Below are 111,667 nucleotides of genomic sequence, written 5' to 3' on the forward strand. Positions count from 1 at the left end.
TCAACCATCGCCTGGACGTTGTTCAGGCCGTAGCCCACGATGTACCAGGCAGCGGGGTCCAGGCTGATGACCTTGTTGTTTTTGGCGGCGTTGGTGGACTGGACCAGCTCGTTGTCCAGGACCGGGTTGGCGGCTGCGGCCTCGGCACCGATGGCCGTGTCGCGGTTGATGACGTAGAGGAGGTCGGGGTTGACCTGCTTGATGTATTCGAAGGACACGGACTCGCCGTGGCTTCCTTCAGACTTGACGTCGGCCGCGGTGGGAACGCCCAGGACGTCGTGGATGATGCCGAATCGCGAGCCCGCGCCGTAGGCGGTGACTTCGCCGCCGGAGGTCAGCACGATCAGGCCCTTGCCGGCGTCCTTGGCCTTGGACTGCGTCTCGGCGATGGTGGCATCCACGTCAGCCAGCTTGGCTTCAACGTCCGCCGACTTGTTGAAGATGGTGCCTAGCTTCTTGGTCTGGTCCTTGAAGCTCTCCATCGGGTTCTTGGCATCGATGGAAAGGTCAATGGTGGGGGCGATCTTGCTCAGTTCCTCGTAGGCACCGGCGGTGCGGCCGGAAATGATGATGAGGTCCGGGGCGCCGGCGCTGACGGCTTCAAAGTCGGGTTCCTTCAGCGAACCGATCTTCTCGTACTTCGCGTCCGCGTACTTCGAGAGCGACTCCGGGTAGCTGGCCTCGGGGACGCCGGCGGGCTCGACGCCCAGTGCGTCGAGTGTGTCCAGAACGCCGAGATCGAACGTGAAGACCTTCTCCGGGTTGACCGGCACGTCGGCGGTGCTGCCCTGGGCATGCTCCACCGTGATGCTGGAGGCCGCCTCGGAGGCGGGGGTTGCGGTGGCAGCGCCGCCGCAGGCGGTCATGGTCAGAAGCGCAGCTCCCGCCGCCAGTGCCCCCAGGTAGCTCGAAAGCTTCTTCTTCACGTCAATTCTCCAGTCCGCTAATAGGTCACACGTTTGTTGCCTAATGTCCCTGCACTCTATAAGTAAGGTGAGGCTAACTTCAAAACGTAACGGCCCATAGCGGGCTGATTGTGGTTGGGATCACAACGCACGACGCCAGCACTCGGGTGAGTGCCGGCGTCGCGGTTTGGTGCGGGAGGGTTGCCCGAAACCCTCTACGTCAGGCTGGTTGTGAGTCAGCCAATGATTGATGAGGAGCAGGAGCAGACATGACTGTTGGTGCGCGAGGTATTAGCCGCGATGAGATTCGGGAGTTGGTGCATCAGTATTACGTGCAGCCGTACGGGACGAGGAAGGAATGGCTTGCCTCCCAGCCAGTGACTGAGTGGACGTTCCGGCGCTGGCGGAGGATGGTGCAAGAGGGTGACCTCGACCGGAATCTGATTCCACGAGAGCATGGGAACATGGCCCGCACGAATGGCGAGTGGTCCGCGTTTGAGAAAGCGCGCGCCAAAGAGATCGCTGAACACCAGTCCGAAGTCGAACAGCTCAAGGGCCGTATTCGTGATCTTGAAGGCACGAATACAGCCTTGGGAAAAGCTATCGGGCTCTTGCACGAGTTGAGCGTGCCAGAGCCCGATACGGCCCGGACGAAAGATCCGAAAGGTTCATCGAAGCCGAGAACATCCTCGTCCGGCAACTGACAACGCTCACCGGCTCGCAACGGCAAGCCCTCGAGTTCGCCGGCGTATCCCGCTCGACCTGGCACTACCGGCAGAATCCCCGCGCAGGGGTCCAGGACCCGCTCGGACAGTCTGAACGCGCTTACCAGTCACGTGTCAGCGCCAATGACCGCGACCGGATCTGCGAATACATCCTGGTGGGCTGGGCCAACCAGGTCTCCGTTGATCATTCCTACGCGGCTGCCTGGGACGCGGGGGTGATGCTCGCTTCCCGCCGCACATGGTGGCGGGTCGCGGCGCAGATCGAGGACCAGATGCTGCGCCCCGCGATCCCGACCAGGACAGGGAAGAACCGGCCCCCGCGGGAGAAGCCCGTGGTGATGGCCACGGGCCCGGGGCAGGTCTGGTCCTGGGACATCACCGATCTGTATTCACCCTGGCGGGGACGGTCGTTCAAGGCCTACTCGGTCCTTGATATCTACTCCCGCCGCATGGTGGCCTGGCGGGTCGAGGAACGGGAGGCGGACCATCTCGCTGTGGAGATGTTCGAAACCGCGATCGCCCGGTATGGCGCACCGCGCATAGTTCACGCCGACTCGGGGCCGGCGATGCGATCAAACCTGCTCCGCGAAGCTCTCACCGGCCACGGCGTGGAGCTCTCCCACAACCGGCCCTACGTCTCGAACGACAACCCCTTCTCCGAGTCCGGGTTCCGGACCATGAAGTACAGGCCCGGCTACCCCCGTGTGTTCAAAGAAGTCGAGGCCGCCCGGGCCTACCTTGCCGACTACGTGCCCTGGTATAACACCCAACACAAACACTCGGGCATCGCACTGTTCTCGCCCGCCGAAGTCCATGACGGCTCATGGAAGGAAGTTTGGAAAACCCGGGACCAGGCACTACAGCGCTACTACAACAAACACCCCGAACGATTCCACCAGCGCCCAACGACACCAGCCCCAGCCAGCCATGCCGGAATCAACCTCCCGACAACAAAAACACCCACACAACAAACCCAATGACTCCACACAGCTTGACAACCTGCGCTCCGCGAAGCTCTCACCGGCCACGGCGTGGAGCTCTCCCACAACCGGCCCTACGTCTCGAACGACAACCCCTTCTCCGAGTCCGGGTTCCGGACCATGAAGTACAGGCCCGGCTACCCCCGTGTGTTCAAAGAAGTCGAGGCCGCCCGGGCCTACCTTGCCGACTACGTGCCCTGGTATAACACCCAACACAAACACTCGGGCATCGCACTGTTCTCGCCCGCCGAAGTCCATGACGGCTCATGGAAGGAAGTTTGGAAAACCCGGGACCAGGCACTACAGCGCTACTACAACAAACACCCCGAACGATTCCACCAGCGCCCAACGACACCAGCCCCAGCCAGCCATGCCGGAATCAACCTCCCGACAACAAAAACACCCACACAACAAACCCAATGACTCCACACAGCTTGACAACCTGCGAAAACCCGCGTTAAGTGCGAGAGGGTTCCCGAAAAACCCGCATTAAGTGAGAGAGCGTCCGGGGGTGGGCGGGGGTATGGGTGGACGGGAGGAGGGGCACGGCCGCGCTAGGCCGGGGCTATTGCCCCTTCCTGCTGGCGCTCCTCCACAAGGGTGGACACGGCGGCGAACAGCGGGTGTTCGGGAGCCAGGCCCGTGATCCGTTCGGTGGCATCCGCGGGCGTAGACGATGCCAGGATCTGCGCGAGTTCCGTGGCCTCGGCGTCGGCCGGATCGTTGAAGCGCAGAGCTGCGGCGATGGCACCCAGCAGGGCTTCCGGCACGATTCCGCGTTCGGCCAGCTCGGCCGCCGGACCGATGAACCGCTCGTGCCGGCTGAGCTTCCGCAGCGGGGCGCGGCCCACCCGGTTCACCGTGTCCGGCAGGTGCGGGTTGGAGAACCGGACCAGGATCTTCTGGACGTAAGCTTCCTGTTCATCGTTACTGAACCCGTGTTTGGCCACCAGCAGCTGCTTGGTCTCTTCCAGGACGGCGCGGACGTCCTCCGCTACGTCCTGATCGGCCATGGCGTCGGAAATCTTCTCCAGCCCGGCCTCAAAACCGAAGTACGCGGCGGACGCGTGCCCGGTGTTCACGGTGAAGAGCTTCCGCTCGATGTAGGGCGAGAGCTCGTCCACGAAGGTGGCACCCGGAATCACCGGCGCCGCATCGCCAAACGCGGTCCGGTCGATGACCCACTCGTAGAACGTCTCCACCGTGACGTCCAGGCCCTGCCCGGGCTCCTGGTTGGGCACGATCCTGTCCACGGCGGTGTTCGCAAACACCGCCAGGGAGTCCAGCGAGCCGGCTGCGTCGTCCCAGAGGGCCGCCACTTCGGTCCGCAGGATGTCCGTGGCATTGATGGCGTTCTCACAGGCCATGACCTGCAGCGGCGCCAGCCCGGCCTCGCGCGCGGCGATGCCCTTGGCAATGGCGGGCGCCACGAACTTCAGGATGTGCGGCCCCACGGCGGTGGTGACCATGTCCGCCGTGGCGATTTCCCGCACCAGGTCCGCTTCCTGGGTGCCGGAATTCAGCGCCCGGAAGTTATCCACCGTCCGGACGGTGGGGTTCTCCCCCACCTCGTTGACGTTGTAGCTGTCTGCTGCCGCCAGCTGGCTGATGAGGGCGTCCGCGACGTCGGCGAACACCACCTCATACCCGGCCTGGTGCAGCAGCAGCCCGACAAACCCGCGGCCGATGTTCCCGGCGCCAAAATGTACTGCCTTCACTATGCGTTGACCTTTCCGAACAGTTCCAGGACTTCGTCCACGGAGGTCGCGGCCTCCAGCTGGGCCACCTGGGCCTTGTTGGTGAAGACCTTGGCGATGGAGGACAGGATGTGGAGGTGCTCGTTGTTGATGCCTGCCACGCCCACCACGAACTTGACCTGCTTGCCGTTCCAGTCAATGCCGTCCGGGTAACGGATCACGGACACCGCGGACTTCATGATGTGGTCCTTGGCCGCGTTGGTGCCGTGCGGGATGGCCAGGAAGCTGCCCATGTACGTGGACACGGACTCTTCGCGCTCGTGCATCGCCGCGATGTAGCCCTCGTCCACGGCGCCGCGGTCCAGCAGGAGCCGGCCCGCTTCGTCGATCGCTGCATCCCGCGTGGTGGCGGCGCCGTCGAGGATGACGCTGTCAGCCACCAGGATGTCCGACGGCGGCGCCTCGGTCCCGGCGGCAGCTGCGGTCCCGCTGCCGGCAGCACCTGCGCCGTCAACGGGGGCATCGGCGACGTGGGCGCCGTGGCCGGCCGCTCCGGCTCCGGCAGTGGCAACACCTGCGGCGGCAGCACCGGCGTCGGGCGTCGCACCCCCGGCGTTGTGTTCCCTGACCAGTTCCACAATTTCGTCGTACCGGGGGCTGTTCATGAAGTTGTCCACCGAGAAGTGCGCCGCGCTGGACGTGGCCGGCTTGGCCCGCTCGGTCAGGTCCTGGTGGGTGATCACAACGTCGTACGTGTCGTTGAGGTTGGCGATGGCCGCGTTGGTGACCTTGACGTCGGGAAAACCGGCGGCCTTGATCTTGTTCCGCAGTACCGAGGCGCCCATGGCGCTGGAGCCCATGCCGGCGTCGCAGGCAAACACAATGTTCTTGATGGGGCCTGCGAGGACGGCCGTGCCAACACCCGCGCCGGCGCCTGCACCCGCGCCGGTCAGGGCCGAGGACACAGAGCTCTTTTTGCCCTTCATGGACTCCATCTTGGACGTGGCGTCGGTCAGGTCCGTCTCATCGCTGTGCTTGGTGGTCTTGAGGATCACGGAGGCCACCAGGAAGGAAACCGTGGTGGCAAGAATTACCGCCAGGATCACCCCGACGTAGCTGTCACGCGAGGTCTGGGCGAGTACTGCAAGGATCGATCCGGGCGCCGCGGGGGCAACCAGCCCGGAACCGGTGATGGCCATGGTGGCGATGCCGGTCATGCCGCCGGCGATCGCAGCCAGGATCAGGAGCGGGCGCATCAGGACGTAGGGGAAGTAGATCTCGTGGATGCCGCCGAGGAAGTGGATGATGGCAGCACCGGAGGCTGACGCCTTGGCCACACCCCTGCCGAAGAACATGTACGCCAGCAGGATGCCCAGGCCGGGGCCGGGGTTGGCTTCGAGCAGGAACAGGATGGACTTGCCCTGGTCCAGTGACTGCTGGATGCCCAGCGGAGTCAGCACACCGTGGTTGATGGCGTTGTTCAGGAACAGCACCTTGGCCGGCTCGATGAAGATGCTGGTGAGCGGCAGCAGGCCGTTGTTGACCAGGAACTGCACCACGTTTCCGGCGCCTGTGCTGAACGCTGTGACCAGCGGAGAGATGCCGTAGAAGCCAAGCATGGCCAGCAGGGCGCCCCAGATGCCTGCGGCGAAGTTGTTGACCAGCATTTCGAAGCCGGGCCGGATCTTGCCGTCCCAGAGGGAGTCGATCTTCTTCATGGTCCAGCCGCCAAGCGGACCCATGATCATGGCGCCGATGAACATCGGAATACCGGCGCCCACAATGACGCCCATGGTGCCGATGGCACCCACGACGCCGCCGCGGACGTCATAGACCATCCGGCCGCCCGTGTACGCGATCAGGAGGGGCAGCAGGTAGGTGATCATGGGGCCAACCAGGCCAACGTTGGGATCGCCGTCAGCGTTTGTGCCGAAGCCTCCCAGCCCTGGGACCGGGATCCAGCCCTTCTCGATAAAGAGCGCGGTGATGAGGCCCCAGGCGATGAACGCCCCCATGTTGGGCATGATCATTCCGGACAGGAACGTCCCGAACTTCTGGACGCCGACCCGCACGCTGGTGCGGGGTTTTGCAACTGTCTCTGTTGCCATGTGATTTCCTAACCGTCATTCCTGCTGCTGCGCAGGATGGGTCCGATATTTACGACGAAGTGCTGGTGGAGATCCGGTGGAGCCATTCGAGGAACAGTTTGAGTTCCGAGCTGGAGAGCTGGTCCGAGTGCGATGCCTGGAGTGCGGCGTTCAGGGCGATCGCAGCCACCACCACCGAGGACTTTCCCGAGTCTTCCGGGGAAGCTCCTGCGGCCTGCTCCGTGGACACCGCAAAGATCATGGCGTCCCGGGTCATGGTGGACAGTTCAAGGTTTCGTTCAGCAACGGGCTCAGCGATCAGCATGAGCGTCACACCCACGTTGGCGGCCAGGATGGACCTGGCGGCCTCCCGGGGCTGGACATTCAGCTGGCCTGCCGCTGCTGCTTTGGTCAACATTTCTTCAAGCAAAGCCTCGGCATCGGCAACGATGGCGGGGCGGCTTTCCGGACGGATATTGCCGAACATCACCAAATACAGTTCCGGCTGGTTGAGCCCGAACTGGACGTGGTTGTCCCACATCCGCCGGATGTCTTCCAGCGGCTGTCCGGACGGGGCGAAATCCCTCTCACCCGCAACGTATTCCTCAAATCCCGCGGCGACAACGGCGTCGAAAAGACCTTCCTTGTCACCGAAGTGGTGGTACAGCGTGGGCGCCGTGACTCCTGCCAGCTGCGTGATCTGGCGGGTGGAAACGGATGCCCCCGCGGATTTTGCCAGCAATTCTGCCGCTGCTTTGAGCAGTCGCATTTTGGGGGGAAGCTGGCCATCCAAACTCATAGCCGCTACCCTATCACCTATAGCATTGCTATATGAACTGAATCACATACAATTTTTTCAGGCACGTTTCCGCCGTCGCACATGGTTGTCGCGGCGGCCCCGGCATGGCGCCGGGACCACCTTGGGCGGGCCTGGCAAACGGCAGAGAATGAGGACCTTCAGTGCAGACCTTCCCAGGAGTAGGCGTCAGCCCCGGCCGCATCATCGGAACCATCCGCCAGATGCCCAAACCGATCAGCGAACCCCCGGCAGGTGAGCAGCTGCCCGCCGGAGTCACCGCCGAGGACGCGACAGCCGCCCTCAAGGCCGCCTCCCAGGCCGTGCACGACGAATTGAAGAACCGTGCCGCCCACGCCACCGGTGACGGCAAGGCAGTCCTGGAAGCCACGGCACTGATGGCCAAGGACACCATGCTGATCAAGGGTGCGGCGAAGCTCGTGGCCCGCGGCACCTCCGCCGAACGCGCCATCTGGGAGTCGGGTTCCTCCGTTTCCGAAATGCTTCACAACCTCGGCGGCTACATGGCCGAACGCGCCACCGACGTCCTGGACGTGCGTGCACGGATCGTTGCCGAGCTGCGCGGCGTCCCCGCGCCCGGCATTCCGGCCTCCAGTACCCCGTTCGTCCTGGTGGCCGAGGACCTGGCTCCGGCGGACACCGCCACGCTGGATCCGAACAAGGTATTGGCACTTGTGACAGCCGGCGGCGGCCCGCAGTCCCACACCGCCATCATTGCCCGCTCCCTCGGCCTGCCGGCAGTAGTGGCTGCCGTCGGCGTGGACGAACTCGAGGAGGGCACGGAAGTCTACGTGGACGGCGCGGGTGGGACCATCACGGCCGAGCCCGATGAATCCCTGCGTGCCGCAGCGGAGGCGTGGGCGGCCACCGCCTCCCTGCTGGCTGAATTCAGCGGCACGGGTGCGACGGCGGACGGCCACCTGGTGCCCCTGCTCGCCAACGTTGGCGGCGGCAAGGATGCCGAGGCAGCCGCAAAACTTGGCGCCCAGGGCGTGGGCCTGTTCCGCACCGAGTTCTGCTTCCTGGAGCGGGACACCGAGCCCACCGTTGAAGAGCAGGCCGCCGCGTACAAGAGCGTCTTTGATGCGTTCCCGGGCAAAAAGGTGGTCCTGCGCACGCTCGACGCCGGCGCCGACAAGCCGCTTCCGTTCCTGACCGACTCCACGGAACCCAACCCGGCCCTGGGCGTCCGCGGCTACCGGACGGACTTCACCACCCCCGGCGTCCTGGACCGCCAGCTGGAAGCCATCGCCTTGGCCGAGGCGCAGTCCGAAGCGGACGTCTGGGTAATGGCTCCGATGATTTCGACTGCGGAAGAGGCTGCCCGCTTTGCTTCCATGTGCGCCGACGCCGGGATCAGGACCCCCGGCGTGATGGTGGAGGTCCCGTCCGCTGCACTGACCGCCGAAGCCATCCTGCGTGAAGTGGGCTTCGCCAGCCTGGGTACCAACGACCTTACCCAGTACGCCATGGCCGCCGACCGCCAGCTGGGCCCGCTCGCCAACCTGAACACGCCGTGGCAGCCGGCTGTCCTCCGCCTCGTGGGGCTTACGGTGGAAGGCTCCCGCGCCGAGGGGAACAACAAGCCTGTGGGCGTCTGCGGTGAGGCTGCCGCGGACCCGGCCCTCGCCGTCGTACTCACCGGCCTGGGCGTCACCACGCTGTCCATGACGGCGCGCTCCCTTGCCGCCGTGGCCGCGGTCCTGAAGACGGTCACCCTTGCCGAGGCGCAGCAGCTGGCCAAGCTGGCACTGTCCGCGCCCAGCGCCACCGAGGCGCGTGCCTGGGTCCGCGAAAAGCTTCCCGTGCTTGAAGAACTCGGGCTCTGAGCAGCCGGCTCCGGCGCCCCGCCAACCACTACAAACACCTACCAGGAGGAACAATGCCCGAACGCATCGCCACCATCGCCAGCCGCTCCGGCCTGCACGCCCGCCCCGCCGCGCTCTTCGCCGAGGCTGCCGGCGATGTGGGAGTGGACGTCACCATCGCCATGCAGGGCGACCCGGAGGATGACGCGCTGGACGCTTCGAGCATCCTCTCGCTGATGACCCTCGGTGCCGCAAAGGGTGATGTGGTGGTGCTGCGCGCCGAAGGTGACGGCGCCGACGCGGCACTGGACTCCCTGGTCAAGCTCCTGGAAACGGACCTGGACGCCGAATAGGCGGCGCCACGAAGAGTACGACGCCGGCGCTCACCTCACGCGGTGCGCGCCGGTTGCCGGTTCATTGCGGCGGTGGCGCACTCAGAAGATGACGCCGTTCAGGCTGTCACGCCGAAGCCGTCCACTGCCCGGGCCCAACTGCTGATCGCCGCGGCCGCGGGCCCCGTGGCGGTGTGCTGGAAAACGTGGCCGTGGCCGGGGATTTCGGCTGCGCTGCCCTGGGGCGTCCGGGCTGCCAGCAGGCGGCACCAGTCGCGGCCGGCAATCGGGTCCTTGCTGCCGCGGAGCACCAGCAGCGGCTGGCTGACGCCGCTGATCCGGGCCTCCAGCGGATACTGCATCATGACGGGCAACTCGGTGAGGTACCAGCGGAGGCCGGCCCGGAAATAGTCCGAGAAAACAATGGCGTTTGCGGACAGGCTTTCGCTGAACATGGCGTCGCGGGTCAGGGCGAACGCCTGCCTCGCAATCGATTTGCGGCGGGGGTCCACCACCGGTCCCATCAGCACCAGCCCGGCCACGAGATCCGGCTCCTGCAGCGCCAGTTCCACAGCATGCTGGGTGCCCATGGAGTGGCCGACCACCACACAGGACGTCACGCCGGCAGCCGCGAGCGCGGTGCGTACAAAAGCGGCGAACTCACCCACCGGTACCTGGCGCGGAGGCTTGGGCGCATCGCCGAAACCCGGCAGGTCAAAGGAATAGACGTCGGCCGTCAGCGAAAGCTCCTGGTGCAGCCGTGCAAGGTAGCGGTGGGAGACACCAATTCCGTGCAGCAGGACATAGGTCCGGCGCGGACCGTCGTCCCCGGGCGCGACTGAAGCGTACAAACGGCCCGTCAGGCCGCCTGTTTCAATGTCCCTGCCACCGGTGAGCTTCACCCAGCGAGCATACCGCCCTCCCCTGCAGGTGCCGGGTTAGGCTGTTGGCATGGCACTGATAGCTCCCCGAATGACTGCCGGCCTGCCGGCCGAAGACGCAGGAAAACTGCGGCAGGCATTGGAAGGCGGCCACGACATCACGGTCTTTGTGGACGGCACCGTCCACCGGCTGACGCCCGAGGCGAGGGACGCCGTCGTCGACCTTCTCAGCCGGTTCAGCCGCGGCGAAGCGGTGACTGTCAGCAGCGTGGAGGAAATGCTCACCACCTCCCAGGCGGCCGAACTCGCCGGCATTTCCCACACGTATCTGCGCAACATGACAGACCGCGGCGAAATCCCGGTGGAATACCGCGGCACGCACCGCAGGATCAGGCTGGCGGCCATCATGGCGTGGCTGGACCAGCAGAAGAAAAACGAGCAGGCGGCCGGGACCAGCTAGATCCGGGGACGCATCGCCCAGCGCCGCATCTTCAGCGCGGCGTGGAGTTCCAGGCGGGGCATGCCTTTCAGGGGGTCGACGCCGAGGAGCTGGCGGATACGGCCCAGCCGGTTGTAGACGCTGCTGCGGTGCAGGTGGAGTTTGGTGGCAACGTCCTGGACGGAGCCGTCGTTGTCGTAAATGAGCTCCAGCACCGGGAGTAGCTCATGGTTCCGGTCGTGGTCCTCCAGCATCCGGACGTAGACGGACCCGGAGTCGGCCCAGGCGCCCGCTCCGCCGCCGGCCGATGCCAGCAGTTGGTAGACCCCCGTGGACCGGCAGTCCACCAGTTCGCCCAGCTGGGGATCCACCGCGGCCGCCTGGGCCGCCTGCCGCGATTGCCGGTATGCCTCTGCCAGCTCGCGCGGCTTCGCGAAACCCTCGCTGATGCCCAGGATGATGCGGTGCACCGGGCGGCCGGAACGTTTGGCGAGCTCCAACTGGTAGTGGACCAGGACCTGGGCGTGGTTGGCGCGGCCCACCGACTCACTGAACAGCACCACCGAGTGGGTTTCGGTACCCGCGCTGAACAACGCCTTGTCCACACCGATAGTGGCCTGGAGCGCGGCCGAGCGGTGGATCAGCGTGGAGGCGATGGGGTCAGGACCGCCTGCCCAGCCGTCGGCGTCGAGCACTGTGACCACCTGCCACGGACCCTTGCCTTGGATTTCCTTCCAGCCGGCAATGGCCGCCACCGCGTTCGCCTCGCCGGAGCAGGCCGCCAGGAACTCGCGTTCGCGGCTGCGCCGGAATTCGGACTCTGCGGTGTTGGAGTCCAGGAGCATGCCGGAAAGCAGCTCAATCTCATGGGTCACCGCCGGCAACTGGGAGACAATCGCCGTCGGGCTTTCCTCTGCGGAGTCCTGCTGCACCCACAGGTACCCCACGCGGAACCCGCGGACCATCAGCGGAACACAGACCCGGCCGAGCATGTCCAGGTCCGGGTTGGCGGGAATTATCACCGGGCGGACGGCTGTGGCGATGCCATGGGAGAGCTGCCAGGCACTGACATCGGCGGGCACCCTTTTACTCAACAGGAAGTTCACCCTGACCCGGTCGGCGTGGGACTGGTTGGAGCTGTAGGCGAGCAGCAGGCCGTCCAGATCTTCCAGTGAGAGACCGCGTCCGAGCTTTTGGGCCACCTGCTCTACGAGCGCTTCCACATCCTGCTGCATGGGCTAACACTACTGCTCAGCAGGCTCTTCCGGCGAACAAACATGAGGCGACACCTGACGCCCCCAGGCTAAACATTTGTCGACCTAAGAAAACCGAAAAGCCCGGTATTACGCGGGTGCCGCCAGGGCAGGATCCCGCTTTCCTGTCAGGTGGGTCACAGCCGGATTTATTCTGGAATCACAACCTTTCCCCGCAATTTCGGACCCATCCGGTCCGAGAACATGGAGCCCCAAATGATCATCGGTGTCCCCAAAGAGATCAAGAACAACGAATTCCGCGTCGCCATCACCGCCGCCGGTGTTCACGAGTTCCGCAGCAGCGGCCATACCGTCCTGGTGGAACGCGGTGCCGGGCTCGGATCAGGGATCACGGATGAGGAATACGCGATCGCCGGCGCAGAGATCGTGGCCGACGCCGATGACGTCTGGGGCCGGGCGGACATGATCATGAAGGTCAAGGAACCCATCAAGGCCGAATACCACCGCTTCCGCAAAGGCCTGGTGCTGTTCACTTACCTCCACCTCGCCGCGGAGCCCGAACTCACGCAGGAGCTCATCAACTCCGGCGTCACCGCCATCGCCTACGAGACCGTGCAGGAAGGCCGCGCCCTGCCGCTCCTGGCCCCGATGTCCGAGGTTGCCGGCCGGTTGTCCGTGCAGGTCGGCGCCACGTCCCTGATGGCACCCGCCGGCGGCAAAGGCGTCCTCCTGGGCGGCGTCCCGGGTGTCCGCCCGGCCAAGGTCGTTGTCCTGGGCGCCGGCGTGGCCGGCACCAACGCCGCCGCAATGGCACTGGGGCTCGGAGCCGACGTCACCATCCTGGACATCAACATCAACCGCCTCCGCGAACTGGACGCCCAGTACGCCGGCCGGCTCAAGACCGTGGCATCCAACAAGTACGAGATCGAAAAGTCCGTTGTGGATGCCGACCTGGTCATCGGCTCCGTGCTGATCCCCGGCGCCAAGGCCCCCAAGCTGGTGACCAACGAACTGGTGGCCCGGATGAAGCCCGGCTCCGTGCTGGTGGACATCGCCGTGGACCAGGGCGGCTGCTTCGAGGACACCCACCCCACAACGCACCAGGAACCCACCTACAAGGTGCACAACAGCATCTTCTACTGCGTAGCCAACATGCCCGGCGCCGTTCCCAACACGTCCACGTACGCCCTGACCAACGTCACCCTGCGCTACGCCGTGGCCTTGGCCAACCTGGGTGTCCGGGCAGCCTTCGACCGTGATCCCGCCCTCGCCGCAGGGCTCAACATCGCCGGCGGCCACGTGGCGCACCACTCCGTCTCCGAGGCCCACAACCTGCCCCTCGTCGCGGACTGGCACGAGCTCGTTTCGGCCTAGTCAGTACTCATCGGCTGCTCCGTAACCGCCCTTTTGGACCCCCAGAACGGCCGCGTGGGCCCACGCCGGCAGGGTTCCCTGGCCGAGCTTGCGAGGCGAGGGTGCCGGTGGGGACAGCCGATTTCTTTCTTAAGCCAGTTCCCGGGCTGCTTCTATTACCTTGAGGACCTCGACGGCGTCAGTTGGGTCTACCGGGACCGGGAGTTCGGAGGTACTTCCGCCGCCGCGGATCTTGTCTCCCAGAATCCGGTAGAACTCGGGGTAGGCGCCTCGTTCGGTGGGCAGTGCGTCCAGGTGTCCGTCGCGGCCCAGTGATCCGGCCCATTCCGGCGCCTCAACGCCGTAGTCGGAATCCAGCGGGCTGCCGCCGGCAAGGATGTAGGGTTCCTGCGGGTCGATCCCGTGCTTGGTGAAGGCGCCGGTGGTGCCCAGCACGCGGAAACGCGGGCCCTGCTGGGCGCAGAGCATGTTCATGGTCAGGTGGCTGACAACGCCCGATTCGTGCTGAAGGGCCACAAACGCGTCGTCGTCGGCCTTCTCATCGGGACGCCGGATCCGCAGTTCGGAGTGGATCACCGCGGCCGGACCGAACAAGTGCAGGGCCTGGTCGATCAGGTGTGTGCCGAGGTCGAAGAGCACGCCGCCGCCGTCTGACGCCGTGGCACTGGCCTTCCATGCCTTGGCGATCTCCGGGGACCAGCGCTCGAAGCTGGACTCGAAGCGGGTGACGGTGCCCAGTGCTGCGCCGGCCAGGAGCTTCCGGACTGTCAGGAAGTCACCGTCCCAACGCCGGTTGTGGAACACGGTAAGGACCCGGCCGAGCTGCTCAGCCAAGGTGATCAGTTCCTGGCCCTCGGCACTGGTGACGGCGAACGGCTTGTCCACCACCACGTCCAGGCCGGCTTCCAGCGCTGCCTGCGCCAGCGGGAAATGCGTGGCCGGCGGGGTCCCTAGCACCACGAGATCAAGGCCACCGGCGAGCTCAAGGACAGCACCGCCGTCGCGCACTGTTTTGACGCCCGGGTACCGCTGGGTCGCAGCCGCTTGCCGGCCGGCGTCGGACGTTGCGATGACGTCCAGCGAGTAGCGCGGGTCCGCCGCGATGAGCGGCGCGTGGAAAACGCTGCCCGAGAGGCCATACCCGACGACGGCGGTCCGGATCATGCGTTCAGGTTCGGTCGAAGTCATAGGGAGAACGGTACCCGGACGCTCTCCCACTTACTGCATGTTTCGGACCAACGCTCTCTCACTTAATGTGCGTTCCAGGCGAACGCTCTATCAATTTCCTGACGGGGCGCGGACCGGCTCGCGGCACCAGTGCGAGAGCGTCCGTGAAAAACCCACATTAAGTGAGAGAGCGTCTGACGGGGCGGGCGGCAACAGCGAAGGCCGGCACCTCCTGGAGTTCCGGAGGTGCCGGCCTTGGCCGTGGTGCCTTGTTCAGTCAGCCGTTCAGGCGGGAGGAGTTACTTCTTTTCCCAGCCGATGGTGGTCCAGTCCGGGACCTGGGACAGGCTCTGGAACAGGGACGGGCCGTAGTTGGCCAGCCCGGTGCGGACGAAGGAGATCTGCGGTCCGTTCATGACCACGCCCATGGAGTAGTACTTCGCCATGTGCTCCTTTTCAACTTCCATGGCCGCCTTGTTGCGCTCGGCATTGTCCTCGATGGAAGCGAGGTCGGCGATCTTCTTGTCCAGTTCGGCGTCGCCCAGCTGGTTCTCGTTCGTCTTGGAGTCGTAGTACTGCTTGACGGCGTCCGTTGCATCAGGGCCTACGGTGTAGCCCGAGACGCTCATATCGAACTCTCGTGAACCCAGGACCTTGCCAAAGTCGGCCGAGGCGCGCTGGTCGATCCCGACGTCCATGCCGCCGGCCTGAAGCTGCTTCTGCAGGGTCTGGGTGAAGGCGAGGGTGGTGGGGTCGTCACCGAAGTTGCTGATCTTGAAGGCGGCGGGCTTGCCGTCCTTCTCCATGATGCCGTTGGCGTTGGCGGTGTAGCCGGCGTCGGTCAGGACCTTCTTGGCCGCGTCCGCGCCGGTTTCCTTGACGGGGTAGTTGTCCTGGTAGTACTCGGAGAACGGCAGGAGCATCATGGAACCGGAGCTGGGCTCTTCCCAGTTGAGACCGTTGAAGCGGACCTTGCGGAGGGCTTCACGGTCCACGGCCGCGAAGATGGCCTTGCGGACGGCCACATCGGTGATCCGCTGGGCGTTCAGGTTCATACCGCCGGCGAAGAGGCGCTGGCCACGGCGGACCTCGGAGTTGTTGGTGCCTTCCAGCTGCTTGTAGAGGGAGATGGTGTTGGCGGACATGCCATCAATCTCGCCGTTCTTGAAGGCTGCGATCTGCGCGCTGGTTTCCAGCTGGCGGAAGACCACGCTCTCCAGGACCGGCTTGGCTCCCCACCATTTGTCGTTCGGGACCAGCGTGACGGTCTTGGCAGCAGAGTCGTACTGGTCCAGTTTGAAGGGGCCGGCCATCCACTCGGGGTGAAGTTCGCCGTTGAAGCCTTCGTTGAAGAGTTCGGGGGCGTTTACGGCGGGGTGGATCAGGCCGAAGAAGAGTGAGTCCACGGGGTAGACCGGCTGGGAAGTCTTGACGATGACTTCCTTGTCGCTGCTGCCGGCTTCAACGGACTCAACAAATTCGTAGGCACCGGAGCTGACAATGTCGTAGCCGGCATCCGGGCTTTTCAGGATGTTCCAGGTGTTCTGGAAGGCCTTGACGTCGATCGGGGTGCCGTCGTTGTACGTGGCCTTGTCGTTGACCTTGATGGTGATGGTCTGCTTGCCGTCGGTGACTTCGCTTTCCACAGACTCGCAGAAATCGGTGTTCGGCGTCACTTTGCCGATGAAGCTGACCTTCCAGCAGCCGCCGATGCCGCCGCTGTTCACGGCCACCGGGTTCATGGGGATCTGCAGGGCAGAGTTGTCTGCGCTGTTGCCGTTGTTCGAGAACCCGTTGAAATCCGGGCCGATGTTGCCCAGCGGCAGGGTGACCTTGCCGCCCTGCTCAAGATCCGCGGCAGGCTTCTCATTGATGCTGATGAGCTTGGACAGATCGCTGCCCGATTCCTGTCCCTTAGCCGTTTCCGGTCCGGTGGGAGTGCCACCACCGCCACAGGCTGTTAGCGTCAGCGCCGCGGCAATTGCCGCGGCTCCGCCGATCTTGGTCAGATTCCTCATTGTTTTCCCTTCATAGGTGCGGGTGGTGCTTGTGATGGGTATAGAAAACCTAGGGCGCATGGGGGTCCGCCGTTTCGTGGACCACCAGCATGTCCTCGTCCAGTTCGCCGTCCGGGAAGAAGCAGGCGAACTGCTGGTCCAGTGGAGGGACGGGACCTGCTTCCAGGACCTTGACCGCCGGCGACGGCAGGACCGCCTCAAGCGGCGGCTCCAGCGTGAGGCAGCGCTCCTGCTTGGCTGCCGGCAGGGCGGCGAACACCGGGCAGCGGGTGGCAAAGTTGCAGCCCTTCGGGGCATCCAGCGGGGAGGGCAGGTCGCCCTTCAGGATGATCCGCTCCCGGGTGCGCTCAATCTGCGGGTCCGGAACGGGGATGGCGGAGAGCAGCGCACGCGTGTACGGGTGGCGCGGGTTGTCGAAGACCCGGTCCACCTCGCCGATCTCCACGATCTTGCCGAGATACATCACGGCCACCCGGTTGGAAATGTGCCGCACCACGGAAAGGTCATGCGCCACCATCAGGTAGCTGAGGCCCAGTTCAGCGCGGAGCTTATCAAGCAGGTTGATCACACCTGCCTGGACCGAGACGTCCAGCGCGGACACCGGCTCGTCCAGGACCACCAGTTTCGGGTTCACGGCCAAGGCACGGGCAATACCGACGCGCTGCCGCTGACCGCCGGAGAACTGGTTGGGGAAACGGTTGACGTGGTCCGGTTGGAGCCCCACGAGCTGCATCAGTTCCATGATGCGCTTCCTGATGGCTTTCTTGTCCATGCCCGCGTTCTGGAGCGGTTCGGCGAGGACCTCATAGACCGTGAAGCGCGGATCCAGGGCACCGGTGGGGTCCTGGAAGACCATCTGCATTTCCTTGCGCATGGCGCTCTTGGCCCTGGCATCAGCGGCCTGCTTGTTGCTGATCCCGCCGATGATCACCTCACCGTCCTGGTCCTTGTGGAATTCCATGATTTCCAGGAGGGTGGTGGTCTTTCCGGAGCCGGACTCCCCCACGATGGAGAAGCACTCGCCTTCGCGGATATCGAAACTGAGGCCGTCCACAGCCTTGACGGTGCCGATGCGCCGTTTCAGGAGGGCACCCTTGGTCAGCGGGAAGTGCTTGCGGACGTCCTTGAGTTCGAGCACCTTGGCGCGTTCCCCGCGGGGGATGGCGTCAAACCGGGACACGGCAACAGGCGGTGCCGAGAAGATTTCGAGCACGTCCACGTCCGTGCCGAGGTCATCCGACTTGATGCAGGCCGCTTTGTGCACGGTGCTGCCATTGGCGGGAAGCAGCGGCGGTTCGCCGTCGAGGCAGGCGTCGCTCACCAGGGGACAGCGCGGGGCGAAGGAGCAGCCCGTGGGCGTATGGAGCAGGTTCGGCGGGATCCCGTCGATGGGGACGAGTGAGGATTTTTCCGCCACGTCAACACGCGGCACGGCGCCCAACAGCCCCATTGTGTAAGGCATCCGGGGGTTGTAGTAGATGTCGTCCACACTGCCGGTTTCCACCGGCTTCCCGGCGTACATCACCATGATGTCGTCGGCAATGCCTGCCACCACACCCAGATCGTGGGTGATCATCACGACGGCGGCACCCGTCTCCTCCTGCGCGGTATGCAGCACCTCCAGCACCTGGGCCTGGATGGTGACGTCCAGGGCCGTCGTCGGCTCGTCAGCGATCAGCACCCGCGGGTTGTTGGCGATGGCGATGGCAATCATGACGCGCTGGCGCATGCCGCCGGAAAACTCGTGCGGGAAGGCCTTGAGCCGGTTCCTGGGGCTGGGGATGCCCACCATCGCCAGAAGTTCGACGGCGCGGGCCTCCTTCGCCAGTTTGCTCATGGCGGGGTTGTGAATGGTGAGGGCCTCGGTGATCTGGGTTCCCACCGTGTACACCGGGGTGAGGGAGGACAGCGGGTCCTGGAACACCATGGCAATATCGTTGCCGCGATAGGCGCACATGGCTTTGTCGCTGAGGCCCAGCAGTTCCTTGCCGTTGAGCCGGACTGACCCGGAGACATCAGCAGTGGCCGGCAGCAGGCCCATGATGGCCAGCGACGTCACTGATTTACCGGACCCGGATTCGCCGACGATTCCCAGCGTTTTGCCGGGCAGGAGGTCAAAGTTGACGCCGCGGACGGCGTGGACTGACCCGTTTTCCGAGTTGAAGCTGACGTTCAGGTCCCGGACGGACAGCACCGCGTCCGAAGGCGAGTGCAGGCCTGCCACGTGGAGCCTTTCGGCTGGCGCGGGGGCCTGGTCAGCCGGCTCGATGTAGGTTCCGTTGCTCATTTGCCCTTCCTCCGTCCATTGTTCTTCCTTGCCCGGCCAACGGAACTGGAGCTCGGGTCGAAGGCGTCACGCAGGCCGTCGTTCATCATGGCCAGGGACCCCGTCAGCAGGAACATCACCGTCAGGGGAACCCAGAACATCCACGGGAAGGTCTGGACCTGGGACGTAGCCCCGCCGATCAGCACGCCCAGGCTGACATCGGGGAGCTTGATGCCAATGCCGATGAATGAGAAGGCAACTTCAGCAAGGATGGCGCCGGTGACGCCGCGGGTGATGTCCAGGACAAGCAGCGACCCGATATTGGGCACCAGGTGCCGCCAGACGATCCTGCGCGGCGGGACACCCATGTACTGGGCCGCCTTGACGAAGTCCCGCTGCATCAGCGACATGGACAGGGAGCGGATCAGCCTGGCCGTGCCCATCCAGCTGAAAACCAGGAGCACGATGATCAGGAGCAGCCAGCTGGGGAGGTTCTGCTGCAGGGTAGCCCCGCCGCCGCTCGTGGCCACCGCCACCACCAGCAGTGCCGGCATCATGATCAGCGCCTCCAGGACAAAGAGCATCACCTTGTCCACTTTCCCGCCGAAGTAGGCCATGGTGCAGCCGTAAACGGCGGCAATCAGGACCGAGACGAGGCCAACAATCAGGCCGATGAGGATGGATATGCGGGTACCTTCAACGGTCAGGGCGTAGAGATCGATGCCTGCCTGGGATGTGCCCAGGAAGTGATCGCCGGAGGGCGGCATACCGATGTTGAAGGGGTCGATGGTCTCCTTGTCCCACGACGTGAAGAAACCGCCCACGAAGGAGAAGAGAGTCAGTGCCAGGAAAATTACCAGCCCCGCCACGGCGGTCTTGTTGCGCATGAATCGGCGGAAGATGATGGTGGATTTGGCGATCACCACATCGTCGCCCTCGAGGTGCGCGTCCTGGGCTACAGCTGCCGGGTCTACGGCATTGAGGTTGGTCATGGCTACTGCACCCGCACTCTCGGGTCAACAAGCGTGGTGGCGAAATCGGCGAGGATAGCGCCGAGGGCGAAAATGACCGATCCGTAGGCCAGCGTGGCCGTGGCGGCGTTCACGTCCTGCAGCGAGATGGCGTCGATACTCCAGGAACCCACGCCGGGCCAGGCGAAGATCTTCTCCGCGAAGAAACCGCCGGCGAAGATGGCCGGGATGGTGAAGGCGATGCTTTGGGCCACGGGGATGAAGGACACCCGGAGGGCGTGCCTGGTGATGGCCTGGTTACGGGTCAGGCCCTTCGCACGGGCTGTGCGGACAAAGTCGGCGTTGACGTTGTCCAGCAGATACTGCCGCTGGGCAATCTGGTACGAGCCCCAGCCCACCAGGGTGATGGCGATGGTGGGCACCGCGTAGTGCGCGAGCATGTCCACGAACTGTGCCCATCCCGGCGCCATGCCTGGCGTGGAGATGCCGGTGACGAAGAAGATACGTTCGCCGACCGTCTCGTTGATGTTGATGGCCCCCAGCTGCACCAGGAAGTAGGCGATGGGCGCGGGCACAATGTAGGCGAGGTAGCTGTAGGACGTGATCACCCGGTCCTGGAACTTGTACTGGCGGGCCGCCGAGTACACGCCGAGGGCAACGCCGATGACGAGCGTCAGGATGATGGAGGCGAGGAAAAGCCGGGTGGAAATCCAGACGCGGTCGCCGAATTCAGCGTTGATGAAGGCCCCGTTGGGGCTGCGTCCCCAGTCCCACCGGGTGACCACCGCGGTTAGCCACTCCACGTAGCGCTCCCACGGACTAAGGTCCGGGTCCAGGCCCTTCAGGCGCATGGAATTTGCAACCTGCTCCGGTGTGGGGCGGGGAATCCGCTCTTGTTCGAGGAGCGCCGGCTTGAGGGAACTGACCGCCAGGAAGTATCCGGCCGAAGTGGTCAGGAAGATCATGAATACGTACGTGATGCCGCGTTTGGCGAGGTACCTGAGCATAGGGGCGTCTACTTCAGGATCGGGGCCACCCGGGATGCGGAAGGAAACCCCAAGGGATCGCCTTGGGCTGGCCCCGGATTATTCGCCTTGACTACATCCATGTCCCAGATCCTTCCGATGTCCGGCTCACCGCGGGTCTCGCGGCTGCCAGGTGTCCACCAGCGCGCTGCCGGCCTCCAGTGACCACAGTCATGTCCGGGTTAGCGGGCTATGTTTTGGGTCACATTCCAGAGGAAACTACCACATAGAGGGAGGCTAAGTACGGGCCGTAGCACCAAATCCGCCCGACCGTATCAGATTGTTATGAATGGATCAGTAAAACTCATGTGACTGGACGGGTGCCCGAAATCTCGCGTAGCCTACGGCCCGCCAATAACGCGTGTGACAAGTTCGCGCCATGTGCCAATCACTCTCTCGGGTGCCAGGCCCTGGATGCGGACCAGGTAGAGCAGCCGCTCCGGCTCAAGGGTGGAGATCAGCGCAGCGGCCATCACCGCGGGGTCAGCCTCCATCCCCGCCGCCCGCAGCAGGACCTCGACGTGCCGCTGCCACAGCAGGGCCGCGGGCACCTCGAAACGGTTGGGCGCCGTACTCTCCGCGGCGCGTACGAGGTCCCCGTGTTCAAGGACGTACTCAATCCTCGCCGCTCCGAAAGCGACCAGCCGCTCCACCCCGGAAGCCCCCGGACCCAGGGGCGGGGGGCCGAACATAAAACCGGCCTGGAAGGCGGCCTCGGCGTCGCTCAGCAGCGTCATCATGAGGCCGGTCCGGCTGCCGAACCGGCGGAAGACGGTCCCCTTGCCCACGCCGGCGCGCTCGGCGAGCCGGTCCATTGTGAGGGCGTCCACGCCGCATTCTGCGATCAGTTCCCGTGCCGCACCCAGCAGCCGCTCCCGGTTCCGCGCGGCGTCACTGCGCTCCGCAACGGGGCCCGACAGGGAGCCTGGCAGCAATGGGATGTAACTCACACCCATATCTTAGCGGCCGGGGAATTTTAATCGGACCGCAGTCCGTTTAGTCCATGAAGGCAGCAACGCCTCTACCCTTCCACCGGCCAGCGGTCCCCGCCGCAGCCCGACCACAGGAGTCCGCATGTCAAAGAACACCGTCCTTACCCTTGTTGGCAGCCTTCGCGCTGGATCCACCAACCAGCAGCTGGCCGAAGCCATCCAGCTCAACGCCCCCGAGCAGGTTGATGTGGTCATCCACGAAAGCCTGGGCAACATCCCGTTCTACAACGAAGACATCGACGTCGAGGGCCAGGTCCCCGCTGCTGCCGCTGCCCTCCGCGCCGCCGCCAACGAAGCCGACACCATCCTCCTGGTCACCCCGGAGCACAACGGCACCGTGCCGGCATCCCTGAAGAACGCCATCGACTGGCTGTCCCGCCCCTTCGGCGCAGGCGCCCTCGCCGGCAAGCCCACCGCCGTCGTCGGCACCGCTTTTGGCCAGTTCGGCGGCGTCTGGGCCCAGGACGAGGCCCGCAAGGCCGTCGGCATCGCCGGCGCCCAGGTCCTCGAGGACGTCAAGCTGGCCGTTCCGGGTTCGATGGTCCGGTTCGCCGAACTGCACCCGAAGGACGACGCCGAGGTTGTTGACCAGATCAAGGGCATCTTCGCCCCGCTGACCGCAGCCCGGCCGGCAGCCTAAGGCCCGCCCGGCAAGGCCTGCCCTGTCAGGCCCGCCGCGGGCCACAGCCCCCGGCATGCCGGCTGATGCCCCGGACACCCACGAGGTGCCCCGGGCATCAGTCTGTCCGGGGCATTCTGTTACCGCACCGTGAGCGCGCGGGCGCCTATCGGGACCGGGCGTGACCAACTCTTGCTCCAACCGGTACCCCGCGGACATACTCAAGCGTCCAAGGCAGCCGTAACGTTAATACACGGTAAGCACGGGGATGGGAACGCGGTGCGGGCATGGCAGGCATCCTGAGGTCCGGGACATTCATGGCGACGGCGGCGCTGACGCTTCCGCTGTGGCTCGGCTCCTGCACTCCCGGCCCCCCTCCGTCCATCGGCAGCGGCATCCCCGCCGGTGCCACCGCCGTTGAACCCGCGGCGCCTGCCGCGCAGGTTCCGGTTCCCGTTCCGCAGCCGCAGGCACCTCCGCCGCCGCTGTCGGCAACCGTCGACGCCGCCGCGCCGCCCCCGGAGCAATCGGCCACACCTACCCGCTCCGCTGAGTCGCCGGAGACCGGCACCGTCACCACTCCTGCGCCCGGCGTGGTGTCTGCTCCCAGTGCCACCCCCTCCGCAGTGCCCCAACCGTCGCCAACGCCGGAGACTTCCGCGCCGCCGCAGGCCCCGTCAGCCGCCGGGTCCTCCGCCGTTCCGCCCGGTCAGGAGTCCGGCACCAGGCAGGTCACGGCCTACTATGTGCTGCTTGACGACGGCGGTGCCGCCGGTGTGCGCTTTGGCTGCAATGACAGCCTGGCCAGTGTCCGCCGCACCGCGGAAGGACCGGCCGAACCGCTGCCCGCCGCCATGAACGCCCTGCTGGACGGATCCACTAAGCCTGCGCCCGGGCTTTACAACGCTTTGGCGGCCTCAACGCTGACGTTCCTGTCCGGTACCTTCGACGGCACCACCGTCACCGTCTACCTGTCCGGCGCGCTTCGTCCCGGCGGTGTGTGCGACGTCCCGCGGATCGAAGCCCAACTCACCCAGACCGCCGTGGCCTCGGTCGGCGCCGTCCGCGCAGATATCTACGTCAACGGCGTTGGCCTGACAGAGGCCCTCAGCCTCAAGTAGCGCTGCACCCGCCCAGCAGTCCGGGTCCTCGGTTTTCATTTTTCGAACAACGCGTCCATGTCGGCATGGCTGCGGGCTCCGGCCAGCTCTGACCAGTTGCCGTCACCGAAAATTTCTTCGGCCACCCTGAAGACAGTTGCATAGGCGGCCTTCGCAGTGTTGCCGCCAATGCTGATGCGCCGCACACCGGCGTCGTGCAGTTCCCCCACCGACGGCGCTCCCACTCCTGCGAGTGCATTCAGGGGCGCGGGAAGGCGGCGGGCGAGCTCATGCAGCACATGAAGATCGGTCACGCCGGGCACAAAGATGCCGCTGGCCCCGGCTGCCAGATACGCCTCGGCGCGGCGCACCGTCTCCTCAAAGGCGTGATCGGCGAAGGTGCCGGACAGGTATGTGTCCGTGCGGGCATTGAGATAAAGGTCGACGCCGGCTGTTGCGGCAGTCTCCCGGATTACGGTGAGACGGCGGCACTGTTCGTCGATCGCGGTGAGCGTCCCGCCGCTGGCGTCCTCGAAGTTCACGCCGACAGCACCGGCGTCGATCACCGCACGGATGGTGTCCCCGAGGAGGGCCTGGCGGTAGTTGCCAGCCTCGCCCGCATAGCCGGTTTCAATATCCGCCGTGACGGGAAGGCGGGTGGCCGCAACAATCCTCCTTAGCGCGTCCAGCGCTAGTCCCCGGGGCAGGTGGTTGCCGTCCGGATATCCGAGGCTCCATGAGATGGCGGAACTGGATGTGGCGATGGCGGCCGCTCCGGCCTCCTCTGTCAGCTTTGCCGAGGCTGCATCCCACACATTGACCAGCAGGAGCGGCGGACGGCCGGCCTGGTGGAGGGCGTGGAACTCGGCTGTGCGTGCGGCGGTAGCTGTCATTGGTCCATTCCAGCCCCTCCCGGCCCGCCCGTAAAGAGGCGTCCGGGGTGATCTGGAACAACGGGTGTTGCCTTATTAGCAACTAGCGGCTGTATCCTGTGGGTGTGACCCACGAAACACTTGACGCTGCAGCAGCGGCGCTCCCAGCCGAAGCCATTGACGCAATCGAACGTGCGGCGACATCTGCCCACCGGGCGGCGCATCCGCACGAGGCGCTGTTCTCCGAGCGGGCGGCCAACATCAAGCAATCCGCCGTCCGGGACGTCTTCGACATCTCACTGCGGCCCGGATTGGTGTCATTGGCAGGGGGCAGCCCCTATCTGCAATCCCTCCCGCTGGAGCGGCTGGCGGCCACGGCAGCCGGCATCATCGCCACGGACGGACTGACAGCGCTGCAGTACGGCGGGGGGCAGGGCACCGACGAACTGCGTGCCCAGATCTGCGAGGTCATGGCGGCCGAAGGAATCAGGGACGCCGTGCCGCAGAACGTGGTGATCACTGCCGGCTCCCAGTCTGCCCAGGACGTGGCAACGAAGGTGTTCTGCAACCCCGGCGACGTGGTGCTGGTGGAAGACCCCACCTATGTCGGGGCCCTCAACACGTTCGAGTCCTACCAGGTGGAAGTGGCCACTGTGGCGATGGACCAGGACGGCCTGGTGCCTGAACTGTTGGAGGCGAAGATCGCAGCGCTGCAGACGGCCGGCAAAAGCATCAAGTTCCTCTACACCATCCCCAACTTCAACAACCCCTCAGGGATAACGCTGGCCAGGGAGCGCCGTCAGCGGATCGTCGATATATGCCGCAACGCGAATATTCTCGTGCTGGAGGATAATCCCTACGGCCTGCTCCGCTACACCGGCGAACCGCTGGAGCCGCTGCGCGCAGCCAACCCCGCCGACGTCATCTACCTGGGCTCGTTCTCGAAGATCTTCGCCCCGGGGCTGCGCGTCGGCTGGGCGCTTGTGCCGGAGCACCTCCAGCGGCGTTACTACCTGGCCTCCGAGTCCGTCACGCTGTGCCCGCCCACCTTCAACCAGATGCTTGTGTCCGCCTACCTGCGGGAGTACGACTGGCAGGGCCAGATCGAGACCTACCGCGGCCTCTACGCCGAGCGGTGCGCGGCCATGCTGACCGCCCTGGACGAACACATGCCGGCGGGCACCAGCTGGACCAGCCCCGAAGGCGGCTTCTTTGTGTGGGTGACGCTGCCGGAGGGCGTGGACACGTACCCCCTGTTGCAGAAGGCGATCGATGCCGGCGTCGTCTTTATCCCGGGCGCCGCCTTCACCCCTTCGGACGGGCCGTCCAACAGGCTCCGGCTGGCGTTCAGCGCCGTGCCGCCGGCCGCCATCGGGGAAGGCGTGCGACGGCTGGCCGGGGTACTGCGGGAATCGCTCGCTGCGTTGTAACGTTGGCGGGACTGAGAACGGCCAGTTTTACCTCGACCAAGGAGTCACAAGCATGAGCGGAATTATTGTTGTAGGCGTTGACGGCAGCGGAACCGCCAAGAAGGCCGCCGAAGCGGCCCGCGATCTCGCCGTCGCCGTGGGTGCCTCGCTGCACGTAGTCTCAGCCTTCGACAGTGACCGCACGGAGGTGTTCGGCTCCGGCAGCGACCAGTGGATCGTCTCCGACGCCGACGGCGCCGAGCACGTTGCGAAGACCGTTGCCGATTCCCTCGCCGGTTCCATCAAGGTGACGTACTCAGCCGCCCGCGGCAAGCCGGCCGAAGCGCTGATCAGCGAAGCCGAGCGCCTTGGCGCCAAGATGATCGTGGTGGGCAACCGGCGGATGCGCGGCATCGGCCGGGTGCTCGGAAGTGTCGCCAACAGCGTGGCCCATAACGCCACCTGCGACGTCTACATTGCCAACACGTACGACGCTGACTGAGGGCCTCCCTCACGGACTGAGACACCGGACACCATGGACCGCCCCGGCGCCGGTCCATGGTGTCCGTTCTCACCCCCGCAAGGCCACATTCGGCATGGGCCGGGCGATAAAATGGAAGTGCCCCCAACGGAGCGGTCACCACTCTCCACGTCACCCAAAGGGGCCCCCTTGATTACTCTTCAGCGCCGCCAGCTTGTCGGCCACGACATCCTCCTTGCCCGTCACGGCAACCACATCTGCTCGATGCGCGTGGACCACAGCAACGGCCGGGTCATCGCGCTCCTCGACGACGGCTCCCTGGACAGCGCCCCCAACCTCATCTCACCGGACCTGCACCTGCCGGCTACCATCCGGAGCGTGCTGCGCGAGGACTGGAAGCTCTTCGCAGCCGTTTCATCCGGCGCCGTCATCCTGGGCGGCCTCCTGTTTGGCACATGCGCGGCCCTTGCCGGAACCTGGGCCGGAAGCCCGGAGATGGTCGAAGTCCTGACGGCCTATTCCTCTTACACTTACTGAGCCCTGACCTCTCGCGCGGACACGAGGTATGGCCGGTGCGCCGACGTGACAGTTGAGTTCGCCAGCACGGCCGGCAGCTAGAGCAGCCAGCCGCGCAGCAGCCACCACAGGCCGGCCATCACCAGCATGCCGAAGAGCGAGCCGGCGACCACCTGGGCCCGCGTGTGCGCCCGGAGCACCACACGGGACCAGCCGACGGCGGGGATCAGCAGGAGCAGCGGCAGCCAGGCCGGACCGAGCATCAGGACGTAAATCGCGGCCGCCGACGACATGGCCGCCGCGTGCCCGCTGATCTTCCAGAACGGGCTGACAGCGGCCAGCACCACAATGCCCGCGACGATCGCCAGCACCATGACCACCACGCTCCGCGGCGCACCAACGGCCCCGAGGACCACCAGTCCGGCGATGACGGATGCCAGCGCCATAAGAAGGACGGGCGCACGCTGGTGGCGGTTGCTGACGTGGTGATCCGTGACCTTGCCCAGCCTGACGAGCCCAAGCAGCACAAGCAGGGGCAGCACGCAGACGAAGAGTGCCGCCAGCGCGCCGTAACCGAGCGTGCCCGGGAAACCCGGTTCAATCACCGGGCTGATGAGCAACTGCAGCGTCACCACCACGGGCGGCTGGAACACCTCGGTCAGCCATCTGGCGGTCCGGTTCCTCACCCGGAGCGCGGCGGCTCTGGAATCCCTAATCAAGAAGGAGCGCCGGCTCCTCAAGGATGGCGGCGACGTCGGCCATAAAGCGGGCTGACAGGTCACCGTCAACCACCCGGTGGTCGAAGGAGCCGCCCAGCGTGGTGATCCAGCGCGGAATGACCTCGCCGTCCAGGACCCACGGCTTCTGCTTGATGGTTCCGAAGGCCACGATGGCTACTTCGCCCGGGTTGATGATGGGTGTTCCGGTGTCGATCCCCAGCGCGCCAATGTTGGTGATGGTCAGTGTCCCGCCCTGCATCTCAGCCGGCTGGGTCTTGCCCGCACGGGCCGTGGTGGCCAGGTTGTTCAGCGCCAGCGCCAGCTCCTTGAGCGAGAGGTCCTGCGCGTCCTTGATGTTGGGGACCATGAGTCCCCGCGGGGTGGCGGCGGCGATGCCCAGGTTCATGTAGTGCTTGACCTGGATTTCGGCGGCGTCGGTGCCGTCCACGTTGTCCACCCAGGTGGCGTTGACGCTGGGATTCCGGGCTGCGGCCCAGATGACGGCCTTCGCCAGGATCAGCAGCGGTGAAACTTTGATCCCCTCAAAATCGCGCGAAGCCTTCAGCCGCTTAACGAACTCCATGGTGCGGCTGGCATCAACATCAACGAAGATACTGACGTGCGGCGCCGAGAACGCCGATTCCACCATGGCCTTGGCAGTCGCCTTGCGGACGCCCTTGACGGGGATGCGTTCAATCCGCTGGTCCTGCGGCTTGCCGGCCTTGCCCCAGAAGCCGTCTGCCTTGTCGAGCTCGGCGTCACGCTGGGCCTGGTAGCTGACCAGGTCCTCGCGTGTTACTTCGCCGCGGTAACCGGTGGCCACGACGTCGGCGAGGTCGATCCCCAGGTCCCGGGCGATCTTGCGGACGGGCGGCTTGGCCAGGACGCGGTTCACGAGGCCTGTGATGGTTCCGCCCAGGGTCGGCCGGTTGTCGACCGCTCCGGTGATTGAGCCGGCCGACATCCGCGCCCCGGCAGGCGCGGCCACCGGCGGGGAGACTTCCGCCGCCGTATGGGGCTGTACAGGTTCCACCTCGGGGGCATTGCGCGACACGGCGTCGGCGGGCGAGACGGCGGCAGGCGCCGACTTTCGGGGGCGGCGCCTGACCGCGTCTGCCTTGGGACCTGAACCCACCAGCGGTCCGCCGGCCGGGGCACCACCGGATGCATCGCCGTCGTCCGCGGGAAGTTTGCCGTACAACGGCTGAACCGGAGTTGCGGGAGCCGGCACGTCGGCGGGACTCGGATCACCGGAGATGGCATCCGAGACGCTGATAATGGCGGTCCCGACGTCGATCGTGACGCCTTCGGGAACCAACAGTTCGGTAACCGTGCCGGCAAAAGGTGAGGGCAGCTCAACGAGTGACTTGGCGGTTTCGATCTCGCACAGGACGTCGTTAACGGCGACCATATCCCCGGGTTTGACCTTCCAGGTGACGATTTCCGCCTCCGTAAGGCCTTCGCCCACATCGGGCAGATTGAACTTGTTGAGAGCCATGGTGTCCTCTTTTGCGACGGGTTTTGCGGCGGGCGCAGGCGGGGCGGGGTGCCTAGTAGGCCAAGGCGCGGTCCAGCGCCTCGAGGATGCGATCAATGCCGGGAAGATAGTCTTCCTCGACCTTAGCCACGGGGTACGGCATGTGGAACCCGCCCACGCGGATCACGGGTGCCTCCAGGGAAAGGAACGCACGTTCACTGATCCGGGCCGCGATCTCCCCGCCGATGCCGCCGAACGTCGGCGCCTCATGGGCAACCACAAGGCGGCCGGTCTTCTTGGCGGAGGCCGTGACGGTATCAAAATCGATCGGGGAAATGGAGCGGAGGTCGATGACCTCGATGCTGTGTCCGTCCTCGGCAGCGGCGTCCGCTGCCGCAAGGGCCACAGGCACGAGCGGCCCATAGGCAACAACGGTGGCGTCTGTACCTTCGCGGACCACGTGGGCTTTGAACGGATCGGCCGATGCTCCCGGAGACACCGTATCCACCTCGCCCTTGAGCCAGTAGCGGCGTTTCGGTTCGAAGAAGATCACGGGGTCCTGGCACTCGACGGCCTGGCGAATCATCCAGTAGGCGTCATGGGCGTTCGACGGCGTGATGATCCGCAGGCCCGGCGTGTGGGCGAACAGCGCCTCCGGCGATTCGGAGTGGTGTTCGATCGAGCCGATTCCGCCGCCATACGGGATGCGGATGACCACGGGAACGGTCAGGTTGCCGTTGCTGCGGGCGTGCATTTTGGCGAGCTGGGTGGTGATCTGGTTGAAGCCGGGGAACACAAAGCCATCGAACTGGATCTCGCAGATGGGCAGGTAACCGCGGAGGGCCAGCCCGATTGCCGTCCCGATGATGCCGGATTCGGCGAGCGGAGTGTCCACTACGCGGTCTTCACCGAACTCCGCAAGGAGGCCGTCGGTCACGCGGTATACGCCGCCCAGGGCGCCAATGTCCTCGCCCATCAGCAGGGAACGGGGGTTACTGCCCAGCGTTTCGCGCAGGCCCTCGTTGATGGCCTTGGCTATGGTCATGGTGGTCATGAGCGGGCCGCTCCTGTCGCTGCGTCATCGTTTGTCCCGGGCCCGGCCGGGCCGGTCTCTGCCTCGTCAGCGAAGCCGGCACTGTATTCCTCGAACCAGGCCAGTTCCTCGGCCACAAGCGGGTGGGCCTCGACGTACGTGTTGGCGAATGCAGTCCGGATGTCAGGGGTTTCCAGATCGTGCGTGGTCTTGCGGACGTAGGCGGCCAGTTCGTCGCCGTCGGCCTTGACCTTCTCGAAGAAGGCGTCGTCCGCCAGGCCCTGGGCACGAAGGTACTTTTCCAGGCGGTCGAGCGGATCTTTGGCCCGCCAGAGCGTTTCCTCGGATGATTCCCGGTACTTCGTGGGGTCATCGGCGGTGGTGTGCGCGCCCACACGATATGTGAAGGCCTCGATCAGCACCGGGCCGTTACCTTCGCGGGCGTGTTCCAGGGCCCACTCAGTGACGGCATGGACGGCGATGACATCGTTTCCGTCCACCCGGATGCCAGGGAAGCCGTAGCCCTTGGCCCGGTTGGACAGCGGAATACGGGTCTGCACGGAACTGGGTACGGAGATGGCCCAGTGATTGTTCTGGCAGAAGAACACCACAGGCGCATTGTACGAGGACGCAAAAACCATGGATTCGTGGACGTCGCCCTCGGAACTGGCGCCGTCACCGAAGTAGACCATGACCGCGGCCTTCGGCTCAGCCGGCCGGCCCGGCTCTCCGCCGGCAGCTGCGGCGGCGAGCTTCTGGTCCCGTTGGATCCCCATGGCATAGCCGACGGCGTGCGGGGTCTGGGCAGCAAGGACCAGCGTATAGAGGTGGAAGTTGGTGTCCTTGGGGTTCCAGCCGCCGTTGGAGACGCCGCGGAACTGGCGAAGAAGTTCGGCAAGGTCCACGTTGCGTGTCAGCGCCACACCGTGTTCCCGGTACGTGGGGAAGATGTAATCCTGCGGCTGGCTGGCCCGCCCGGATCCGATCTGCGCGCCTTCCTGGCCCGTGAGCGGGACCCACAGCGAGAGCTGGCCCTGGCGCTGCAGCGCCGTTGCCTCAACGTCGAAGCGGCGGATCCTTGCCATGTCAGCGTAGAAGCCCCGGAGCTTTTCGGCGTCCAGACGGTCCGCGTACGCGGAGAATTGCGGGTCTGTGCTTAGGGTGCCGTCCGGCGCCAACAGCTGCACCATCGGTTCGGCCGGGTCGCCCAGCCTGGCCTCAGCCTCGGCTTCGAGCTGGTCGTCTACCGCTGTTCCTTCGAACTCGGTGGAGGGCAGATGTGTGGCGCCCATACCGTCTCCTTGCTTGCTGCACGCGGATGCGTTGCAATGTCGCTGGGATATATGCCCCGCAAGGAATGTATTCCTTTGTTGGCATATATTTGGCTTACTGGTCCTTACTTTATCTTCAGTAGGTGCCGCTGCTGACGCATGTTAAGCGCTAGGAACGCCGTGGCGGCTTTGTATAGACTGCACAGAGCTGGAGGAAACGGCTGTTGGCTTCCGGTTCGCCGATGCTCACGCGCACTCCCTCACTGCCGAATGCCCGCACCGAGAGCGCCTGTTCCCCGGCCAGATCGGCAAATTCCATGCTGTTGGCACCAAGATCCAGCCAGACGAAGTTGCCCTGCGCCTCCGGCACAAACCAGCCCAGCTCCTTCAGCCCGGCCGTGACACGGGTTCGTTCGTCCACAATGATTTGTACCCTTTCTACAACCTGGGGGTAGTTCTGCAAGGACACTATTGCGGCCTTTTCCGCGATCTGTGACACCGCAAAGGGTGTGGCGGCCACCCGCAGGTACTCTGTCAGGCCGGGGTTCGAGACGCTGTATCCCACGCGAAGGCCCGCCAGTCCATGGGCCTTGGAAAACGTCCGGAGCACAATAACGTTGGGGTATTTGCGGTACAGCGCCAGGCCGTCCACAGCGTCCTCAGCACGCACGAACTCCTGGTAGGCCTCATCGATAACCACCACAACGTCTGACGGGACGGACTGAATGAAGCGTTCCGTTTCAGCAGCAGTCAGGGCGGGGCCGGTGGGGTTGTTGGGTGTGCACAGCAGGATGACCTTGGTTCGGACCGTGACGGCTGCAGCCATGGCTGCAAGATCGTGGCGGCCCTCAGCCGTCAACGGGATCCGCACGCTTTCCGCACCTGACAGGCCGACACTGATGGGGTAGGCCTCAAAGGACCGCCACGCGTAGATCACTTCGTCGGCTTTGCCGTCGTCGTTCTGTCCGGCGAACGTGGACAGGATCTGGCTCAGGGCACCCAGGCTGCCCGCGCCCGTGACGATGTCCGCTGCCGGGACGTCCAGGAAGTCCGCGAGCGCCGCACGCAGCTTGCTGCTGAGCGGGTCCGGGTAGCGGTTGAAGTCTGTCTGTCCGGCAATGGCCGCAAGCACGGCCGGGAGCGGCGGCAAGGGGTTCTCGTTGGAGGACAGCTTGTAGCTGGCCAGGCCTTCCACGGTGGCCGGGGGCTTCCCTGCGGCGTAACGGGGAAGCCGGCCCACTACGGGACGAGGCCGGATTTCCCCAGACAGAATCTCTGATGACGTCATGCAAACTAGCCTACTTTCTCCCGCGTCGTGCGGCGCCGCCCCCGTCCGGGGCTGCTACACGGCGGAACGGGCACAGCACACCGGGCCTCGCAGTGCGGCCCGGCACCTCACAGGGCCGTGTGAAAGCATTGGGCTATGCGCTCTTTTATTCTTCGGGTCCTGATCAACGGGCTGGCCCTCTGGATTGCCAGCTGGATTTTGCCCGGCCTTGATATCTCCACGTCCGCCACCACCGAGGCTGTGGCCAACTCGGGCGTAACGCAGGGCACGGAGACCATCGGCATCATCCTGGCCTACCTGTTCATCGGGCTGATCTTTGGCGTGGTGAACGCTTTTGTCCGGCCCCTGGTCAGCTTCCTGTCGCTGCCGATCACCATCCTGACACTGGGCCTGTTCACGATCGTCATCAATGCCGCCATGCTGTACCTGACGTCCTGGCTCAGCAGCTACACGCCGGTGCATTTCTCCATTGACTCCTTCTTCTGGACGGCGGTCCTCGCCGCGATCATCATCACGCTCATCTCCCTGGTCGCAGGCAGGGTTCCGGGCGGCCGCCGGCGCTAAGCCTCGAGCAAGGACCGAACGGCTTTCAGCAGGGCGCCGGTGCGGCTGCCGGGCAGCGTCGTTCAGCCCTGCATCCTTCCGGTGGCCACCTGGTTCTCTGCCTCGGACCGCTGTGGTGACCGCTGGGCGGGCTGCAGCCTTGGCCCGGGCGCACTCGCCTCCTGGATCGGGGTCCGTGACAAAGCGAAGCGTGTGGCCGTTGCCGTGCCGCCGGCCCCGAGGACGCCGGCAAGGACCGCGGTCGAATGCACCAGCGTGGGGTCCTCGCTGGCACCCACCAGCCTGGCCGCCTCCTGGTAGTTGCCAAGATTGTGGCCAGGGCCCAGTCCCGGATCCTTGCCTTCCGGCGTTGTCACCTGGTCCAGGAGCGTTACCGTCACCCGGCTCCGCGTATCCGGGTTCGCGGTCCCGTCCGTTCCGGGCACCCAGTCCTGGCGGTGCTGGAGATGGAGGACGCTGACATCACCGGCCGGCTCGATGCTTCCGACCGGGGAGCCCGCCGTGAGCACGTATTTCATGGCGTATTCCTTGCGGAACAGAGGATCAGCCGCAAGATTCATGGCATGGATCCCGCCCTGGCTATAGCCGACCGCCACCACCGGCGCCCCCCTTTCTGCCCCGGCTTCCTGCAGCGCAGCCCGCACAGCGACGTTGACCTCAGCAGACCGGTGACCGACGGCTTCCCCGATGCCTGCCGGATCGAACGGGTTCGCTCCCCCGATGTCATCCCCGGCCTGGGTTCCGGGAATAACAACGACATAGGCCTTGAGCCCGCCCGTATCTGTTTCGATGACCTCGATATGGCCGGGGCCCCTTTCGTCAATAATCTGCGCCCGCTCCAGGAGGGCAGCAGGGGATCCATCGAAATCAACGGGCATGGTTTCCTTCCGGTCCACCACAATGCGGCGCGGTTCCAAGGCGGGAACGAGGGCGCCGGCGATGCCCAGGATGTGGTGCCTGGCCTTCACAATGTTGCGCAACGCCAAATCCGTGCCGCGAAGGTCGGGCCACAGCGGATCGTCAAGGCCGACATGTTCAAAGTCGCGGAACGAAGGAATGCCCATGGTGGCGAACAGGCTTGTCGCCGCCTCGGCAGCCTCATAGTCCCGCTTGCTGGCGCGGACCTGGCTGCTGATTGCCTGCAGTTCCAAGCGGACGGCCTGGACTCCCAGCCTGGCGCAGCTCAGGGCCGACACCGCCCCTGTCCACGTGGGTGTTTGGCTGAGTTGGTAAGACCCCAGATTGGATTGGATACGTTGCACCTCGCCCTCTGTGTGGGCCAACTCCTCGGCAAGGAGGTCAAGCTTCTCTGCACCGCCCACGAGTTCCTCAAGCTGGAAGGTCATGCCGCCAATCCCGCCCCTGATTTCCAGGCCGCTGTCCACAGCAGGGCCGGTGAGCCTTATGGGCCCGCCGGCACCGGACGGCGTTACCTCGGCCATGGGAATTGCCCCGCGGGAGCAGCCGCGGCGGTTGGAGCGGAGGCAACGTCCTGCGCGTGCCGGCTCACTGCCGCCACCGCCTCCTCAATCGCGACGCGCGCCCTTCCAAGCGCTACCTCCTGAAGGGCCACGGAATCCCGGTACGCCCGCCCGGCCGGTGACTGCCACTCCAACAACTGGATCTCCCGGAACCCGGCAAGGACCCGCGCCACACTGTCCCCGCATACGGCTACCCGCCGCGCCAAATTCTGAACCTCGTATCCGCGGCTCAGTTGCGCCGCCAGATCAGCGGCCGTCAAGTCCCCGCCCACGCGTCCCCCTCCCTGCTACACAGCACGTCCTGCCGGATCACCTGAACCCCTGTCTCCTGAACCCGGTCTTCTGAACCTCGACGCTACGGTCCGCCGCTCACGCTACGGAAGCACCGCCGTCGGCTATGTGGACAAACACGGCGGCAGCGCCGATAAACGGAACACCCCGCGGGGGGAGGACAGGTCACGCGGAACCTGCCGCTTAAGCCGCGGCCGGAGTTCATGAAAGAATCAGCACATGCCTGAAACTGCCGCCACAGCTGATACCCGCACGCCCTCCGGACGCCTGGCCCTCGCCGCCTCCCCGGAGCCGATCGCCCTGGGCCCGCTGGACGGCCGCTACCAGTCCGCCGTCGCACCCCTCGTTGATTACCTGTCCGAGGCGGCCCTCAACCGTGACCGCGTGGCAGTGGAAGTCGAGTGGCTCATCCACCTGACCAGCAACAACGTCCTCCCCGGGGCCGGCCCGCTGACCCAGGAGCAGCAGGACCAACTCCGTGCCGTCGTCACGGAATTCAACGCGGCGTCAGTAGCCGAGCTGGCCGAAATCGAAGCCGTCACGGTCCACGACGTCAAGGCCGTGGAGTACTACATCGGCCGCCGCCTGCCCGGCATCGGCATCGAAAACCTGACCGCCATGGTCCACTTCGGCTGCACGTCCGAGGACATCAACAACCTCTCCTACGCCCTCGGCGTCAAGGGTGCTGTGGAGGATGTGTGGCTGCCCGCCGCCCGTTCCCTCGTGGCCCAGATCAGCACGATGGCCGAGGAGAACCGCGCCGTTCCCATGCTGTCCCGCACGCACGGCCAGCCCGCCACGCCCACCACGCTGGGCAAGGAGCTGGCGGTCATCGCCCACCGCCTCACCCGCCAGCTGGACCGGATCGCGAAGACCGAATACCTGGGCAAGATCAACGGCGCCACCGGCACGTACGCCGCGCACGTCGCGTCCGTTCCCGGCGCTGACTGGCAGCAGGTGGCCAAGTCGTTCGTTGAGGGCCTGGGCCTGACCTGGAACCCGCTGACCACCCAGATCGAAAGCCACGACTGGCAGGCCGAGCTGTACGCCGACGTCGCGCGGTTCAACCGGATCCTGCACAACGTCTGCACCGACATCTGGAGCTACATCTCCATCGGCTACTTCGCCCAGATCCCCGTTGCCGGCGCCACCGGATCCTCCACCATGCCGCACAAGGTCAACCCGATCCGCTTCGAAAACGCCGAGGCCAACCTGGAGATCTCCTCCGGCCTCCTGGACGTCCTCGGTTCCACCCTGGTGACCTCCCGCTGGCAGCGCGACCTCACGGATTCCTCCAGCCAGCGCAACATTGGCGTGGCATTCGGCCACTCCCTGCTTGCCATCTCCAACGTGGCCAAGGGCCTGGACCGGCTGGATGTTGCCGAAGACGTCCTCGCCGGGGACCTGGACACCAACTGGGAAGTCCTGGGCGAGGCCATCCAGATGGTCATGCGCGCCGAAGCGATCGCCGGCGTCGAAGGCATGGAGAACCCGTACGAGCGCCTCAAGGACCTCACCCGCGGACAGCGCGTTGATGCTGCCCGCATGCAGGAATTCGTCCAGAGCCTGGGCCTTTCCGCCGACGCCGAGGCGCGGCTGCTCGCCCTCACGCCCGGCAAATACACCGGCATCGCGGACCAGCTCGTGGACCACCTCAAGTAGGCCATGTTCCCGGACAACTGAAAAGTACGACGGCGGCGCCGGGCTCATCAGGGCCCGGCGCCGCCGTTTTGGGTTGCGGTGGCCGCGGGCCGGTGCGTTCCTGCCCGGTTGCCGGCCCGGATTCCGGCATTTCGGGTCCAACACGCCGTGTCCCGCCGCGTAAGCGCAGCAGCAACCGGGCGGGAACGCACGACGCCCCAGACGTCCTGGCGGCACGGCCGACTCCGGGGTGCGAAACTGGACTCATGAAGCTGCTCCTCATCCGTCACGGACAGACCCCCGGCAACGTACTTGGCCAGTTGGACACCGCCCACCCGGGGCCGGGGCTCACGGAGCTCGGCGAGCGGCAGGCTGCGGCGATGGCACGCTCGCTGGCCAATGAGCAGATCGGCGCGCTGTACGCGTCCACGCTGGTGCGGACCCAGATCACTGCTGCCCCGCTGTCCCGGCTGCACGGCCTTGAAGTTGAGGTACTGGACGGCCTCCACGAAATCGAGGCCGGGGCATTGGAGAAGCTGACAGACCATGAAGCCCACAAGCGGTACATGACCACCGTCTTTGCCTGGGCCGCCGGCGACCTTGACCGCCGCATGCCTGCCGGCCCGGACGGCCGCGAGTTCTTTGCACGGTACGACGCCGATATCGCCCGGATTGCCGAACGCGTGGCTGGCGGAGGCGGGGACTCTGCCGTGGCCGCCGTAGTCAGCCACGGCGCAGCGATCCGTACCTGGGCAGGCCTGCGTGCACAGGGCGCCGACCACGAATTCGCGGCCCGCCACGTTCTGGCCAACACCGGCATCGTTGCCGTGGAGGGAGACCCCGACTCCGGATGGAAGCTGATCCACTGGGACGGCAGCCCCGTGGGTGGCCTTGCCCTGGCGGATCCCACAGCCGGGGACCCTACGGGCACGGATGTGGCCGGGCCCTAACGCACCGGGGAACCGGCCAGCTTTCGGGCCATGACTGCAGCCTCACCTGCGGACGGCCGTTCAGCGCTGGACATGGCTGTCACTGCACGCAGCAAGGCGCCCCAGCCCGGGCCCAGCCCGGCCGGGATGACAGGACTGCGCAGTGTCCGTGCCACGAGGGATTCCACCGCCGTTCCCGTGTAGGCCCTGGCCCCGGTCAGGAGTTCCAGGAGGACCAGGCCCAGTGCATAGACATCCCAGGCAGGCTGCGCCGTTCCACCGGACGCCTGCTCAGGACTCATGTAGTGCACGGTCCCCGATGACATTCCGGGCTCGGGCGCGGCACCGGCAGCCGCCGCAATGCCGAAGTCAACAATCCGGACAGGGCTGCGGCGGAGCCCGCTGAGCATAAGGTTGCCGGGCTTGATGTCCCGATGGACCACACCCTTGCCGTGAAGGTAGCCAAGCGAGTCATAAAGGGCGCCGGCCCATCCGGCTACGTCATGGGGAGAACGCAGCGGGCCCCGGGACACGTCCGCGAGACTGGGTCCAAATGCGAGTTCTTCCACAATGTAGGGCCTTCCCGACAGCGGCCCCCTCGGCGGCATGGTTCCTTCCGCAATGAAGCTGATGACAGACGGGTGATCGAGGCCGGCCAGTATGCGGGCTTCGTTGGCGATCCGTTCCCGGTGCTTGGGAGAAGGGTCAGCAGCGATTTTCACTGCTACTTCACGGCCGCCGGCGAGGTCCACGGCACGGAAGACTTCGGCCATGGAACCCCGCCCGAGCCGCTCCTTCAGTAGGAAGCGTCCCGACACCAGGATCTCCCCGGCCATCGTGCCATGCCCGGAGGCAACTGCCGGCGGCGCTACCGCCAGTGCCGTCACTCTGCGACGGTGCCGGTGAGGACCGGCAGCCGCCGCTCCGGCGCCTGCGGCTCGTTGGAAAGGTCCGGCCAGCCGGTGGCCCAGGCGTCGAGTTGGAAGCCGCAGCCGCAGCGCCAGACCGGAGGCAACTGGACGGGTCCGTCCGAAGCCTCGAAGGTGTAGCCCACCGCACTGGCGCCCACCGCAGGAATCACCATTTCCATCTCAGTGGCGCAGTGAACGGGCCATTCTGCTCCGTCGTAGGTGTCAGGTGCCGATGAAGAACCCGGCGGGACTGCCTCAAAACAAATGTTGATCGCGCTCATGACTCCCCTTGGAATATTCAGGACTAGTCGTAAGCATACATATTACTAGACGGGCTAACTAGTTGCCCTAGCTATTTGGCTTCCGTGTCGCCGGATTCCGCCTCGATGGCGCGGGTCATCCGCGCGAGGAACTCCACAACCACCCTCGCCTCCTCAACGGACAGGCCCTCCGCCACGGACATCATCCGGCGGTGCATCGCCCCAAGGGTTTCGCGCACCTCACGGTCGGATTCCACCGTGGGCACCACCACCACTGAGCGGCGGTCTGTGGGGTGCGACTCCCGCCGCACGTGGCCGCTGGCCACCAGCCGGTCGATGAGGGATGTCGTGGAGGCGCTTGTTATGCCCAGGAACAGGCTCAGATCCTTCGGCACCACGGCGCCTCCCGACGCCTGGACGCGCAGGACGTACCGCAAAGCCAGGATGTCCGTCTCCCCCATCCCCATGGAGTCGCGCGTGGAGCGCCGGACGGCCGTCTCGGCGGTGCGGTAGTCGCGCAGGGACTTGAGCACTAACGCGCTGTAGTCCAACTGGCCGTCCGGCCCGTACCAATATCCGGAACCTTCATTTTTGGAGCCCATGCAATGATCTTAGACGGTCTTATAACTAGGCCATCGAGAATGTTGTCTTAGCAGGACCGCACCGGCCTGTTAGCCAAACCCTTACGGCGGGGAAACACCCGCGTAACCCGGCGCCCATAGGCTCATCAGGCATATCCCTTCGGCGAATCGAGGCAGTCATGCAGACCAACCCGCGTCTCAACATCAGGGCCGTTACCTGGGCCAACCCTGTTGGCGCCGATCTGCGCAGGGCCCAGCAGGCCGAACTGGACGCCCGCTTCGGTACGCCGGACCACGAACCCGGGACCCCGCCGTCGGGCGCTGACTGCGCCGTATTCCTTGTGGCGTATGACAAGGGTTCCGGCCAGCCCGTGGGCTGCGGCGGTCTCAGGCTCCTGGACGACTCAACGGCGGAAATCAAGCGGCTGTACGTCCTCCCTTATACGCGCGGTTCAGGCGTTGCCAGCTCCATCCTCGCCGCCCTCGAGGCCGAGGCCTACAAGCAAGGAATCACCAGGATCAAGGCCGAAGCGGGCTCAGCCCAGCCCGACGGCCGGAACTTCTACCAGAACTCAGGGTTTGAACCGGTGCCCAATTTTGGCGCTTACATCGGGGTGGAGCACTCCTACTGCTATGCGAAGCTGATCGACTCCCACAGTGCCGCCCACACTGCGATGGCCTAACGAGGCGTCACACGGCGCCTGGCAATGCGCACCGCGCGCCGGGGTCGGCTAACCTCGCCCTATGGAATCAGCAGACATCACTTTCCGGACGCGCAAATGGGTGCGGCCCGAGGACCTCAACGCCAACGGCACACTGTTCGGCGGCAGCCTGCTGAAATGGATCGATGAGGAAGCGGCCATTTACGCGATCCTCCAGCTCGGCAACGGGCGCGCGGTGACCAAGTACATCTCCGAGATCAACTTCGTCAGCTCGGCAGTACAGGGGGACCTGATCGAGATGGGCCTGACGGCTACGCGGTTTGGCCGGACGTCGCTGACCATGCGGGCGGAGGTACGCAACATGATCACCCGGCAGAGCATCCTCACCATCGAACAGATCGTCTTTGTGAACCTCAGCCCGTCCGGCCAGCCTGAACCGCACGGCTACACCGAAATCACTTATGACCGTGACAGGATTCCCACGCACCACCTGACTGAAACGCTGAATCAGGACTGACGACGGCGGGACTCGCCTGTGCGCCCGAGCGCACCTGCTTCGCAACGTTCACCGCGCGTTTACGCACTGTGCCCTGAATGTTGCGTCAATGGGGCCAGACTCGACAGCCTGGCTGTTTATCGAGTTGATAGCTATAAACGCCCCCATTAGTCGAGTCCAGCTATAGGCTTGCCGGACTATGCTCCGAGTCGAGTCCAGAAACGAGTCCTGATCGTGCGTAAATTCCAGACTTTAATGGCGGCCGCCGTCGCCGCGACCATGTTGGCCGGCTGCGGCGCTGGTACCGCAACCCCCGCAGCGTCCGAGGCCCCCTCCTCCACTTCGACGGCTCCTTCCGGCGAAACCCTGGTGGTTTACACGAACTCAAACGGTGAAGGCCGCGGCGACTGGCTGACCGCGGAGGCCACCAAAGCCGGCTTCAAAATCGAGGTGGTGGGGGCCGGCGGCGCAGACGCCACGAACAAGCTCATCGCCGAAAAGAACAACCCCATTGCCGATGTTGCCTTCGGGCTGAACAACATGTACTTCGCCCAGATCAAGGCCGCCGGCGCGCTCGAAGCTTTTGACCCGGCGTGGGCGGGCGAAGTGGACACGGCCGTAGGGGACACCGGTGACGGCAAGGCGTACTGGCCGCTGGTGAAGCAGGCAATCCTCCTCGGCTACAACGCGGACAAGTTCAGCGCCGACGCCGCCCCCAAGGACTGGACAGACCTCTGGACCAAGGACGAGTTCAAGTCCCGCTATGAGCGGGTCACCGGCCTGGGAACCGCAACAGCGCAGCTGGTGTTCGCGGGCATCCTCTCCCGCTACAAAGACGATTCCGGTGATCTTGGCATCTCCGATGAGGGCTGGAAGCAGGTTGAGCAGTATTTCCAGAACGGCAGCCCGGCCGTGGCCAAGACCGACCTTTTCGCACGGATAGCCTCCGGCGAAGTGGACATGGGCCAGATGCCGTCCTCGATCATTGCCGAGCGGGAGAAGTCCTTCAACGTCAAGGCCGAAACGGTGATTCCCTCGGTCGGTGTTCCGCTTGCTGTTGAACAGATTGCCCTGGTGAAGGGGACGGACAAGAAGGCTGAAGCAGCAAAGTTCATCGACTGGTTCGGCAGCGCGGAAGTCCAGGCCGCCTTCGCCAAACAGTTCAACTCGATGCCTGTCAACAAGGTCGCGGCAGAGCAGGCCAACCCTGAGGTGGTGGAGTTCTTCGCCACTGTCAAGCAGCAGGACATCGACTGGGAGTTCGTCCAGGAGAACATGGGTGCCTGGGTGGAAAAGATCGAGCTCGAATACATGCAGTAGGACCCTCCTACCGCCCCGCCCCCGCACCGTAGCCGGGTCAGCCGGCTTTCCCCAGACAGGTACCCCATGATCCGCCTAGACAACATCGAAGTTACCTTCGGCGATTTTGTAGCCATCCCGAACCTTGACCTGCACGTGAAACCCGGCGAGTTCTTCACGCTGCTCGGGCCTTCCGGGTGCGGCAAGACGACGGCGTTGCGGACGTTGGCGGGGTTCATCGAACCTTCTGCAGGGACGGTGCATGTGGACGGGAAGAACGTCACCCGGCTTCCGAGTGACAAGCGTCAGGTGGGCATGGTGTTCCAAAACTATGCCCTGTTCCCCAGCATGAGCGTCTGGGAGAACATCGCCTTCGGGCTCCGGGTCCGCAAGGAGAAATCCGCCGAGAGTGACCGCCTGGTGCGCGATATCGCGCGCCGGGTGGAGCTCAGCGATGAGCAGCTGCACAAAAACGTGGCGGAACTCTCCGGCGGCCAGCAGCAGCGCGTGGCCGTGGCCCGGGCGCTGGTGCTGCGGCCCAAGATCCTCCTGTTGGATGAGCCGTTGTCCAACCTGGACGCCAAGCTCCGGCACCAGCTCCGGCAGCAGCTCAAGGACCTGCAGAGCGAGTTCGGCATCACCACCGTGTACGTCACGCACGATCAGGACGAAGCGCTGGCCATGAGTGACAGGGTGGCGGTCTTCAACAAGGGCGTGGTGGAACAGGTGGGAACACCACAATCCATTTACGATGCCGCCGCCACCGAATTCGTCTGCAACTTCATCGGTGACAGTTCGCCGCTGACCCCGGAATTCATCGCTGAGCTCAACAGGCTCTCCGGCGCCGGCCTCAGCCCCGCCGCCAACTCCTACCTCCGGGTGGAAAAGGCGTCACTGACGCAGCCCGCGGACGGAGGCACCGCCGTCGGACTTTCCGGACAGGTGGTGTCCCGCACCTACCACGGGCTCCACAGCCGCTACATTGTGCGGAGCCACGGCGCAGACCTTCGGCTGCTGGTGAAGGAAGACGGCGCCGCCCATCCGGAGGCGGGAGCGGAAACCACCGTGTTTGTCCAGCCGGGGCACGTGCTGCAGTACCATCCGGACACCGGCAAGGCCCTGGACAGGCGGGAAGAAGCGGTGACCCTGCCATGAGCGGGCCCTCCACCAAGAGCATGCTCCGCTCCCCCTTCGTCCTGATCGTGGGCGCAGTGCTGACCTGGTTTATCGCCGCGTTCCTGGTCTGGCCCAACGTGAACGTCCTGATCGCAACGTTCTTCCCGGACGGGAGCTTCTCCGGCCGGGCCGCGGAAAAGCTGTTCTCCTCCCAGCGCGCCATGAAGTCCCTCGGCAACAGCTTTATGCTGGCCGTGGCCCTGTCCGTCACGGTGAATGTGGTGGGCGTTTTCATTGTGCTGGTTACGCACTACTTCAAGATCCGCGGTTCCAGAATCCTCTTCCTGGGCTACGCCACCACGTTTATCTACGGCGGCATCGTGCTGGCCGCCGGGTACAAATTCATCTACGGGGACAAGGGAATCGTCACGTCCCTGCTGGTGAGCGTGTTCCCGGGCATGGACGCAGCCTGGTTCTCCGGGTTCTTCGCGGTCCTGGTTGTCATGACCTTTGCCACCACCACCAACCACATGCTGTTCGTTGGCAATGCGCTCAAGGGCATTGACTACCAGACCATCGAGGCCGCCAGGAACCTGGGCGCCTCCACCTGGACCATCCTGCGCAGGGTGGTGCTGCCCATGCTCAAGCCCACGCTGTTCGCCGTCACCATCCTGTCCTTCCTGACCGGGCTCGGGGCCCTCAGCGCCCCGCAGGTCCTGGGCGGCCGCGATTTCCAGACCATCACGCCGATGATCCTGACGTTTGCCAACAGCGCAACGTCCCGGGACCTGGCTGCCCTGCTGGCCGTTATCCTGGGCGTCTCCACCATCCTCATGCTTGCGGTAATGTCGCGGCTGGAGAAGCGGGGCACGTATTACTCGCTGTCCAAGGTGTCCTCGGCCTTGCAGAAGCAGCAAATCACCAGTCCTGTTGCCAACGCTGCCGTGCACGTCATCGCCTACCTGCTTTTTGGGCTGTACACACTGCCTGTTGTGCTTATTGTGCTGTATTCCTTTGCCGACGGCGCCGCGATCCAAACAGGCCGGATCTCGCTGGGCAGCCTGACCTTCGACAACTATGTACAGGTCCTCACCCAGGAGTCGGGCCTGCGGCCCTTCGTTGTCAGCGTCGTGTACAGTGCGCTGGCTACGGTGATAGCTGTCGGCGGCCTGCTGTTCGTGGCCCGGCTCCTGCAGAAGTACAAAAACTGGGTCGCCGCCACTTTCGAATACCTCCTCCACATCCCGTGGATCCTGCCCTCCGCGTTGCTCGCCTTGGGGCTCATCATCAGCTATGACCACCCCAACCCCCTCGTGGGCGGCGCCGTCCTGACCGGGACCACCGTGATCCTGTTGATCGCTTTCGTCACAGTCAAGATCCCCTTCACGCTCCGCATGCTCAAAGCATCGTTCGCGTCGGTCAACTCCTCAATGGAGGAAGCCGCCGCCATCATGGGAGCCAAAACGCTGTACGTGTTCCGCCGCATCCTGCTGCCACTGGTTCTTCCGGCAGCGGCAGCGATTGCGGCATTGAACTTCAATACCCTCCTGGATGACTACGACACCGCGATATTCCTGGCGCACCCCCTCGTCCAGCCGCTGGGCCTGGTGATCAAAGCGAATACCGACGGCGCCGAAGGGGTGCAGGGCGTGGCGAACACGTTTGTGTACACCGTGTTGCTGATGGTCATCACGGGGCTGACCATGTACCTGGTCTACGGCCGGACCAACCGGCGCGGTGCCGGCACGTCCGGCGGGCGGAAGTCCGGCGGGCGGAAGTCCGGCAAGGGCCGCCGCAGTTCGCAGGCCAGGGTGACCGTGGCTGAGGCTGCTCCCGTGCCCGACGCCGCGCCGCTGCCTGCCGGCAGGCCATGAGGTCCGTCTGCGCCGCCGCACTTCAGCGCGGCTACACTGGGTGCCGATGAACGACTACTTCGTGATGGCCCTGCTCCTGGGCGTGCCCGGCCTGGGGGCCGTGGGAACCGGTGCAGTGGCGTGGAGTGGCCGGTGGCGTTCGTGGGCGCCAAACTATGTATCCTGGCGCTTCCATACAAAGAGGAATTACCTGCCGCTGCAGGCCGGCTTCGCAGGACTCATAATCCTCTGCGCCATGGTGCCGCTGACAGCCACGCTGGAGCATTGGGAGCACGCCGGGAACCTCTGGACCGCGTTCGCCCTTGTGGCGATGACTGCAGCGATCGTGACCCGTTTCTGGTGGCCGCACTGGCTCACCCCGCGCTGGCACAAGGACTGGATCCGGCGCGGCGGCGACAAAGGCAGATATGACGTCCCGCTCTGGGGTCCCGACGAGAATCCCCGGGGCTCAAAAGCATAGGATCAATAGCCGGACCCTATGAAAGGACCCCCTTGGCCAAGCTCTACTTCCGCTACGGTGCCATGAACTCGGGCAAGTCCACCGGACTCCTGCAGGCTGCCTTCAACTATGAGGAGCGGGGCCAGCGGGTCCTGCTGGCCAAACCCGATGTGGACACCAAAGGCGATACCGACATCGTGTCCCGGCTGGGCATGACCCGGTCCGTGGACTTCCTGATCTCCCCGGAGACGTCCGTCCGCGACCTGTACGCGGCGCACGCGGCGGGAGATGACCCCAATGCCCTGCTGGAGCATGTGGACCAGAAGCCGGTGGCATGCCTGCTGGTGGACGAGGCGCAGTTCCTCACCCCGGACCAGGTGGACGATCTGTTCCGCATTGCTGTCCTGGACAACGTGCCGGTGCTGGCATACGGCATCCGGACCGACTTCCTCACGCACGCCTTCCCGGGCTCGCGCCGGCTCATGGAGGTGGCCCACACCCTGGAGGAGCTCAAGACGATCTGCCGCTGCGGGCGCAAAGCCATCTTCAACACCCGGCGCGTGGGCAACGAGGTGGTGTTCGACGGCGACCAGGTAGCCATCGACGGCCAGGACGTCTGGTACGAATCCCTGTGCGGGTCCTGCTATCTCGAGGTATCCGGCGGACGGCTCGGCGGTCAGCGGCCGGAGGCTTAGCCTCCGGCACGCTTCCCACCTGCCGGCCGCTTACACCTGCCAGCCGGGGGACTACTGCGCTCCGGGCCAGCCGGTGTAGGCCTCGGCAAGGTAGGCCATGCCATGCCTGGACGAAACCACCGAGTTGAGTTCGCCGAGCTGGCGGGCACGGGAGAAGTCGTCCGCATCGGTGGGCGTGTGCAGCATGGTGGTCATCCAGTAGGAGAACTGCTGCGCTTTCCACACGCGCTCGAGGGCGCGGTCGCTGAAGCTGTCCAGCAGGGCCATGGACCCGTTGCCGTAGAACGATTCCAAACCCTCAAAGAGCATCTTGACGTCGTGGATTGCCAGGTTCAGGCCCTTGGCGCCGGTGGGCGGCACCGTGTGGGCGGCGTCGCCGGCCAGGAACAGGTTGCCGTGCCGCATGGGCGTGTGCACAAAGCTCCGGAAGGGCAGGACCATCTTGTCAATGACCGGGCCTTCCTTCAGTTCGAAGCCGTTGCCGTTGACCCGGCTGCGGAACTCGGCCCAGATCCGGTCGTCGTCCCACTCGGCAACGTTTTCCTTGGGATCGCACTGGAAGTACATCCGCTGGACCGTTTCGGTCCGCTGGCTGATCAGGGCGAAGCCGTTGTCCGAGTTGGCGTAGATCAGCTCATCGGAGCTGCGCGGCGCCTCGGCCAGGATGCCGAACCAGGCAAAGGGGTACTCGTGGAAGTACCACTTGCGGTCGGCCTCCGGAATTTGGAACCGGCAGTGGCTGCGTGAACCGTCGGCGCCCACCAGGAATTCGGCCTGGATCTCGCATTCCACACCCTCCGAGTCGGTGAACCAGACTTTCGGCTTGCCTTCGAGGTCGTGGACAGTGGTGTCGGTAACGCTGTAGCGGACGTCGCCGCCGTCGGCCTTCCGCCGTGCGGCGAGGTCCAGGAACACATCGGTCTGCGGGTAGAGCCACACGGATTCGCCCACGAGGTCCTTGAAATCGATGCGGTGGCTTTCACCGTTGAACCGCAGCTCAATGCCATCGTGCCTGTCGCCGTCGCGCAGCACTCGGTCCGAGACTCCGCTGTCCACCAGCAGGTTCACCGTGCCGTGTTCCAGGATTCCGGCGCGGACCGTTTCGGAGATCTCCTTGTGGCTGCGGACCTCGATCACGGTTGATTCGATGCCGGCCTTGGCCAGGAGGTGGGAGAGCATCAGGCCGGCGGGACCGGCGCCCATGATGGCCACCTGGGTGATGATGACTTTACGTGCTGCCATGACTGTTTTCTCGCTTCGTTGCGGGGCCCGCGCTGCCGGGGCCGGTAAGTGGATCTGGCTAACAGTCTGCGCCGATAGCTGTGATTAGCGTTATACGAATTCCGTTGAACGGAAGACGAACTGCGGGCCAAGATCCCCGAGCCGCCGCGCAATGCCCCGGGCCGCGGTCTGCAGCGCTGGAACCAGAGCCTGTAGCCGTACCTCGTGGAGCGGCACCACAACACCCAGGGCTGCAACCGCGTGTTGCCGGCTGTCGATTACGGGGACGGCAATGCCCCACGTGTCCGGATCGACCACACCGGCCAGTTGCGCGAAGCCTGTGTGCGCGGTCTCGGCGAGCAGCGTCCGCACGGCTTCCGCCGTCACCTTTCCGTCCGGATCCACGAACTGCGTCAGGTACTCTCCCTGCACCGCCTTGCCCTGGTGCGCCATCAGGGCGAGGCCGGCGGACGAGACGTGGACCGGCATCCTGCCGGCGATGCGGGCCCGGTTCGCCACGGAGCCCCTGCGGGAAAGCCGCTCCACGAAGAGGGCCTCCCAGCCATCCAGCACGGCCAGGTTCACGTTCTGGTTGAGGACCTGCTGGATGCCTTCCATGAACGGCATGGCAGCCTGGCGCAAAGCCAGTGTGGGCGAGTTCCGGTTCACCAGTTCCCACAGCCGCAACCCCAGCCTTACTGTTCCGCCGCTGCCGGTTTCCAGCAGTCCGTGCGCGGCGAGCTGCCGGACCAGCCGGTGGGCAGTGGTGAGCGGGAGGCCCGAGCGGGTGGCCAGTTCGGAGAGCTGCAGGCTTCCGGACCCCTCGGGGAAGGCGGAGATCACGCGGACGACGCGGTCAACAACCGAGTCGCCGGAGAGAGAATTTGCCACAATACCGCTTCCATTGAATGGGTTCGCTGAAGTGTCCCCAGATTACACCCCGCGCAGGCGCCGCCACAGGCCCGGTGCCAGCACCACGGCAATTCCGACGGCGGCACCAATGAATGTCTCGATGATGCGGTCCCGTAGCAAAACCGTGGGCGACGCCGGCACCACCAGCAGCGTGGAGATCAACGCCAGCGGCGTGACGAAGAGCTGCGCGAGCACGTACTGGCGGGCAATAAAAAGCTCCGCACCAAACTGGCAGGCGGCTATGACCAGGACGGTCTGCCACGGCGCGAGGCCGAGCAGCAGGATGGCCGCCAGCAGCGCCAGGCCGAGGACGGTACCGATGATCCTTTGCACACCGCGGCTGACACGGTGCCGGGTGGAATGCCCCACAAGCGGGACCACCGCAGCCACCATCGCCCAGTAGTTGTGGCCGAAACCCAGCCACTGCCCGGCCCAGGTGGCGAGGGCACCGGCCAGGCCGGCAGCCACCAGGTAACCCAGGCCCTCGAGCCAGGCCGTTCGACGCTCATCAGCAGTGCGCCGGATCGGGCGCGGACGAACCCACGGCGTGCGGTGACGCGGCAGGACACGTGCGGAGAACCCGATCAGCAGGCAGAAGGCGGTGGTGAGGGCTGCCACCAGCATGCCTTCCCATACCGGCGGCTGGTTGGGAATGGACGCGATGGCCGCGAAAGCGAAAATGTGGAACAACGAGCCGGCAGGACGCAGCCGAAGCCAGGAGATGGCCACCGAACATGTCCCGGCCACCAGCGTTGTGGCCAGGACCAGGAGCCAGGTGGTGTTGGCGCTGTCCAGTCCCCAGGCTGCTCCGGCGCGGGCCGCGAGCGCAGCCAGCAGGATAACAACCAGCATCAGCAGGCCTGCCCGGAGCTGCAGCACAAACCGCGTGCCGTGGGGCTCTCCCCGCCCGTAGATTCCCGTGAACGCACCGAAAGACGCGAAGATCGCCAGGTCCAGCCGGCCCAGCAACACCAGCGTGATCAACGGGACAAAGATCCCCACCGCACACCGGATGGCCGGGTGGTGGTCCTTGTTGGCGGGAGCGATGCTGAACATCTCAGCGAGGATCTTCACGTGCTGATGGCGCCTTCCTGCAAACAACCGGTACCCCAGTAGAAACTGGTACATCTCTGACGGGCGGCCGCGCTGACGTCCACATCGATCCTACGCCGCGGCCTGTTCCCATAAACGGAACGGCAGGGCAACACCACCGAAACACCCCCACGCAATCCTTAGGGCATGAAGCCCACCGCACGCATCCCTGCCACGGCTGATCTGAGCTGCGAAGTCTGCGGCCTGATGCCCGAACCCACCAAGACCCGCCTGACCTTGGCGAATGTCGCCGTGATGCTCCCCATTGAGCTGCTGGTCCACGCCCTTGTGGTGGAAACCCACCTGCCGTATCTGGCCAAGGTACTGGTGCTTACGCTCACGGCCACCGTTCTGGTGATCTGGGTGGCGGAGCCGTCCGCAGCCCGGATCCTGCGTGGCTGGCTGCACGCGCCGGCGCTCCGTCACCGCAGGAAGCTGGGCACCGCGCCGGCCTTGTGGCGGGCACGCACTGTCCTGCTGGACCAGCCGGGTGCGCTGCAGAAGGTTACCCGGGCGCTGGCCCGCCTGGACACCAACATCCTTAGCATCCACGTCCACCCGGTGGCCGGCGGAGTGCTGGACGAATTTGTGCTCTCGGCGCCGGGCAACCTGGCTGAACGCCAACTGCTGGAGGCATTGGACGACGGCGGCGGGTCCCGTTCCAAGGTGTGGCCCACCACAGCGCTGGCCATGGCGGACGGGCAGACCAAGGCGCTGAGCCTGGCGGCCAGGATCGCCGACGCACCGGACGAGCTGCCGCTTGCGGTGGCCGAACTGCTGCGAGCCCGGGTCCTCACGCCGGCGGAGGCCGTGCTGGAACACCACGACGCCGGCACCCGGCTGAAGATCCCCACCGCCTGGCACGGACCCATTATCTTCGCCCGTCCCGGCGAGCCGTTCACGCCTGCCGAGTCCGCCCGCGCGCACCGGCTCGCCGAGCTCGCGGAGATCCTGGCCCACCGCCCTGCCCCGGCGCACGGCATGTAGACCGGCCCAGGCCATCTAAGTAGCGCTATCTGTCGTTCTGAGCCCTCAAAACGACAGATAGCGCTACCTAGTTGGGAGGGCTACAGGCGGACGGTGAGCGCCCCCGGTTCCATGGTCATCAGGACGTGCTTGCCTTCGCCCTCGTGGTCGCCGTCCAGCTGGTAGTCGTCGTTGTGTTCCAGGGTGATCTCCACGGACTTCCCCTGGTAGTACTCCACTGCCGTGTCCTTGCCGCGGCCCTTGCCGATCATGCCGGCGATCACGGAGAACCAGCCCAGCTTCCCCTGCGGGGCCAGCACCGCCACATCCAGCAGGCCGTCATCCATTTTGGCGTCGGGGAAGATCTCCAGACCGCCCTGGACCTTGCCGCAGTTGCCCACCATAACGCTGCGGATGCCGCGGTGCACAACGTCTTTGCCGTCGATTGCGATGGTGGCCTTCACGGGCTTGCCGGGAAGGTTCCGGATCCCGGCGTCCACGTAGGCCAGCCAGCCCACCTTGTCCTTGAGGTCCTCGTTGGTGTCGGCCATGATAGTGGCGTCGTAGCCGACGCCGGCCATGACCAGGAAGATCTGCTCCTTGTCGGGGTCGTTCCGGCGGGCACGGACAACGTCGATTTTCCGGTCGGTTCCAGCCAGAGCCCCGGCCATGGCACCGTCAAAGTCCGTGACGTCCATGCCCAGGTTGCGGGCCAGGAGGTTGCCCGTCCCGAACGGAAGCAGCCCCATGGGCACATCGCCGCCGGCCAGGACCTCAGCCACGCAGCGCACGGTGCCATCGCCGCCGGCTGCAATAACGACGTCGGCCCCCTGCTTGAGTGCCTCCTTCGCCTGCCCGACGCCGGGATCTTCCTTGGTGGTCTCGAGCCAGATGGGCTCCCCCCACCCGTTGGCCGTACAGTGCTTTGCCGCGAGCGCCTCGACATCAATGTCCACCGGCTTGGCAGGATTGATGATGATGGCCGCACGTTTGAGGTCGGTGGACGGGTTGGCAGTCATGGTGTCCTTCGGTGAAAGTGAATGTGCCTCTATGGAAAGGGTACTTGCCGTTTTCCGGTACCCCGTCGGCGCCGCCCTATTGACGGTTAGGGAGTTCCTGGCTGCGGGTTTCCTTGGTGCGGGCGTTGATCCGGGCTGACCGGATGATGGTGTAAACACCAAGGGCATCCACAACGGCGATGACGGCAACAAGCCAGTACAGTCCCCGGCCCGCCACGAGGAACATGCCCACTAGCCCGGTGGCAACAGTCATGATGACGGGGAGCAGCCATACCGGACGGGCCGGGCTGGTTGCGTCGGCGGGGGAACCGGTGGTCTGCGGGTCGCTCATGGGTGTGTCTCCTGGAACTCGTGAAGGCGCGGCGGAAAGGGCTACGGTCTGCACGCTACAGCGCTTTCACGGCTCCGAGCACCTTGGCGAGTGAATCTTTGGCGTCGCCGAAGAGCAGGGACGTCTGCGGTTCGTACAGGAGCTCGTTCTCAATGCCGGCGAATCCGGGCCGCATTGAGCGCTTCAGGAAGATGACCTGGCGCGCATCGGACACTTCCAGGATGGGCATGCCGTAGATGGGCGAGCCGGACGAGGTCTTCGCGGCCGGGTTCACCACATCGTTGGCGCCCACCACCAGTGCCACGTCCGCGGTCCGGAATTCGGAGTTGATCTCGCCCATTTCCTTGAGCGACTCGTACGGCACGTTCGCCTCGGCCAGCAGCACGTTCATGTGCCCCGGCATCCGGCCGGCCACGGGGTGGATGGCAAAGTCGACGTCGATCCCGCGGGCTTCCAGGGCCTGCGCGAGTTCGGCGGCGGTGTGCTGGCCCTGTGCCACGGCGAGGCCGTAGCCGGGCACGATGATGACCCTCTGGGCGTAGCCCAGGAGCACTGCCACGTCCTCAGCGCTGGAGGATCTGACCGGACGTTCGCTCACGGCGGTGGACCCCGCCGTCGAGCCTCCCTTGAAGGCGCCGAACAGGATGCCCGCCACACTGCGGCCCATCGCCGCGGCCATGGCACGCGTCAGGATGGTACCGGAGGCGCCCACCAGCGTGCCCGCGACCACCAGGAGGACGTTGTCCAGCACCACGCCGGACGCGGCTACCGCCAGGCCGGTGAAGGCGTTCAGGAGCGAAATGACGATGGGCACGTCGGCCCCGCCCACCGGCAGCACCAGCAGCGCGCCGGCGGCGAGGCCCAGCACCATCAGCAGGACCGCGAGCGCCAGGGAACCCGTGAGGACAACGGCGACGGCGGTGCCCACCGCGGCGAGCAGGACCGCCGCCATCACCACGGGGAGCCCGGGGAACACCACCGGGCGGGTGGTCATAAGTTCCTGGAGCTTGGCGAAGGTGACCCCGGAGCCGGCGAAGGACACGGCACCCACCAGGAGGGTGAACACGATGGCCAGGCGGACCCAGGGATCTGCATTGTGCCCGAGCTCCAGGAGCGCCACGAGAGCGGCAGCACCGCCGCCAACGCCGTTGAACAGCGCCACCAGCTGCGGCATCTGGGTCATTTTCACGCGCCGGGCCACCGGGGCGGCCACGGCGGTGCCCACCGCGATGGCGCCGATGATCCAGGGGATGTTCTCCAGCCGGGCGGACAGGAAGACGGTTACGACGGCGAGCAGCGCACCGAAAGCGCCGATCAGGTTGCCGCGCCGTGCCGTACGCGGTGAGCTGAGGCCGCGGAGGGCCAGGATGAAAAAGACGGCGGCGGCGAGGTAGAGCAGGGAGGTCCAGACCGGGTCGAGGAGGCTCACTTTCCGTCCTCCCTGACAGTTTCCTTCCGGGCGTGGAACATGTGCAGCATCCTGTCCGTGACCACAAAGCCGCCCACCAGGTTGGCGGTGGCCAGCACCACGGCCAGCAGCGCAATGGCCAGGACCCAAGGGTCGGCGGCCTGGCCGGCTACGATGATGGCACCCACCAGGATGATGCCGTGGATGGCGTTGGCACCGGACATCAGGGGTGTGTGCAGGGTGCTGGAGACCTTGGAAACCACCTCGAAGCCCACAAACACCGCCAGCACGGTGACTGTCAGCAGGCTCATGCCGTCCATCAGATTCCCCCCTCGTTCCGTACCCTGGTGCCCCGCACAGCATCATCTTGCAGCGCGTCGTCCCGCACTCTCGGCTCATGGTCCGGCAGGGCGGGGATCAGCGCCGCCAGAGCCTCGGCCGTCGGCGCATGCCGCACCCCGCCGTCGTGCGTGAGGCAGGCACCGGCGATCACGTCGTCGTCGAAATCTGGCGCCACCGTGCCGTCGCGGACCATCAGGGCGAGCAGGTTGGCCACGTTTTTGGCGTAGAGCCGGGACGCGTCCGAGGCCATGGCGGACGGCGCGTCCTTCAGCCCCACCAGGGTGACGTAGCCCTGGCCGTCGGCGGTGGGCACCAGGATGTCCTCGCCCGGGACGGCACCCTCCACGTTGCCGCCGGACTCAGCGGCGAGATCGACGACGACGGAACCGGGGCGCATGCCCTGTACCATCTGGTGGCTCACCAGGAGCGGGGCGCGCCTGCCGGGGACGGCCGCCGTCGTGATCAGCACATCTGCCTGGGCGATGTGGGGGGCGAGGAGTTCGCGCTGGAGGGCACCGCGGTCGGCACTGAGTTCGCGGGCATAGCCGCCGGACGCCTCGGCCGTTTCCAGGTCCAGTTTGATGAATGTGCCGCCCATGGACGCCACTTCGTCGGCGGAGGCGGGCCGGATGTCGTTAGCGGAGACGCGCGCACCGAGCCGTTTGGCGGTGCCGATGGCCTGCAGTCCGGCCACGCCGGCACCAAGTACCAGGACGCGGGCGGGCGGGACGGTGCCTGCCGCCGTCATGTAGAGCGGGAAGAACCGGGGGAACCGGATGGCGGCCTCCAGCACACAGCGGTAGCCGGCCACCAGGGCCTGGGAGCTGAGGGCATCCATGGACTGGGCGCGGGAGATGCGGGGCACCAGCTCCAGGGCGAAGGAGGTGACGCCGGCCTCGGCGAGCGCCTGTACCGTGGCCAGCTCGGACGACGGCGAGGCCAGGCCCACGGTGACCGCGCCCTTTTTCAGGGCTGCCGCCGTCGCGGGTTCCAGGGGACGGACGTGGACGAGGATGTCCAGGTCAGCGTGCTGGAGCGCCGGGACAATCCGGGCGCCGGCGTGATCATATTCGTGGTCGGAATGGCCGGCGGCGGCCCCCGCGCCCGCCTCGATCAGGACCTCGAGGCCAAGCCCCGCCAGTTGCTTGACGGTTTCCGGTGTGGCGGCAACACGGCGTTCACCCTCATGCCGTTCCCGCGGTATGCCCAGTTTCAACCGCCAGCTCCCTTACGGACGTAGTTGGCTTGAGTCTAGAGCGCTCACCGCTGCTGCGGGAGTAGGGCGGAGGGCTTGGATGGCAAACAGTTACCTTAGCCGGGTAGTACCCGGCTGCGGAGTGAGGCCCGGGCCCGCCGCGCAGGGGCAGTCCCGGCGCAGTGAACCAGGCTGCCCCAGCGCGGCCCGGGCGGGCCTACCCGCGCGCGGTCAGGTCGGCCGAAATCAGCTTCGCCGTCGCCACAATTTCCCGGGCAACCGCGGCCAGGTACGCCTGCGGGTCCGCCTGGTCCGCCACAGACTGGGCCTGCAGCGAGACGTTGGCTGCCGCCACCACCTTGGCCAGCCCGTCGTAGACCGGTGCCGCCACGGACATCAGGCCCGGCTCGAGCTCCTGGTCCAGCAGGCACCAGCCCTGCTCCCGGACCGTTTCCAGCACCGCCAGCAGCTCCGGAACCGATGCCAGGGCACGCGGCGTCAGCGGCTTGATCTCCGCGGCGGCCAGGTACTCCTTGAGTGCAGCCGGCGGCAGGGCAGCCAACAGCACCCGGCCCATGGACGTGGCGTAGGCGGGGAACCGGGTGCCCACCGTGATGCCGACGTTCATGATCCGGCGTGTGGTCACCCGGGCGATGTAGGCGATGTCCGTCCCGTCCAGGACCGCCGCGGAGGTGGATTCGCCCAGTTTGAGGGACAGTTCCTCCAGGTGCGGCTGGGCCAGCTGGGGCAGGGACAGCCCGGAGAGGTAGGCGTAGCCGAGCTGGAGGACCTTGGCCGTGAGCGCGAACGTCTTGCCGTCCGTCCGGACGTAGTCCAGCTCAACGAGGGTGTGCAGGAACCGGCGCGCCGTGGCCCTGGTGAGGCCCGTCCGGGCCGCCACCTCTGTGAGGGTCATGACGGGATGGTCGTTGTCGAAGGCACGGATGACAGCGAGCCCCCGCGCCAGCGACTGCACGTACTGATCGCTCGCCTGGGGAGCGGTGCGTGCAGCTGCTGGCGCGTTGGTCATGGTTATCAATCCTAGGGTGGCGGAGGGGGCTAGGCTGCGGTCTTGAGCGGGACGGGCACGAGTTCCTGGAGTTCCTCCAAGGTGCAGCCGAACGTCTCGCGGACTGTGACGCCGTCGGGTCCGGTCAGGAAGACGGCCTTGTCGGTGTACACACGGGTCACGCAGCCGACGCCGGTGAGGGGGTAGGTGCACGCTTCCACGATCTTGGACGCCCCTTCCCTGGTCAACAAAGTCATCATCACAAAGACGTCCTTGGCGCCGGTGGCCAGGTCCATCGCGCCGCCCACGGCGGGGATGGCATCCGGGGCGCCGGTGTGCCAGTTGGCGAGGTCACCGGTGGCCGAGACCTGGAACGCGCCGAGCACGCAGATGTCCAGGTGCCCGCCGCGCATGATCGCGAACGAGTCGGCGTGGTGGAAGTAGGACGCACCCGGCAGTTCGGTGACGGGGATCTTGCCGGCGTTGATGAGGTCGCCGTCGATCTGGTCACCCTCGGCTACCGGACCCATGCCCAGCATGCCGTTCTCGGTATGGAGCGTGATGTTCTGCTCCGGCTTGAGGTAGTTGGACACCAGGGTGGGCTGGCCGATGCCGAGGTTCACGAAGGAGCCGGGCTTGATGTCGCGGGCCACGAGTTCGGCGAGGGCGTCGCGGCCCAGGGGCTTGTCACTGGTCTGGATGGAAGTTGCGGTGCTCATGCTCAGGCCACCTTCACGATGCTGTTGACGTAGATTCCGGGGGTGACCACGTTTTCCGGGTCGAGTCCGCCGGTGGGGACGATCTCGGACACCTGGACCACGGTGTGCTTGGCGGCGGCGGCCATGATGGGGCCGAAGTTCCGGGCGGTTTTGCGGTACACGAGGTTCCCCACGCCGTCGGCCTTCAATGCCTTGACCAGCGCGACGTCGGCGTGGATCGGGGTCTCGAAAACCTGGCCGCGGCCATCGATGATGCGGGTTTCCTTGCCCTCGGCCAGCATGGTGCCGTAGCCGGTGGGGGTGAAGAACCCGCCGATGCCGGCCCCGGCGGCACGGATGCGTTCGGCCAGGTTGCCCTGCGGGACGAGTTCCAGCTCGATTTCGCCGGCGTGGTACTTGGCGTCAAAGTGCCAGGAGTCGGACTGCCGCGGGAAGGAGCAGATCATCTTCTTCACCCGGCCTTCCTTGATCAGCAGCGCGAGGCCCTGATCGCCCTGGCCGGCGTTGTTGTTGACCACGGTCAGGTCCTTGGCGCCGCAGTCCATCAGCGCGTCGATCAGTTCGAACGGCTGCCCGGCGTTGCCGAACCCGCCGATCATCACGGTGGAGCCGTCCTTGATGCCGGCGACGGCCTCGTTGACGGTGTCTACAAATGTCAGCATTGCTCAGCCCTTCACAGAAGTTACATTTTCAAGTACGACGGCGAGGCCCTGACCGACGCCGATGCAGATCGCGGCGACGCCCCAGCGTTCGCCGGAGGCCTGCAGGGACCGGGCGAGGGTGCCCAGGATCCGGGTCCCGGACGCGCCCAGCGGGTGGCCCATGGCGATCGCCCCGCCGTGCCGGTTCACGATTCCCGGGTCGATGCCCCAGGCATTGATGCACGCCAGGGACTGCGCGGCGAACGCTTCGTTAAGTTCGACGGCGCCCACCTGGTCCCAGCTGATGCCCGCCTTCGCGAGGGCTTTGTTCGCGGCCTCCACCGGGGCGTAACCGAAGAACTGGGGATCGTTGCCGTGCGCGCCGCGGCCGGCGATGCGGCCCAGGGGCTCGAGCCCGAGCAGCCCGGCGGCATTCTCGGATCCGATCCAGGCTGCGGAGGCGCCGTCGGACAGCGGGGACGCGTTCCCGGCGGTGACAGTACCGTTCTCGGTGCGGAACACGGTCTTGAGCCCGGCGAGCTTCTCCGCCGAGGAGCCGGCGCGGATGCTTTCATCCCGGACCAGGTCGGTGCCCGGGACCGGGGTCACCAGGTTGTCGTAGAAGCCTTCGTCCCACGCGGCGGCGGAGAGGTTGTGCGAGTTCGCGGCGAACTCGTCCTGCTGCTCGCGGGTCACGCCGTACTTCTCGCGGAGCCGTTCGGTGGCCTCGCCCAGGGAGATGGTCCATTCCTTGGGCATGGCCTTGTTCACCAGGCGCCAGCCCAGCGTGGTGGAGGCCAGGGTCATGTCCCCGGCCGGGTAGGGCTTTTCGGTCTTGGGCAACACCCAGGGGGCCCGGGACATCGACTCGGCCCCGCCCACGAGCATCAGCTCGGCGTCGCCGGCGTTGATCTGGCGCGAGGCGATGATCGCGGCGTCCAGGGAGGATCCGCAGAGCCGGTTCACGGACGTGCCCGGGATGGATACAGGTAGCCCGGCGAGCAGGGTGCCCATGCGGGCGATGTTGCGGTTCTCCTCGCCAGCGCCGTTGGCGTTGCCAAATACGACCTCATCGATCCGTTCGGGGTCCAGCCCCGGGGCGCGCTTCACGGATTCCTTGATCACGTGCGCGGCAAGGTCATCCGGGCGGACGGCCGCGAGGCCCGAGCCGAACTTCCCGAACGGCGTGCGTACGGCGTCGTAAACAAATGCCTGGTTCAAAACTTCTCCTCTTGATTCTGTGGGTCCCAACTAGGTAGCAGTAACTGTCGTTATGGGGCTCCAAAACGACAGTTAGCGCTACTTAGTTGGGAGGGGTGGGGGTGTCTGTGGGGATGTCCGTGGTTGCGTCGTCCATTGCGCGGAAGACCTGCTGGGCGGTCTTGAAGGCTGTGTTGGCGGACGGGACACCGCAGTAGATGGCGGTCTGGAGCAGGATTTCCTTGATCTCGTCCCGGCTCAGGCCGTTGGTGATGGCCGCGCGGATGTGCATGGCCAGCTCTTCCCAGTGACCGTGCGCCACCATGGCCGTGATGGTCACGGCCGAGCGCATCTGCCGGGAAATGCCGGGCCTGGTCCAGATCCCACCCCATGCGATCCGCGTGATCATGTCCTGGAAGTCCTCGGTGAACCCGTCCTTGGTGGCGTTGGCCCGGTCCACATGCGCGGCGCCGAGCACTTCGCGGCGGACCACCATGCCGCCGTCGTAAATCTCCTGGCTGGTGGCGTCCGGCTGGACCACACCATGGCGTTCAGTACCGCTCACTTCGCAGACCGCGATTCGCTCCACGTGATGAGGCTCCGCAGCAGTTCTGCAACGTGGGCGGGTGCCTCGGCGGGGGCAAGGTGCGCCACACCTTCGAGGGTAACGGCATTCGCCGTGCCTCCCCCGGCGGTGATGCCGGCGGCGATTTCTTCCGCGAACGACGGCGGCACAACAGCATCCGCCGCGCCTGCCACTGCCTGCGTGGGGACCGTGATGCTGCCGAGTTCCGCGCGGACGTCGTAGCCGGCCAGCGCTTCACAGCAGAACGCGTAGCTGAAGCGGTCGGCATCGCGGAGGGAATGGAGGAGCTTGCTGCTCAGGTCGGGCTGGCGGTCCATAAAGCCGGGTGCGAACCAGCGTTCCGCCGAACCCTGGATGACCGCCGGAGTGCCCTGGCCGCGGACCAGTTCCGCACGGTCCAGCCAGCCTTCAGGGGTGCCGATCTTGGCGCCGGAGCACTGGACGGACAGGCTCTTAAGGCGTTCGCCGTGCTTGATGCCGAGCTGCAGGCCGGTGGCTCCGCCGAGGGAGACGCCTGCGTAGTGGAAGGATTCGCCAGGGGCGATCGAATCCACCAGGTCCACCACGGAGTCAGCTAGGGCGGGGACGTCGAAAGTTTCGGTGGCTTTGGGTGAGACGCCGTGGCCGGGCAGGTCCCAGGCCACCACGTCGTAGTCGTTGGCCAGCAGCGCAGCCGTCCCGCCCCACAGAACGGCGGAGGACGTGCCCAGCGAGGGGCCCACCACCAGCAGCGGGCGTTCGCCCAGGGCTCGTTCGGGCGAAAGCAGCACTGCCTTCAGGGTCGGTTTAGCCACGGTTGGCTCCGTTCTGGTCGGGGTCTGTTGCGGACGCAATGTCTGTTGAGGATGCGGGGCGGGCACGGGAATAGTCGGGGTACTCGGCCAAAATGCGGCGGGAAATTTCGGCGGCCTGGCCCAGGTAGCTGGCGGGATCCAGGAGTTCGTCCAGCCGCAGGTCCGTGAGCGCACCCACGGGGACCGCTTCCCGGACCAGCCGCCGGTAGGTGGCACCCTGCTCGGCAGCGGGCGCGGCAAGGGTCCGGTCCACCACGTCCTGCAGCTGCTCCTTGCCGGTGCGCCCGTCCTTCTCTGCCAAAAGCGGGGCGACGGCGGCGCCCACCCCTTCCGCCAGGAGCAGCGGGCCGGCGAGGTCCAGGTTGCGGCGCATGGCGTCCGGGTAAACCTGGAGTCCTGCGGCGAGCTCACGGAGGTGCCCGGCAGCGCCCAACGCCAGCCGCAGGAGTTCACGCAGGGCCGGCCATTCGGTGTGCCAGGCGGCATCGGGGCGTTCGTCGTTGAAGTTGGCAGTGGCCAGGTGCAGCTGCGCCACCAATTGCGGGGCCTGGAGGGCGGCGCTGCGGATCAGGACCGACAGCACCGGGTTCTGCTTCTGCGGCATGGCCGAGGACACGCCGCGGCCCGCGGCGCGGGGTTCCGCGAGTTCGGCCACTTCGGGCCGGCTCAGGAACAGGACGTCCGCGGCGATCTTGCCCGCGGCGCCCAGCACGGCCGCCAGGGCGTTGCCGAGGGACGTGATGACAAGCCGGTTGGTGTGCCAGGGAGCGGGGGCGGGAGCCAGACCCAGCTGCTTGGCCAGGGAATCGGCAAGCGTGAAGGGAGTGGCGCGGCTCCCGGCGGCCAGCACGGTGCCGGCGGCGAGGGTTCCCGCAGCCCCGCCGAACTGCACCGGGAACGTGACGCTCTCCAGCTGCCGACCGGCCGCGGCCACACCGTGGAACCACTGCGCTGCCCGCAGCCCGAACGTAAACGGGAGGGAGTGCTGGGTCAGGCTCCTTCCCACCCCCAGCGTGTCCGCATGCTTTTCCGCCAAGGCTGCGAGCGCCGCCGTCGTGGTTTTCAGGTCGGCAAGCAGCGCTTCCACGGTGTTGCGCGCGAGCAGCATCAGGGCCGTGTCGAGGACGTCCTGGCTGGTCAGAGAGGTGTGCACCGCACGCAATGCACCGACGCCGGCGGTGTCCAGCGCCGAAACCTGCTTCCGCAGGTCCGCCAACAAAGGGATGACGGGGTTGCCGCCGCCTTGGGCGCGGGCCGCGATGGCCGCCGCGTCGTAGCGGCCCGGCTGCGCGGCGGAAGCCACGACGGCGGCGGAACCGGCGGGCGCCAGGCCCGCCTTCTCCAGCACCGCGGCCCAGCCGGACTCGACGGCGAGGATCGCCGCCAGCACCGCACGGTCGCCGGTCACCGCCGCCACCAATGGCGACGCCGAGACGGGACTGAGCAGGCCGACGTCACCGTCCTCCGCGCTACCGAAATTACCCAAGGCGGCGTCCGTCACTGGAAGTCCAGGAAGACCGTCTCGCCCTCACCCTGCAGGCGGACGTCCCAGCTGAGTCCGCCGTCGGGATCACGGCGCGCGATCAGGGTCTTCCGGCTTTCCGGGTCCAGGGAGCTCAGGAGCGGGTCCTTGGCCAGGGCTTCCTCGTTTTCGGGCAGGTAGATCCGGGTGAAGAGCCGGTTCATCAGGCCGCGGGCAAACACGGCCACGGAGATGAAGGGGGCTGCACCGGGCTCGGTGGGGCCGGGGTTCACGGTGGTGAAGGTGAACACGCCGGAGTTGCCCACGGCGCCGCGGCCCCAGCCGGTGAAGGTGTAGCCGTCGCGGACCAGGGAGCCGGTGCGCTGCACGATCTTGCCGTCGGCGTCAGGCTGCCAGATCTCCAGGATGGCGTCCGGAATCGCTGCGCCGGAGCCGTCGTACACGGTGCCCTGAAGGCGGATGGAACCGGCCGAGCCGGGTGCCAACAGTTCGTTGTCCTTCTCGTACGGCAGGGCGTAGCCGTAGAAGGGGCCTACTGTCTGGCCGGGGGTGGCAACAAGTTTGGTGGCAGTCACGTTATTCCTGGTCTCCTTCTGCGCCCAGCGCTTCGTTTTCGGTCCAGGTCCGCTTGGAACCGGTCAGGATGATGTCCCAGTTGTAGCCCAGGGCCCACTCGGGCTCGGTGAGGCTGTGGTCGTAGGTGGCCACGAGGCGGTCGCGGGCGTCCTGGTCCACGATGGACTGGTAGATGGGGTCCAGCGGGAAGAGCTGGTCGCCGGGGAAGTACATCTGGGTGACAATGCGCTGGGTGAACTCCTGGCCGAAGAGCGAGAAGTGGATGTGCGCCGGGCGCCAGGCGTTGAGGTGGTTTTTCCACGGGTAGGCGCCGGGCTTGATGGTGGTGAACCGGTAGGAGCCGTCCGGGCCCGTGATGCAGCGGCCCACGCCGGTGAAGTTGGGGTCCAGCGGTGCCGGGTGCTGGTCGCGCTTGTGGATGTAGCGGCCGGACGAGTTGGCCTGCCAAATTTCCACGAGCTGGCCGGCCACGGGGCGGCCGTCGCCGTCCAGGACCTTGCCGGCCACGATGATCCGCTCACCCTGGGGTTCGCCGTTGTGCTGGATGGTCAGGTCCGCTTCGAGCGCGTGCACGTCCTGGTGCCCGAAGGCGGGCGAGTACAGTTCGATGGTTTCCGGGTCTGCGTGGTGCAGGCTCTTGGTGGGGTGCCGGAGGATGCTGCTGCGGTAGGGGGCGTAGTCCAGCCGGGGCTGGGTTTCGGCGGCGACGCCGCCCTTGAGCGCCCGCGTATAGGCCTCGCCCAGGGCGTTGATCTCAGCACTGAGAGCGGCCTGGGTTTCGACGGCACTGTCCAGGGGGAGGTGCGCGGCGCGGGGTTCTGCGGCCGGTACGAACTCGTCAGTCTCAAGCTGGTGGGCTTTGATGTCCTGCGGCACGGTTGGCTCCTTTCGTTAGTGCTTTGCTGGTTTGGTAAGGCTTGTTCGGGTTGGTTGCTGTGCTGGTTCCGGAGCGGGTCTTAGGGGCGGTGCAGGAGGTCGTACTGGACTGCGTGCCGGACGGGCGCGTTGGGTGCCCCGTAGCCGTCATAGGCTCCGCGGCGTTCCACCATTTCGAAGAACACGCTGCCCACGGTGGCGGTGTAGAAGTGCAGGAACTCGCCGTCGGCGTCCCGGTCGTACAGGAGGTTCAGTTCCTGCAGTGTCGCCAGGAAATCCGGGGCCAGGCCGAACCGGGCGTCCAGGTCCTCGTAGTAGTTCGCCGGGATCTCCAGGAACTCCAGTCCGCGGGCCTTGCAGTCCCGGGCGGTGGCCACCAGGTCATCCACGGCGAACGCGATGTGCTCCTGGTAGGTTTTCCGATGGCCTTCGCCTGCACCGTCCTGCTGGATAAGCGGCGCCAGGTTCAGCACCAGCCGCACCGAACGGTCGTCCGTGGCCATGACCTGCGAGCGGACCAGGCCGGTGGGGCTCGGCACCTCCGCAAACGGCTGGGGCGTCAGGGCGAGGGCGCTGGTGTAGAAGAGAACGGCCTCGTCAAAGTGCTGCCACGGCTGGGCCAGGTTGACGTGATCAATCACCGCAGTGACTCCGGCCGCGGGCGCTACCGGCCCCTCGCGGGGCTCCGCCGTCTCGCCGAATTCGCTTGTCCAGGCGGCGGTGCCGTCCGGGCTGCCCTGGCACAGGAAAACCTCCGTGGAGTCCGGCGCCGCGAAGCCCTGGAACACCTCCTCGTTGGCCTGGCTCGTGCGCGGGACCGCGGGGGCCTTGAGCTGCCGGGCCCGGGCGGAGGCAATCACGGGTGAGGCGACGTCAAATCCCAAAGCCGCGATGGCGGGTGACGCATCCGCGGCGCTCTCCCCCGACCCGGGGGCCGCCTCGTTGACGATCACCCGGGCGTGGCCCATGGTCCACAGCTGCACGGCCTTGGTGCGGTGCCGGCCGTTGAATTCAAAGCCGAGCTGGCCGAGGACAGTTTCGAGGCCCTTGGTGTCGGCGGCCCTGACCTCGGCAAAGTTGTAGCCTGCCGGTTCGGCCACCTGCGGGAGGGTGGCCAGTTCCATGGGATAACGACGGCGGAACGGGGCCGCGGCACCACCAGCACCGGTGGGTCCGGCGCCCGCAGCGGACAGAGCGGGTGCGTTGGCGTCGAGCCACTTGGCGCTCTGTTCCTCCAGCCAGATGAGCGAACGCATGCCGTCCACGGCGGTACGCTCCACGTCCGACTGGCGGAAGACGTCGTTGAAGATTTCCAGCGACACCGGTCCGCTGTAGCCGGCCCTGACAACGTGGCCCATGAACTTGGCGAGCTCGAACTGCCCCTCGCCCGGGAACACCCGGTAGTGCCGGCTCCAGGACAGGACGTCCATGGAGAGCTTCGGGGCGTCCGCAACCTGCACGAAGAAGATCTTCTCCGGGTTGAAGGCCTCGATGGGCGCAGTGTCCCAGTTGCGGGAAAGGATGTGGAAGGAGTCCAGGCAGGTGCCCAGGTTGGGGTGGTCCACGGCTTCCACCAGCCGGTGGGCGTGCTCGTAGTCGCTGACGTACTTGCCCCAGGCCAGGGCCTCGTAGGCGACCTTGATGCCGTGGTCCCCTGCCAGTGCTGCCAGCCGGCCAAGCTGCTCAGCCCGGAGGTCGTCGCTGTCGATGCTGGCCGTGGCCACGTTGGAGCAGACCAGGATGGTGTCCATGCCCAGGCGGGCCATCAGCTTGAATTTGGCTTCGGCACGGCGGAGGTTGGCCGTGAGGAGGTCCTCGGACACGCTGTCGAAGTCACGGAACGGCTGGTAGAGGTCCAGGGTGAGGCCAAGGTCTGCCGCCATCTTGCGGACGTCCTCGGGCGTAACGGGTGAGGTGACCAGGTCCTGCTCAAAGATTTCAATGCCGTCGAAGCCTGCGATGGCGCAGGCCTGCATCTTTTCCTTCAGGGTGCCGGAGAGGCAGACTGTGGCGATTCCGGTGCGCATCAGGCGGCCACTTCTTCCTGGGCCACGAGCTCCAGGAAGTGTCCGCGCATGCGGTCAGCATCGGCTTCCAGCCCGGTGAAGATCCGGAAGGAGTCAGCCGCCTGCCCCACGGCCATGCGGCCGCCATCCAGGACCGCGCAGCCCTTGGCACGGGCACCCAGGACAAGCTCGGTCTCGATGGGGCGGTAGACAATGTCCGCCACCCAGTGCCGGGATTCGAGGAGGTCAAGGTCCAGCGGGACGCCCGGGTGGGCGGCCATGCCTACCGGCGTGCAGTGCACCAGGCCGTCGGCCAGCGGCATCAGCTGCGTTAGCTCCGTCGTCGTACGCGGTGTGATGGTGCGGTCCGGGAAGAAGCCGGCCAGTTCGGCGGCGCGCGCCGCGCAGCGGGCGGCGTCCGTGTCCACCAGGTCCAGAGTCTTCACGCCGGCGGTGAGCAGGGCGTAGGCGACGGCGGACCCGGCACCTCCTGCGCCGAGCTGGACCACGCGGTCCAGCCGGGCGCCCGGAAGGCCGGAGGCCAGGGCGGCGGCAAAACCGGAGAAGTCGGTGTTGTGTCCGATGAAGCGGCCGCCCTCGATCACCACGGTGTTGACGGCGCCAAGCCGGAGGGCGTCCGGCGAGACCTCGTCCAAGTACTGGAGGACCAGCTGCTTGCACGGATGGGTGATGTTCAGGCCGTTGAAGCCGAGGCTGCGGGCGCTTTTGAGCAGCTCCCCCACGGCGTCGCCAGTCAGTCCGAGCTCCAGCAGGTCGATGGGGCGGTAGAGGTAGCGCAGGCCTTGGACATCGCCTTCGCGTTCGTGCATGGGAGGAGTGAGTGACGGCATCACGCCATCGCCGACCAGTCCCACAAGGTAGGACTCAGTTCGATTGCTCATCCGGGCAGCTCCTTTGATACGGCACGTGGCGGGCGGCGGCGCTCAAGGAGGACGCGGCGGGCCAGGTGATAGGGATTACAGTACAACACTTGTTCACTTATCGCACGCTTGTTCTACATGCGAACATTTGCGGCTAGCGCTGGGGTAGGCGCGCAGCCAGCTCGGCAGCGGCCTCCTGCAGCAGGGGCACGTGGGCCAAAAGGCCTTCCATACTGAGGCGGAAAACAGGGACCGCCGTGGCCAGCGACGCGAAGGCGTGGCCCTGGGAGTTGAGCAGCGGAACAGCCACCGCGCGCATCCCGTTCTCGTTTTCCTCATCCATCACGGCGTATCCCTGGCGGCGGACCCGGTCCATTTCGGCCCGGAAGGCGGCACGGTCGGTGATGGTGCGCTCCGTGAGCGGCTCGAGTTCAAGCTCCTCGATGAGGGCCTCCCGCTCCGCATCGTCCGCAAACGCCACGAGGGCCTTCCCGACGGCGGTCGCATGCAGGGCGCCCAGGTGGCCAGGGTCGCTGGTCACCCGGAACATCTGCGGGCCGTCCACCTTGTTGACGGTGAGGTGGTGATGGCCGTCCCGGACGCTTAGGATGGTGGCCTCCCCCGTCTGCTCGGTCACTCGGCGAAGCACCGGCATGGCCGCGCCGGCGAAGCCGTGATGCTGGGACACCCGCTGCCCCAACTGGAAGATGCGCAGGCCCAGGTGGTAACGGCGGCCGTCCGGCTCATAGTCCACAAAGCCGTCCCGGGTCAGGGAACCCAGCAGGCGGTACGTGGTACTGAAGGGAAGGTCGGCGCGGCGCGAGATCTCCGCGGCACTGGCACCGCGGGGCTCGTCACCCAATAGGACAAGCAGGCCCAGGGCCTTGCCCACCATGTCGGTACGGTCGCCCTTGGGCGCCTTTGGCCCGGCAGCAACGGTGTCACCGCCAATACCGCTGGAGGCAACATCGCCGGGAACAACGCCGTCGGGGGCTGTGGTTTGATTCACACTCATAGCTCGATGTTGCCACATCGTGGGAGCTATTTCTAGATGGTGATTATTTTCTTGACAAGTGACTGCGCTCACAGCCATCATTGTCGTATCGCACAAGTAGCTCCCACCATGTGGCTACTGGTCCGGGTCTTTCCACGGACACCAGCCGCACCGCCCTCTGCCACCACAGGCAGGTGCGGCTGCGCTTCCCCAGATCCATCCGCGACAATGTCGTCACACCAAAGGAACTCCATGAGCCAGACACTTCCGTCCGCCGGGCAGGGCACTGTTGCCCCGGCCGGGACGCCCAAGAAAGCAGCCCTCGCCAGCTTCCTGGGCAGCGCCGTCGAATACTACGACTTCTTCATCTTCGGTTCGGCGGCGGCACTGATCTTCCCCACGGTGTTCTTCCCGGACGCCGGCGCCAACGCCGCCGTCATGTCCTTCGCCACCTTCGGCTTTGCCTACGTGGCACGTCCGGTGGGCGCTGTGATCCTGGGCCACTTCGGTGACCGCGTGGGCCGGCAGAAGGTGCTGATGTTCACGCTGCTGCTGATGGGCGCCTCGACTTTCCTCATCGGCTGCCTGCCCGACTTCAACACCGTGGGCTGGTGGGCGCCGGCGCTGTTGGTGCTGGCACGCCTTTGCCAGGGCCTCTCCGCCGCCGGCGAGCAGGCCGGCGCTTCCTCCATGACGCTGGAGCACGCCCCTGACAACCGCCGCTCCTTCTTCACCTCCTGGACCCTCACCGGGACCCAGGGCGGCCAGATCCTGGCGGCCCTCGTCTTCATCCCCGTCCTGGCCCTCCCGGACGAGATCAAGTACGGCGTCGGCTGGCGCATCCCGTTCTGGCTCAGTGCCGCCGTTGTTGTTGTTGCGTTCTTCATCCGCCGCACGCTGCACGAACCCCCCGCATTCGCAGAAGCACAGAAGACGGCCCAGATCTCCAAGCTCCCCGTTGCCGACCTCCTCAAGGGACACTGGCGCGACGTCCTGCGCGTTATTGCCTGCGCGTTCATCGCGGCCGTCTCCACCGTGTTCGGCACCTTGGCCATCAGCTACGCCAAGACCGTCGCCGGCGTTGACGGCACCACCACCCTGTGGCTGGTGGTCGGCGCCAACCTGGTAGCACTCGGCACCCAGCCCCTGTTCGGCATGCTCGCCGACAAGATCGGCCGCAAGCCCGTGTTCATCTACGGCGCCGTGGCCAGCGCGATCCTCACCCCTGTGTTCCTGCTCAGCCTGGAGTCCGGCAGCACCCCGCTGATGTTCCTCGCCGCCATCGGGTTCTTCTCCTTCGGCTACGCAGCCTCCAACGCCGTCTGGCCGTCCTTCTACGCCGAGATGTTCAGTACCAAGGTCCGCTTCTCCGGCCTGGCCATCGGCACCCAGCTCGGCTTCCTGATGGCAGGCTTCGCCCCCGCCATCGTGGCAGCGATGGGCGGCATCAAGCCCGGCGGCTGGGTCCAGATCAGCATCTTCACCGCCATCATCTGTGGTATTGCGGCGATCTCTGCCCTGACGGCCAAGGAAACCTTCAAGGTCCCCACCAAGCAGCTCGGCCTGAAGTAACGCACTGGCCCGGTTCTGAAACCGGAAAGCCCGCCGCTCCCTTGAGTGGCGGGCTTTCCTTGCTTAAAAGGGCCCGCAACAAAAGTACGGTAGCGGGGTGCTACGGCCGGCCCGTCTCCAGCACCGACGCCAGGTCGAAGTTAACGGGTTCTTCCAGCTGCGCGTAAGTGCAGGACTCCGGGTCCCGGTCCGGCCGCCAGCGTGAGAACTGAGCTGTGTGACGGAACCGCTCGCCTTCCATGTGGTCGTACCGGACTTCCACCACGAGTTCCGGCCGCAGCGGCACAAAGGACAGGTCCTTGCCGGCGCTCCACCGGCTTCCCTCGGCGTTGCGCGGCGTCCGTTCGCCTTCCGCCTGTTTGGCCCAGGCCCACGGATGGTCGTCGAAATCCGTGACGAGCGGTTGCAGCTCCCGGAACAGTTCCTGCCGCCGCTTCATCGGGAAGGCGCCGATCACGCCCACACTGGCCAGGCCGCCGTCGTCCTTGTATAAACCGAGCAGCAGCGAGCCGATGGCATCCGGGCCGCTCTTGTGGACGCGGTAGCCGGCAACCACACAGTCGGCGGTGCGTTCGTGCTTGATCTTGAACATCACGCGTTTGTCCGGCTGGTAGCTGCCGGCGAGCGGCTTGGCCACGATCCCGTCCAGGCCTGCGCCCTCGAACTGCCGGAACCACGTCCCGGCGGTGGATTTGTCCAGGGTGGCGGCCGTGAGGTGGACGGGCGCCTTGCTGCCGGCGAGTGCCTTTTCCAGCGCAACCCGCCGTTCGGAGAAGGGCCGGCCGGTGTAGTCCTCATCATCCAAAGCCAGCAGGTCGAAGGCGACGAACTTGGCCGGGGTCTGTTCTGCGAGCATCTTCACGCGGCTGGCGGCGGGGTGGATCCGCTGCTGCAGGGCGTCGAAGTCCAGCCTGTCCCCGGACTGGCCCACCAGGACGATCTCCCCGTCCAGGACGCACCGCGGGGGGAGGTTCTCCTTCAGGGCCACCACAAGCTCAGGAAAATACCGGGTCATGGGTTTCCCGTTCCGGCTGCCGATCTCCAGCTCATCGCCGTCCCGGAAGATGATGGACCGAAAACCGTCCCATTTCGGTTCGAAGCTGAAGTCACCCGCTCCGGGAATACCGTCTATGCCGCTGACGGCTTTGGCGAGCATAGGCAGGACGGGGGGCATCACGGGAAGTCGCATACTGCCCATTCTTGCCCGCGCAAGGCAGCGGGCGAAAGGCCCGGCCCGGCAAAAGCCCAGCTGAAAGCCTCGACACGGAACGCCGGGGGACTGTAGACCTTAACGGATGGTCACCCTCGGCTTCCATGCCTCCCATGAACAGATCAGCCCCCGACAACTGCTCAAGGACGTCCAGCACGCGGAGCAGGCAGGCTTTGATGCCGCCATGTGCTCCGACCATATCGAGCCGTGGTCGGCCCGGCAGGGTCATTCCGGCTTTGCCTGGTCCTGGCTGGGAGCCGCGCTGGCAACAACAGGCCTTCGCTTCGGGGTGGTGACGGCGCCGGGCCAGCGCTACCATCCGGCCATCATCGCCCACGCTTCGGCAACCCTGGCAGCCATGTTTCCTGGGCGGTTCTGGATGGCGCCGGGCAGCGGTGAAAACATGAACGAGCACGTTACCGGGGATGCCTGGCCGCCCAAGGAGACCCGGCAGCAGCGGCTTGAGGAGTGCGTGGACATCATTCGCCGCCTGCATCGCGGTGAGGACGTCACCCACCACGGGTTGGTGACCGTGGAACAGGCCCGGATCTGGGATGTTCCGGAGCCTCCCCCGCCACTGATCGGCCCGGCCATCAGTGTGGAGACGGCCCGCCGGGCCGCAGACTGGGCTGACGGCCTGGTCACCGTGAACCAGCCGCCGGAAAAGCTGAAGCACATGCTCGCCGCTTACCGGGACAACGGCGGACAGGGAAAGGCGGTCCTGCAGGTTCATCTCTCATGGGCGCCGCGCGAAGCAGATGCCCTGGCCGTTGCGCTGGACCAGTGGCGGACCAACACGTTCGCCCCTCCCGTCCCGTGGGATCTGCCCACAGCCGCGCATTTCGACGGCGTCAGCAACCATATCGGCGAGGAGCAGGTCCGGAAGTCGGTGAACATCTCCGCCAGCCTGGACCGGCACGCCGAGTGGCTGGCCGGCTACGCCGCGCTGGGGTTCGACGAGCTGTACCTGCACTTTGTGGGGCAGCACCAGACCCCGTTCATCGATGCGTTCGCAGCTGAGGTGCTGCCGCAGCTGCGCCCGGATCCCGTCCCGGTGCCAGCGGCCCTGCCGCGGGCGTCTGCGGCCCCGTCACCCGCGGAGGCCAGGCCGTGAGAATTGCCGAGACCTCTGACCTCTGGTGGAAGAATGCGGTCATCTACTGCCTGGACGTGGAGACTTTCTTCGACGACGACGGCGACGGCACCGGTGATTTCGCCGGCCTGACCCAGCGTGTGGACTACCTCGCGGCACTGGGCGTGACGTGCATCTGGCTGATGCCGTTCTACCCGTCACCGGACCGCGACGACGGCTATGACGTGACGGATTTCTTCACCGTGGATCCCCGGCTGGGCACTATGGGGGACCTGGTGGAATTCATCCGCAGCGCGAAAGACCGGGGCATGCGGGTGATCGCCGATTTCGTGGTCAACCACACGTCAAACCAGCATCCGTGGTTCGTGGAAGCAACGAAGTCCAAGGACAATCCCTACCGGGACTACTACGTCTGGCGCGCGGACACTCCCCCGGACACGTCCTCGGAAGTGGTGTTCCCGGGCGAACAGACCTCCCTGTGGACCAAAGACAAAGCCACGGGCGAGTGGTATCTGCACATGTTCGCCGAGCACCAGCCGGACCTGAACGTGACCAATCCCAAAGTCCGCAACGAAATCGCCAAAGCCATGGGACTCTGGCTGGAGCTGGGCCTGGACGGCTTCCGGCTGGACGCTGTGCCGTTCTTCCTCGAAACCCGGGGCCAGCCGAAGGACGACGCCGCGAACCGCGACCCGCATGAGTACCTCAGTGCGCTCCGCAGCTTCCTGAACCGGCGCAACGGCAGCGCAGTGATGCTTGGTGAAGTGAACCTCCCATACAAGGAGCAGCTGGAGTACTTCGGCGGCACCGAAGGCAACGAGCTGAACATGCAGTTCGACTTCATGACCATGCAACACCTCTACCTTGCCCTTGCCCGGAAGGATGCACGTCCTCTGGCGGAAAACCTGAAGAGCCGCCCGCCGCTGCATCCCGACAACCAGTGGGCCATGTTTGTCCGCAACCATGACGAACTCACCCTGGACAAGCTCAGTGACGCCGAACGGGAAGAGGTTTTCGCCGCCTTCGGTCCCGAGAAGAACATGCAGGTCTACGGCCGCGGCCTCCGCCGCCGGATCCCGCCGATGCTCGGCGGTGACGCCGAAAGAATCCGGATGGTGTACTCGCTGCTGTTCTCGCTCCCGGGGACCCCGGTCCTCTTCTACGGCGAGGAAATCGGCATGGGCGAGGACCTGCGGCAGAAGAGCAGGTCAGCCGTGCGCACCCCCATGCAATGGAACAACACCAAAAATGGCGGCTTCTCCGACGCCAAGGTTGCCGAACTGGTGGCCCCGCTGGTCCGGGGAGAATTTGGTCCGGACCACGTGAACGCTGCTGCCGCCAAACGGGACCCGGAGTCCCTGTGGAATTTCATGGCCACGCTGATCCAGCGCTACCGGGAGTCGCCGGAGCTGGGCTGGGGCGAATTCGCGTTGATCGACCAGCCCGAGCCCGCGGTGTTTGCCCACAGCTGTACCTCGGACGGGGGCACGATGGTCCTGCTCCATAACTTCGGCACCGCAAAGGTGAAGGTCACCGGGACGGTGGCACCCGAGGACGGCCCAAAGCGCACCTACAGGGGCACCATGCTCCTGGATGTCCTCGACGGCGGCAACGTGCCGATGGAGCCCGACGGCGGCTTCACGGTTGAGTTGGGCCGTTACGGCTACCGGTGGTTCCGGGTGCAGCAGCCGGGCGACCGGCTGGCGCCGTGAGGGGCTGCCACACGGAACCGGTCAGGCCCGTGGCCGGGCGGCTGCGATGAGTTCCTCGGCCTCCCGGAGAATGCGGGCCCCCGCCGCGGACTCCACCACCACTGTCTGGTCCCGCGAGTCCAGCCGCACTTCGTGACGGGTTTCGGCAGGCCCGCCGGCACGCACACCCGCCGACGCGGACGCACGCGGCGGCCGGTGGAGCTCCTGGTCCTGGATTCCCACGGCAAGTGCGCTCATCAGGTCAGCGTCCTCCGGCGTGGCGAGGTCGCTGCCGATCAGCTGCACCAGGACTTTCATCCCGGCCAGCCGGCGCTGCGGATCGGCGTCGTTCAGGGCGGAGTCGATGCCCCACTGGGCGCGTTTCCACCATTGGTCCCGCCTGTCCGCGTGGGCCTTCTGCCGGTAGGTCAGGTAGGCCACGAGGACCACCCCGAATGTTGCCAGCGGTGCCACTGCCGCCGCAGCCAGCACCCCGGTCCAGATCCCCTCTGCGAACTCCATGCCACCACCTTAGGCTCGAAGCATGACAACGGGGCTGAGGCAGCCCAACGAATTAGCGGCGGCCGAAACCAGCCCGGCGCGGAGAACTAACCGCGCCCTAACAGCGCGGAAACCAAGCCGCAACAATGCGCAGCCACACTGGAATAGCCGGCAAGTGCAGGCACCAGCTCCAGCCAGGAGGCCCCCGCCATGTTGAAGGAAGCCAAAGCCCATGTGACCCGAGTCCGCGCCCTGGATCAGCTCCACCGCGGCGATGAAATCGAAGCCCGCCTCTCGGTAGGCCCGAACTACGACGACGTGGTGATCCGCCGCGGCAGCGTCCAGGAAACCGCACCGGGAATCGGCGTTGTGTGGATCATGGACCACCACAGCGGTTCCCGGAAGGCCATCAATACGGACGAGTGCAGCGTATGGCGCGTTGCCTGATGCTAGCCGCCGGCCACTGACTGGATGACAAGCACCTCCTGGCCGGCAGCCACCTCGGTCTCCATGCCTTGGAGCCGCCGCACTTCGTCGCCGTTCACGTAAATATTCACGTAGCGTCGGAGTGCCCCGGTTTCATCCCGCAGGCGCCGAGCGAGCACCGGGTAGTCCCCGGTTACCATCTCGAGCAACTTCCCCACCGTCAGAGGCCCTTCGGCGGGCGCAGTCAGGATGGACTGCCCGCCGGCAAGTGGCTGCAGGACACCGGGGAGCACCACACTGATCTCAGGCACCGTGGGCCGTTGCCGTTTCCGGAACCGGCAGCACCGCACCGGAGATCACGGTAGCCCTGACACACAGGACGTCCGGAAGGTGTGAAGCCACTTCCGCGAACGTTTCGCCTTCGTCGGCACTGGCGTAGACAGCGCCGCCGCGTGTCCCGAAGTACACCCCTGCCGGTTCGGCGGAATCCACGGACGCGGCGTCGCGCAGCACGCTGTTGTATTCGCTGGCAGGCAACCCGGAATCCAGCCGCTTCCAGGTGGCTCCGGCGTCGTCAGTGCGGTGCACTGCCAGCTTGCCGTCCGGCGGGATCCGTTCGCCGTCGGCCTTCAGCGGCACAACCCAGGCGGTCCCCTCCCGCCGGGGATGGGTCAGCATCACAAAACCGAAGTCTGCGGGAAGGCCTTCGGCGATGGAATTCCAGTTCTCGCCGTTATCGTCCGTGCGGTAGACGCCGTGGTGGTTCTGGGCGTAGAGGCGGCCTTCGACGGCGGCATCCGCCGCGATCTTGTGGACACACTGGCCAAACTCTGGGTTGGGATCCGGCATGAAGTAGGCCGAAATCCCTTTGTTTCGAGGCTCCCAGGAGGTTCCGCCGTCGAGCGAGCGATACACACCTCCGGTGCTCATGGCGATATGGACGTTGTCCCCCGCAGGATTGACCACGATGGAGTGGGCGGCCGCTCCGCCGTAACCCGCGCCCCATTCACTCCGGTGGGGATGGTCCCAGAGCCCGCGGTTGAGCTCGAAGTGCTCGCCGCCGTCGGTGGATTTCCAGACTGAAATCGGCTCGGCGCCCGCCCAGACCACGCCTGGCCGCGCCGCTGAATCCGGGTAGATCTGCCAGATCCTTTCCACCGCCGCACCGGTGTCTTCGGGGAAGGTGATGGCGCCTTTTTCGGGCTCGGACCAGGTGGCGCCAAGATCGTCCGAGTGCGCAACGGTGGGGCCCCAATGCTCGGATCTTACCCCCACCATGATCCTTGTCCGGCCGTCCCGGGTGTCGATGCCGATGCTGGGGATTTCGCTCATGAGAAAGTGCGGGCCCGAGAACGACCACTGCTGCCGGTCTTGGCTCGTTGCCAGCCAAAGGCCTTTTTTGGTTCCGATCGCCAGGACAAAGTTCTCTGCGGTAGCCATGCACCCCATGCAACCACCCCGCCCGGGAGGCCGCAACGGTTTTTTCGGCTATGTGGGGCCAGGCCCGCCAGGCGGGGACGGCTCAGTCAACGAATTCGGACTGGGTCTCGATGAAGTCCCAGTCTGCCTCGGTGAGGACGGCGACGGGAGTATCGGGGTGCGGCCCCCCTGCCTCGGCAATGCCCTGCAGCACGTTCAGCGGAAGTTCCGTCGCGCGGAGGTTCTCCCGCAGCCATTCCTTACTGTCCAGGTCCAGGTCCAGCCACCACATGTAGATTTCCATGCCCGTCACGCACCTTTCGTATGATTCAACGTTAGGCGCGGGCAGGGTGGCATTCAAGGGCGCCGGCTGTCACTTCGCCCTCGGCCGCTGTGAGGTCCGGGGTACACTGCCATGCCCCCTGCATGTCTTTCCGGTCCGCGTACCCTTCCGGGAGTTGAGTTCCACATTTGCGTAGGAACAAGTATCGTCGCAGGTCAAACGCAGCGAAAGACGAGTACCTGCTACTCGCGACCCCTACCGGCCACGCCCCTAGCCTGAAATAGCAAGCAAGCTGACCGTGCTGGGGCGTGAGCAAACTGCCGCTCCCCCTCGCCATGGTCCGTTTCAAACAGACTGGGGAGAACACCATGAAACGAGCCATACCAATCTTGGGGGTCGCGGGGCTGGCATTGCTCTGCGTCTCCGCACCGGCCTACGCAGGGGATGACAAGCACGGGGATACAGACGGGAACCTGGGGAAGGTCATCGTCTGCCACATGACCGGCAGTGCGGGCAACCCGTATGTTGCCACCCCCGTTAGCCTTAATGCTTTGGGCAACCACAGGCTGGAGACCGGGGACATTGTTCCCCCCAATCCGGTCCTGAAGGGCGGGCACAACTGGGCTGCCGGAATGGCCGATTACTACAAATACTGTGTGACGCCGCCACCGCCCGTCGATGAGGAACCCGGTGAAGAAGAACCCCCGGGCGAAGAAGAACCCCCGGGTGAGGAGCAGCCGCCGGTGGAGGAACCTCCCGGTGAGGAACAGCCCCCGCCGGTTGAGGAGGAACAGCCACCAGTGGAAGAGGAGCAGCCGCCAGCGGTCGTTGAAACTCCGGCGGTCCAGGCCCCCGCGGGCCAGGTAGCTGCCCCTCAGAGTGCAGTTGTCCAGGCGCCGGCCGCAGCCGTCAGCCGTGGCACCAACCAGGGCTACAACGCACAAACGGCGGTAGGCGGAGCCGGGGACAGCACCACCTGGCTGGCTGGCTTGGGCCTCCTGCTGGGTGCAGGCGGCGTTGTTGCGGTCCGGCGCAGGTCACGTTCGGAATCGCCGACGGCGGGCTGACGCCCCCGGAGTACCGCCGACACCACTGAGGGCGTCCCGCCGAACCTGGGCGGGACGCCCTCAGCACACGGCCGCTTTCCACCACCGGCCATCCCACCAACCACCGCATACCAAGGGGGTATCGTGGCAAAGCCGTCCGGCAGGCATGTCCCCCGCAGGCGCCCCGTCGCCACCTCCGACGCCAGTCCCGCCCGGGGTTGGAGCCGCCTCCGGCTGAGGGGGACGCGCAGGGCCCGGGGATGGAACCGGGGAGACATCGCCATCCTCATCTGCGGGGTCCTCGGGTTCTTCTCGCTCACCTTTGGCGGCCCGCTGCTCCACGATATGAACACCGGCAACCACGGGACTGCCAGCGTCGCGGCGGCCGAAAGGCCGGCACTCCCCCTTGGCCCGCCGTCGTCCCTTCCCCTGCCGCCGGCCGTAACGGATCCGGAGGCGACGGCTGCCGCCACAGCGACGTCACCCGCAGCCGGACCCCCACTGCCCGACGCGTCCGCGCCGCTGCGCATCCTCTACCCCGGAGCGGCCATCGACACAGCGGTCCACCCGCTGGAACCCGACGGCGCCGCGGCGGCCAGCCGCACCGTGGTGCCGCCGTCCACCATGGACGGCTACTGGCTGACCCCGTTCGGAGTCCCTGGCAACGGCTCGGGCAACACCACGTACGTCATTGGACACAGCTGGGAAGACCGGGACGCGCCGTTCAACCACCTCAGTTCAAGCGCGGCCGCAGGCGACGAGTTCAACGTCATCACCGCTGCTGGAACCATCCGCTACCGCGTGGATACTGTCACCACGTACCTCAAGGACAGCCTCAAGGACAGCCCCATCTGGGAGATGGTGCCCAACCGCGTTGTGCTCATCAGCTGTTACACCGAAGATCCCTGGGGGAAAAACGTGGTGGTTTCGGCGTCCCCCGCCGGCCCGTAGCTCGCTGGCCCATAGCTGCCCGGCCGGCACTGTTCAAGGGCTTCGGACGGGCACAAAATGGGGTTATGACTCCAGAACGGTTCAGCGGCCCTGCCCCTCTCCTGGTGGGCGTGCTGCCCAATCAGCATCCCGAAGTGCTGACCACGGCAGCAAACCTGGCGGCCCGGCTGTCGGCGCCCCTGCTGTGCGCCTACGTTGACGAGGCCAGCTACCTGGTCGAATGGGATCCGGGCAAATCGGCGCACCGGCTGTCGCTCCACCCGGGCCAGGATGACGACGACGTCCGCGCGGTAACCAGCGGGCTTAGGGCAACCATCGAACAGGCTGTGGCCAACGCGGGGACGGGGAGCGCGCACGTGGAGTGGACCCTGCGCACTCTTGCTGGAGACCCGGCCCGCGCCCTCGCCCGGCTCGCTGCGGAAAGCAACGTCCCCATGATCATCGTGGGGACGTCGGAGCGGGGTTTGTCGCACCGGCTCTCGGAGATGCTCAATGGTTCGGTGGGGCTATGGCTGACCCATCATCAAAGCAGGCCGGTACTGGTTGTCCCTTACCGGAGGCCGGCCCACGAGGACCGGGAATAGGCTCCATCAGCCCTGCCGAAGGCTGATGAGCGGCCCCGGGATAATAAAGCGAAAGTAGTTATTCGAGGTGGTGGCGGACGGCCATACCGGCAAGTAAGCTAATTCAAGCAGAGAGATCCGGCTGTTAGCCGGTGACGAATCTGCCCAAAGACTGCTCCGGAGTGCGTATCCCCCAATAACGCACTCCGGAGCTTTTTTGTACCCGGAAAACGGCTCTCCATAATACCCCTAGGGGGTACTTGCCATGATACCCCATAGGGGTATAGGTTGGGTCTATGGAATCTCCCCCAGCAACCGTGGCCGGGCTCGAAGGCGCCGTCCCGGCCCCGTCGCCCGGCTACACAGCCAACAAAGATGCCTATCTTCGCAGGCTTAAGCGCATCGAGGGCCAGGTCCGCGGCATCGCCCGGATGGTTGACGAGGACAAGTACTGCATCGATATCCTGACCCAGGTCTCAGCGGTCACCAAGGCCCTTCACGCCGTCAGCCTCGGCCTTGTGGAAGAACATATAGGACACTGCGTGGTGGGCGCGGCCGCAGAACCCGATCCTGACCTCCGGGCGGAAGCCATTGACGTCAAGGTCAAGGAGGCAGCGGAGGCCATCGGCCGCCTCCTTCGCTGACGCGTCCGGCCTGCAGGCCCCCAAGACCCATTTCCCCAGCCGGCAACACGCCGGCGCATCCCCAAGGAGCCATCATGAGCACCATCACCACCACAGTCAGCGTGTCCGGCATGACCTGCGGCCACTGCGTTTCCTCGGTCACCGAGGAAATTGAGTCACTGGCAGGGGTTGAAGAGGTGGACATCGACCTCAACGCCGGCGGTATTTCCACCGTCACCATCACGTCCAGCCAGGAACTGTCCCCGGCGGAGATCGGCGAAGCCGTGGCCGAGGCCGGCTACCTGGTCGTAGCCAACAACGCCTAACCACATTCAAAAATCGAGGATCACAGCGTGAGCACCGAACACCTCCTGAACCCGGCTGCCAGCCGGGTGGTTGAGCTGGACATCGAGGGCATGACCTGCGCGTCCTGCGTCAACCGCGTGGAGCGCAAACTCGGCAAGCTCGACGGCGTGGAAGCCTCGGTGAATCTTCCCCTTGAGTCCGCCCACGTCACGGTTCCGGCCGGCATCACCGACCAGCAGATCGTGGACACGGTCAACGCCACGGGCTATAAGGCCACACTCCGCCAGTCCCACGCCGCCAGTCCCAGCACCCGCGAACACCCGGCCCGAGAACACCCGGCCCGCGAGGACCACGAAGATCACCTGCAGCACGGCGGCACGGCAGCCGAACTGAGGCCGCGGCTGATCGTGGCCGCAATCCTGACTGTGCCGGTGTTCCTGATTTCGATGGTCCCGGCACTGCAGTTCCCGAACTGGGGCTGGGTTGCGGGCCTACTAGCCCTTCCCGTGGTCAGCTGGGCCGCCTGGCCCTTCCACCACGCTGCGGCCGTCAACGCTCGCCATCTGGCGTCCACCATGGACACACTTGTCTCCATCGGTGTCGCGGCCGCCTACATTTTCAGCGTCTGGCAGCTGGCACTTGATCCGCGGATGACCGAGCACCCGGGCATGGAGGGAATGGAGACCGGCGGCCTGTATTTCGAAGTTGCCGCCGTGGTCACCACCTTCCTGCTGCTGGGCCGGTTCCTGGAGGCGAACGCCAAGCAGAAGGCAGGCGACGCACTCAAGGCCCTGCTGAATCTGGGTGCCAAGGACGCCACCGTCCTGCACAACGGATCCGAGCATAAGATCCCGGCCGATCAGCTCCGGGTAGGAGATGTTGTGGTGGTCCGCCCGGGCGAGAAGATCGCCACGGACGGCGTGGTGATCGACGGCACCTCCGCCGTCGATGCTTCCTTGCTGACGGGCGAATCCGTCCCGGTGGAAGTCGGACCCGAAAGCAAAGTCACCGGCGCCACGATCAACACCTCCGGCCGCCTGCTGGTCCGGGCCACAAGGGTGGGTTCCGAGACCACCCTTTCACAGATGGCCCGGCTGGTATCGCAGGCCCAAACCGGCAAGGCACCGATTGCGCGGCTCGCCGACCGGATCAGCGCCGTTTTTGTCCCGATCGTCCTCGCCATCGCGGTGCTGACCTTTGGGCTCTGGCTCGCCTTCAGCGGCCCGGTGATCACTCCGGCGGAGCTTCGCGCCGCGTTCACTGCCGCCGTTACGGTCCTGGTCATTGCCTGCCCCTGCGCACTGGGGCTTGCCACGCCGGTGGGCCTGCTCACCGGCACCGGCCGCGGAGCCCAGCTGGGCATCCTGATCAAAGGCCCGCAGGTCCTCGAAGACACCCGCACTGTGGACACCATCCTGCTCGACAAAACCGGCACCATCACCAGCGGAAAACTCGCGGTGGACCACACGCTGGCGTTTGACGGTTACCAGGGCGGGCATGTGTTGCGGCTGGCCGGCGCGGTGGAGGCCGCATCGGAGCATCCCATCGCGCACGCCATCGCGGCTGCCGCACAGACGGCAGAAACCGCGCACGACGACGGCGGCCGGCTTCCCGCCGTCGAACGCTTCCGGTCAGCACCGGGCGGCGGCGTCGCCGGAACCGTGGAAGGACGCGTCATCCTCGCGGGCCGGACCGGCTGGCTCAACGAAAACGGCATCAGCATTTCCCCGGCGCAGCAGGAGGCGCTGGCCAGGGCGGAGGCGACCGGGGCCACCGCCATCTGGGTGGCAGTGGACGGGACCCCCGCCGGGATCATCAGCCTGCGGGACACCGTTAAACCCGGATCGGCAGCCGCCATCGAACGGTTGAAGAAGCTGGGACTGCGGCCCATTCTGCTGACCGGGGACAACGCCGCAGTGGCCACCCAGGTGGCGGCCGCCGTCGGAATCGCCCCGGCCGACGTTTACGCCGGTGTGCTGCCCGCCGGAAAAGTCGAGGCCGTCCGGAAACTCCAGGCCGGCGGTGCCACCGTAGCCATGGCGGGGGACGGCGTAAACGACGCCGCGGCGCTGGCTAAGGCCGACCTTGGCATCGCCATGGGCTCAGGCACGGACGTGGCCATTGAGGCGGCGGACCTCACGGTAATGGGCGACGACCTTGGCCAGGTGGCCCAGGCCATCGAGCTGTCACGCCGGACGCTGGCCACCATCAAAACCAACCTGTTCTGGGCGTTCTTCTATAACGCCATCGGCATTCCGGTGGCAGCCCTGGGCCTCCTGAATCCCATGCTTGCCGGTGCTGCGATGGCCGCGAGTTCGGTCCTGGTGGTGGCCAACTCGCTGCGGCTGCGAAGCTTCGGTAAATAGGCGCGACCGGCCCAACCAGGGATTGCTCAGGCGGTGCCGAAACGGACTGCGGCCCGGGCCTTCGCCTTGGCCGCCTCTTCGTCCCGGTCCTTGGCGGGCGCGTGAGCCACCAGCGAGTCAAGCAGGTGCTGGGTGATGTGGGCGATCTCGTGCACGGCCTCTTCGAAGGCGTCCTCGTTCGCCTTGGACGGCTTGGTGCTGCCACTGATCTTGCGGACGTACTGCAGGGCGGCGGCATGCACCTCCTCGGAGGTGGCGTGCGGTTCGTAGTTGTGGAGGGTTCGAATATTCCGGCACATACCGCCATGCTAGGCTCTGGAACGCCTGGAATCGACCCTTGCCTTACGCTTTTTGGGGGTGCCCGCTTATGGGGAGTGGTGCATGGGCAGCGGTGCCCATCGACAGTGTTTTGGGGCCGGGATAGGTTCTAGGTAATGGATCTTCCGGATGAGCCGGGGGCCGCTGGGGATGCCGATCTGGATCGGATCCAACGAACACATGAGGAGAAACTGATGGCTATTTGGGGCGCAGATGTAGAGCAGCTCAGGACTCTTGGCACGAAGCTGCAGGCCGGTGCTTCGGAGATCGAGCAGCAGCGGACCAACCTGTCCCGCCTGCTGGACAGCACCACCTGGGAAGGCCCGGACGCGAAGCACTTCCGCAGCGAATGGTCCGGCACGCACACCAGTGCACTGAACCAGGTCATCCAGGCGCTGAAGGATGCCGGCACCAAGGCAACCAAGAACGCCAACGAGCAGGACCAGGCTTCACGCTAACCACCGCATGAACCGAGGGCCCGGACACAGCAAAGTGTCCGGGCCCTCGGCCATTTAAGGCGCGTCGGCACTCAGGGGACGGGTTCGACGTCGTTCGAGTGATCCAGTTGCTCCACCGTCCCGGCGGGTACGGCCTCGGGGGCAGCGGCAGCGGTGCGCAGTTCGTCCAGGCGCACGAGGACCACGCCGCCAACGATCAGCAACCCGCCGATCAGCTGGATGGCGCCGGGCAGCTCACCCAGCAGCAGCCAGGCCCAAATGACGGCGAACAGCACCTCGGTCAGTGACACGAAGGACGCCACCTTGGAGCCGAGTGCGCGCGCGGCCATGACCCCGGAAACGTAGGCAAGGACTGTCGCCAGGATGACCAGTCCGGCCAGGGCAACCCACCATGGCGCGATCCAGGCACCGAGCCGGGTGTCCGCTGTAGTAAATGCCATGGGAAGCAGGCCTGTCGCTGCCGAGAGCCACATAACAGCGGCCCCCACCATGAGCCCGGCTGACGCAAGGACGATGGGCGGCAGGGAATCGTTCTTCTTTGCGGTGATGAAGAAATAGATGGCCAGGCAAACCGCGGCAGCCAATCCCCACAGGACCCCGACGACGTCGATTTTGACGGCGCCGGTGAGGTCCAGCACCAGGACCAGGCCGGCCAGGGACAGCAGGGTTCCCGCAATGGTCGGAACGCGGGGCCGTTTGCGGCTGGCAGCCCACAGCCACAGCACAATCAGTACGGGGGCCAGATACTCCAGCAACAGCGCCACGCCCACCGAGAGCCGCTCCACAGCGTTGAAGTAGAAGAGCTGGCACGCGGCCACGCCGATCAGTCCGAAAAGGCCGATGGTGACCCAGTTGTCCCGCAGCTGATGCCACCGCCCCCGCAGTGCCAGGATGGCCGGGATGGCAAGGATCAGCGCAGCGCCGCTCAGCCGGGCCGTGACGGCCGCGCCCGGCGACCAGCCACTCTCCAGGAGTGCTTTGGCAAATGAGCCGGACAGGCCGAAGACGGCCGAAGAAAACAACGCGACACCCAGGCCGGAACCAAGGATTCCCCGCGCTGTTGCGGGATTGAGGGCGGCTGACACCGTCGCCTCCTGTCAGGAGTAAAGTGGGGTATTGGTCCTGACACTACGCTTGGACTAAGTAAGGAGTCAAGATGGTCTTTGCCCCTGACACTGAGGTTGCCCTGCGCACGGTGGTCAATCTGATCAACACGGCCGCGAACGGGCGGGAAGCGCTGGCCACCGTGGCTGACCTGGACCACTTCACCGAAGCGGAACGGTTCAGCGGGTCCCGGACGCGCGACGCGGCGGAACTGGACGGCGTCCACGCGCTACGGAGCAGATTGGCAGCGCTGTGGACCGCTGACGAGGACACCGCGGTGGCCACGGTCAACCAGTTGCTGCGGGACGCCAACGCCCTCCCACAGCTCATAAAGCACGACGGGTGGGACTGGCATCTGCACGCCACCACGATGGAAGCGCCCCTGGCAGACCGGATGAGCACCGAAGCAGCCATGGCACTCGTGGATGTCATCCGTAGCAAGGAAATGGACCGGCTGCTGGTGTGTGAGGCGAGTGACTGCGACGCGGTGCTGCTGGACCTCAGCCGCAACCGGTCGAAACGGTACTGCGATACGGGGAACTGCGCCAACCGCGCACACGTGGCGGCCTATCGTGCGAGGCAGGCTGCCGTGCGATAGGAGTTTGCTAGCAGGCGCTGGTTCGCTAAGGGCGGGACCCTAGGGGCGACGGGCGGCCCGGACCGGGTTGCCCGGACCGTCAGCGGCTACGGGTTGCCCGGGCCGTCAGCGTCGGAGGCACCCGAAGTGCTGCCCGGCTGGCCGTGGCCACCGAACCCGTGGGACGGCTTCTTGGCCGAGCTGAGGTTCACTCCGGAGCCCTTGCCCAGGTACTCGGCGTTTTCCTTGTGGCTCATCGAGAGCATGGCCGCGATCACCAGCGTGACGATAAACGCGATGCCGGCGCCGGTGAAGGCAAGATCGAACCGGGGGGCACGGGAACTGCCGCCGGAGGCGAAAATCAGCACTGAACCGAAGGTGAGGACGGCCCAGAACGCGGAGAACATCAGCGGCCCCTTCACCGAGGTCCGCAGCTTGCGCGGTTTGCCTGGTTTCTGGTCTGCCACGATAATTCCTCTCCTATCAGCCGGGCCGGATGGGCCTGCTGGTTTGAATGTGTGCGGTTGTCCGCCCGGGTTTTCTACGCAGGGTAGAAACGTTTGCTTCTAGTTTACGGCTTCGCGGAGGCAGTCCGGGCATCGTGCCGCAGCGTCAGCCCCGACAGGACCCACAGCACACCGGAGATGATGGCCCCGCCGCCGGCGACGCCGAGCAGCGCATGGGCTCCCAGGCTGATGAAAAAGGGGAGAATGGCCGCCGTGCCGAGGCCAATGGTGCCCGATGCCAGCCAATCGCGGGCCAGCAGGTGCCGGCCCCGGTACCGGATACCGCAGTAAAGCTCCACCGCTCCCAGTAGCGCGAGGCCCACGGTCGCCACTGTTCCGAAGACCATGTCTCCATGCAGCAGGACCAGCGCAGCGCCCGCACCCGTCAGTCCGGCCCCGGCCGCGGAAAGGATCTTGCCCGGCATTCCGTCCCGCGGAAAGCCCGCCAAGGGGATACCCCACAGCAAAACAAGCCCGGTGGCCAGCAGGTACAGGCCGCCGGCCCAGCCCATGACCTGGATGGACGGCGCGGGCCAGAAAATCGTTACGGCTCCGAAGGCGAGTGCAGCCAGGGCACGGAGCAGTACCGGCTTCCACAGATCAGCCCGCTGGGCGGTGCCGGCGGCTGTGTTTGCGGGTGTCAGTGGTGGGTTCACCGGTCCAGTTTAGTGGCCGCGGATGCTATGGCGAACCCAGCACCATCCAGCGGTCCGTCCGGGCGCGGAGCCCAAGCGTCACGGCGCGGGCAGCCATGTAGGCCACGGCGAAGGCGGCCCACAGCCACCCAAGCCCTGCGGTTCCGGATACTCCCGAGGCTGCCACGGCCGCCAGCAGCGGGGCGTACACGGCAAGGTTGGCCACGCCGGCCAGCGCCAGGTACCTGGCGTCGCCGGCTCCGATCAGCACGCCGTCGAGGACAAAAACGTACCCGGCCAGCGGCTGGCCCGCCGCCAGGATCCACACCGCATACATCAGGGCCGACCGGACACCGGCGTCGGACGTGAACAGCGCCCCCGCCCACGGCGCAGCAATGGCGAGCAGTGCCCCGGTAACCACCCCGAATCCGAGGCCCCAGCGGATCATCGTCCGGGTCAGGAGCCGCGCCTTGGCGGGGTGGGATGCCCCCAGTTCCTTGCCGATCAAGGCCTGCGCGGCGATTGCCAGGGCATCGAGGGCAAAGGCAAGAAAGGAGAAAATGGTCATGGCCAGCTGGTGCGCGGCCAGGTTCACGGCCCCCTGGCCGGTGACAACAAGAACCGTGGCCAGGATCGCGATGCGCAGGCTCAGCGTGCGGAGCATCAGCCATGACCCGACGCGCGTCATGGTCCGGATTCCCCTCCAGCTTGGCAGCAGGCTCACTCCGTGCCGGACGGCATTCCGCTGAACCATGACCAGATAGACAGCAGCCATGGCCCATTGCGCCACGCTGGTGCCGATCGCCGAGCCGGCCACCGACCAGCCCAGGCCGTAGACCAGCCACAGATTGAGCAGAATATTCAGGGTGAAGCCGGCCGTGGCCACCACCAGCGGCGTCCTGGTGTCCTGCAGGCCGCGAAGGACACCCGTGCCGGCAAAAATCAGCAGCATGGCCACCAGCCCGGGCATTGACCAGCGGAGATAGTCCACCGCGAAGGCACGCACGTCGCCCTCGGCACCCATCAGGGTCACCAGCGGTTCGGCGGCCCAGAACCCGGCCACCGCAAGGACAAGCCCCAGCAGCAGCGCCAGCCAGACGCCGTCGCGCCCTGCAGCGAGGGCCTTGCCCAACTGGCCGTGGCCCATGGCGCGGGCCACTGCGGGAGTCGTGGAGTAAGCCAGGAAGACCATCAGGCCGACGGCGGTGTGCAGCACGGCGGAGGCGAGCCCCACTCCTGCCAGCTGGGCAACGCCCAGGTGCCCCACAATGGCAGAATCCGCCAGCAGGAAGAGCGGTTCGGCGATCAGCGCGCCGAAAGCCGGCACAGCCAGGCGCAGAATGTCGCGGGTATTGCTGGCGGGACGTTCTACGGCGGGGGCGGATTGGTGCGGCACAGGGCCAGCCTAACGGGGTCCACCGGCATCCGCGCCCGGCGTTACGCCACAGACTTCATGACTCCCCGCTTCATGACAAAGGACACAAAACATCATAATTAGTTGACACTTCAACCAATTCCACGGGACACTTGAAGCATGAACCAGTCACGCCTCACCACCGCCGCCCTGACCATCCTCCGCGTTGCCCTTGGCTTCCTCTTCGCCGCCCACGGGTTCCAGAAGTTCAACGAATGGACCATCGCCGGCACCCAGGCCGCCTTCACCCAGATGGGCGTGCCCGCTGCCAACCTGACCGCACCGCTGGTGGCAGGCCTCGAACTCGTCGGCGGCATCGCCCTCATCCTGGGCGTGCTCACCCGCGTTGTCGCCGCCCTGCTGGCCGTCAACATGATCGGCGCGCTCTTCCTGGTGCACGCCGCAGCCGGCGTCTTTGCCGACAAGGGCGGATACGAGCTTGTCCTGCTCCTCGGCGCAGCCGCCCTGGCCCTCGCCCTGACCGGCGCCGGACGCGTTTCCGTGGACCGCGCCCTCTTCGGCCGCATGAACAACAACCTGGCAGTACTCGCCTAACCCAATCCCCCTCAGACGCTCTCTCACTTACTGCGGGAAAACCGGCAACGCTCTCTCACTTTCTTGAAGAAAGTGAGAGAGCGTTCCGCGTTTAAGCACATTAAGTGAGAGAGCGTCGATGGGGAGAGGGAACGGTCAGCCCGTGACGCCGGTCATTTCGTTCGGCGCGTGCGTCTGCTCAGCGCTTTTGACCACCTTGCCCGTCTTCAGGTCCACGGCGTGGATGCTGGAGGTAGCCGGTTCGGTGACATAGGCCCGCGAACCCAGGACAAACAGCGTAGGCCGCGGGTCCTGCCAGACCTCAGGCTCCTCCCAGGCTCCCACTACGGGGATTTTGGCAGTGACTGCGCCCGTGAGCGGGTCAATAACATGCAGGGCGCCGTCCGTTCCCAGCACCAGCGCCTCCCCTGCCGGACCGCGGCCCAGTGAGCGGAAGGAGTAGCTGACGCCAAGATCCACCAGCTTGAGCTCGCCGGTGTCAGTGTTGACCAATGAAACCCGGGTGGGCCGCTCGAGCTCGGCATCCCGGTCCACCTTGTAGTCCCCCAGGATCACCGGGGAGGCAGCACTGCCGGCCTGGTTACCCATCCGGCCGTAAGCATCCGGACTTGCCACCTTGGTAAAGACCCCGGCGCGATAGACCAGCATGCCGTCCTCGCAGCCCACCACCACCGTGTCCGCGCCAGCCACCGCCTCGCCATGGACGCCGGGGCAGTCCTCGTTCCGCAGGAGCTCGGCGCGGTCCTGTCCGTCGCCGGCCGCCGGGGCACCCAGCAGCGCCATGCCGGAGCGGCCCTCGGCGTTGCCCAGCGTAACCAGCAACTCGCCGCCCTGCAGCCCGATGGCCACGCCATGGTGGGCTTCCGGTGTGATGTACGTGCTTGTGGAAGGCAGGCCGGCGGCCAGGCCGTCCGTCAGTGCGGCGGGGTCAAAGATATCGACCCTGCCCGAGCCGTCACTGAACAGGACTGTCTGATCAGCGTGGTTAACCACATGGCCCGCCTTGCTGGCATCGAAGGCCCGGTCCCTCATCCGCGGTTCACCGGCATAGGAATGTCCATGGTCTCCGTGGGCTTCCGTCCATACGCCCGCGTCGAGGATCCGGAAGGCATCCCCGGTGGCCACCAGGACATGGCGGCCGTCGCCGGCGGGGCTCACCCTGTTGAAGCCGGCCAAGGGCAGCTCCCCCACGGCTTCGAGCGTCTTGGCGTCCAGGACGGAGATGCCTTCGTCGTGGGTCAGGACAAGGCGCGGCGCGCGGCCGGGCGTCTCCTTGGCCTCGACGGCTTCTTCACTGCCGGTGGCAGAGGCGGACGCCTGGGCCGCCCCGGATCCGGGGGCACCCGTGCCGCAACCGGCCAGGGCCAAAGCTGTCACGGCGAGCAAGGCCGGCAGGAGGAGTGCCGGGCGGTGGGCCCGGCTATGGGAAGGAGGAGTTATCAGCATGGCTTAATGATAGTGATTATCATTAGCGTAGCAAATCGGCGTTACCGCTAAGTAACCCTTTTCCCTCAGTAAGATCGCAGCATGACTGAGACCGCCGCCAATTCCGTGACCCTCCGATTCCTGGCAGCGCCCATGGATGTGGGCCACAGCGGCTCTGTTGATGCGGGCACTGTCCTCGAGTGGGTGGACAAGGCTGCGTACGCCGCCGCCGTGGGCTGGGCCAAGTCATATTGCGTGACGGCTTACGTGGGCAACATCCACTTCGCGGACCCGGTGAACATTGGCGACATGGTGGAGGTGGAAGCCACCATCGTCTACACGGGACGCTCCTCGATGCATATCCGCACCGTTGTGTCATCCGGTGATCCGAAAGGCGGCGGGGCCACGATGCGCAGCCAGTGCATGGTGATCTTTGTGGCGGTGGGCGACGACGGCAAACCCGTGCCGGTGAGGCAGTTCGAACCGGTGACTCCGGCCGAAATTGAAGAGCGCGACCATGCCTTGGCGCGGATCAGGATCCGCGAGCAGATCGTCGAAGCCATGAGCGCCCAGGAATATACCGACGCCGGGACGGCCGAACGAGTGACGCTGCGGTTTATGGCCGCCCCTACGGACGTGAACTGGGGCGGGAAAGTGCACGGCGGCATCGTGATGAAGTGGATCGACGAGGCGGCCTATGTGTGCGCGTCACGTTACTGCGGGAAGGACACCGTCGCGGTATTTTCCGGCGGCGTCCGCTTCTACCGGCCATTGCTGATCGGCCACGTGGTGGAAGTCGAAGCCAGGCTGGTCTACACCGGGACCAAAGGCATGCACATTGCCGTACACGTCCGCTCCGGGGACCCCAGGGGCAGGGAACTGAACCTCACCACGTATTGCCTCACCGTAATGGTGGCACGCGACGCCGACGGCAACTCAGTGCCCGTCCCAACCTGGGTGCCGGTGACGGACGAGGACAAACGCCTGCACGCCCATGCGCGCGAACTGCTGGAGATCCGCGGGACCGCGCCGGGGAACCGGCTGCCCAACCACCTGCTGCAGCAGGGCTGAGCCGGCCGGCTCAGCCCCCGAGGGCCGCTTAGAAACCTCCGCCGCCGGCGTCGGCCGCCATGTTGGCGAACCGCGAGTAGTGGCCCTGGAATGCGACCACGATGTCCTTCGTGGGGCCGTTACGGTGCTTGGCGATCAGGATGTCCGCTTCACCGGCTCGCGGCGACTCCTTGTCGTACACATCCTCGCGGTGCAGCAGGATGACCATGTCCGCGTCCTGCTCGATGGAGCCGGACTCGCGAAGGTCGGAGACCATGGGCCGCTTGTCCTGGCGCTGCTCGGAGCCACGGTTCAGCTGCGACAGGGCAATGACCGGGACCTGGAGCTCCTTGGCCAGGAGCTTGAGCGCGCGGGAGAACTCGGAAACTTCCTGCTGGCGCGACTCCACTTTCTTGCCGGAGCTCATGAGCTGCAGGTAGTCCAGGATGACCAGCTTGAGGTCATGCTGCTGTTTGAGGCGCCGGCATTTGGCCCTGATCTCCATGAGCGACATGTTGGGGCTGTCATCGATGAACAGCGGGGCATCATTCATCCGGCCCATGGTGGTGGCGATCTTGGACCACTGCTCGTCCTTGATGGTGCCTTTGCGAAGGTCCTGGAGGCCGATGGTCGCCTCGGCGGACAGGAGGCGCATCGCAATTTCGTTCCGGCCCATTTCGAGCGAGAACATCACAGTGGCCAGGTTGTTCTTGATCGCCGCCGAGCGGGCGAAATCCAAGGCAAACGTGGACTTGCCAACGGCCGGGCGGGCTGCGATGACAATCATCTGACCCGGGTGGAGCCCGTGGGTGAGCTCATCCAGCTCATAGAATCCCGTGGGCACCCCGGTCATGCCTTCCTCCCGGTGTCCGGACGCTTCGATCTCGTCCACCGTGGATTCCATGACGTCCTTGAGGAGCACATAATCCTCGGCGGTGCGCCGCTCAGCCACGGCGTAGACCTCGGCCTGCGCCTGGTTGACCAGGTCCTCCACTTCGCCGTCGGAACCGTAGCCCAGCTGGACGATCTTGGTACCGGCGTTGACCAGGCGGCGCAGGACGGCACGCTCGGCCACAATCTCGGCGTAGTAGCCGGCGTTGGCGGCCGTCGGAACCGTCTGGATGAGCTCGTGAAGGTAGGCGGGGCCACCGATCCTGTTGATTTCCGCCCGCTTGGTCAGTTCATCTGAGACGGTCACGGCGTCCGCCGGCTCACCTCGGCCATAGAGATCGAGGATGGCTTCATAGATGGTCTCGTGTGCGGGACGGTAGAAATCCTGGCCGCGGAGGATTTCCACAACATCGGCGATGGCGTCCTTTGACAGCATCATGCCGCCGAGGACGGACTGTTCCGCCGGAATATCCTGCGGAGGTTTTCGGCTGCCTTCCGAACTGCGGGTGCCCTCGAGCGAGTCCAGGTGCGTTACTGACAAAGCTGCCGTCCTCCGTTGTGCCGCTGACGCGGCGGGTAAGCCATTTATCCTGCCGGGGACCGTCCTGTGGAGCTTCCACAGAGCGGCGTACATTAAGGTCTACCAGTGGCCACTGACAACCAGGACCGGCCGGGCTGAACGGGTCAGCGCGGCGCGCGCGGGAGTTATCCCCACTATCCACAAGTTATCCACAGAAGATGCCGGCAGTGCCAAGAACCAAGGCCTGCGCGGTGGTCCCACCCGTCGGCGGCGGCGTTCCCTCGCTCCCCAAAAACAGGTATTCCGCAACGGTAGCCGTCCCCGCCCCAGCCTCCAAGCCAGCAGTCACCGCAGCCTGTGGATAACCTGTGCACTACACGGCGTAGCTTGTGCACAGCCTGTGCATGACCCTGTGGATACAAAAAAACTTTGACGTGAGACAGAGGTCTGACCTGCGCAAACGTCCTTCTGGTATGTGGACGGGATTTTTTTATGTGAAACCTTCATCCACAGCTTGCAGCGGGACGCTGTTGATACGGGGGCGTATTGAGAGGCCTTGGAGCGTGGTCCGTGCAGGCCTGATGATGAACCTCACACCAGCTGCTGAGGTTTTGACCGTGCGGCCAAAGCACTGTATGGAACGCGGGTAAATGTGCTGTGGATAACGCCCATCTGGCATAAGCTCTAAGCATGGGCGACATACTGATGGTGCTACTGCCGGCCGGAATCCTGGTGGCAGTTCTGTGGACGCTCGCAACAGCGCTAAGGCCACGCGATTCCGGGACCTCGGATGCTGAAAAGTACCAGCAGGACCTCGCCAGGCGCTCCGCTGAACACTACGCCGAGCAGGTGCGGGTGGCTACGGCAGTGCGCGCCCGCCTCGAAGCCAGTACGCGGCCAAGCCAGAACGAGCAACAGCAGTCCCAGCAGGAAGCCCACGCCCGCGCCGCACAACACGGACAGGCTGGGCCGCACAACGGCATGTACGGATTTTCCGCACTCCCGGGCGGGCAGCTGAATCCGCAGCTTGCGATGCAGCTGCAGACGATGGCGCGGGACGGGCACAAAATCCAAGCCATAAAACTCCTGCGCCAAGCAACCCACACAGACCTGGCCACCGCCAAGAAGTACATAGATCGGCTTTAGAAATGGAATCGCTCGTGATCCCCGTCATCATCCTTGCGGTCGTGGCCGCCGGAGTAGCACTGGCAGCCCGTGCGTTCAGCAAACGTCAGGCCACGGCGCACCAGGCGGGAGCCGCCCCTGCTCCGGACGCGGCTGAGCTGGCCCGGGTGGCAGCCGGCAAGCTCAGTGAGGACCAGCACCGCAGGCTGTACGCCCTGATCGCGCAGGGGCAGGCCATGGCTGCCATCAAGTTCTACTACGAGTCCACAGGGGACGGACTTCGGGCCGCCAGGGACGCCGTGGGCGCCCTGGCCGCCCACCCGCAGCCTTACCGGAGCCCGGACGCCGCACCCGCAGACGTGGAGCCGGACGACGACGACACGCCCCAGCGGTTCCCGTACCGCTACCGTGCCATCGCCAGCAAGGGCGATGTGACGCGTGAGGTCAGCAGCAACATGCTCAACGATGAGATCTACGGACGGATCCGGACGCTGGCGCGCAGTGGCGACGTCGAGGGTGCGGCGACTGCCCTGACCAAGCACTCAGATATTTCGCTTAAGCAGGCCCGGGAGTTCATCGCCCTCCTGGACGATTAGCAGCTCCGGGCGGTCAGAAGTCGAACAGGTCGCCCAGCCAGCCTTCCTTCTTCTTGGGACGCCGCCGGTCATAATCGCGGTCATAGCCCTGTTTGCCGTATTTCCGGTCATCATATTTCCGGTCGTCATGGCGGGGCTGGTCGTACCGCGGCTGCTCGCGGCGCGGTTCAAAGTTCGGATACAAGGGCGGCGGAACAGGAGCCGGGGCCGCGGCCGCAGTGCGGGGTGGGGTTGAAGCGCTGCCGCCCATTGCCTCGTTGGCGCGGTCGATGATCTTGTCCAGCTCACCGCGGTCCAGCCAGACGCCGCGGCACTGCGGGCAATAATCGATCTCCACGCCGCTGCGTTCGCTCATGATCAGGTCAATTGAATCCACAGGACATTTCATGTCCCGGTCAACGACCGGGAGCCCCGATTAGTTCGGGAAGCGCTATTTCAGGACCGTGCGCCCGAGATGCCGGCGAGGAGCTGTTCAAACGGCAGGGACTCCGCCACGGCAGGCTTCCGGCCGGGCTGCGCACCCTCCAGGAGCGCGGCGAACTCTGCCGCTGCCCGCTGCACCCTTTCCGAAAGGGGCGAGCCGCCGTCGTCCGTGTTTCCCCAATCCTGGGGGCCGGCGAAAACGGCGGTCGCGGCGATCCGCGTTCGCAGGTATGTGAACAGCGGACGCATGGCGAAGTCCAGCACCATCTGGTGGCGGTCCGTGCCGCCGGTGGCGCCCAGCAGGACAGCCTTGCCTTCCAGGGACTTCGGGTCCAGGACGTCGATAAAGGATTTGAAGAGGCCGCTGTAGGACGCACTGAACACCGGGGTGACGGCGATGATGCCATCGGATGCCTCCACGCCGGATATGACGTCAGCCAGCCGCGGGCCGGCGTAGCCGGTCACGAAGTTGTTTGCGATGTCCACGGCGAGGTCCCGGAGTTCGACGACGTCCACGCGCACCTGATAGCCGGCGTCGGCAAGCTGGTGCTCTGCGGCAGCGGCGAGCTGGTCGGCGAGCAGCCTGCTCGAGGACGGGACGCCCAGGCCGGCGGACAATACGGTGATGCGGCGGGTTTCCACCATGGACTCCTCAGATCGGTACAGTTTCATACTACATGTGTTTGCATGTACTGAGGTAACAGGGCTGCTTCCGCATTTATTCCGGGATTCATCCACGGGGCTAGAGCAGCACATCTCCGCTGATGCAGGTGGTGGACCTGCCGCCTACCCAGATGTCGCCGTCCACGGCCTCTACCCGGACGCGTCCCGCCCGGCCCAGCATGGTGCCCTGCGCTGCGGTGTACGACGACGGCGCACGGCGGCTGCCGATCAGCCACTGCGCTGCGCCGGCGTTGAAGCTGCCCGTGACGGGGTCCTCGGCCGCGGCGTCACCCGGGATGAAGGTCCGCACCTCGAAGTCAGCCTCAGCGTCAGCATCGTGGGGACCGATCACACCAACCTTTAGGTCCCCCATGGCGGCAAGATCCGGTCTGATGGCTAGCACCTGCGCGGCGGACGCCAGCAGTACGCCGATCCAGCCGGGCCCGTTGACCAGCCAGGAGGCGTCCAGCAGCGCCTGCCGGGGCACGCGCAGGCCCGCCGCGATGCGTGCCAGGTCCGCCTCGGCCACGGGCCCGGAGCGCGTCAGGGGCGGCGCTGCGAAAGCCAGCTGCCCGCCGTCGCGCTTCACCCGGACCAGGCCTGCCGCACATTCCTGGACCAGGACGCCCTCACGCTTCGGGACACCGCCCCCCTCCAGCCAGACATGCGCCGACCCCAGGGTGGGATGGCCAGCGAACGGGAACTCCTCGTGGGCGGTGAAGATGCGGACGCGGTAGTCGGCATCGGGGTGGGTGGGCGGCAGGAGGAAGGTGGTCTCCGACAGGTTGGTCCAGTTGGCAAACTGCTGCATCTGTTCCGTGCTGAGGTCTTCGGCATCGGCAACCACCGCGAGGGGGTTGCCGCGGTACGGCTCGTCCGTGAACACGTCCACCTGGGTGAACGGACGACGGCGGCGGGCAGGGGCAAGGTTCCGGGTCACCGCCGCAGGCTATCACCTGGGTGGGACGAGCCACCGGGGCGGCGCGACTGACAAGCGGCGTTGGCTCTGCCAGACTTCCGTCATGGCTGAAAACAAGACCCAGGCAACCGGCGCGTCAGTGGAGGAATTCCTGGCCGCAGTGGAACACCCGGTCAGGCACCGTGACGGGCTGCGGCTGCTTAAGCTGATGCGGGACATCACCGGCGAAGAGCCCGAGATGTGGGGCCCTACCATCGTGGGCTTCGGGCAGTACCACTACAAGTACGGGAGCGGCAGGGAAGGGGACGCGGCCGCGGTGGGCTTTTCGCCCCGGAAGGCCAGCCTCTCGCTCTACGGGCTGACCTACGGGCCCGAGGCTGCGGACCTGCTGCCCCGGCTCGGAAAGCATAAGACCGGCGCAGGATGCCTGTACGTGAACAAGCTGGAGGACGTCGACGAAGCCGTACTGGCCGAGCTGATCAGGGCAGGCTTCCGGCATGTGACCACGGTCCTCCAAAGTCCGTGACATCCCGTCCCAAACACAGCAAAGAAGAAACAGAAAACCCCCGCCGCCGGAATCCGGCAACGGGGGTTTTCGTGCAGTTCAGGACTGCGTAGCCGTGAAGACTACTTGCCTGCTACTACGTTGAGTTCGATCACAGCGGCAACGTCAGCGTGGAGGCGGACGTTGGCCTGGTAGGAACCAACCGACTTGATGTGTGCCGGCAGTTCAACCTTGCGCTTGTCGATCTTGCCAAGGCCAGCGGCCTCAACAGCGTCGGCTACGTCGGCCTGCTTGACCGTGCCGAACAGGCGTCCGGTCTCGCCAGCCTTGACGACGAGCTTGACCGGCTTCGCGGAGAGTGCAGCGGCCTGCTTCTGAGCATCTTCCAGGGAAGCGTGCTCGCGGGCGGCACGGGCAGTCTTGATGGACTCAACCTGCTTCTCGCCACCCTTCGACCAGGTCAGAGCGAAGTTGCGGGGCAGCAGGTAGTTACGTGCGTAACCGTCCTTGACCTCGACAACGTCGCCAGCAGCACCGAGACCGGTTACTTCGTGGGTCAGAATGAGCTTTGCCATGTTAGTTAATCCCTTCCTTAGCCGCGGCCAGCGCCGGAGTAAGGCAGCAGAGCAACTTCGCGGGCGTTCTTGATTGCCTGGGCGATCTTGCGCTGTTCCTGCACCGTGACGCCAGTGACGCGACGGGCGCGGATCTTTCCGCGGTCGGAGATGAACTTGCGCAGCAATGCTACGTCCTTGTAGTCGATGACAGTGATGTCAGCGGCCTTCAAGGGGTTGGACTTTGGTTTGGGCTTACGGAGTTCAGCCTTAGCCATCGTGGAGCTCCTATTCTATGGAGCCCGTGGATGTTGATCCACGGGATGGTGGTGGTCCGACGGCGGCAGTCACCTGGTGCCTTGCGGCATCTTCGGCGGTCCCGGCGTCGGGCCTTAATTTGGTGGTTTAGAAGGGAGGTTCGGAATCGGGGCCGTTGCCCCAGCCGCCTGCGTTGGAGACACCGGGCGTTGCCCAGGGATCCTCCTGTGCAGCCTGCTGGTTGCCGCCACCGAAGCCTCCGCCGGAGTTGCCGCCCTGGTTTCCACCAGAGTTGCCGCCTCCGAAGCCACCGCCGCTGTTGCCGCCGCCGAAGCCACCCTGACCACCCTGACCGCCGGAGCGCTGGGTGCGGTTGACCTTGGCATTGGCATAGCGCAGGCTCGGGCCGATTTCATCGACTTCGAGCTCGATAACGGTGCGCTTTTCGCCTTCTTTTGTTTCGTAGGAACGGCTCTTCAAGCGGCCGGAAACGATAACGCGCATGCCCTTGGTGAGGGATTCGGCGACGTTCTCGGCTGCTTCCCGCCATACCGCTGCGCGGAGGAACAGGGTTTCCCCGTCCTTCCACTCATTGGACTGGCGGTCAAAGGTGCGTGGGGTGGAAGCGATGGTGAAGTTCGCTACTGCCGAACCTGACGGTGTGAACCGCAATTCCGGGTCATTGGTGAGGTTACCGATGACCGTAATGGTGGTCTCGCCTGCCATCTACTGCCTCCTTGTTCGATCCTGGGTGAAGAATTCGATCCTGCGGGGTGAAGAATGAAAATCGGAGCTGAAATTACTCAGCAACAACCTTCTGCTCTTCGGGGCGGGTGATCTTGGTGCGCATGATGGTCTCGTTAAGAGACAGCTGGCGGTCAAGTTCCTTGGCGGTTTCCGGCTTGGCGGTGAAGTTCACCACGGCGTAGATACCTTCGGACTTCTTCTTGATTTCGTAAGCCAGTCGACGACGGCCCCAGATGTCAACCTTTTCGATGGTTCCACCATCGTTGGTGATGACATTCAGGAACTTCTGAAGCGACGGCTCAACGGTACGCTCTTCGACCTCGGGGTCGATGATTACCATCAATTCGTAAGGACGCATATGTGAACCCACCTCCTTTGGGCTAAGCGGTTACGGCATTTCCGTAACAGGAGGTTCATTTGCGATGCCATGCATGCCCGGCCAACGGAACGAAGGCAGGGCGCAGCACAGACTTCAATATCTTAGTGCATTTGGACCGGATAGGCGATTCGCGCTTGACTCGAGGCTATGCCGCGCTTATCCGGCCCGGAAGCCGGGGAATCTCCTATGTGGATAACACTGAGTAGTCTCCAGGGACATCACTCAGGCGGTCCCCGGCCATTGTTCCGGGGACCGTGGGGGCCGGGAACCGCCTCCGTACACCGGCCGCAAGCAAGTGCTGCGGGGGCCGAAAAGTGAGTACCGGAAGGGCTCAATTTCGCTGGTGCAGGGCAGGCGTGGCGGCTATATTTGCACCCATCGGCTGGGTACCGTACTGAACGCGGTGACGCGTACAGCGTTTGCTCGAACGGTCATTCACGTGGCCGCAGGGGCACGGTTGTATTTGATCCGCCACGCTAGAAGAACAGGTCTCCTTCATCGATGAACGGGGACCCATGTACTTGACAGGTCGGACCAGCGAGTTGGACCGGATCCGGTCAGTGATCGGAGCTTCCAAGGAGTCCGCCCTGTCGATTGTGGCTCGGCGGGGAGCGGGCAAATCAGCGCTGCTGTCCCAGATCCCGCGCCTGTCCGACTATCGGACCGTCTTTCTGCAGGCAAACGCGGCTGAGGCCGACTGGCCATTTTCCGGTCTCACAGCGCTTCTCAACGGTATCGATGATCCCATCCTGAGCCGGTTTACAGACCAACTGTTGCGCACCTCGACGGCGGACATGAATGTTTCCACCGTTTCCACCATGCTGCTCGACGGACTCCACAAGCGCTCATCTGGACGGACCGTCATTGTGGTTGATGATGCCGACCAGCTGGATGCGAGCACTCAGGCCGTCCTCGGATTCCTCTCGCGCCGCTTGGCCGGAACGGACATTGCCCTGTTCACCAGTGTGCGAGAGCAAGGGCCGGGCAGCCCGTTCCACAGCATCCCCGCCCTGCACCTCTCGGCCCTGGACTACAAGGACACCGTCCGCATGCTTGAGTCTTTTCCGGCCAGGCAGACCGCGACAGCGGCGATCCATGCGGTAGCAGCAGCCAGCCAGGGAAACCTGGCCGCCGCCGTCGAGCTCTACACCGGCCTGCTGGAACGGCAAGCGGAGGGAACGTGGGCCTTCCCTATTCCCCTGGCCTGCAGAAGCAGTTTTGACTCCGAATATGCCACTGCAGTGGGATCGCTTGGTGCGGCAGCGCGGCAGGTACTGAACCTCCTGTCTCTCTCCCGCCGGAGCGACATCGCCACTTTGGAAAAGGTCTGTGGCGAGCTTTGGCCAGGCCTGGATGAGCTGCTGGGAAACGGCCTGGCCAGCCAGTCCGGGCCCCACGTGAGGATTCCGGACCAGCTGCTGCGGGGCTACGTTTATTCCGCTATGCCGCCCGCCGCCCGGACCGCCGGGCACCGCACACTCGCAGAAGCGGCGGGGGCCGACGACCCTTATGCCCAGCGATGGCACCAGAGCTTCAGCGCGCCGGAGCGCGAGACGCCTTTAGGACTCCTCCGGTTCGCGGTTGACCTGATCCGCACCGGCGAAGTCCCGTTTGCCTTGGAGTACATCGAGCGTGCGCTCACTGTCGGCCCCTGCGGGGCGGAGTCCGCGGTCCGGCTGGCCACTGCGGCCGAACTCCTGTTCAACAGGGGGGAATTCGTCTTCGCCAGGCGGTACCTGGAATGGGCACAACGGGTGACATGCAACCCGGCCCTGGTTCTGCGCCTGGCCGGACTCGGCTTTGAGCTCCAGTTCATGCAGGGCACCTCCGTGAGACCCAGCATGGTCCTGCGCCTGGTGAAAGAGTTCGGGCAGCATGATCCCGCGTATTCGGCCAGACTACTGGCTGTCGGTTCCCTGTATTACGCCGAGCGTTGGGAGCTGGACGATGCCCTCACGCTGCTGCAGCACGTGCAGGAATTCCGGGACGCCGCGTCCAGCGACTGCCTTGCCATGGCAGACTGCGCCGCCCGGCTCGTTGACGCGATCCGGGGTAAATCCGTACATCTTCCACGCACCAGGGAAGCCGCCGGCACCACGCTGGCCACCGTACTGGTGGAGGGCCGCGCTCTCACCTACGCCGAGCACCATGGCGCGGCCCATGAGGCGCACGCGATCGTGCGGAGCTCCGGTGAGGCCGTCGACCTCAATTGGCGACAAACCGCCGCGCACTTTGCCGTGGACAACGAAATCAGGGCGGGAAACGTCCGGCGGGCCATCCTGCTCATCGACCGCCTGGAGCATTCCGACCCCGAAACAAAGTACCACCGGGGGATGCGGCACATCTTCCGGGTGTGGCGCGCCCATTCACTGGGCGATGAGGCCCTTGCCCAGAGGTTTTTTGCCGAGGCCCAGCATTTCGTGAGCGAGGCCAGCCATCCTGCCGTCACGGCTCAGTTGGCCGCCTGCCAAGGGCAGTTCGCATTGATGCGCGGCGACCTGGCCGAGGCTTTCGCCCAGTTGTCACGGGCGGCCGAGATCGGCACCGTCTTCGCCAACCCCACGCTTCTCCGCAGCGAAGCTGACCTGGTGGAGGTTCTCATCCGGCTCGGGCGGCACAGCGAAGCCATCCGGGTCTTTGGCCGGCTGGAGAGCCGTTCCATAGGGCGACGATCATCGTGGCTGATGACAGCTACGGCGCGCAGCCGCGCCATGCTGTCCGACGGGGAGGAGTCGCTGCGGCTGTTCAACGCGGCACTGGAGAGCAGCGGCTCCCAGGAGTCGCTGCTTGAGCGCGCCAGGACCCTGCTCTGCTACGCGGAACGGCTCAGCGCCTTCGGACGGCTCGGTGAAGGCCGGGAGGGCCTGTTGCAGGCGAAGGTCCTGTTCGATGAATGCGGGGCTGATGCCTGGACACAGCGCGTCGATTCCCTCCTTCTCGACGAACGGATCAGGCCTGCCGGTGTGCCTGCGAATCCGGCCATGCTGATGCTCACCGACCACGAACGCTCTCTTGCCCAGATGGTTGCCCGTGGCATGCGAAACAAGGAAATTGCGGGCACTCTCTTCGTCTCCGTCCGGACTGTGGAAGTTCGCCTCACCAGCATCTACCGCAAGCTCGGCGTGGAGTCCCGCGCACAACTGTCCGCCTTGGCATCCGGGAAGATGGCCGCCACCCGGGAACCGTACGTCCTGCCTCTTCTGTGACCGCCAACGAAACTCCCACCATTTTTCCATCCACTCAGCCCAGGACTTTCCCGTAAGAAGGGCCAATTGAGGACCACCTTTTCAGCACACGAGATGACCGCGACCAAGAAAGTTGGTGCCCCATGACGGCGGAGATCGTCCTTGCCCGGATCAGCCTCGTGAAGCCGTGGTTCGGGGATGAGGAAGCCACGGCCCTGGCCGAAGTGGTTGCCTCCGGCCACGTAGGGAAGGGGCCCAAGGTCAAGGAGTTCGAGGCCGGTTTCAGTGCCGCGCAGGACTTGCGCTATGCCATTGCAACATCCAGTTGCACGGCTGCGCTTCACCTTGCGCTCGTGGCTGCGGGCATAGGTCCGGGTGACGACGTGGTGGTTCCGTCGCTGTCCTTCATAGCCACCGCCAACGCAGTAACCTACGTAGGCGCGCGGCCGGTGTTCTGCGACGTCGATCCGGCCACGGGTAACGTCACGGCCGAGACCATTCATGCGGCGCTCACACTGGATACCCGTGCCGTCCTTGTTGTTGACCAGTGCGGCGTGCCGGTGGACCTTGATCCCATCCGGGAACTCTGTGACCGCCACGAGATCACCGTGATCGAGGATGCCGCGGCCGCTGTTGGTTCCCTTTACAAGGGCCGGCCTGTCGGCAGCGGCGCGGACCTGACCGTCTGGTCTTTCCACTCCAACAACGTCATCACCACAGGTGAGGGGGGCATGCTCACCACACACCGGGCGGATTGGGCGGCGCGGGCCCGTATGCTCCGGGAGCATTCCAAAGGCCCCACCCCGACCGACGGGCACGAGTCGGTCAAGCCCCGCCCGGATGTCTATCTGGAGATCGGATTCAACTATCTGATGACGGACCTGCAGGCCGCGGTGGGGGTCGTACAGCTGCGCCGGCTTGCGCAGGTGGTGTCCCGGCGACGCGAGATCGCCGCGATGTATGCTGCCGGACTGACCGGACTGAAGGGCCTGCGCCTGGTGGCAGACCCGCCCTACGGCACCACCAACTTCCAGTCCTTCTGGGTTGAGGTCCTGCCCGGTTTCGCCACCAGCCGCGAAGGGCTGCTCTCCCGTCTTTCCGACGCCGGCATCTCGGCCACCCGTGGCATCATGGCGGCCCACCGGCAACCGGCTTACCGTTGGCGTGACACCGGCGGCGCGCGGCTGCAGCACACAGAACGGCTGACTGACAGCACAGTCATCCTTCCGATGTTTCACGAGCTGGATACGGTCAGCATCAAGCGCATTATCAACACTATCCAGACCGCCGGCGACTGGAGTGGCAGGTGAGTGAACTTATCCTGATTGCCGCCAGCGGGCTGGCCCGGGAAGTCTTGGCGATGGTGCGGAGCAGCGGTCAATACGACGTCGTAGGGCTGCTTGATGATGACAAGGAAATGGCAGGACTAACCGTGGACGGTGCGCCGGTCCTCGGAACCATCGACGACGCCCCCGCCTACTTGCACGCCTTCGTCCTGGTCTGTCTCAACTCCGGCAAATCACGTGAAAAAGTGGTGGAGCGGCTCACGGCCCTGGGACTCCACGAGGCGCGGTACGCGACTGCGATAGATCCGTCTGTGGAGTGCCCGGAGGGGTGCCGGATTGGCCGGGGCAGCATCCTCATGCGCAATGTGACGCTGACAGCCTCCGTCACGCTCGGCTCACATGTGGTGGCGATGCCGTCCGTAACGTTCACGCACGACGACGACGTGGCGGACTTCGCGACGTTCGACGCCGGGGTATCGCTGGGCGGCGGAGTCCGGATTGGCCGGTCAGCCTACCTGGGGATGAATTCCAGTGTCCGCGAAGGGACATCGGTGGGAGCCTACGCGACCGTGGGCATGGGTGCTGCGGTCCTCAGCAACGTGCCTGACGGCGAAACCTGGGTCGGCGTCCCGGCCCGCGGAATTGACCACGAACCCTCCCGTTACGGGCAGGGTCGCTGAGGTTGCCCCGGTCGGGGGCCACGGAGCCGGTAACCCGGCAGGAGCCTACGCCGCAGTCCGGAAAAACAGCTCAGTTACCGTGGCAAGCCGGTACGGGTCCTCCACACCGCAGAGTTCGCGCGCGGAGTGCATGGAGAGCAGCGGCACTCCGACGTCGACCGTGCGGATTCCCAGGCGCGTGGCGGTCAGCGGCCCGATGGTGGAGCCGCAGGGCATCACGTTGTTGGACACAAATTCCTGGTAAGGCACACCGGCCTCACCGCAGAGCCGTGCCCAGAAAGCGGCGCCGGTGGCATCGGTGGCATACCGCTGGTTGGCGTTGATCTTCAGCAGCGGGCCGCCGTTCAGGACGGGGTGGTTGGCCGGATCGTGCCGTTCGGGGTAGTTGGGGTGGACGGCGTGGCCCGCATCAGCGGAAACGCAGAACGACGCCGCCAGCGCCTGCCGCCGCTGGCTCACCGTGGCGCCGAGGCCGTCGGAGATCCGCACCAGCACGTCTTCGAGGATGGGCCCGCAGGCTCCCGATCGGGAGTTGGAGCCGATTTCCTCGTGGTCGAAGGCTGCCAGGACGGCGATCGGCGCACCCGCGCCCGTGACGCCGTCGGATCCCCCGCCGTCGGAAGAGGCAGCAGCAGCGTGCGCGATCAGCGCCGCCAGCCCGGCATGCGTCGCGGAAAGGTTATCCAGCCGCCCGGACGCGAAGAACTCACTGCCGGCCCCGAAAACCGCCGGCGGCTGCGTGTCCGCAATAACGACGTCGTACCCGCCGATCTCCGCAGCGTGCACCGCAGTTCCGCCCGGCACATGGGACGCCAGAACAGCCAGCAGGTCGAAATCGGCCGGGTTGCCCAGGCCCCACACAGGGTTCATGTGCCGCTGCTTGTCCAGCGTGAGGCCGTCGTTCACGGCGCGGTCCAGGTGGATGGCCAGCTGCGGAAAGCGGAGCATGGGGCCGGTGGCCGTGAGGTGCTCGGTTCCGTCCAGCATGACAAGCCGGCCGGCCAGCTGCAGCTCGCGGTCCAGCCAGGAGTTCAGGAGCGGGCCGCCGTAGATTTCGACGCCGGCCTGCAGCCAGCCCAACGCACCCGTGGTGGGCTTGGGCTTGAGCTTGAAGGACGGCGAATCCGTGTGCGCCCCCAGGATGTTGAACCCGGTGGTGGGCCCCGCGTTCTCCGGTATCACCCAGGCGATCAGCGCACCGTCGCGGACCAGGTAGAAGGCGCCTGCCCCGCCGGTCCAGGGCTCCCGCTCATCCAGGCCGGTGAACCCCGCTTCGTCGAGCCGGCGTGCCGCTTCGTGGACGGCGTGGAAGCTCGACGGCGATGCGCTGACGTACGCGCCGAGGTCCTGGATGTGGTCTGCGGCGGCGGAAGGTGAAGGCATGGTTCCGAGTCTAACGCCGCGTCCGCCGGCGAACCCCGCAGCCTGCAACCACAGCGTGCCCGCCTACAGCGTGACGTTCAGTCCAGCCGTGTAGCCCGTGGTGGCGGAGCCAGTCATCGTGGCGAGCTGGTAGATCCCGCCGTCGTCCCGGAAGACGTTGTCATTCTGCAGCGTGGTCCGCTTCATGTTGGCGACGCTGTCCTCGTATCCCGGCGTGGCGTAGACGTCGTCGCAGGCGGCCTTGGTCAGTGCGATCTGTGACACCGCGAGCACCTGTCCGGCCGCGGTGGCGTTGCTCATGGACTCGAACACTTCGAAGTGGATGTGCGGCCAGCGTCCGGAATAGGCGCCCGGGAAGATGGAGATGAAAGTGACCTGGCCGTTGGCGTCGGCTTCCTGCACTCCGCGGAGGTAGTTTTCGTTGGACAGTCCTGAATCGTAGAGCGAATACCGTCCCTCGCGGTCACAATGCCAGGCGTAGACGGCGGCCCCGGCCAGCGGAACACAGCCGTTGGCGTTGTCCAGCAGGGTCAGGGTGAAGGTCAGCGGCACGCCCCCGGCTTTGGCGCTGCCGGTGCCGAAACTTGCGGTGATGTCCTGCCGCACCACCCCGGAGGCGGCCAGGACGTTGGGCCCGTTCGATCCGTCGCCAGGGAACGGACCCGCCGTCTCCTCCGGAATCTCCACGCCGCACTCGGCGATCGCGCGGGTGAGCGTCGGGGACGCGGTGGGCGACGCCGTCGTGCTGGCTGCGGCGGATGCGGTAGCACTTCCGGTGACGGTCGACGTCGGTGTGCCGGCTGTGGTGCCCGACCCGCCGCTTCCCGACCCTCCTGGCGTGCACGCGGCCAGCGCCGCTGCCGCGCCGCCGGCGCCGAAAAACATTCCGAGCGACCGCCGGCTCATGAGGGTGGAGAGGTCAAACTCGAGGCCGCGGTCATGGTTGGGGTGGGGAACGTGGTTGCTCATGGTTCTATCCAACCTGCCGCCCCTGTCGATTGCATAGGGCGGGGCTGTGCGGACGCTGTGCCTCGGCCGGCCGCGCGCGAGTTAAACAGCCGAGTCAGTAGTCAGGGTTGCTCGGGACCACCAGGCCGGTCTCGTAGGCGTAAACCACGGCCTGCACACGGTCCCGCAGGTGGAGTTTCGTGAGGATCCGGCGGACGTGGGTCTTCACGGTGGCTTCCGACAGGAAATACCGGTGCGCAATCTCAGCGTTGGACAGGCCCTCAGCCATTGCTTCGAGCATCTCGGTTTCGCGCGGGGTCAGTTCTTCCAGCAAAGGATCGCGGGGCGTGGAGGCGGCGGGCCTCGCAGCGCCCCGGACGTATGTCTCGAGCAGCCGCTGGGTCACCCGCGGGGCCACCACGGCATCCCCGCTGGCCACCACCCGGACGGCCTGGATCAGCTCCGCCGGCGCCACATCCTTGAGCAGGAACGCGGAGGCCCCCGCCTGGAGCCCGGCGAACGCGTATTCATCCACATCGAAGGTGGTGAGGATGATGACCCGTGCGGACGCCCCGGCGGCAGTGATGGCACGGGTCGCCTCGATACCGTCCAGCACCGGCATCCGGACGTCCATCAGCACCACGTCAGGCGCGAGGTCCCGCACCTGCCGGACCGCTTCGGCGCCGTCGGACGCTTCCCCCACAATGCTGAGGTCATCCTCCCCTTCCAGGATGAGGCGGAACCCCATTCGCAGTAACGGCTGGTCATCCACCAGCAGGACGGTGATCGTTTGGGTCTCAGTCATGCTCTGCCTTGCAGTTGGGGAACGTGGCGGGATTCCGGAGTGTCGTCGCCCGGCCAGCTCAGGACGGCCCGCACGCGCCAGCCGCGGCCGCTCCGCCCGGCCTCCACGGTGCCGGCGTAGATGCGTGCCCGTTCCGCCATGCCCGCCAGGCCCTGGCCCGTCCCGGTTCCGACCGGACCCTGGTGCCCGGAACCCGGACCGCCTCCGTCGGCGGTGCCCGGCCCCCCAACCCCTGCGCCGTCGTCGAGCACTTCAATGGTCACGGCGGAACCGTCGCGGACGATGCTCACATCCACCCGCCCCAGGGACCGGCCGTAGCGGAGCACGTTGGTCAGCGACTCCTGCACAATCCGGTACACGGTCAGCTGGAACGCTGGGTCGTTGGGCAGCGCGGGCCCTGTGTGGGAATAGTGGAGGGGCAGGCCGGCGGTGCGGAAGCCTTCCAGGAGCTTCGCCAGGCTGTCGCCGGATGCGAGGGGCTGCAGCGGCATGGTTCCGGCGTCGTCCCGGAGGACACCCAGGACACGGCGCATGTCCGCCAGTGCGGTCCGGCCGGTCCGCGACAGTTCGCCGAGCACCTCGCCGGCGCGGTCGGGACTTTTCCGGACCACGACGGCGGCACCGTCGGAGAGGCTGACCATCACCGTCAGGGAGTGGGCCACGACGTCGTGCATCTCGCGGGCGATCCGGTTCCGTTCGGTGACCGAAGCCAGGCTGGCGGTCCGCGCCGCCCACGCCGCGATTTCCTGCTCATGCTCCCGCCGCTGCCGCACGGAAATGCCGATCCCGGTGGCGATGACGTTGGAGAGGGCAATGGTGGCGCCCGTGGCGATGCTCGTCAGGAGGTGGAAGTCGCCGGGATTATTGGCCTCAACGTGGAGGAAGGAATTCTCCATGGGGCCCACGGCGGCCAGGAGGTACAGGAGGGCAAGCGGTGCGGTTGCCGCGGCCATGGCCACCAGGGCGAACCGGCGCGTGTGCACCACCGCCACGGCGTACAGCGAGAACCACAGCCCGGCCGAGACGTTGGAGCCCCACGGGTGCAGGAGTGTGACCGCGACCTCCATCACCGCTACAAACGCGGCCACTGCCACCGAATGGGTACGCCGGAAAAACAGCGCTCCCGCCACGGCACCCAGGAGGGCAGCCGCCAGCCAGGCGCCCTTCATGACGGCGTCCGCCACGGTGGGGGCCACCAGCAGGATGTAGCTTCCGGCGACCACGGCATCCATCACGCGGGGATGCTGGTAGAGATACCGCCGGAACCGGCCACGGCGCTTGGCCGTGAGCTCGGCAAAGGACGCGTGGGCCAGTCCGGCCGACGCGTCCCTTGCCTGTACCGCTTCAGTCATGCTTTGAGCCTGATTTCAGCTCACACATCGCGTTTCTTGATCACGATCATGGCCGGCACAAGGAACAGCAGAACGTAGCCCAGGAAGACCAGGCCGCCCTGCCAGGGGTCAATGACGCCGTCCGTGTGGCCGATGGAGAGGAACCGTCCGCCGGCGTCGCTGGGGATGTACTGGGGGACGTACTTCCAGAAGTCGCCGGGGATGAGCGTCAGGAAGCTCGCCGCGATGGACAGGACGAAGAACAGGCCCACCAGCACGGTGATGCCGCCGGCGGAGTTGCGCAGCAGCGCCCCCAGGGAGAGGCCGATCAGTGCCACACCGGCAACGTAGAGCCCGCCCGTGAAGACGCTGTACAGCACCCCTTCCGTGGACCAGTCAAGGTCGAATCCAAGCCCCTGGAATACCGGCATGGCGATCAGGAAGGTGGCCACGGCGGCGATGGTGGTGATGACGTAGGAAATCACCGCGAGGATGATCGCCTTTGCCACGAACGCGGGCGTACGGCGCGGCACGGCGTTCATGGTGGAGCGGATCATCCCGGTGGCGTATTCCGAGGAAATGAACAGGACAGCCAGCGAACCCAGCACCAGGATGCCGATCTGCAGGCCCGCGTTGGGTAGGTTGTACAGGTCAAAGCCGGATCCGGGCGGGAAGGACTCCGCCATCATTTCCGGCGTCATGGTCTGGCCGGCTTCCCGCGCCTGCCGGGACATTTCGTCCAGGAAGGTGAAGCGGATGAGGACGGCAAGGGCACCGACGCCGACAATCGCCAGCAGGGTCAGCAGCAGCAGGATGCGGGTGGACATCAGGGACCACAGCTTGATCCATTCGGAGCGCAGCACGCCTGTGAAAGTCACGCCTTTGGTACCGGCGGTGGAACGGACCCGGGAAGTCTGGGTATCAGTCATGGTGGTCATGGTCCTTACTTTCCTGCCGTTGCGGGGGCTGTTTCGGGTGCTGAGGCCGGCGATGCAACCGATGCAGGCGCGCCCGCAGGTCCGCCGGTCAGGTGCGAGTGGTATTCCACTTCGTCCTTGGTGAGGTCGAAGTAGGCGTCTTCCAGGGACGAGTGCTGCGGGGTGAGTTCATAGACCAGAACGCGGTTTTCCAGGGCTACCTGGGCGATCTGACGGGAATCCAGGCCAGTCACTTCCAGGGTTTCCTGCTCGTTCTGGTCCACAGTGACGCCGTTGCCGGCCAGCAGCGCGGCGAGGTGGGTGGCGGCCGATGTCCGCACCAGGGTCCGGACCTGGCGTGTACCGGCGATGATTTCCTGCACGGGAGCGTCGGCAATGATCCTGCCGCGGCCGATCACGATCAGGTGGTCCGCTGTCTGCGCCATTTCGCTCATCAGGTGGGAGGACAGGAAGATCGTCTTTCCCTGGTTGGCGAGGTAGCGGACCAGGTTGCGGACCCACAGGACGCCTTCGGGATCGAGGCCATTGACAGGCTCATCGAGGATCAGGGTCTGCGGATCCCCCAGGAGCGCGGCCGCAATGCCCAGGCGCTGTCCCATGCCCAGTGAGAATCCGCCGGCCTTCTTCTTGGCGACGGCTTCCAGCCCGGTCATTTCGATGACTTCATGGACGCGGGCTGTGGGAATGTTGTGGGTGGCTGCCATGGCGCGCAGGTGGTTGTAGGCGCTGCGGCTGGTGTGGACCGCCTTGGCGTCCAGCAGTGCACCCACCTCATGCAGGGGCGCCCTGTGGTCCGCGTACGGCAGCCCGTTCACAGTGACCGAGCCCGACGTCGGCCGGTCCAGTCCCATGATCATGCGCATCGTGGTGGATTTGCCGGCGCCGTTCGGGCCAAGAAAGCCCGTCACCTGCCCTGCGTTGACGGTGAAGCTGACGCCGTCAACGGCCGTTTTGCTGCCATAGACCTTGCTCAGGCCTGTTGCCTCAATCATGGAGTGTTCCTTCGAACAGCAGCCAAGGGGCTGCGGGATGCTCGGACATTTGGTGTGTACGCTCCACGCTACCGACGGCCATCGCCGATTTCGCCTGTCTCAGGGATGATTCAGGGGCGAATCAGGGTAATCCGGACGGATGATCAGGGATCACTCCGGTGTGCAGGCCTGGTCAGCCGGATTCAGGACATGGGCGAGTAGTAGGCCAGGGCCCGAGGCTCCACCCGTACCCGGACACTGCGGACTCCTGCCAGCGCTTCCCCGTCCACTGCCAGGGCCATCGGGGGGCCCGCCGAATCGATGCGGACGTCCGTGGCTTCCCTCAGGTGCGTGATCCGTGACGTCGCCACGGTTCCGGTCAGGACGGACCACAGGAGCCGCAGCCGGGCAAAGGATTCATCGGCAGTGATCATCCGGACGTCCAGGACGCCGTCGTCGAGCACGGGCCGCAGCAGGGGTGCATGGTCCCGGGGGTAATAGCGGCCGCGGCCCACGTACGCGATCCAGACCTTGTGCCTCACACCGTCGACGACCAGCGTGGTGGGCGTCCCCACGGCGAAGGTCCGGAACATGGCCACCACTCCGGCCAGGGGTTTGCCGAGCGCCGGCTGCAGCTGTTCCCTGCGCCGGACCAGGTTGGGGTAGAGGCCCACGCTGGCGGTGTTGACCATGATCAGTTCTGCCGTCTCCGGATTCTCTGCCAGCCCGCGTTCCACGGTCACTATCCCCACGTCCGTCCACGCGGCCTCGCCGTTAGTGGCAGCGGCAACAGCTTCCTTGAGGCTCCCGATTCCGGTGTCCCGGGCAAAGTGGTTCAAGGTGCCCCCGGGCAGCACCAGCAAGGGCAGGGAATGCTCGATGGCGGCCGCTGCCGCCGCACTGACGGTACCGTCGCCACCCCACACCCCGAGGGCCTTGGTGTTGTCGAAGGCAGCGGCAGCCTGGATTGCTTCGGCCAGGCTCTCGCCGGGCTGCACCGACTCTATATGCGCTTCCGGGAATACTTCCTGGAGCGCTGCAGCAGTCTTCTCGGTAAAGGAACCGCCAAGTGTATTCACCACAATGCTCAGGCCGGCGCCGCCGGGTAACTCAGGGGCGTCAGCCTCGGTGCGGGCCACCTCAGGAAAGGGTGGCCGGACCGGCCACCATTTCCGGGTGACAAGTGCTGCTCCCGCGCCGATGGCGGAACCGAAAAACACATCCGATGGCCAGTGCGCACCGGTGTGGACGCGTGAATAAGCAACGCCCAAAGCCGCAGGTGCCAGCGCCGTACCGAGGGCCGGTTTGACCAGTCCCGCGCCCAGCGCAAAGGCGATGGCGGACGCCGAGTGCCCTGACGGCATGGAGGAACTGGTGGGTTGCGGGTGGACAAACCGGAACACCGGAAGGTGTTCCGGCAGGGGCCGGGTGCGTGGCAACAGCGTCTTGAATCCTGCGTTGGTGACGGCCGAAGCCACTGCCTGGGCGATCAGACCGTGAAGCGCTGCCCGGCGGGGCCGCCCGGGAAACAGTGCCATGACCGCGGCCGCGCCCATCCAGAGTTTGCCGTGGTTGGCGGACGCGGAGAGTCGTCGGAAGAACGTGTCATGGTTCCCGCCGGGGAACGCCGAGACGCCCCGGACCAGATGCCGGTCGAAACGGCTGATCCATCCCGTTCCCTTGCGCCATTTGGTGTGCATCTCCCCACCCTAATGCCGGCGCTTGCGGCCCGGGAGGAACCCGGCCGTTGCTTAGTGTTCCCTGGCTGGGCCGGATGCCAGCGGCTTCGCAGCTCCCGCCAGGACCAGGGCCACCACGATAGGGGCGAGGATGGCCAGCAGGGCCAGATGGATTCCCGTGAGATCGCCCAGATAGCCCAGCAGCGGCGGGCCGGCAAGGAAGGAAACATACCCCAGGGTGGATACAACCGAAACTCTCGCCGCTGCATGCTTCGGATCGTCCGCGGCCGCGGACATTCCCATCGGGAACGCGAGGGCCGCGCCGACGCCCCAAAGCGCGGCGCCCAGGCCCGCCAGCCAGACGTTCCCGGCGAGGACAAAGAGGCCAAGTCCCGCGGCGGCGGCGGCCATGCTGGCCCGGAGTACTGCGACGCGGCCGTATGCGTCGATGACCTGTCCGCCGAAGAAGCGCATTGCGGTCATGGCAAGGACGAAGAGGGCGAACATCAGGGCGCCGGTGGATTCGGACGTACCCAGGCCGTCAACGGTGGCCTTGGCGATCCAGTCGTTTCCGGCGCCCTCGGTGAGGGTCGCGCCGAGGACCACCACACCGATGAGCAGGGTGCGGCTGTCACGCCAGGCGGATGGGCCCTTAGCGGTCTTGGGCTCGCCGTCGAGGGGAGCCGGCTCTGCCACGTGGGGGAGGAAATAGCGGGGCGTTACCAGCGCCACCGCCACCACAACCACAGCGATCACCAGCAGGTGCTCCGGCAGCCCGACACCGATGGTCGACAGCCCCGCACCGATCAGCGCACCAACGAAGGCCCCGCCGCTGAAGGCGGCGTGGAACTGGGGCATGATGGTCCGCCGCAGCCTGTGCTCCACGTCTGCGCCTTCGATGTTCTGCGAGACGTCCCACAGTCCGATGCCGATGCCGAAGAAGAACAGGGCAATGGCGGTCCCCACCACCGATTCAGCCGACAGGGAGAGGGCAATCCCGACTCCCGCCAGGGCGGCCAGCACCCCGGCGGCGCGTACGGCGTTGGCCGTACCGATCCTGCCCACCACCAGTCCCGCCGTCGGAAGCGCCAGCAGCGAGCCGATGGCTGTGCACAGCAGAAGCGTCCCCATCTGCCCGGACGTGAGGTGCAGCGTCTCTGTGACCGCCGGAATCCGCGCCGCCCAGCTGGCAAAAACAAATCCGTTGACACCGAAGACCACAAACGTGGCGGCGGCCGCCGCCCGAAGCGAGGGTCCGGCCGCGGTTCTGGTGATGTCAGTCTTCATGCTGGAAGACTAGCAACCGGCGGGAGCCCTCACCCACCACCCCCACCGGACGCTCTCTCACTTAATGTGCTTAAATAGCCGACCCTCTCTCACTTTCTTGAGGAGAGTGAGAGAGGGTCAGTGTTAAACCCACATTAAGTGAGAGAGCGTCCGGGGGTTAGCGGGCGCGGACGACGCGCTTTTCGTCCCACACGGGCTCGGCCGACTCGTAGACCTTGCCGTCGGAGCCGAACACCAGGAAGCGGTCGAACGTGCGGGCGAACCACCGGTCGTGCGTCACGGCCAGGACGGTTCCTTCGAAGTGGTCGATGGCCTTTTCCAGCGCCTCGGCCGAGTGCAGGTCCAGGTTGTCGGTTGGCTCGTCCAGCAGCAGCAGCGTCGCACCGGAAAGCTGGAGGAGCAGGATCTGGAACCGGGCCTGCTGGCCACCGGACAGGGACTCGTACTTCTGTTCCGACTGTGAGGCCAGGCCGTAACCGTCCAGCGCCCCGGCAGCGGCCTCGCGGCCCAGTCCGGAGCGGTGTTCGTCACCGCGGTGCAGGATTTCCAGCAGGGTCTTGCCCAGGAGGTCCGGCCGGACATGGGTCTGGGCGAAGAAGCCGGGGCGGATACGGGCGCCGAGTTTCACGGTGCCCTCGTGCGGCACTTCGGCGATTTCGACGTCGGACACGGGCAGGTGCTCCCGTTCCGGATCGGTGCCGCCGGTGGCAAGCAGCCGCAGGAAGTGGCTCTTGCCTGACCCGTTGGAGCCGAGCACACCGACGCGGTCGCCGAACCAGACCTCGGTGGAGAACGGCTTCATCAGCCCGGTAAGTTCCAGCTTCTCCGCCACGATGGCGCGTTTGGCGGTCCGGCCGCCCTTGAGCCGCATCTGCACGTTCTGTTCGATGGGCAGCGCCTCGGGCGGACCCACCTCCAGGAACTTCGCGAGACGGGTCTGGGCAGCGTGGTACCGGTTGGCCATGTCCGAGCGGAATGCCGCCTTGTTTTTGTACATGTTGACGAGTTCCTTGAGCTTGACGTGCTCCTCGTCCCAGCGTTTGCGCAGCTCCTCGAACCGGGCGTTCCGGTCCGCGCGGGCGTCCACGTAGGAGCCGAAGCTGCCGCCATGGACCCAGGCGCCGGCGCCGTTGATGCCCGGTTCGAGTGTGACGATGCGGCCGGCGGCATTGTTGAGCAGCTCGCGGTCGTGGCTGATGAAGAAAACCGTCTTTTTGGACTCGTTGAGCTTGTCCTCGAGCCAGCGTTTCCCGGGCACATCGAGGTAGTTGTCCGGTTCGTCCAGAAGCAGGAGTTCGTCGGGCCCGGCAAAGAGCGCCTCAAGCACCAGGCGCTTCTGCTCGCCGCCGGAAAGGCTCGACGCCGGGCGGTGCTGTGCGCGGTCAAAGGGCAGTCCCAGCGCGGCCATGCAGACCTCGTCCCAGACGGTCTCCACGTCGTAGCCGCCGGCGTCTCCCCAGTCCACGATGGACTGGGCGTACCGCATCTGGGAGGGTTCGTCGTCGAGCTCCACCATGGCAAGCTCGGCC

The 111,667-nt window shown here is 65.8% G+C and carries 113 protein-coding genes (2 of these 113 only partly in view); 43 read left to right on the plus strand and 70 right to left on the minus strand.

From position 1 onward, the window contains the following. Positions 1-926: the 5' portion of a siderophore ABC transporter substrate-binding protein gene (locus tag IDT60_RS19490; protein ID WP_223883814.1), read on the minus strand. 25 nt of this gene lie to the left of the window's left edge; the window shows 926 of its 951 coding nt (coding positions 1-926); it begins with the start codon at positions 924-926; the stop codon falls past the left edge of the window. A 248-nt stretch (positions 927-1,174) separates the two neighbouring features. On the opposite strand from IDT60_RS19490, the gene IDT60_RS19495 reads away from it, so the two are divergent. The 3 genes from IDT60_RS19495 (at position 1,175) to IDT60_RS19505 (ending at position 3,033) form a co-directional block, all read left to right on the plus strand. After that, positions 1,175-1,609, plus strand: a complete 435-nt coding sequence (locus IDT60_RS19495; protein ID WP_191080267.1) for a hypothetical protein — start codon at positions 1,175-1,177, stop codon at positions 1,607-1,609. 176 nt (positions 1,610-1,785) lie between these two features. Beyond that, positions 1,786-2,610, plus strand: coding sequence for a DDE-type integrase/transposase/recombinase (locus IDT60_RS19500; protein ID WP_191080268.1), 825 nt, complete (start codon positions 1,786-1,788; stop codon positions 2,608-2,610). Between the two features lie 51 nt (positions 2,611-2,661). Continuing rightward, positions 2,662-3,033, plus strand: a complete 372-nt coding sequence (locus tag IDT60_RS19505) for an integrase core domain-containing protein (protein WP_191080310.1) — start codon at positions 2,662-2,664, stop codon at positions 3,031-3,033. Between the two features lie 131 nt (positions 3,034-3,164). Here IDT60_RS19505 and IDT60_RS19510 read toward each other — a convergent pair whose 3' ends face one another. Genes IDT60_RS19510 through IDT60_RS19520 form a run of 3 tightly spaced genes read right to left on the minus strand, consistent with a single transcriptional unit; the run spans position 3,165 to position 7,193 of the window. Then, the gene (locus IDT60_RS19510) at positions 3,165-4,328 is read right to left on the minus strand and encodes a mannitol-1-phosphate 5-dehydrogenase (protein ID WP_191080311.1); all 1,164 of its coding nucleotides are present in this window, start codon (positions 4,326-4,328) and stop codon (positions 3,165-3,167) included. Further along, positions 4,328-6,415: a PTS mannitol transporter subunit IICBA gene (locus IDT60_RS19515; protein ID WP_191080312.1), complete on the minus strand. Its 2,088-nt coding sequence runs from the start codon at positions 6,413-6,415 to the stop codon at positions 4,328-4,330. Before IDT60_RS19515 ends, IDT60_RS19510 begins: the two co-directional genes overlap by 1 nt. 49 nt (positions 6,416-6,464) lie before the next feature. Beyond that, positions 6,465-7,193: a TetR/AcrR family transcriptional regulator gene (locus IDT60_RS19520; protein WP_164204022.1), complete on the minus strand. Its 729-nt coding sequence runs from the start codon at positions 7,191-7,193 to the stop codon at positions 6,465-6,467. A gap of 161 nt (positions 7,194-7,354) precedes the next feature. Here IDT60_RS19520 and ptsP point away from each other — a divergent pair, with 161 nt between their 5' ends. Then, positions 7,355-9,040: a phosphoenolpyruvate--protein phosphotransferase gene (ptsP, locus tag IDT60_RS19525; RefSeq protein ID WP_191080313.1), complete on the plus strand. Its 1,686-nt coding sequence runs from the start codon at positions 7,355-7,357 to the stop codon at positions 9,038-9,040. Positions 9,041-9,093: 53 nt separating this feature from the next. Continuing rightward, positions 9,094-9,372 (plus strand): HPr family phosphocarrier protein, encoded by a 279-nt coding sequence (locus tag IDT60_RS19530; protein WP_164204018.1) that lies wholly within the window; start codon positions 9,094-9,096, stop codon positions 9,370-9,372. Between the two features lie 98 nt (positions 9,373-9,470). Here the strand turns inward: IDT60_RS19530 and IDT60_RS19535 are convergent, their stop codons facing one another. Further along, the gene (locus IDT60_RS19535) at positions 9,471-10,253 is read right to left on the minus strand and encodes an alpha/beta fold hydrolase (RefSeq protein ID WP_223883815.1); all 783 of its coding nucleotides are present in this window, start codon (positions 10,251-10,253) and stop codon (positions 9,471-9,473) included. A gap of 49 nt (positions 10,254-10,302) precedes the next feature. Here IDT60_RS19535 and IDT60_RS19540 point away from each other — a divergent pair, with 49 nt between their 5' ends. After that, entirely contained in the window at positions 10,303-10,692 is a 390-nt protein-coding gene (locus IDT60_RS19540) for a helix-turn-helix domain-containing protein (protein WP_164204016.1), read from the plus strand. On the opposite strand, the gene IDT60_RS19545 is transcribed toward IDT60_RS19540, so the two are convergent. Next, positions 10,689-11,906, minus strand: coding sequence for a CdaR family transcriptional regulator (locus IDT60_RS19545; protein ID WP_191080314.1), 1,218 nt, complete (start codon positions 11,904-11,906; stop codon positions 10,689-10,691). The two genes, IDT60_RS19540 and IDT60_RS19545, sit on opposite strands and share 4 nt — an antisense overlap. A 234-nt stretch (positions 11,907-12,140) precedes the next feature. Here IDT60_RS19545 and ald point away from each other — a divergent pair, with 234 nt between their 5' ends. Continuing rightward, positions 12,141-13,259, plus strand: coding sequence for an alanine dehydrogenase (gene ald, locus IDT60_RS19550; protein ID WP_191080315.1), 1,119 nt, complete (start codon positions 12,141-12,143; stop codon positions 13,257-13,259). A 129-nt stretch (positions 13,260-13,388) separates the two neighbouring features. Here ald and IDT60_RS19555 read toward each other — a convergent pair whose 3' ends face one another. The 6 genes from IDT60_RS19555 to IDT60_RS19580 all read right to left on the minus strand — a co-directional run bounded on the left by IDT60_RS19555 (position 13,389) and on the right by IDT60_RS19580 (position 21,656). Then, positions 13,389-14,447 (minus strand): Gfo/Idh/MocA family oxidoreductase, encoded by a 1,059-nt coding sequence (locus IDT60_RS19555; RefSeq protein WP_191080316.1) that lies wholly within the window; start codon positions 14,445-14,447, stop codon positions 13,389-13,391. 278 nt (positions 14,448-14,725) lie between these two features. After that, positions 14,726-16,444, minus strand: coding sequence for an ABC transporter family substrate-binding protein (locus IDT60_RS19560; RefSeq protein WP_191080317.1), 1,719 nt, complete (start codon positions 16,442-16,444; stop codon positions 14,726-14,728). A gap of 49 nt (positions 16,445-16,493) precedes the next feature. Then, the gene (locus IDT60_RS19565) at positions 16,494-18,731 is read right to left on the minus strand and encodes a dipeptide ABC transporter ATP-binding protein (protein WP_191080318.1); all 2,238 of its coding nucleotides are present in this window, start codon (positions 18,729-18,731) and stop codon (positions 16,494-16,496) included. Further along, positions 18,728-19,702: an ABC transporter permease gene (locus IDT60_RS19570; RefSeq protein WP_164204004.1), complete on the minus strand. Its 975-nt coding sequence runs from the start codon at positions 19,700-19,702 to the stop codon at positions 18,728-18,730. The genes IDT60_RS19565 and IDT60_RS19570 overlap by 4 nt, the downstream gene beginning before the upstream one ends. A 2-nt stretch (positions 19,703-19,704) precedes the next feature. Further along, entirely contained in the window at positions 19,705-20,688 is a 984-nt protein-coding gene (locus IDT60_RS19575; protein WP_164204002.1) for an ABC transporter permease, read from the minus strand. A 359-nt stretch (positions 20,689-21,047) separates the two neighbouring features. Next, complete coding sequence (locus tag IDT60_RS19580; protein ID WP_223883816.1) at positions 21,048-21,656, minus strand: TetR/AcrR family transcriptional regulator; 609 nt, start codon at positions 21,654-21,656, stop codon at positions 21,048-21,050. Between the two features lie 124 nt (positions 21,657-21,780). Here IDT60_RS19580 and IDT60_RS19585 point away from each other — a divergent pair, with 124 nt between their 5' ends. Continuing rightward, positions 21,781-22,338: an NAD(P)H-dependent oxidoreductase gene (locus IDT60_RS19585; RefSeq protein WP_191080320.1), complete on the plus strand. Its 558-nt coding sequence runs from the start codon at positions 21,781-21,783 to the stop codon at positions 22,336-22,338. A gap of 266 nt (positions 22,339-22,604) precedes the next feature. Next, positions 22,605-23,438, plus strand: coding sequence for a GerMN domain-containing protein (locus IDT60_RS23335; RefSeq protein ID WP_223883817.1), 834 nt, complete (start codon positions 22,605-22,607; stop codon positions 23,436-23,438). Between the two features lie 35 nt (positions 23,439-23,473). Here the strand turns inward: IDT60_RS23335 and IDT60_RS19595 are convergent, their stop codons facing one another. Next, positions 23,474-24,310, minus strand: a complete 837-nt coding sequence (locus tag IDT60_RS19595; RefSeq protein ID WP_191080321.1) for an isocitrate lyase/phosphoenolpyruvate mutase family protein — start codon at positions 24,308-24,310, stop codon at positions 23,474-23,476. Positions 24,311-24,414: 104 nt separating this feature from the next. Here IDT60_RS19595 and IDT60_RS19600 point away from each other — a divergent pair, with 104 nt between their 5' ends. The 3 genes from IDT60_RS19600 (at position 24,415) to IDT60_RS19610 (ending at position 26,716) form a co-directional block, all read left to right on the plus strand. Continuing rightward, on the plus strand, positions 24,415-25,719 hold the full coding sequence (locus IDT60_RS19600) for a PLP-dependent aminotransferase family protein (RefSeq protein ID WP_191080322.1): 1,305 nt from the start codon (positions 24,415-24,417) through the stop codon (positions 25,717-25,719). A 52-nt stretch (positions 25,720-25,771) separates the two neighbouring features. Next, a complete protein-coding gene (locus IDT60_RS19605) occupies positions 25,772-26,200 on the plus strand; it encodes a universal stress protein (RefSeq protein ID WP_164203991.1) in 429 nt (142 codons plus the stop codon). Between the two features lie 168 nt (positions 26,201-26,368). Then, on the plus strand, positions 26,369-26,716 hold the full coding sequence (locus IDT60_RS19610; protein WP_191080323.1) for a hypothetical protein: 348 nt from the start codon (positions 26,369-26,371) through the stop codon (positions 26,714-26,716). 77 nt (positions 26,717-26,793) lie between these two features. Here IDT60_RS19610 and IDT60_RS19615 read toward each other — a convergent pair whose 3' ends face one another. From IDT60_RS19615 to IDT60_RS19635, 5 genes are all read right to left on the minus strand, one after another. Beyond that, positions 26,794-27,414 carry a phosphatase PAP2 family protein gene (locus IDT60_RS19615; protein WP_223883818.1) on the minus strand — a complete coding sequence of 207 codons (621 nt, stop codon included), beginning with the start codon at positions 27,412-27,414 and terminating at the stop codon, positions 26,794-26,796. Then, entirely contained in the window at positions 27,407-28,912 is a 1,506-nt protein-coding gene (locus IDT60_RS19620) for a dihydrolipoamide acetyltransferase family protein (protein WP_191080324.1), read from the minus strand. The genes IDT60_RS19615 and IDT60_RS19620 overlap by 8 nt, the downstream gene beginning before the upstream one ends. A gap of 52 nt (positions 28,913-28,964) precedes the next feature. Then, a complete protein-coding gene (locus IDT60_RS19625; RefSeq protein WP_191080325.1) occupies positions 28,965-29,945 on the minus strand; it encodes an alpha-ketoacid dehydrogenase subunit beta in 981 nt (326 codons plus the stop codon). After that, positions 29,942-31,216 (minus strand): thiamine pyrophosphate-dependent dehydrogenase E1 component subunit alpha, encoded by a 1,275-nt coding sequence (locus IDT60_RS19630; protein WP_191080326.1) that lies wholly within the window; start codon positions 31,214-31,216, stop codon positions 29,942-29,944. The genes IDT60_RS19625 and IDT60_RS19630 overlap by 4 nt, the downstream gene beginning before the upstream one ends. Before the next feature lie 148 nt (positions 31,217-31,364). Further along, on the minus strand, positions 31,365-32,483 hold the full coding sequence (locus IDT60_RS19635; RefSeq protein WP_191080327.1) for a histidinol-phosphate transaminase: 1,119 nt from the start codon (positions 32,481-32,483) through the stop codon (positions 31,365-31,367). A gap of 135 nt (positions 32,484-32,618) precedes the next feature. On the opposite strand from IDT60_RS19635, the gene IDT60_RS19640 reads away from it, so the two are divergent. Then, positions 32,619-33,047, plus strand: a complete 429-nt coding sequence (locus tag IDT60_RS19640) for a phage holin family protein (protein WP_164203977.1) — start codon at positions 32,619-32,621, stop codon at positions 33,045-33,047. 62 nt (positions 33,048-33,109) lie between these two features. Here IDT60_RS19640 and IDT60_RS19645 read toward each other — a convergent pair whose 3' ends face one another. Continuing rightward, positions 33,110-34,489 (minus strand): hypothetical protein, encoded by a 1,380-nt coding sequence (locus tag IDT60_RS19645; RefSeq protein WP_191080328.1) that lies wholly within the window; start codon positions 34,487-34,489, stop codon positions 33,110-33,112. A gap of 549 nt (positions 34,490-35,038) precedes the next feature. Between IDT60_RS19645 and purB the strand changes: the two genes are divergently transcribed. Further along, positions 35,039-36,481, plus strand: coding sequence for an adenylosuccinate lyase (gene purB / locus IDT60_RS19650; RefSeq protein WP_191080329.1), 1,443 nt, complete (start codon positions 35,039-35,041; stop codon positions 36,479-36,481). Positions 36,482-36,726: 245 nt separating this feature from the next. Continuing rightward, entirely contained in the window at positions 36,727-37,410 is a 684-nt protein-coding gene (locus IDT60_RS19655) for a histidine phosphatase family protein (RefSeq protein WP_191080330.1), read from the plus strand. On the opposite strand, the gene IDT60_RS19660 is transcribed toward IDT60_RS19655, so the two are convergent. The 3 genes from IDT60_RS19660 to IDT60_RS19670 form a co-directional block, all read right to left on the minus strand. Then, positions 37,407-38,276, minus strand: coding sequence for a serine/threonine-protein kinase (locus tag IDT60_RS19660; protein ID WP_223883819.1), 870 nt, complete (start codon positions 38,274-38,276; stop codon positions 37,407-37,409). The genes IDT60_RS19655 and IDT60_RS19660 overlap by 4 nt on opposite strands. Further along, complete coding sequence (locus tag IDT60_RS19665; RefSeq protein WP_191080331.1) at positions 38,273-38,581, minus strand: hypothetical protein; 309 nt, start codon at positions 38,579-38,581, stop codon at positions 38,273-38,275. Before IDT60_RS19665 ends, IDT60_RS19660 begins: the two co-directional genes overlap by 4 nt. A gap of 71 nt (positions 38,582-38,652) precedes the next feature. Then, positions 38,653-39,162: a MarR family winged helix-turn-helix transcriptional regulator gene (locus IDT60_RS19670; protein ID WP_191080332.1), complete on the minus strand. Its 510-nt coding sequence runs from the start codon at positions 39,160-39,162 to the stop codon at positions 38,653-38,655. Positions 39,163-39,320: 158 nt separating this feature from the next. On the opposite strand from IDT60_RS19670, the gene IDT60_RS19675 reads away from it, so the two are divergent. From IDT60_RS19675 to IDT60_RS19705, 7 genes are all read left to right on the plus strand, one after another. Then, the gene (locus IDT60_RS19675) at positions 39,321-39,824 is read left to right on the plus strand and encodes a GNAT family N-acetyltransferase (RefSeq protein WP_164203967.1); all 504 of its coding nucleotides are present in this window, start codon (positions 39,321-39,323) and stop codon (positions 39,822-39,824) included. A 61-nt stretch (positions 39,825-39,885) separates the two neighbouring features. Further along, the gene (locus IDT60_RS19680) at positions 39,886-40,320 is read left to right on the plus strand and encodes an acyl-CoA thioesterase (protein WP_164203965.1); all 435 of its coding nucleotides are present in this window, start codon (positions 39,886-39,888) and stop codon (positions 40,318-40,320) included. 234 nt (positions 40,321-40,554) lie between these two features. After that, positions 40,555-41,619, plus strand: a complete 1,065-nt coding sequence (locus tag IDT60_RS19685; protein ID WP_370590708.1) for an extracellular solute-binding protein — start codon at positions 40,555-40,557, stop codon at positions 41,617-41,619. Between the two features lie 66 nt (positions 41,620-41,685). Next, positions 41,686-42,753, plus strand: coding sequence for an ABC transporter ATP-binding protein (locus IDT60_RS19690; RefSeq protein ID WP_191080334.1), 1,068 nt, complete (start codon positions 41,686-41,688; stop codon positions 42,751-42,753). Next, positions 42,750-44,588, plus strand: coding sequence for an iron ABC transporter permease (locus IDT60_RS19695; RefSeq protein WP_223883820.1), 1,839 nt, complete (start codon positions 42,750-42,752; stop codon positions 44,586-44,588). The genes IDT60_RS19690 and IDT60_RS19695 overlap by 4 nt, the downstream gene beginning before the upstream one ends. 46 nt (positions 44,589-44,634) lie before the next feature. Beyond that, complete coding sequence (locus IDT60_RS19700; protein WP_191080335.1) at positions 44,635-45,048, plus strand: hypothetical protein; 414 nt, start codon at positions 44,635-44,637, stop codon at positions 45,046-45,048. 32 nt (positions 45,049-45,080) lie between these two features. Continuing rightward, positions 45,081-45,722: a thymidine kinase gene (locus IDT60_RS19705; RefSeq protein WP_164203957.1), complete on the plus strand. Its 642-nt coding sequence runs from the start codon at positions 45,081-45,083 to the stop codon at positions 45,720-45,722. Between the two features lie 51 nt (positions 45,723-45,773). On the opposite strand, the gene IDT60_RS19710 is transcribed toward IDT60_RS19705, so the two are convergent. The 3 genes from IDT60_RS19710 to IDT60_RS19720 form a co-directional block, all read right to left on the minus strand. Beyond that, positions 45,774-46,964: a 4-hydroxybenzoate 3-monooxygenase gene (locus IDT60_RS19710; protein ID WP_191080336.1), complete on the minus strand. Its 1,191-nt coding sequence runs from the start codon at positions 46,962-46,964 to the stop codon at positions 45,774-45,776. 90 nt (positions 46,965-47,054) lie between these two features. Next, entirely contained in the window at positions 47,055-47,834 is a 780-nt protein-coding gene (locus tag IDT60_RS19715; protein ID WP_191080337.1) for an IclR family transcriptional regulator, read from the minus strand. Between the two features lie 42 nt (positions 47,835-47,876). Then, positions 47,877-48,929, minus strand: a complete 1,053-nt coding sequence (locus tag IDT60_RS19720) for an FUSC family protein (RefSeq protein ID WP_191080338.1) — start codon at positions 48,927-48,929, stop codon at positions 47,877-47,879. Positions 48,930-49,094: 165 nt separating this feature from the next. Here IDT60_RS19720 and IDT60_RS19725 point away from each other — a divergent pair, with 165 nt between their 5' ends. Next, positions 49,095-49,934, plus strand: coding sequence for an ACT domain-containing protein (locus IDT60_RS19725; RefSeq protein WP_191080339.1), 840 nt, complete (start codon positions 49,095-49,097; stop codon positions 49,932-49,934). An 80-nt stretch (positions 49,935-50,014) separates the two neighbouring features. Here IDT60_RS19725 and IDT60_RS19730 read toward each other — a convergent pair whose 3' ends face one another. From IDT60_RS19730 to IDT60_RS19810, 17 genes are all read right to left on the minus strand, one after another. Continuing rightward, positions 50,015-50,932, minus strand: a complete 918-nt coding sequence (locus tag IDT60_RS19730) for a diacylglycerol kinase family protein (RefSeq protein ID WP_164203947.1) — start codon at positions 50,930-50,932, stop codon at positions 50,015-50,017. A 76-nt stretch (positions 50,933-51,008) separates the two neighbouring features. Further along, on the minus strand, positions 51,009-51,263 hold the full coding sequence (locus IDT60_RS19735) for a hypothetical protein (RefSeq protein WP_164203945.1): 255 nt from the start codon (positions 51,261-51,263) through the stop codon (positions 51,009-51,011). A gap of 55 nt (positions 51,264-51,318) precedes the next feature. After that, positions 51,319-52,692, minus strand: a complete 1,374-nt coding sequence (locus IDT60_RS19740; protein WP_191080340.1) for an NAD(P)(+) transhydrogenase (Re/Si-specific) subunit beta — start codon at positions 52,690-52,692, stop codon at positions 51,319-51,321. Then, entirely contained in the window at positions 52,689-52,991 is a 303-nt protein-coding gene (locus IDT60_RS19745; protein ID WP_191080341.1) for an NAD(P) transhydrogenase subunit alpha, read from the minus strand. The genes IDT60_RS19740 and IDT60_RS19745 overlap by 4 nt, the downstream gene beginning before the upstream one ends. Continuing rightward, a complete protein-coding gene (locus IDT60_RS19750; RefSeq protein WP_191080342.1) occupies positions 52,991-54,229 on the minus strand; it encodes a Re/Si-specific NAD(P)(+) transhydrogenase subunit alpha in 1,239 nt (412 codons plus the stop codon). The genes IDT60_RS19745 and IDT60_RS19750 overlap by 1 nt, the downstream gene beginning before the upstream one ends. 196 nt (positions 54,230-54,425) lie before the next feature. Next, positions 54,426-55,238: an IclR family transcriptional regulator C-terminal domain-containing protein gene (locus IDT60_RS19755; protein ID WP_191080343.1), complete on the minus strand. Its 813-nt coding sequence runs from the start codon at positions 55,236-55,238 to the stop codon at positions 54,426-54,428. A 29-nt stretch (positions 55,239-55,267) separates the two neighbouring features. Continuing rightward, complete coding sequence (locus IDT60_RS19760) at positions 55,268-55,936, minus strand: 3-oxoacid CoA-transferase subunit B (protein WP_191080344.1); 669 nt, start codon at positions 55,934-55,936, stop codon at positions 55,268-55,270. Between the two features lie 2 nt (positions 55,937-55,938). Continuing rightward, a complete protein-coding gene (locus IDT60_RS19765) occupies positions 55,939-56,598 on the minus strand; it encodes a 3-oxoacid CoA-transferase subunit A (RefSeq protein WP_191080345.1) in 660 nt (219 codons plus the stop codon). A gap of 3 nt (positions 56,599-56,601) precedes the next feature. After that, positions 56,602-57,798, minus strand: a complete 1,197-nt coding sequence (locus IDT60_RS19770) for a thiolase family protein (protein ID WP_191080346.1) — start codon at positions 57,796-57,798, stop codon at positions 56,602-56,604. A gap of 82 nt (positions 57,799-57,880) precedes the next feature. Then, complete coding sequence (pcaC, locus tag IDT60_RS19775; RefSeq protein WP_191082039.1) at positions 57,881-58,342, minus strand: 4-carboxymuconolactone decarboxylase; 462 nt, start codon at positions 58,340-58,342, stop codon at positions 57,881-57,883. After that, on the minus strand, positions 58,339-59,157 hold the full coding sequence (locus IDT60_RS19780; protein ID WP_191080347.1) for an alpha/beta fold hydrolase: 819 nt from the start codon (positions 59,155-59,157) through the stop codon (positions 58,339-58,341). The genes pcaC and IDT60_RS19780 overlap by 4 nt, the downstream gene beginning before the upstream one ends. After that, complete coding sequence (locus IDT60_RS19785) at positions 59,150-60,658, minus strand: lyase family protein (protein WP_191080348.1); 1,509 nt, start codon at positions 60,656-60,658, stop codon at positions 59,150-59,152. Before IDT60_RS19785 ends, IDT60_RS19780 begins: the two co-directional genes overlap by 8 nt. Further along, positions 60,655-61,215, minus strand: a complete 561-nt coding sequence (gene pcaG, locus IDT60_RS19790) for a protocatechuate 3,4-dioxygenase subunit alpha (RefSeq protein WP_191080349.1) — start codon at positions 61,213-61,215, stop codon at positions 60,655-60,657. The genes IDT60_RS19785 and pcaG overlap by 4 nt, the downstream gene beginning before the upstream one ends. Position 61,216: 1 nt before the next feature. Further along, the gene (gene pcaH / locus IDT60_RS19795; RefSeq protein ID WP_191080350.1) at positions 61,217-62,092 is read right to left on the minus strand and encodes a protocatechuate 3,4-dioxygenase subunit beta; all 876 of its coding nucleotides are present in this window, start codon (positions 62,090-62,092) and stop codon (positions 61,217-61,219) included. 80 nt (positions 62,093-62,172) lie between these two features. Continuing rightward, a complete protein-coding gene (locus IDT60_RS19800) occupies positions 62,173-64,119 on the minus strand; it encodes a bifunctional sugar phosphate isomerase/epimerase/4-hydroxyphenylpyruvate dioxygenase family protein (RefSeq protein ID WP_191080351.1) in 1,947 nt (648 codons plus the stop codon). After that, a complete protein-coding gene (locus tag IDT60_RS19805; RefSeq protein WP_191080352.1) occupies positions 64,119-65,000 on the minus strand; it encodes a shikimate dehydrogenase in 882 nt (293 codons plus the stop codon). The genes IDT60_RS19800 and IDT60_RS19805 overlap by 1 nt, the downstream gene beginning before the upstream one ends. A gap of 133 nt (positions 65,001-65,133) precedes the next feature. Then, positions 65,134-65,874 carry an IclR family transcriptional regulator gene (locus IDT60_RS19810; RefSeq protein WP_223884004.1) on the minus strand — a complete coding sequence of 247 codons (741 nt, stop codon included), beginning with the start codon at positions 65,872-65,874 and terminating at the stop codon, positions 65,134-65,136. A 351-nt stretch (positions 65,875-66,225) separates the two neighbouring features. Here IDT60_RS19810 and IDT60_RS19815 point away from each other — a divergent pair, with 351 nt between their 5' ends. Further along, on the plus strand, positions 66,226-67,545 hold the full coding sequence (locus IDT60_RS19815; protein WP_164203912.1) for an MFS transporter: 1,320 nt from the start codon (positions 66,226-66,228) through the stop codon (positions 67,543-67,545). A gap of 100 nt (positions 67,546-67,645) precedes the next feature. Here the strand turns inward: IDT60_RS19815 and IDT60_RS19820 are convergent, their stop codons facing one another. Then, on the minus strand, positions 67,646-68,734 hold the full coding sequence (locus tag IDT60_RS19820; RefSeq protein ID WP_164203900.1) for an ATP-dependent DNA ligase: 1,089 nt from the start codon (positions 68,732-68,734) through the stop codon (positions 67,646-67,648). Positions 68,735-68,840: 106 nt separating this feature from the next. Here IDT60_RS19820 and IDT60_RS19825 point away from each other — a divergent pair, with 106 nt between their 5' ends. Both IDT60_RS19825 and IDT60_RS19830 read left to right on the plus strand, forming a co-directional pair. Beyond that, positions 68,841-69,869 carry a TIGR03885 family FMN-dependent LLM class oxidoreductase gene (locus IDT60_RS19825; RefSeq protein WP_191080354.1) on the plus strand — a complete coding sequence of 343 codons (1,029 nt, stop codon included), beginning with the start codon at positions 68,841-68,843 and terminating at the stop codon, positions 69,867-69,869. Next, positions 69,866-71,560, plus strand: a complete 1,695-nt coding sequence (locus IDT60_RS19830; protein WP_191080355.1) for an alpha-amylase family protein — start codon at positions 69,866-69,868, stop codon at positions 71,558-71,560. The genes IDT60_RS19825 and IDT60_RS19830 overlap by 4 nt, the downstream gene beginning before the upstream one ends. A 21-nt stretch (positions 71,561-71,581) precedes the next feature. Here IDT60_RS19830 and IDT60_RS19835 read toward each other — a convergent pair whose 3' ends face one another. Continuing rightward, positions 71,582-72,061, minus strand: coding sequence for a hypothetical protein (locus tag IDT60_RS19835; protein WP_191080356.1), 480 nt, complete (start codon positions 72,059-72,061; stop codon positions 71,582-71,584). 189 nt (positions 72,062-72,250) lie between these two features. Here IDT60_RS19835 and IDT60_RS19840 point away from each other — a divergent pair, with 189 nt between their 5' ends. Next, a complete protein-coding gene (locus IDT60_RS19840; protein WP_164203892.1) occupies positions 72,251-72,487 on the plus strand; it encodes a hypothetical protein in 237 nt (78 codons plus the stop codon). A gap of 2 nt (positions 72,488-72,489) precedes the next feature. Here IDT60_RS19840 and IDT60_RS19845 read toward each other — a convergent pair whose 3' ends face one another. The 3 genes from IDT60_RS19845 to IDT60_RS19855 all read right to left on the minus strand — a co-directional run bounded on the left by IDT60_RS19845 (position 72,490) and on the right by IDT60_RS19855 (position 74,189). Next, a complete protein-coding gene (locus tag IDT60_RS19845) occupies positions 72,490-72,777 on the minus strand; it encodes a MoaD/ThiS family protein (RefSeq protein WP_191080357.1) in 288 nt (95 codons plus the stop codon). After that, positions 72,770-73,915 carry an exo-alpha-sialidase gene (locus IDT60_RS19850; RefSeq protein WP_191080358.1) on the minus strand — a complete coding sequence of 382 codons (1,146 nt, stop codon included), beginning with the start codon at positions 73,913-73,915 and terminating at the stop codon, positions 72,770-72,772. The genes IDT60_RS19845 and IDT60_RS19850 overlap by 8 nt, the downstream gene beginning before the upstream one ends. A 73-nt stretch (positions 73,916-73,988) precedes the next feature. Further along, on the minus strand, positions 73,989-74,189 hold the full coding sequence (locus IDT60_RS19855; RefSeq protein ID WP_191080359.1) for a hypothetical protein: 201 nt from the start codon (positions 74,187-74,189) through the stop codon (positions 73,989-73,991). 347 nt (positions 74,190-74,536) lie between these two features. Here IDT60_RS19855 and IDT60_RS19860 point away from each other — a divergent pair, with 347 nt between their 5' ends. The 6 genes from IDT60_RS19860 (at position 74,537) to IDT60_RS19885 (ending at position 80,023) form a co-directional block, all read left to right on the plus strand. Further along, complete coding sequence (locus IDT60_RS19860; protein WP_223883821.1) at positions 74,537-75,235, plus strand: LPXTG cell wall anchor domain-containing protein; 699 nt, start codon at positions 74,537-74,539, stop codon at positions 75,233-75,235. Positions 75,236-75,358: 123 nt separating this feature from the next. Beyond that, a complete protein-coding gene (locus IDT60_RS19865) occupies positions 75,359-76,165 on the plus strand; it encodes a class F sortase (RefSeq protein WP_223883822.1) in 807 nt (268 codons plus the stop codon). 65 nt (positions 76,166-76,230) lie between these two features. Then, entirely contained in the window at positions 76,231-76,749 is a 519-nt protein-coding gene (locus IDT60_RS19870; protein WP_164203883.1) for a universal stress protein, read from the plus strand. Positions 76,750-77,024: 275 nt separating this feature from the next. Further along, positions 77,025-77,372, plus strand: a complete 348-nt coding sequence (locus tag IDT60_RS19875; protein WP_191080360.1) for a metal-sensitive transcriptional regulator — start codon at positions 77,025-77,027, stop codon at positions 77,370-77,372. A gap of 74 nt (positions 77,373-77,446) precedes the next feature. Further along, positions 77,447-77,677: a heavy-metal-associated domain-containing protein gene (locus tag IDT60_RS19880; RefSeq protein ID WP_191080361.1), complete on the plus strand. Its 231-nt coding sequence runs from the start codon at positions 77,447-77,449 to the stop codon at positions 77,675-77,677. Positions 77,678-77,704: 27 nt separating this feature from the next. Further along, complete coding sequence (locus IDT60_RS19885) at positions 77,705-80,023, plus strand: cation-translocating P-type ATPase (protein WP_191080362.1); 2,319 nt, start codon at positions 77,705-77,707, stop codon at positions 80,021-80,023. A gap of 26 nt (positions 80,024-80,049) precedes the next feature. On the opposite strand, the gene IDT60_RS19890 is transcribed toward IDT60_RS19885, so the two are convergent. Next, positions 80,050-80,322, minus strand: coding sequence for a DUF2277 domain-containing protein (locus IDT60_RS19890; RefSeq protein ID WP_191080363.1), 273 nt, complete (start codon positions 80,320-80,322; stop codon positions 80,050-80,052). 213 nt (positions 80,323-80,535) lie between these two features. Between IDT60_RS19890 and IDT60_RS19895 the strand changes: the two genes are divergently transcribed. After that, entirely contained in the window at positions 80,536-80,799 is a 264-nt protein-coding gene (locus IDT60_RS19895) for a WXG100 family type VII secretion target (protein ID WP_164201313.1), read from the plus strand. A 71-nt stretch (positions 80,800-80,870) separates the two neighbouring features. Here IDT60_RS19895 and IDT60_RS19900 read toward each other — a convergent pair whose 3' ends face one another. Beyond that, complete coding sequence (locus IDT60_RS19900) at positions 80,871-81,884, minus strand: DMT family transporter (RefSeq protein WP_191080364.1); 1,014 nt, start codon at positions 81,882-81,884, stop codon at positions 80,871-80,873. 71 nt (positions 81,885-81,955) lie between these two features. Here IDT60_RS19900 and IDT60_RS19905 point away from each other — a divergent pair, with 71 nt between their 5' ends. Further along, positions 81,956-82,501: a CGNR zinc finger domain-containing protein gene (locus IDT60_RS19905; protein WP_191080365.1), complete on the plus strand. Its 546-nt coding sequence runs from the start codon at positions 81,956-81,958 to the stop codon at positions 82,499-82,501. An 86-nt stretch (positions 82,502-82,587) separates the two neighbouring features. Here the strand turns inward: IDT60_RS19905 and IDT60_RS19910 are convergent, their stop codons facing one another. The 3 genes from IDT60_RS19910 to IDT60_RS19920 all read right to left on the minus strand — a co-directional run bounded on the left by IDT60_RS19910 (position 82,588) and on the right by IDT60_RS19920 (position 85,017). After that, complete coding sequence (locus IDT60_RS19910) at positions 82,588-82,947, minus strand: hypothetical protein (RefSeq protein WP_191080366.1); 360 nt, start codon at positions 82,945-82,947, stop codon at positions 82,588-82,590. 104 nt (positions 82,948-83,051) lie between these two features. Then, positions 83,052-83,642 carry a hypothetical protein gene (locus IDT60_RS19915; RefSeq protein WP_191080367.1) on the minus strand — a complete coding sequence of 197 codons (591 nt, stop codon included), beginning with the start codon at positions 83,640-83,642 and terminating at the stop codon, positions 83,052-83,054. A gap of 25 nt (positions 83,643-83,667) precedes the next feature. Then, positions 83,668-85,017 carry an MATE family efflux transporter gene (locus tag IDT60_RS19920; protein WP_223883823.1) on the minus strand — a complete coding sequence of 450 codons (1,350 nt, stop codon included), beginning with the start codon at positions 85,015-85,017 and terminating at the stop codon, positions 83,668-83,670. Between the two features lie 138 nt (positions 85,018-85,155). Here IDT60_RS19920 and IDT60_RS19925 point away from each other — a divergent pair, with 138 nt between their 5' ends. Beyond that, positions 85,156-85,590 carry a DoxX family protein gene (locus tag IDT60_RS19925; protein WP_191080368.1) on the plus strand — a complete coding sequence of 145 codons (435 nt, stop codon included), beginning with the start codon at positions 85,156-85,158 and terminating at the stop codon, positions 85,588-85,590. A gap of 135 nt (positions 85,591-85,725) precedes the next feature. Here the strand turns inward: IDT60_RS19925 and aztD are convergent, their stop codons facing one another. Next, entirely contained in the window at positions 85,726-87,036 is a 1,311-nt protein-coding gene (gene aztD, locus IDT60_RS19930; protein ID WP_191080369.1) for a zinc metallochaperone AztD, read from the minus strand. Between the two features lie 81 nt (positions 87,037-87,117). Here aztD and IDT60_RS19935 point away from each other — a divergent pair, with 81 nt between their 5' ends. Next, complete coding sequence (locus IDT60_RS19935) at positions 87,118-88,086, plus strand: acyl-CoA thioesterase (protein ID WP_191080370.1); 969 nt, start codon at positions 87,118-87,120, stop codon at positions 88,084-88,086. 28 nt (positions 88,087-88,114) lie between these two features. On the opposite strand, the gene dnaB is transcribed toward IDT60_RS19935, so the two are convergent. Next, the gene (gene dnaB, locus IDT60_RS19940; RefSeq protein ID WP_164203859.1) at positions 88,115-89,497 is read right to left on the minus strand and encodes a replicative DNA helicase; all 1,383 of its coding nucleotides are present in this window, start codon (positions 89,495-89,497) and stop codon (positions 88,115-88,117) included. A 669-nt stretch (positions 89,498-90,166) separates the two neighbouring features. On the opposite strand from dnaB, the gene IDT60_RS19945 reads away from it, so the two are divergent. Both IDT60_RS19945 and IDT60_RS19950 read left to right on the plus strand, forming a co-directional pair. Beyond that, a complete protein-coding gene (locus IDT60_RS19945) occupies positions 90,167-90,622 on the plus strand; it encodes a hypothetical protein (protein ID WP_164203857.1) in 456 nt (151 codons plus the stop codon). Between the two features lie 2 nt (positions 90,623-90,624). Further along, on the plus strand, positions 90,625-91,197 hold the full coding sequence (locus IDT60_RS19950; RefSeq protein WP_164203855.1) for a hypothetical protein: 573 nt from the start codon (positions 90,625-90,627) through the stop codon (positions 91,195-91,197). A 13-nt stretch (positions 91,198-91,210) separates the two neighbouring features. Here IDT60_RS19950 and IDT60_RS19955 read toward each other — a convergent pair whose 3' ends face one another. The 3 genes from IDT60_RS19955 to IDT60_RS19965 form a co-directional block, all read right to left on the minus strand. Further along, complete coding sequence (locus IDT60_RS19955) at positions 91,211-91,585, minus strand: zf-TFIIB domain-containing protein (protein ID WP_164203853.1); 375 nt, start codon at positions 91,583-91,585, stop codon at positions 91,211-91,213. 47 nt (positions 91,586-91,632) lie between these two features. Then, positions 91,633-92,262, minus strand: a complete 630-nt coding sequence (locus IDT60_RS19960) for a CE1759 family FMN reductase (protein WP_191082043.1) — start codon at positions 92,260-92,262, stop codon at positions 91,633-91,635. A 100-nt stretch (positions 92,263-92,362) separates the two neighbouring features. Continuing rightward, positions 92,363-93,223 (minus strand): PhzF family phenazine biosynthesis protein, encoded by an 861-nt coding sequence (locus IDT60_RS19965; RefSeq protein WP_191080371.1) that lies wholly within the window; start codon positions 93,221-93,223, stop codon positions 92,363-92,365. Positions 93,224-93,305: 82 nt separating this feature from the next. Between IDT60_RS19965 and IDT60_RS19970 the strand changes: the two genes are divergently transcribed. After that, positions 93,306-93,728, plus strand: coding sequence for a DUF1801 domain-containing protein (locus IDT60_RS19970; protein WP_191080372.1), 423 nt, complete (start codon positions 93,306-93,308; stop codon positions 93,726-93,728). Between the two features lie 101 nt (positions 93,729-93,829). On the opposite strand, the gene rplI is transcribed toward IDT60_RS19970, so the two are convergent. The 4 genes from rplI to rpsF all read right to left on the minus strand — a co-directional run bounded on the left by rplI (position 93,830) and on the right by rpsF (position 95,624). Continuing rightward, entirely contained in the window at positions 93,830-94,282 is a 453-nt protein-coding gene (rplI, locus tag IDT60_RS19975) for a 50S ribosomal protein L9 (protein ID WP_056341694.1), read from the minus strand. 17 nt (positions 94,283-94,299) lie between these two features. Continuing rightward, a complete protein-coding gene (rpsR, locus tag IDT60_RS19980) occupies positions 94,300-94,539 on the minus strand; it encodes a 30S ribosomal protein S18 (protein WP_003800144.1) in 240 nt (79 codons plus the stop codon). Between the two features lie 127 nt (positions 94,540-94,666). Further along, on the minus strand, positions 94,667-95,245 hold the full coding sequence (locus IDT60_RS19985; protein WP_131132000.1) for a single-stranded DNA-binding protein: 579 nt from the start codon (positions 95,243-95,245) through the stop codon (positions 94,667-94,669). Positions 95,246-95,318: 73 nt separating this feature from the next. Further along, a complete protein-coding gene (rpsF, locus tag IDT60_RS19990; protein ID WP_013602900.1) occupies positions 95,319-95,624 on the minus strand; it encodes a 30S ribosomal protein S6 in 306 nt (101 codons plus the stop codon). Positions 95,625-96,160: 536 nt separating this feature from the next. On the opposite strand from rpsF, the gene IDT60_RS19995 reads away from it, so the two are divergent. The 3 genes from IDT60_RS19995 to IDT60_RS20005 all read left to right on the plus strand — a co-directional run bounded on the left by IDT60_RS19995 (position 96,161) and on the right by IDT60_RS20005 (position 100,796). Beyond that, complete coding sequence (locus IDT60_RS19995) at positions 96,161-98,851, plus strand: LuxR family transcriptional regulator (protein ID WP_191080373.1); 2,691 nt, start codon at positions 96,161-96,163, stop codon at positions 98,849-98,851. Positions 98,852-98,973: 122 nt separating this feature from the next. Beyond that, on the plus strand, positions 98,974-100,140 hold the full coding sequence (locus tag IDT60_RS20000; RefSeq protein WP_191080374.1) for a DegT/DnrJ/EryC1/StrS aminotransferase family protein: 1,167 nt from the start codon (positions 98,974-98,976) through the stop codon (positions 100,138-100,140). Further along, complete coding sequence (locus tag IDT60_RS20005; protein WP_164203844.1) at positions 100,137-100,796, plus strand: acetyltransferase; 660 nt, start codon at positions 100,137-100,139, stop codon at positions 100,794-100,796. The genes IDT60_RS20000 and IDT60_RS20005 overlap by 4 nt, the downstream gene beginning before the upstream one ends. 45 nt (positions 100,797-100,841) lie before the next feature. Here the strand turns inward: IDT60_RS20005 and IDT60_RS20010 are convergent, their stop codons facing one another. The 9 genes from IDT60_RS20010 to IDT60_RS20050 all read right to left on the minus strand — a co-directional run. Then, positions 100,842-102,179, minus strand: coding sequence for a M18 family aminopeptidase (locus IDT60_RS20010; RefSeq protein WP_191080375.1), 1,338 nt, complete (start codon positions 102,177-102,179; stop codon positions 100,842-100,844). A 63-nt stretch (positions 102,180-102,242) separates the two neighbouring features. Further along, complete coding sequence (locus IDT60_RS20015) at positions 102,243-103,148, minus strand: intradiol ring-cleavage dioxygenase (protein ID WP_191080376.1); 906 nt, start codon at positions 103,146-103,148, stop codon at positions 102,243-102,245. A 94-nt stretch (positions 103,149-103,242) separates the two neighbouring features. Then, the gene (locus IDT60_RS20020; RefSeq protein ID WP_191080377.1) at positions 103,243-103,932 is read right to left on the minus strand and encodes a response regulator transcription factor; all 690 of its coding nucleotides are present in this window, start codon (positions 103,930-103,932) and stop codon (positions 103,243-103,245) included. Further along, the gene (locus IDT60_RS20025; protein ID WP_191080378.1) at positions 103,929-105,284 is read right to left on the minus strand and encodes a sensor histidine kinase; all 1,356 of its coding nucleotides are present in this window, start codon (positions 105,282-105,284) and stop codon (positions 103,929-103,931) included. Before IDT60_RS20025 ends, IDT60_RS20020 begins: the two co-directional genes overlap by 4 nt. A 20-nt stretch (positions 105,285-105,304) precedes the next feature. Next, positions 105,305-106,201: an ABC transporter permease subunit gene (locus IDT60_RS20030; RefSeq protein WP_164203835.1), complete on the minus strand. Its 897-nt coding sequence runs from the start codon at positions 106,199-106,201 to the stop codon at positions 105,305-105,307. A gap of 5 nt (positions 106,202-106,206) precedes the next feature. Beyond that, a complete protein-coding gene (locus IDT60_RS20035; RefSeq protein ID WP_191080379.1) occupies positions 106,207-107,193 on the minus strand; it encodes an ABC transporter ATP-binding protein in 987 nt (328 codons plus the stop codon). A 182-nt stretch (positions 107,194-107,375) separates the two neighbouring features. Continuing rightward, positions 107,376-108,872, minus strand: coding sequence for a bifunctional phosphatase PAP2/diacylglycerol kinase family protein (locus tag IDT60_RS20040; protein WP_191080380.1), 1,497 nt, complete (start codon positions 108,870-108,872; stop codon positions 107,376-107,378). A gap of 51 nt (positions 108,873-108,923) precedes the next feature. After that, on the minus strand, positions 108,924-110,138 hold the full coding sequence (locus tag IDT60_RS20045; RefSeq protein ID WP_191080381.1) for an MFS transporter: 1,215 nt from the start codon (positions 110,136-110,138) through the stop codon (positions 108,924-108,926). 157 nt (positions 110,139-110,295) lie between these two features. Beyond that, positions 110,296-111,667 carry the 3' portion of an ABC-F family ATP-binding cassette domain-containing protein gene (locus tag IDT60_RS20050; RefSeq protein WP_191080382.1) on the minus strand. 311 nt of this gene lie beyond the right edge of the window, so only the last 1,372 of its 1,683 coding nucleotides appear in the window; its start codon lies beyond the right edge, outside the window — the gene reads right to left on this strand; it ends in the stop codon at positions 110,296-110,298.

This window comes from Pseudarthrobacter sp. BIM B-2242, from assembly GCF_014764445.1.
In the GTDB taxonomy this organism is placed as follows: Bacteria; Actinomycetota; Actinomycetes; order Actinomycetales; family Micrococcaceae; genus Arthrobacter; species Arthrobacter luteus_A.

Bases quoted from the DNA above. Each gene is read 5' to 3' on its own strand.
- IDT60_RS19545 (WP_191080314.1), bottom strand. From the start codon at position 11,906: ATGCAGCAGGATGTGGAAGCGCTCGTAGAGCAGGTGGCCCAAAAGCTC.
- ald (WP_191080315.1), top strand. From the start codon at position 12,141: ATGATCATCGGTGTCCCCAAAGAGATCAAGAACAACGAATTCCGCGTC.
- IDT60_RS19540 (WP_164204016.1), top strand. From the start codon at position 10,303: ATGGCACTGATAGCTCCCCGAATGACTGCCGGCCTGCCGGCCGAAGAC.
- IDT60_RS19800 (WP_191080351.1), bottom strand. From the start codon at position 64,119: ATGCGCACCGGAATCGCCACAGTCTGCCTCTCCGGCACCCTGAAGGAA.
- IDT60_RS20040 (WP_191080380.1), bottom strand. From the start codon at position 108,872: ATGCACACCAAATGGCGCAAGGGAACGGGATGGATCAGCCGTTTCGAC.
- IDT60_RS19870 (WP_164203883.1), top strand. From the start codon at position 76,231: ATGACTCCAGAACGGTTCAGCGGCCCTGCCCCTCTCCTGGTGGGCGTG.
- IDT60_RS19635 (WP_191080327.1), bottom strand. From the start codon at position 32,483: ATGACGTCATCAGAGATTCTGTCTGGGGAAATCCGGCCTCGTCCCGTA.
- purB (WP_191080329.1), top strand. From the start codon at position 35,039: ATGCCTGAAACTGCCGCCACAGCTGATACCCGCACGCCCTCCGGACGC.
- IDT60_RS19620 (WP_191080324.1), bottom strand. From the start codon at position 28,912: ATGGCTCTCAACAAGTTCAATCTGCCCGATGTGGGCGAAGGCCTTACG.
- IDT60_RS19745 (WP_191080341.1), bottom strand. From the start codon at position 52,991: ATGGACGGCATGAGCCTGCTGACAGTCACCGTGCTGGCGGTGTTTGTG.
- IDT60_RS19765 (WP_191080345.1), bottom strand. From the start codon at position 56,598: ATGCTGACATTTGTAGACACCGTCAACGAGGCCGTCGCCGGCATCAAG.
- IDT60_RS19880 (WP_191080361.1), top strand. From the start codon at position 77,447: ATGAGCACCATCACCACCACAGTCAGCGTGTCCGGCATGACCTGCGGC.
- IDT60_RS19850 (WP_191080358.1), bottom strand. From the start codon at position 73,915: ATGGGGTGCATGGCTACCGCAGAGAACTTTGTCCTGGCGATCGGAACC.
- IDT60_RS23335 (WP_223883817.1), top strand. From the start codon at position 22,605: ATGGCAGGCATCCTGAGGTCCGGGACATTCATGGCGACGGCGGCGCTG.
- IDT60_RS19530 (WP_164204018.1), top strand. From the start codon at position 9,094: ATGCCCGAACGCATCGCCACCATCGCCAGCCGCTCCGGCCTGCACGCC.
- IDT60_RS20035 (WP_191080379.1), bottom strand. From the start codon at position 107,193: ATGATTGAGGCAACAGGCCTGAGCAAGGTCTATGGCAGCAAAACGGCC.
- IDT60_RS19805 (WP_191080352.1), bottom strand. From the start codon at position 65,000: ATGAGCAATCGAACTGAGTCCTACCTTGTGGGACTGGTCGGCGATGGC.
- IDT60_RS19570 (WP_164204004.1), bottom strand. From the start codon at position 19,702: ATGACCAACCTCAATGCCGTAGACCCGGCAGCTGTAGCCCAGGACGCG.
- IDT60_RS19645 (WP_191080328.1), bottom strand. From the start codon at position 34,489: ATGGCCGAGGTAACGCCGTCCGGTGCCGGCGGGCCCATAAGGCTCACC.
- IDT60_RS19860 (WP_223883821.1), top strand. From the start codon at position 74,537: ATGAAACGAGCCATACCAATCTTGGGGGTCGCGGGGCTGGCATTGCTC.
- IDT60_RS20020 (WP_191080377.1), bottom strand. From the start codon at position 103,932: ATGACTGAGACCCAAACGATCACCGTCCTGCTGGTGGATGACCAGCCG.
- rplI (WP_056341694.1), bottom strand. From the start codon at position 94,282: ATGGCAAAGCTCATTCTGACCCACGAAGTAACCGGTCTCGGTGCTGCT.
- IDT60_RS19950 (WP_164203855.1), top strand. From the start codon at position 90,625: ATGGAATCGCTCGTGATCCCCGTCATCATCCTTGCGGTCGTGGCCGCC.
- IDT60_RS19515 (WP_191080312.1), bottom strand. From the start codon at position 6,415: ATGGCAACAGAGACAGTTGCAAAACCCCGCACCAGCGTGCGGGTCGGC.
- IDT60_RS19495 (WP_191080267.1), top strand. From the start codon at position 1,175: ATGACTGTTGGTGCGCGAGGTATTAGCCGCGATGAGATTCGGGAGTTG.
- IDT60_RS20010 (WP_191080375.1), bottom strand. From the start codon at position 102,179: ATGCCTTCACCTTCCGCCGCCGCAGACCACATCCAGGACCTCGGCGCG.
- IDT60_RS19995 (WP_191080373.1), top strand. From the start codon at position 96,161: ATGTACTTGACAGGTCGGACCAGCGAGTTGGACCGGATCCGGTCAGTG.
- IDT60_RS19835 (WP_191080356.1), bottom strand. From the start codon at position 72,061: ATGGAGTTCGCAGAGGGGATCTGGACCGGGGTGCTGGCTGCGGCGGCA.
- IDT60_RS19840 (WP_164203892.1), top strand. From the start codon at position 72,251: ATGTTGAAGGAAGCCAAAGCCCATGTGACCCGAGTCCGCGCCCTGGAT.
- IDT60_RS19875 (WP_191080360.1), top strand. From the start codon at position 77,025: ATGGAATCTCCCCCAGCAACCGTGGCCGGGCTCGAAGGCGCCGTCCCG.
- IDT60_RS19625 (WP_191080325.1), bottom strand. From the start codon at position 29,945: ATGACCACCATGACCATAGCCAAGGCCATCAACGAGGGCCTGCGCGAA.
- IDT60_RS19725 (WP_191080339.1), top strand. From the start codon at position 49,095: ATGAAGCCCACCGCACGCATCCCTGCCACGGCTGATCTGAGCTGCGAA.
- IDT60_RS19595 (WP_191080321.1), bottom strand. From the start codon at position 24,310: ATGACAGCTACCGCCGCACGCACAGCCGAGTTCCACGCCCTCCACCAG.
- IDT60_RS19810 (WP_223884004.1), bottom strand. From the start codon at position 65,874: ATGGTGGGCAAGGCCCTGGGCCTGCTTGTCCTATTGGGTGACGAGCCC.
- IDT60_RS19630 (WP_191080326.1), bottom strand. From the start codon at position 31,216: ATGGGCGCCACACATCTGCCCTCCACCGAGTTCGAAGGAACAGCGGTA.
- IDT60_RS19655 (WP_191080330.1), top strand. From the start codon at position 36,727: ATGAAGCTGCTCCTCATCCGTCACGGACAGACCCCCGGCAACGTACTT.
- IDT60_RS19605 (WP_164203991.1), top strand. From the start codon at position 25,772: ATGAGCGGAATTATTGTTGTAGGCGTTGACGGCAGCGGAACCGCCAAG.
- rpsF (WP_013602900.1), bottom strand. From the start codon at position 95,624: ATGCGTCCTTACGAATTGATGGTAATCATCGACCCCGAGGTCGAAGAG.
- IDT60_RS19760 (WP_191080344.1), bottom strand. From the start codon at position 55,936: ATGAGCACCGCAACTTCCATCCAGACCAGTGACAAGCCCCTGGGCCGC.
- IDT60_RS20045 (WP_191080381.1), bottom strand. From the start codon at position 110,138: ATGAAGACTGACATCACCAGAACCGCGGCCGGACCCTCGCTTCGGGCG.
- IDT60_RS19675 (WP_164203967.1), top strand. From the start codon at position 39,321: ATGCAGACCAACCCGCGTCTCAACATCAGGGCCGTTACCTGGGCCAAC.
- IDT60_RS19820 (WP_164203900.1), bottom strand. From the start codon at position 68,734: ATGCGACTTCCCGTGATGCCCCCCGTCCTGCCTATGCTCGCCAAAGCC.
- rpsR (WP_003800144.1), bottom strand. From the start codon at position 94,539: ATGGCTAAGGCTGAACTCCGTAAGCCCAAACCAAAGTCCAACCCCTTG.
- IDT60_RS19665 (WP_191080331.1), bottom strand. From the start codon at position 38,581: ATGAGCGCGATCAACATTTGTTTTGAGGCAGTCCCGCCGGGTTCTTCA.
- IDT60_RS20000 (WP_191080374.1), top strand. From the start codon at position 98,974: ATGACGGCGGAGATCGTCCTTGCCCGGATCAGCCTCGTGAAGCCGTGG.
- IDT60_RS19825 (WP_191080354.1), top strand. From the start codon at position 68,841: ATGGTCACCCTCGGCTTCCATGCCTCCCATGAACAGATCAGCCCCCGA.
- IDT60_RS19955 (WP_164203853.1), bottom strand. From the start codon at position 91,585: ATGAAATGTCCTGTGGATTCAATTGACCTGATCATGAGCGAACGCAGC.
- IDT60_RS19925 (WP_191080368.1), top strand. From the start codon at position 85,156: ATGAACCAGTCACGCCTCACCACCGCCGCCCTGACCATCCTCCGCGTT.
- IDT60_RS19895 (WP_164201313.1), top strand. From the start codon at position 80,536: ATGGCTATTTGGGGCGCAGATGTAGAGCAGCTCAGGACTCTTGGCACG.
- IDT60_RS19815 (WP_164203912.1), top strand. From the start codon at position 66,226: ATGAGCCAGACACTTCCGTCCGCCGGGCAGGGCACTGTTGCCCCGGCC.
- IDT60_RS19945 (WP_164203857.1), top strand. From the start codon at position 90,167: ATGGGCGACATACTGATGGTGCTACTGCCGGCCGGAATCCTGGTGGCA.
- IDT60_RS19755 (WP_191080343.1), bottom strand. From the start codon at position 55,238: ATGACCAACGCGCCAGCAGCTGCACGCACCGCTCCCCAGGCGAGCGAT.
- IDT60_RS20025 (WP_191080378.1), bottom strand. From the start codon at position 105,284: ATGACTGAAGCGGTACAGGCAAGGGACGCGTCGGCCGGACTGGCCCAC.
- IDT60_RS19585 (WP_191080320.1), top strand. From the start codon at position 21,781: ATGTCAAAGAACACCGTCCTTACCCTTGTTGGCAGCCTTCGCGCTGGA.
- IDT60_RS19565 (WP_191080318.1), bottom strand. From the start codon at position 18,731: ATGAGCAACGGAACCTACATCGAGCCGGCTGACCAGGCCCCCGCGCCA.
- IDT60_RS20030 (WP_164203835.1), bottom strand. From the start codon at position 106,201: ATGACCACCATGACTGATACCCAGACTTCCCGGGTCCGTTCCACCGCC.
- IDT60_RS19855 (WP_191080359.1), bottom strand. From the start codon at position 74,189: ATGGAAATCTACATGTGGTGGCTGGACCTGGACCTGGACAGTAAGGAA.
- IDT60_RS19695 (WP_223883820.1), top strand. From the start codon at position 42,750: ATGAGCGGGCCCTCCACCAAGAGCATGCTCCGCTCCCCCTTCGTCCTG.
- IDT60_RS19690 (WP_191080334.1), top strand. From the start codon at position 41,686: ATGATCCGCCTAGACAACATCGAAGTTACCTTCGGCGATTTTGTAGCC.
- IDT60_RS19735 (WP_164203945.1), bottom strand. From the start codon at position 51,263: ATGAGCGACCCGCAGACCACCGGTTCCCCCGCCGACGCAACCAGCCCG.
- IDT60_RS19905 (WP_191080365.1), top strand. From the start codon at position 81,956: ATGGTCTTTGCCCCTGACACTGAGGTTGCCCTGCGCACGGTGGTCAAT.
- IDT60_RS19710 (WP_191080336.1), bottom strand. From the start codon at position 46,964: ATGGCAGCACGTAAAGTCATCATCACCCAGGTGGCCATCATGGGCGCC.
- IDT60_RS19640 (WP_164203977.1), top strand. From the start codon at position 32,619: ATGCGCTCTTTTATTCTTCGGGTCCTGATCAACGGGCTGGCCCTCTGG.
- IDT60_RS19935 (WP_191080370.1), top strand. From the start codon at position 87,118: ATGACTGAGACCGCCGCCAATTCCGTGACCCTCCGATTCCTGGCAGCG.
- IDT60_RS19890 (WP_191080363.1), bottom strand. From the start codon at position 80,322: ATGTGCCGGAATATTCGAACCCTCCACAACTACGAACCGCACGCCACC.
- IDT60_RS20015 (WP_191080376.1), bottom strand. From the start codon at position 103,148: ATGAGCAACCACGTTCCCCACCCCAACCATGACCGCGGCCTCGAGTTT.
- IDT60_RS19520 (WP_164204022.1), bottom strand. From the start codon at position 7,193: ATGAGTTTGGATGGCCAGCTTCCCCCCAAAATGCGACTGCTCAAAGCA.
- IDT60_RS19970 (WP_191080372.1), top strand. From the start codon at position 93,306: ATGGCTGAAAACAAGACCCAGGCAACCGGCGCGTCAGTGGAGGAATTC.
- IDT60_RS19575 (WP_164204002.1), bottom strand. From the start codon at position 20,688: ATGCTCAGGTACCTCGCCAAACGCGGCATCACGTACGTATTCATGATC.
- IDT60_RS19560 (WP_191080317.1), bottom strand. From the start codon at position 16,444: ATGAGGAATCTGACCAAGATCGGCGGAGCCGCGGCAATTGCCGCGGCG.
- IDT60_RS19555 (WP_191080316.1), bottom strand. From the start codon at position 14,447: ATGACTTCGACCGAACCTGAACGCATGATCCGGACCGCCGTCGTCGGG.
- IDT60_RS19670 (WP_191080332.1), bottom strand. From the start codon at position 39,162: ATGGGCTCCAAAAATGAAGGTTCCGGATATTGGTACGGGCCGGACGGC.
- IDT60_RS19680 (WP_164203965.1), top strand. From the start codon at position 39,886: ATGGAATCAGCAGACATCACTTTCCGGACGCGCAAATGGGTGCGGCCC.
- IDT60_RS19730 (WP_164203947.1), bottom strand. From the start codon at position 50,932: ATGACTGCCAACCCGTCCACCGACCTCAAACGTGCGGCCATCATCATC.
- IDT60_RS19700 (WP_191080335.1), top strand. From the start codon at position 44,635: ATGAACGACTACTTCGTGATGGCCCTGCTCCTGGGCGTGCCCGGCCTG.
- IDT60_RS19685 (WP_370590708.1), top strand. From the start codon at position 40,555: ATGGCGGCCGCCGTCGCCGCGACCATGTTGGCCGGCTGCGGCGCTGGT.
- IDT60_RS19985 (WP_131132000.1), bottom strand. From the start codon at position 95,245: ATGGCAGGCGAGACCACCATTACGGTCATCGGTAACCTCACCAATGAC.
- aztD (WP_191080369.1), bottom strand. From the start codon at position 87,036: ATGCTGATAACTCCTCCTTCCCATAGCCGGGCCCACCGCCCGGCACTC.